Below are 112,989 nucleotides of genomic sequence, written 5' to 3'. Positions count from 1 at the left end.
CGCCCCCGCCTCCGGGTACGGCTTCGCCTGTGCCTGCATGCCTGCCTCCGTTATCGCGTGAGCCCACGCCCCACGTGCGAATCGCCTACGTGCCACTGCTCTCTTCAGGGATGCGCCGCGGCAGCCGGCGCGCACGCCTCAGGGAAGAGACGCTTCAGGGAGGAGGACGGTGAAGCGCGAGCCATGGCCGAAGTCGCTCTCCGCCTGGATGCGCGCGCCATGTCCCTGCACCAGCCGCTTCACGATGGCGAGCCCCAGCCCGGTGCCGCGCAGCTTGGTGGTGAACATGGGCTCGAAGATGCGCTCCAGGAGCGACGCGGGGATGCCCGGCCCGTCGTCCGTCACGCGCAGGCTCCAGCCGCCATCCCCCAACGCATCGGCGTGCACGCAGACCGTCCCGGAGCGCTCCGCCGGAATGGACTCCACCGCGTTCTGGATGAGGTTGACCAGCACCTGGCGGAACTGTTCGCGGTCCAGGCACGGCACCGGCAGCCCATCCGGGACCTGGATGTGCACGCGCACGCCCTCGCGGCGCGGCACCACGCTGATGGCCTCTTCCACCAATGGCTTGAGCGGACAGGGCGTGCGGCGCGGAGGCCGGCCCTTCGCGTAGTCCAGCAGGTCGGAGATGATGACCGAGCACGCCTGCAGCTCCCGGTCGATGATGTCCAGGAAGCGCGCGATGCGCGGATCCGTGGGGGAGGTCTCCACCCTGCGCAGCCGGCGCTGGACGAACGCATGCGCGGTGCGCGCGGCCGCCAGCGGGTTGCGCAGCTCGTGGCTGACGCTGGCGGTGAGCTGCCCCAGCGACGCCAGCCGCTCCATCTGCTCCACGTGGCCGCGGACGGCGTGCACCTCGCGCACGGCGGCGTCCAGCTGCCCCACGCGCAGCGCCAGCTCCTCCTCGATGGTGGCCTCCGCCAGGGCCTGACGCCCAGCCCGCTCTCCCAGCTCGCGCAGCGCGTCCCGGCAGGCGACAACCAGCACCACGTCGATGGCGGCCACCCAGAACGCATGCTCCAGGAAGCGCCACCACTCCGGGTGCAGCTGTCCGTAGACGGACTCCGGCCACAGCGCGCCCCGCATGCAGTGGTCCGCGACGATGGCCAGGCTGGCGGTGAGCAGCACCTTCGGGTCGCGGTAGAACGACAACACCGCCAGCGAGCCGAAGATGTGGAAGTGCGTCTCGATGCGGCCCCCCGTCAGGTGGATGAGCAGCGCGGACCAGAGCATCTGACTGATGGCCACCACGTGGCGCGTCGCCGTCTCCCCCGCGTGCAGCCGCGTGAGCATCACCGGGAACACGCTCAGCGCCGCGCCCAGCAGCACCGCCGTCTGCACGTGCAGGTGCAGCGCGCGCACCTTGCCCTCCCACCCATAGGGAGACACGAACACCGCCACCAGCACCGCCGCCGCCCACTGCCCCAACATCAGCCAGGTGAACAGGCCATCCACCCGCTTGCGCGACTCACGCAACTGCAACGCCAGCAGCGCCGCGGCCCGGTCCTCCAGGCCTGGAGAAACATTCACCGGAACATGAATGGAAAAGGCTGACATGGACGAAGTCATCTCTTCACCCGGCCGGACTGGTGGCGAAAACTGATAATCATGTAAAATATGAACTACACGGAACTCTCCAGGCCAGCCATGCTGCCCGAGGGCACGTGAAGTGCTGGTGCCTGAACACTGTCGGCTCCAATACCGACGAAGAGGGACAGCGCCGGGGTGGCGCCAGCCCGTGCATTCGCAGCCAACAATGACAAGCGGGGCATTCCCGCGTCCACCGGACACGCCGAAATCAGGACCGGAGTACAAGGCCCGCGCTCACGTCTGACCAATGGTGCCCGCCCCCAGGTCCCAAGGGGGCACAGGGGGCATCCGCGTACACGCCCCGCGGGCGGTGTCAGGAGATGGCGGCGTGTGCGCGCGAGGGTGTTTCGAGCGTGGCGTCCGTGTCGCCCCGGGGCAGCTCCCGGGCGGCGGGGATGAAGGTCATGGCGCGCTCGGCGAGCGCGGCGATGGTGAGTGAGGGATTCACGCCTGGGTTGGCGGAGATGGCCGCGCCATCCACCACGTACAGCCCTTCATAGCCATACAAGCGATGGCGTGCGTCGATGGCGCCTGTCGTTGGCGAGTCCCCCATGCACGCGCCGCCCAGGATGTGCGCGGTGGTCGGGATGCCCATGAGCGTTTCGCTGACCATGGTCATGGGGTAGCCATCCAGCTTGTCGGACACGCGCTTCGCCAGGTCGAAGGCCTCCGGCATGTTCGCGGTGGGCGCGGGGCCTTCCTGCAGGCCGGTGGTGAGGCCGGAGCGGAAGCCGGTGGTGAGCGCGCGGCCGCGGCGCATGCGCAGGTGGCCCTCCATGGTGCGCATGTACAGGAGGATCATCGTGCGGCGCGCGAAGTCCGGGACGAAGAAGGCCTGGAGGAAGCGCACGGGCCGGCGCGCGAGCAGCCCCACCAGGCGGGCCATGCGCGACCACGCGGTGGCGCCGGGGACGTGGGGGGCCATCAGCAGGCGGAAGAAGCCGGAGCCCTCCGGGTAACGCACGGGCTCCAGGTGCGAGTGCTCGTCGGTGTGGAGGATGGACCCGATGGCGATGCCCCGGGACAGGTCGCGGTCCTTCTGCTTCTTGCCGCTGATGACGCCGATGAGCGCCTCGGAGTTGGTGCGCACGCCGTCGCCCACGCGCTCGGAGAGCCTGGGCAGACCGTCTGGCGCGTCCTTGAGCTTGAGCAGCAGGTCCATGGTGCCCAGCACGCCACCCGCGAAGATGACGTGCTTCGCGGTGAAGCGGCGCGTCTTCTTGAAGAAGCCGGTGCCCTGCTTCGCCGTCACCTCGTAACCGTCGCCGCCGGGCAGGGGGCGCACCCACGTCACCTCCGTGTCCGCGTGGAGGGTGAGGCCCTTCTTCTCCGCGAAGTAGAGGTAGTTCTTGTCGAGCGTGTTCTTGGCGTTGTTGCGGCAGCCCAGCATGCAGCCGCCGCACGCGTTGCAGCCGGTGCGGTCCGGGCCCTCGCCGCCGAAGTAGGGGTCCTTCACGGTGACGCCGGGCTCGCCGAAGTAGACGGCCACGGTGGTGGACTGGAAGTCGGGGCGGCCCAGGTCCTCGCCCACTTCACGCAGGACCTGGTCGGGGAACGTGTTGAGCGGGTTGACGGTGGCGCCCAGCAGGCGGCGCGCGGTCGCGTAGTGCGGCGCGAGCTCCTCCTTCCACGGCGCCAGGTGGCCCCAGGAGGCGGCGTCGAAGAAGTCGTCCCGCGGGATGGGCAACGTGTTGGCGTAGACGAGCGAGCCGCCGCCCACGCCGACGCCGGACAGCACGGTGACGTGGCGGAAGAAGGTCATCTTGAAGAGGCCGCGCCACCCGAGCCGCGGCATCCACAGCCAGCGCTTCAGGTTCCAGTTGGACTTGGGGAAGTCCTGGCCCTGGAGGCGCCGGCCCTTCTCCAGCATCACCACGCGATAGCCCTTCTCGACGAGCCGCAACGCGCTGACGCTGCCGCCAAACCCCGAGCCGATGATGAGCCAGTCGCAGTCCATGACGTCCTCTCCGTCTCCCGGGGCGTGTGAGCTTCCCGCCTCCAGGAGGTCCGCACTCTATGCCACGAGCGCGAGCCGGCCTGGCGGGACCTGTCGCACGCCTCCGGAATGAACGGAGGGCCCCGGGACGTGGGCTAGCGCTTCGTAGCCTGCTTCCTCGCCCGGCGTGCGGCGGGCGTGTTGGCGACGAACTGGCGGCCCGCCCGGGAGCCAGTGCGCTTGCGTCGCTCGGTGGCCTTCTTCTGGGCCGGGCTCAGGTGGGCCCAGGCCTCCTTGGGCAGGTAGCGCGCGGTGGTGCGGCCGTGGCGGGCGCGGGTGCCGCCGTCCTGGGTGCCCCACTTCTCCTTCGTCCAGGACGACAGGTGGCGCTGCGAGGTGCCGCGAGCCCCCCGGTAGCCGCCGCCGGCCTTCTTGTATTCAGCGGCGAGGAGCTGGGCCTTGCGCGCGCTCCATTCGCCGGCGCGGCCGCCCTTGTCGCTCTTCATGATGCGTTTCTTGAGGCGCTCGCGCAGCGCGGGGTCCGTATACCGGCCGCTGGCGCTGGCGGACGCATGGCTCTTGCGCGCGGCGCGTTTCGCGGGCGTGGCGGCGGCGTGCTTGCGCCGGGGGGCGGCGTGGGTCTTCCGACGGCTGGCCATGACGGCTCCTTTGCTTGTGACAAAGGTACGGATGCCGCGCGGGGAATGGCCTTTTCGCCCCGCTGCCTGCTCGTCACCAGAGTCAGGCGGGTGTGGCGCCGGGTTCGGTGGGACGGAAGAGAGAGCACGCGCGCACGGGCTGGGGCGCGTACTTCTGGGGCAGGAGCGGACACATGATGAAGGTGGAGGTCCGGGTCTGGACGTAGCGGGGCGGCGCGGCGCAGCGGTGGCAGAGGCTGTCCGGGAACGGCAGCGGATCAGGTGGCGGCGTCATGGCAGTGCACAGCATCGCACGAGCCCGGGAGGAAAGGCGGGTGCGGGCCGCGCGCGCTCCCTAGATTGCGAGGCATGCACGTCACTGACGCCCACGTCGAACCCCACCGGCTGCGCCTGTCCGGCCGGCATGCCGTCCTGGAGGTGTCGTGTCCGCTGCCCGGAGTGCTGCGGTTGAGGCACGCGCCGGTGTCGTCGGAGATCGGCTTCCTCCATCCCGAGCTGCCCGGCAAGCGGTCCTGGTCCGTCATCGCCGAAGGGGGCCACCCCTTGAAGGTCGAACGCGACGACGAGCGCACGCGGGTGACGGCGGAGGGCGTGTCCCTGGAGGTGGATACGGAGTCGGGGACGTGGCACTTCCAGGACGCGAAGGGGCGGGAGCTGGCGCGTTGCGTGGATGTGTCCGGTGAGGTGCAGGCCGCGTATCCGATGAGCCGGCACCGCGCGCGGCTGAAGCTGCGGGCGCCGGAGGGGGAGCGCTACCTGGGGTTCGGCGAGAAGGTGGGGCCGCTGGACAAGCGCGGCATGCACTTCACGTTCTGGAACACGGACGTGGTGCCGCACCACCCGGACACGGATCCGCTCTACCAGTCCATCCCGTTCTTCGTGGGCCTGCGCGACGGCGTGGCGTGGGGGTTCTTCCTGGACGAGTCCTGGCGCTCGGAGGTGGACGTGGCGCTGGCGGACGCGTCGCGGGTGGCGTGGGAGTCGTGGGGGCCGGAGCTGGACTGCTACCTCTTCGCGGGACCCATGCCCGCGGACGTGGTGCGAAGGTACGCGGCGCTGACGGGGCGGCCTCCCCTGCCCCCGCTGTGGAGCCTGGGCGCGCAGCAGAGCCGCTGGGGCTACGAGAACGCGCAAGACATCCGGGGCGTCATCCAGGGCTACCGGCAGCGGAACCTGCCGCTGGACTGCGTGTATCTCGATATCGATTACATGGATGGGTACAAGGTCTGGACCTGGGACAGCGCGCGCTATCCGGACCCGGCCGGCCTGGTGCGCGAGGCGGCGGCGCAGGGCGTGCGGCTGGTGCCCATCATCGACCCGGCCTTGAAGCTGGAGCCGGGCTGGAACGTGTACGAGGACGCGAAGGCACGCGACTACCTGGTGCGCTACGACCGGGGCGGAGTGCTGGTGGGCGAGGTGTGGCCCAAGCCCGCGGTGTTCCCGGACCTGACGCGGCCGGAGGTGCAGCGCTGGTGGGGAGGCCTGCATCGCGACTTCGTGACGATGGGCGTGGCGGGGTTCTGGAACGACATGAACGAGCCGTCGTGTTTCGGGGTGCAGCCGGACGTGGGCATCCTCACGCTGACGAGCGAGCGCGCGGAAGGCATTGGCCAGGTGGAGGGCAAGACGCTGCCGTACGACGCGCGTCACGGGGAGAAGCGGCACCTGGAGGTGCACAACGTCTACGCGCTGGGCATGGCGAAGGGCGCGTTCGAAGGCTTGCGAGAGCTGCGTCCAGAGGCCCGGCCGTTCCTGCTGACGCGGGCGGGGTTCGCGGGCATCCAGCGCTACTCGGCGGTGTGGACGGGGGACAACTCCAGCCACTGGACGCAGCTGGAGACATCGCTGCCCATGTTGATGGGATTGGGACTGGCGGCGGTGGCGCTCACGGGGGTGGACATCCCGGGCTTCATCGGACGGGCGAACGGTGAGCTGCTGGTGCGGTGGATGCAGACGGGCGCGTTCTACCCGCTGATGCGCAACCACGCGGGCAAGGGAACGTCGCCGCAGGAGCCGTGGCGGTTCGGAGAGCCCTACCTGACGCTGGCGCGAGCGGCGCTGGAGCGGCGGTACCGGCTCCTGCCCACGCTGTACACGCTGATGCACGAAGCGTCGGAGACGGGGATCGCGCCGCTGAGGCCGCTGTTGATGGAGGCGCCCGGGGACGCGGAGGCGGCGGGTGCGTTCGATCAGTTCCTGTTCGGAAGGGACCTGCTGGTGGCGCCGGTGGTGCGGCCCGGGCAGACGAAGCGACTGGCGTACCTGCCAGCGGGTGCATGGCTGGAGTGGCCAGGGCTGGAGTGGACAGGGGAGGTGCGCGAGGGAGGACAGCACGTCATCGCGGACGGGCCACTGGACACGGTGCCGGTGTGGCTGCGCGCGGGAGGCGCGGTGGCGCTGACACGGCCCGCGATGCACACCACGGACGCGAACTGGAAGCACCTGGAGTGGCACGTGCACGTGGCGGTGGAGATATACGGCCGGCTCTACGAGGACGCGGGAGACGGCTACGGTGCGTCACGGCTCACAGCGCTGCGCGGCGGTGTGACGGATGGAGTGCTGCGATTGGAGCGGAGCGAGGCGGGAATGCTCGCGCGGGCGCGGACGGAGGAGACGATCCGGATGTATGGATTGACGTCCGTGCGGAAGGTGACGGGAGCGCAGGCACACCGTTTCGAGGACGGCGTGCTGGAGCTCCAGGTCGCCGCGGACTGGACGCGACTGGACGTGGCTCCGTAGGTCAGAGGACAGGGAGTTCCTTGAACACGACGCCTTCGAATCCGAAGCGGTTCACGGCGTCCACGAAGCGCTCCGTCGCGATGATGATGGTCGTGTAGTCGCTGAGGCGGAACAGGTCCAGGTCGCCGGTCAGGGTGCTCCCGTCGAGGATGGGTGCGTCTGGATAACTCCCTCCTTGCCGCCCGCACCGTTCGCAGGGCCGTTCCCGTCCGCCTGGGAAGCAGCTGTCGTGCAGTCGGCCTCGGCAATGGATCTCGACCTCCCGCAGCTCCACCTCGACCTTGCTCCGAAAGCGCAGGTCCATCTTGCTCGCGCGAAGGGCGATGCCTGCCTCACGCAGCAGGTCCACGATCTCGCTCCGCATCACCAGGGTCCAAGGGTCATACAGATCGAGCGCACTCCACTTGCCGGAGGCCTTGCCGATGAGAGGCCCGAACTCGGCCCCTGGCAGCAATGGCGCCTCGAAGGGCACCTGAAGCCGGACGAGATCACGCAGTCGCTCGTACTCCTCGATCGGAACCTGCCGTGCTTCCGCGAGCTCTCCCCTATGGGCCCAGCCCGAGAGATCCACGGAGGGATATGCCTCTCCCAGTCCACCAGGGCTGGACCCACACACAGGACACAACCCTCCCGGCAATCCCCATCGGTGCGCGCCATCGATGAATCCGGTGAAGCGCGCCCCTTTCGCAGCATTCACTTCAAAGAACCTCACGGATCCTCCGGCGACTAGCGAAGCTAATAGTAGGAAACAATGGGTCCCATGATGTTGAAGTCAACGATCATCCGAGCCAGTTGGTCCTGGATCTCCTTAGGAGTCGCATTCGTGTTCTTACGAGCGAAGTCACGCCACGTCTGATTCCAGGGACCACCCCGCCCTCCCGGCCCATGGATTCGTACGTGCTCCGCACGGGGAATGACCATCGTGAAGTCATGCACGTTGATTCTTCCCCTCCGCCAGAAGAACTCCGCGAGGCGTTCCTCTTGAGGGTAGAGATGATGCTTGACCCATCCCGAGCCGGAAGGCCTCCTGCCATCCGGTGGCGGAGGAGGCGCGGGATGGTTGTACCAGCGGATGACGAAGATGGCTTCGCGGTCCCCTGGAAGCGGCTGGGCACTCCCCCAATTGCGCCGGGGACCTGCACCGGGTGCCGCTGACGACACGGGAGGCCGGATGCCTCCCCGTGCCAGCAACACACCGGTGTCCTCGCAGCGATAGAGGCCGCAGAGGTCGTCAGCACAGACCAGCGCCACACACCGGTCGTGCCCCTCACAGGCGTCATCCTCCGCCGCGCCCCAGTCCTCCAGCGCCGGCAAGGGCGCGGACGCGCAACCTGTCAGCAACACGCACAAACCCACCGCGAAGAGCCTCGTCATCATGCGGCTCACCACAGCGGCGCCATGTTCTCCACGTACTTGAAGCCCGTGCCCGTGTTGAACACGACCACCGTCTCCTCCGGCTTCACGTCCCCGGCGGCCTGAAGCTTCTTGAGCGCCGCCACGCACGCGCCACCCTCCGGCGCCATGAACAGCCCTTCCGCCGCGGCGGCGTCCTTCGTGCCCTGGACGATCTCCTCCTCCGTCACCGACACCGCCGTGCCGTGGCTGTCCTTCACCGCGCGCAGGATGAGGAAGTCCCCCAGCGCCTTGGGCACCCGCAGGCCGTGCGCGTGCGTCGTCGCGCCCTGCCACATGGGCGCGTCCGGCTTGCCTTCCGCGTGCGCCTTCACGATGGGCGCGCAACCTTCCGCCTGCACCGCCACCATCCGGGGCCGCTTCGAATCAATCAGCCCCATCGCCTCCATCTCCTCGAAGGCCTTCCACATCCCGATGAGCCCCGTGCCTCCACCAGTCGGATAGAGGATGACGTCCGGCAGCGTCCACCCGAGCTGCTCCGCCAGCTCGTAGCCCATCGTCTTCTTGCCCTCGACCCGGTAGGGCTCCTTCAGCGTGGCGCACTCGTACCAGCCATGCTCCTTCGCCAGCCCCGCGCACACCCGGCCCGCGTCGGAGATGAGTCCGTCCACCGTCTCCACGTGCGCGCCGTAGGCCCGCGTCTCCATCAGGAACAGCGACGCGATGTCCTTCGGCACGAAGACGTGCGCCTCCAGCCCGCCCCGCGCCGCGTATGCCGCCAGCGCGCTGCCCGCGTTCCCAGCGGAGGGCAGACACACCGCCTTCGCGCCCAGCGCCTTCGCCATGGACACCGCGGCGGACAGGCCCCGCGCCTTGAAGGAGCCCGTCGGGTTGCCGCTCTCGTCCTTCACCAGGACGTGCTTCAACCCCAGCCGTGAGCCCAACCGGGGCGTGGGGAGCAGCGGCGTGAAGCCCTCCCCCAACATCAGGCGCTGCGCCGGGTCATCCACCGGCAACACCTCGTGGTAGCGCCACATGGAGCGCTCACGTCCGGGCAGCGCTTCCTTGCGCAACGTCTTCGCCGCGCGCTCCAGGTCGTAGCGCGCGAACAGCGGCGCCTGACACGCCGTGCACAGGTTCCACACCTTGCCCGGCGCGAACGTCTGGTCGCACTTCGTGCATTCAAGTCGGAGGACGGACATGCCTCCGACTCTACTCAGTCCTTCAACTCCAGCCACACCGGCGCGTGGTCCGACGGCTGCTGCCCCTTGCGCTCCTCGCGGTCCACGTCACACGCCGTGAGCCGGGGCACCAGCGGCGCCGTGAGGAACAGGTGGTCGATTCGCACGCCCTTGTTCTTGGGGAACATCAGCATCCGGTAGTCCCACCAGGAGAACTTCTGCACGTCCGGGTAGAGCTTGCGGAACGCGTCCGTCAGGCCAAAGGCACACACCTGCTGGAGCGCGTCCCGCTCGCGCAACGTGAAGAGCGTCTGCCCTTCCCACTGCGCCACGTCGTACACGTCGATGGGGTCCGGCGCGATGTTCCAGTCCCCGCCCATCACCACCAGGTCGTCCGGCTTGTGGCGCGTGTCCAGGTAGTTCCGCAGCCGCCGGTACCACTCCAGCTTGTAGACGTACGCGGGTGAGTCCACCTGCTGGCCGTTGGGCGCGTACGCGCTCACCACGCGGATGCCGTTCACCGTCGCGCTGATGAAGCGCGCGTGCGTGTCATCCACTCCGTCCGACAGGCCTCGGATGACATCCGTGGGCTCCGTCTTCGCCAGGATGGCCACGCCGTTGTACGTCTTCTGCCCGTGCACCGCGGCGAAGTAGCCCGCCTCCTTCACCACGTCGAAGGGGAAGTCCGCGTCGGTGCACTTGAGCTCCTGCAGGCACAGCACGTCTGGTTGGGCGCTCTTCAGCCAGTTGACCAACCGCTGCTGCCGAGCCCTCACCGAGTTCACGTTCCAGGTCGCGATTCGCATGCGGCGCGGACCGTCGCACGCGGCCCACGCCCCTGCCACGCTTTTCCCCTCGCGCCTGTGGCCCCAGGGACACACCCGCCGGCCTCCCGAGGGGACCTCCGTTGGCACACCGGTCGCAATAGGGGATTGCCATGAACCCGAAGACGCGCACCCGGCCCCGTCGCACCGCCTCCTCCCGGCGCTTCACCGTGCCGCCCGCGCTTCGCAAGGCCCTCATCCCCGCCGCGCTCGCCGCCCTGGGGCTCGCCGCCTGGGAGGACGTCCCCCTGCCCCGCCTGCTCAAGCCCTGGCTCTCCCACGCCATGGAGGCCCGCGCTGGACAGGCCCCTGTCGCGGCTCCCACCCTTCCCCTGGAGGCCCCGGGCCACGAGCTCTCGATGGCCGCCCCGCGCCTCGTGGACGAGGCCGCCCCCATGGAGCCCGCCGCCGACGCCCCCGTCCCCGGTGACGCCCTGGCGCTGCCGCACACGCACGCCCGCCGGGTGGACCACGTGGCCCGCGCCCTGGGCCTGCGCGACCTGGGGGACCTGTCCGGCGCCGTGACGGAGCTGCGCCGCGCGCTGCACGACGACCCGGGCGCCACGGACGCCCTGGCGCAGCTGGCGCGCACGGCCCGGGTGGCCGGAGACACGACGCTCGCCATCGACGCGTACGCCCGGCTGGGTCAGGCGGAGCCTCATGACGCGGGGGCGCTGGTGCAGCAGGCGCGGCTGCTGGTGTCGGAGGGCCGATTCCCGGACGCCGTCCGCGTGGGCGAAGAGGCGCTCCTGCGCGACCCGGAGGACGCGGAGGTGTACCAGGTGCTCGGCCGCGCGCACCTGGGCGCCCATGAGCTCACCTCCGCCATCCTGCGCTTCCAGCAGGCGGTGCACCTGGACCCCGAGCACGGCCACGCGCTCAACAACCTGGGCTTCGCCTACCTGCGCGCCAACGATAACGCTCGCGCCGTGGAGGTCCTCACCCAGGCCGCCAGCCTCCTGCCGCACGTGGCCTACGTGCAGAACAACCTGGGCGTCGCCTGCGAGCGCCTGGGCCGGCTGGAGGAGGCCCGCGCCGCCTACGCCGCCGCCACCCGGCTGTCGCCCCGCTACGTGCAGGCCCGCGTCAACGCGGAGCGGGTGGGCCGCGTCGCCCGGGCCGACCCGGCGGGTCCTGCCCTGCTGGAGCCGCTCCTGCCCGTCACGCCGTAGGGCGGGCAGCCAGGAAACAGCGCCGTTCCCGGGGGGGACGGCCCAGGCGGGTTCTCCCCGCCCGCCCCCCGGTCTAACCTCCAGTCCTTCATCCCCGCATTCACGAGCGTCATGACTCCGGCCCGACCGATGCCTCCTTCTCCCGAGCCCCTCTCCCCGGCCCCGACCGGAGCCCCGCCGCCCAAGAAGGGCGGCTTCGGCGCCGCGCTGTGGCGCTGGACGAAGCGGCTCCTGGTGCTGGGCGCCGTGGGGCTGGTGCTCGTCATCGGCGTGTGCGTGGGCACGTACGTCTACTTCAGCCGCGACCTGCCCTCCGTGGAGTCGCTGCGCAACTACCAGCCGCCGCAGGTGACGAAGGTGACGTGCGCGGACGGCTCACTCTGCGCGGAGTACGCGCTGGAGCGCCGCACGCTCGTCCGCATGGAGGACCTGCCCCCGCACGTGCGCAACGCGTTCCTCGCCGCCGAGGACGCGGACTTCTACAAGCACGAGGGCCTGGACCCCTTCGGCATCCTGCGCGCGGGAGTGAAGAACCTCATCCCCGGCAGCCGCAAGTCCGGCGCGTCCACGCTCACGCAGCAGGTCGTGAAGAACATGCTGCTCACGCCCGAGCGCAGCCTGGGCCGCAAAATCCGGGAGTGGATCCTCACGCCGCGCCTGGAGCAGGCGCTCACCAAGGATCAGATCCTCAGCCTCTACATCAACGGCGTGTACTTCGGGCAGCGGCGCTACGGGCTGGAGGAGGCGGCGCTCTACTACTTCGGCAAGCACGCCAAGGACCTGACCGTGGGCGAGGCCGCCGTGCTCGCGGGCACAGTGCAGTCTCCCCACCGCATCAACCCGGTGGCGAACATCACCCGCGCCAAGGCGCGCCAGCGCTACGTGCTGGAGCAGATGGCGGGCCAGGGCTTCGTGCCGCGCGCGGTGGTGGACGCGGAGAAGGAGAAGCCCATCGTGCTCGCGCCGCGCAAGACGGTCAGCGCGGGCGCCTACTACGCGGAGGAAATCCGCCGCACGCTGATTGAACGCTACGGCGAGAAGACGGTGATGGAGGGCGGCCTGCGCGTGGACATCGCGCTCGTGCCCAAGCTCCAGACCACCGCCGAGCAGGCCGTGCGTGACGGACTGGAGGCCGTGGACCGGCGCCAGGGCTACCGGGGCGCACAGGGCAAGCTGGAGGAGGCGCAGTGGAAGCGCTACCGCGAGCTCATCGTCCAGCGCATCGAGGAGGCCGGCCGCCGGCAGAAGGACCAGGGCTACGTCGCGGACCTGGCGCCGCTGGCGCAGCCTCTCGCCGCCCCGGCTCCGGCGAAGACGCCCACCGCGCAGGAGGTGGAAGGCGCCGAGGAGCCGCGCCCCGCCGCCCTGGCCGCGGACACGGACTCGGAGGAAGAGGAGGCCCAGTCGCCGGAGCGTGCGCGCGTGGGCCAGGTCATCCTCAAGCCGATGGAGGAGGGGCTGCGCCTCACCGGCTACGTGACGGAGGTGGACACGAAGCGCAACGTGGCACGCGTGGACCTGGTGGGCCGCACCGCGGAGGTGTCCTTCGATTCCACCACCTGGGCGCGGCAGAAGGGCAAGAAGGCGCCCAAGGACATCTCGGACGTGTTCACTCCCGGGGAACTGGTGTTCGTGCGCGTGCTCAAGGCTCCTCCAGCGCCGGCCTTCGTGGAGGCCACGTTGGATCAGGTGCCCGTGGTGCAGGGCGGGCTCGTGGTCATCAACCCGGCCAACCGCAACGTGGTGGCCATGGTGGGCGGCTATGACGCGGAGCGCTCGTCGTTCAACCGCGCCACGCAGGCGAAGCGGCAGCCGGGTTCGTCGTTCAAGCCCTTCATCTACGGCGCGGCGCTGGCCAGTGGTCGCTTCACCCCGCTCTCCACGGTGAACGACGCGCCGGAGTCCATCCGCGACCCGTACACGGGCAAGACGTGGCGGCCCAAGAACTTCGACGGGCGCTTCGAAGGTCCCATGACGCTGCGCACGGCGCTGAGCAAGTCGAAGAACACGGTGTCCGTGCGGCTCATCGAGTCCGTCACTCCCGCGACCGCCATCGACTTCGCGCGCCGGGCCGGCATCCGCTCCGCGCTGCCGGAGAACCTCACGCTGGCCCTGGGCACCGGTGAGGTGACGATGCTGGAGGCCGTCAACGCGTACGCCACGCTCCAGGCCAACGGCCGCTACGCGGAGCCGCTGACGCTCCTGCGCGTGCGCGACGCGAAGGGCACGGTGCTGGAGGAGCACCAGCCGGCCTTCGAGGAGACGCTGCCCCCGGCGGTGGCGTACCTCACGACGTCGCTGATGCGCAGCGTGGTGGAGGACGGCTCGGCGCGCGCGGTGCGGGAACTGAACCGGCCCGCCGCGGGCAAGACGGGCACCACCAACGAGTCCAAGGACACGTGGTTCAACGGCTACACGATGGACTGGGTGGCCAGCGCGTGGGTGGGCTTCGATGACAACTCGCCCCTGGGCAGCAGCGAGACGGGCGGCCGGGCCGCGCTGCCCATGTGGCTCAACTTCATGCGGGTGGCGGAGGAGGGCCTGCCCGCGCGCGACTTCGAGGTGCCGCCGGGCGTCACCCAGGTGCGCATCGACCCCGTCACCGGGCTGCTCGCGGGCAACGCCGTTCCGGGCCGGATGGAGCCCTACCTGGAGGGCACCCAGCCCACCGCCGAGGCCCCGCCGCCCGGACAGGTGACGCCGGACAACTACTTCCTGGAGGAAGGTGGCAAAAGGGGGCTGTGAGTCGCTCGCTCCTTCCGCTGGTCCTCGCGCTCGCGTTCGCCCTGCCCGCCCAGGCGGAGTCGGACGAAAGCGCGCCTCCCGCCTCCGCCCGGCTGGCCCTGGCCGTGGCCGACGCCATCCGCGGTGCACCCGCGGAGGCGCCCGTAGCGCTCTGCCTGTCCGGAAGCTCTCCGGAGTTGCGCCGGGCCTTCGGGACGCTGCTCGCCGCGCGGCTCGCCGCGATGAACCTGGGGCCGGTGGTGCTGGACGTTGCGCCCGAGCGCGCCGAGGCCGCCGCCCGCGAACAGGGAGCCCGCTCGCTGGCGCGGCTCACGCTGGACGTGGAGGGCGGCGAGTTGGTGGCGCGGGGTGACGTGCTGGGCACGTGGGTGAACTTCTGGTCCGGCCGCACGCCCACGCGTCCACCGAAGCCCGCCGCCGCCGTGGCCGAGGGCGTGGAGGCCGATGCCGCGGTGCTGGCGTTGGCGGCGGTGGGGACGCCGTCCTCGGGAGTCACGGGTCCGGGTCCGCGGGAGCGGCGGCCGGTGCGGCTGCTGGGCGCGGTGTTCGCGAGGCTGGAGACACCGCTGGCCGCGCTGGCGGCGGGCGACCTGGATGGCGATGGCCGCGATGAAGTGGCCGCGCTCACCGAGCACGAGGTGGTGGTGTTCGGCGCGGACGGGCGGGTGCTCGCGAGGCGGGAGCTGGAAGGGGCGGCGGCCACGGCGACGACGCGCGAGCCCTTCGGAGCGCTGGCGGTGCTGACGGGGCCGCCGCGACTGGCGGCCTGGAGCACGCGGTATGCGCGCGGCGAGGTGCTGGTGCTGGACAAGGCGAAGGGGACGCTGCGTCCGTCGGGGACGCTGGACGCAGCGCCGCTGGGGACGGCGGAGCGCGGGACGTTCGTGCCGGGACAGACGGTGTTCGCGCCCGAGGTCCGGCTGGCGGACGGGCGGAGTCTCACCGTGCCCGCGCCCTTCGGTACGGCGAGCTTCGCGGCGCCGCGCATGCTGTTCGTGCACGCGGACAGCACGGCGTCGCTCTACATGCGTCCCGCATCCGCGCCGTTGAAGGTGTCCGGGCTGGGCGCGGGCAGCGCGCTGGGAGACCTGGATGGGGACGGGGTGCCGGAGCTGCTCACCACGTCACCTCAGCTCCAGCCGTCGCCAGACGTGTTGAGGGTGCTGTCGTTGAACTCCGACGCGCCGATGGCGCACGAGCCCCTGTGGCAGGGAGCGCTCCCGCCGGGCCGGGCGCTGTACGTGGTGACGGCGGACCTGGATGGTGACAAGCGCCGCGAAGTCATCGTGGGTTCGTGGAAGCCGGACGGCACGAGCGAGCTGTTCCTCCTGCGCCAGGGTGCACCGTGATGAGGGCGCACAAGAGCCACGAAGTCCTGGTGAGGCAGTCGCGGTCCAGCGGCACGGGTGCACCATGATGAAGGCCCACAAGCGCCTCGAACTCCAGGTGATGGCGTCGCGGTCCAGCAGCACGGGCCATTCGGCCCCGCCTCGGCAGGTGGGCCGCGAAGCAGCGGCGGCGCCGCGGTATCGACAGGAGGGCGCCGTGCTGATCCGCTCCGCACTCGCGGGCCTCGTGTTGCTGTCCTCCACTCCGGCACTGTCGGCCAGCCGTCCGCGCTACGGCGGCGAGCTGCGGGTGGCGCACGCGGGGCCCCCTGAAATCGGGGAGCCCGCGCTCGCGGACACACCGATGGAGGCCGCGCTGCTGGGCCTGCTGACCCGGTCCGTGTGCCGCGTGGACACCGGCGGACAGGTGCACCCGACCCTGGCGCGCGAACTGTCGCGCCCCGTACCGCAGGCCCTGCGCGTGGCGATGCCCTCCGCGGCCAGCGCGACCGCCGTGGCCCGCGCGTGGACACGGCTGTCCTCCACGGAGTCGCAGTCTCCGTACCGCGCGCTCCTGTATCCACTGCGCGGCGATGGCCGGCAGGTGACGTCCACCGGCGCCACGCTGGACCTGGCGCTGGCGTTTCCGTGGCCCGACCTGGAGCGCTCGCTGTGCCACCCTGCCCTCGCGACGCCGCCGTCGCCCGCGTCGGGACCGTTCAGTGCCGCGGGCCGTGGCGTGCTGGAAGCCCAGGTCGCGTGGCCCGAAGGCCGTCCGTACCTGGACCGGCTGGCGCTCACCGCCACGGATGAGCGGGGCCTCGCGCGACTGTGGTCCGCGCGGCAGGTGCAGGTGGAGCTGGGCACGCCGCCCGACGACAACACCCTCACGGGCGCCGCGCTGTACGCGACCTATCTGGCGTACTCGCCCCGGAAGGTGCCCGCGGACTTCCGTCAGGCGGTGGAGAGCGCCATCGACCGCGAGGACCTCACGCGGCTGTTCGTGAAGGGCCCCGCGGTGCCCATGGCGAACCTGCTGCCGCCCGCGTTGATGCCCCAGGGCCCCAGGCCTCGGCCCAATGCGCCTCCGACGGGCGCGCCCCGCAAGGTGACGCTCGTCTATGACGCCGCGCTGGCGGATCAACGCGCCGTGGCCGAGCGCATCCAGGTCAAGCTGCACGACCAGGGCTACACCGTCGCGCTGGAGCCCCAGTCGCGCGCCGCGCTGCGAAGCCGTCAGGCGAAGGGCGACTTCGAGCTGATGCTCAGCGCGTTCCTGCTGCCGCCCGTTCCCGGCCCCGCGCTGGCGGTGGTGCTGGAAGCTGGCGGCCGCCGCGACCTGCTCGGCGTGGAGCTGCCGCCCATCGGGGCCCTGACGGACGCCGGAGCCCGGGACGCACGAAGCCGTGAACGGGCCCTGGCGCTCGCGCCCTCCGTGCCCCTCATTCCGCTGTACGCCCAGGGACTCGCGCTGCGCGTCGCGCCGGAGGTGACGGGGCTCGTGCTGGATGCCCAGGGCCTGCCCGTGCTCGAAGGCGCCTGGCTCGCCCCCGTCGAGGCCTCTGGCGGCGGAGGCCGGCCGTGAGCCCCACCCACGCGGCAGCTCCCAGGAAGGACCGGCCCGCATGCGCCTGAGGACCCGGCTCGCGCTCGCCTTCGCCCTCCTCGCGCTGGTGCCGCTGGCGGTCGTCGTTCCCCTGACGCTGACGCGCCTGCGCGACACGCTGTCGCGCGAGCTCGACGCGCGCATGACGGCCGCCACCGCCTCCGCGCAGGAGTCCCTGGAGCGCTCCGCCGCCAACGCGCGCCGCGCCGTCGAGGAACTGGTGGAGAGCCCCGCCATGGAGGACCTCGTGCGCGACGCGCGCACCGCCCCCCTGCGCGTCATCCAGGCCAACACCGCCGAGGGCCTGATGAAGAGCCGCGGCCTCACCGTGCTCACGCTCTTCGACCGCAACGGCACCGTGCTGTCCTCTGGGCACCTGCCCGCCCGGCGCGGCGACCCGGACCCCGCCCTCTTCGCCGTGACGAAGGAGAAGTCCCCCAGGCCCGTGACCGTGCGCGTGGACGTGCGGGGCGACGCGGGCCTGCGCCAGGTCCCCGCGCTCGTCACCGCGCGCCCCGTGGACTACGGCGACGTGCGCCTGTGGGCCGTGGGCGGCGTGGTGCTGGACGACGGCCTGGCCCAGCACCTGGCCCGCCTCACCCAATCCGACGTGACGCTCCTGTCCGGCGGCACCCAGGTCGCGCACGCGGGCAGCGCGGCCCCGCCCACCGTGGAGCAGCTACTGCCGCTGGGCAACGCGGCCTCCGTGCGCCTCACCTTCAGCCGCGCCGCCGCGCGCGAAGCCGAAGAGGGTGTCATGCGCGCGTTCCTCCTCCTCGCCGGCCTGGGCCTGGGCTTCGCGGCGCTCCTGGGCCTCCTGGTCTCGCGCTGGATGACGCGCCCCGTGGAGGCCCTCACCTCCGGCGCCCGCCGCGTGGCGGAAGGCGCGCTGGACGTCCAGGTGACGGCCCGGGCCACCGGCGAGGTGGGCGAGCTCGTCCGGACGTTCAATCACATGACGTCCGAGCTGAAGAACACCACCGAGCGCCTGATGGCCACCGAGCGCATCGCCGCGTGGCAGGAGGTCGCCCGGCGCCTGGCGCACGAAATCAAGAACCCCCTCACCCCCATCCGAATGTCGCTGGAGACGCTGATGGCCGCGCACGAGGCGCGCCACCCCAGCTTCCCCACCCTCTTCAAGGAGAGCGCGCGCGTGGTGCTGGAGGAGGTGGAGCGGCTGCGGCGCATCGTGGACGAGTTCAGCCGCTTCGCGCGCCTGCCCAAGCCCCAGCTCGCCCCGGTGGACCTGGGCGAGCTGACCCAGAGCGTCCTGTCGCTGTACGCCGCGCCCCCCGAAGGCATCCAGATGGTCCCCACGCTCCAGACGGGCGTGGTGGCCCGCGCGGACCGCGACCAGCTCACCCAGGTGCTCGTCAACCTGGTGAAGAACGCGGAAGAAGCGATGACGGGCAAGGGCGGCGCGCTGCGCGTGCGCGTGAAGGGCACCGACGCGGACGCCATCGTCGAGGTGGAGGACGAAGGCCCCGGCATCCCCTTGGAGCACCGCGCCCGCATCTTCGAGCCCTACTTCACCACCAAGGACGGCGGCACCGGCCTGGGGCTCGCCATCGCCGCGCGCATCCTCCAGGAGCACGGCGGCCGCCTGGAGGTCGGCGGAGAGCCGGGCCAGGGCGCCCGCTTCAGCGTCGTGCTCCCCCGCGCGAGCTGACCCCCACGCAAGAAGGCCCGGCACCTCGTGGAAGAGGTCCCGGGCCTTCGGGCACTACACGGTGGAGCGCGCCCGTCAGTCCTTGACGGGCGTCGCCTTGAGGGCGGCCTTGCCCTCCTTCACGTAGACCTGGAAGCGCACCGTCTTGCACGCGTACTTCGTGACGAGCTGCTCCTTGTTCTTGCGCAGCTTCTGCACGAACTTGTCGTACGTCAGGCCGTCCGCCTGCTCACCGCAGCGCTCGCGCGTGGTGACGAACTCGCGGAAGACGTCCTGGAAGTGCTGCTCCTCCGAGAGCGCCGCGGCCGCCGCGCCGTTGACGCCCGGCATGGGCAGCGGCACCGCGTTGGAGCGCGGAGCCGGCATCGGGATGGCCTCCGACGTGGGCCGGGTGCTGGCCTGGAGCAGCTCGCGCGGAATCGCCGCCACGCGCGTCGTCTCCGGGGACTCTGGATCCGAGGACTGCGCCGCCGCCAGCGCGAACGGATTGGCCGCCTGCTGGAGCGAGTACGCCGCCGTGGGCTGATCCTCGAAGGCGAACGCGGCGTGACGCGGCGCCGCCGGAGCAATGGGCTCGGCCGACGGGACCGGCTGCTCGAAGGGCATCGCGCCGCCATGGGCGTACGCCGGAGGCGGCGCGAACTGCTCCGCGGCCGGCGGCGGATAGGCCGAGGGCGGAGACGGGAACGGGAACGACTCCACCCCGGCGAACGGATCCGCCAGCGGAGCGGCGGCCGGAGGCGGCATCGCGAACGGAGCGGCGGCCGGAGGCGGCATCGCGAACGGATCCGCGGCCGGAGCCGGAGTGCCCGGGAAGGGGAACGCGTCCCCGAACGGATCCGCGGGAGCAGCGGCCGGCGGAGCGACCGAGGCGAACGGATTGGACAGGGGCTCCGAGTGAGCGGCCGACCCGAACGGGTTGGACAGGGGCTCCGCGTGCGCGCTCGACCCGAACGGATCCGCGGGAGCAGCGGCCACGGGTGCCACGGCGGCCGGAGCCGGCGGCGACGTGTTGGCCACGGGCTGCGCGGCGGGCGCGGACTGCTGCGCGGCCATCGCCGCGCCCCAGCCCAGCGTGTCCGAACCGCCCGACACGGTCTCCTCGCCGGAGTCCTTCTTGCTCCCGCCCATCAGCGCCGTCCACACCAGGCTCAGCACGAACAGGCCCGCGAGCGCGAGCAGCGCGGTGTGCTGGTACGCGGCCAGCGGAGCCAGCGTCGCCGCCGTGCCCGCGAGGACCACGACTTCATACGGCGTGCCCGTCAGCGCCTGGCGCGAGCCCACGAACAGCGGCGCCTGGCCGCCCATCGCGTCGCCATTGGTGAAGGCGGGCAGCTGCACCGGGCCCAGCGTCTGGAGCGAACCCGACTCCAGCACCGTGTCCTTCGCACCCACCGTCAGCCGGGGCAGGGAGCCCTCCAGCCGCGCCTTCTCCGCGCCCACGCCACCCACCACCTTGTCGCCGCCCTGCACGAGCCCCACCGCGGCCGCGCCGGACGCCTCCAGCGCGCCCTGCAGCGCGGCATCCGCGGCCAGGGGCACGCCCACCACCAGCGTCACCGCCGGAGCAGGAGTCCCCTCACCGCTCCACGCGAGCGGCACGGACGCGAACACATGCGGCGCCCCGAAGGCGTCCACCACGGACGTGCCCGCCTTGGCGAGCGCCGCGACATCCAACGCCGCGGTGTCCGAGGAAGGCTCGGCGCCCGCGCGCGCGTGGAAGACCGCGTCGCCGGCCACCACCGCCACCACCGCGCCCTGGAGCTCCTGGGGCAGACCGGCTTCCGCGGCGGTGCGCAGCGCGCCGAAGCGCTCCGCGGTGAGCGGCAGCAGTCCGACCGTCTCCTCCGCGTCCTTCGAACCGTAGCGGTCGCGCGGAGACTTCGGCGCGGGCGCGGGAGTCAGCGCGCGCACGGCGGCGGCCATCTGGGGGCTGCCGGCGAGCTTCAGCGCCAGGGATTGCACTTCCGCGCGACGTGCATCCACGCGACGCGCGACCTCGCCGGTACCCGACGCGGCCTGGAGCGACGCACCTTCCACCGCGCGCGCACGCTGAGGCGCCGACAGCGTCGGGAGGTGAGCCAGGCCCAGTCCGAGGACCAGGAGTGCGAACAGCAGGAACTTGAGGCGGACCATCGCCGTCCTTTAGCCCAGGGGTGAGGGGTCCGCTTATAGCGTCCACCGTTCGACCCCAGCAAGGAACTGGCCCGAAGGAACCCGGGGGCCGGATGCCTGGCTGGCATCCGGAATTCCCGGGCCCTTCGTTCTGTCACACCCGATACAACCGGCCGCCTAGTAGTTCGTCGCGTCCGCGTTCAGGTCGTACGGCAGGCCGTTCGTCTTGACCTGGCGGCGGCGCTCCAGCGCGCGCTTGAGGGCCTTCTCCAGGCGGTCACGCGTTGCGTCGATGGCCTGGAACAACGTCTCCGACGTCTCCGTCACGTGCACGGATTCCATTCCAGGCATGCGCACCGTGACCCGGCACTCCTTGTCCACGCCTCCCTTGGGCCCGTTGATGTCCACGAGCGCGATTTCGATCTCCGACGCCTCGTCCTCGGCGAACCGTTCGATATGCGCCACCAGATGCGTGTCCACGTACTGCTTCAGGTTGTCCGTCAGCCCCAGATGCACTCCCCGCAGCTGCACCTTCATGGATTCACCTCCGGGCACAAACATGGGCAGTCCCCCGCCCGCCCGTGAGGGGCTTTCGCAAGCCTTCCCGCCTGCCCTCCCCCGAAGCAGCCGGCCGGACGTCACCGCGCCCGGGACACGATGGACGAATCCCGCGCGGCACCGGGTTGCTCTAGTCGCATGGATGGCGAGCGAATCAAGGTCCTGCTGGTAGAGGACGACGGGGACAGCCGCGAGCTCCTGGCGGAGCTCCTGGAGGACGACTTCGAGGTCACCACCGCGTCGGACGGGGTGGCGGGCCTGAAGGCGTTCGAGGCCACGCACCCCGACGTCGTCGTGACAGATGAATCCCTGCCCGGAATGAACGGCACGGAGCTGGCGCAGCAGGTGAAGGAGCGCGAGCCCAGGGCCCGCGTCGTCCTGGTCTCCGGCTACGCGCAGGTGGAGGGCGCGGAGTACTGCGATGCCGTTTTGCGCAAGCCCATCGACGTGGAGCGCCTGAGCCGCATGGTGGGCGAGCTGGGAGACGCGGCGCGGCACTGACGGAGATTCGCGCGGCGCACAGCCTGCCATCCGCGCGAGCCGTTCCTAACATTCCAGCCATCGCCCAGGAGGGCCCCATGAGGTACTGCGCACGGTGTGGCTCGGAGTATCAAGACAGTGTCGTGGACTGCACGGATTGCCCCAACCACCCACCGCTCGTGTCCGCGGAGGAGATGCACGAGCGGGGGCTGCCCCTGCCCCATGAGCTGGATCAACGCCGCTTCGTGAGGGCGGGCGTCGCCGACGATCCCGTGACGGCCCAGGTCTTCGTGGACGTGCTGGACGAGCACCGCATCCCGCTCATCGTGCGCCCCGGCCGCTCGGGCGTGGTGGACGAGCTGACCACGGGCAACCTGTTGCCCTGGTGGGAGCTCCTGGTACCGGACACCGAACAGGTCCGCGCCGCCCTGCTCCTGGAGGAGGAGCGAATCCAGACGCGCGTCTACGGGGACGAGGCCGGCCGCGCGGCGGAGGAAGAGGAGCTTGAGGACGAGCGGGCGCGCCAGGCGTCGGCCGACAACAGCGCGCCCCCGGCGTACTAGCGGCCCGCTGCCGTCAGGGCGAGCCCACGTCCGCGCTGCCTTGAACGGGCGCGGGCTGGGACGCGAGCGTGGCGGGCGGACGCCGGGCCTCGAAGAGGCTCACGCCCGTCACCCTCCACTTGTCGTAGCGCGCGTTGCGGGCGAGGAACGTCTCCAGGTCCTCGTCCACCACGCGGTTGTAGCCGCCCCTGGACGCGTGGCGCAGGTATGTGCGCTTCTTCTTCTGCACCACGAAGCCCAGGTGGGTGATGCGCGTGGCCTTCAGCGGCAGGTCCTCGCGCATCACGACGAGGATGGTGCCGGAGGCCACGCCACGCGCGTGCTCGAGCACCTTGTCCAACGGAATCATGTCCAGGGTGAAGGTGCCCACGGGCTGGCGTTCGCTGGGCAGCTGCAGCGCCATGGACGACTTCGACTGCCAGGTGCGCGCGGTGAGCGTCTTGGTGACGGAGACGGTGTCCGCCTTCGCGTACCTGCGCGTCACGTCCACCAGCAGGCCCTTCTTGATGTTGTTGGGCAGCCACTGCGCTTCCATCAGGTGGTTGCGATCCTCGTAGGTGGGCGTGCTCGCGTAGCGGATCCGCTCCAGCAGCGCCGGCACCTCCGGCTCGCCGCGCGCCAGGCCCAGGGCCAGCGACTCCTCCACGAAGGTGAGGCAGTCCACCGCGTCCAGGCGGAAGGTGGGGTCCGGGTCCACGCCCTGCCCTTCGCCCAGCGGCGACAGGACATAGGGCGTGTTGAGGAACTTCTCGCTCATGCCCAGCAGGCGCTCCGCCAGCGGGGACTCGGCCTTGTCGGCGATGAGGGCCGCGCGCTGCTCGGGCGTGAGCGCACTCCAGCCGTTCTCCCGCACGGCCGGAGCCGCCGGAGCCGCCGGGGCCACCGGTTGCGCCGGCGCGGTGAGCAACGCGGGCACCGCGCGCGCAGGGGGCACGGCCGGGTTCTTCGCGGGAGCCTGGGACAAGAGCGCGAGCGCGCAGACACCCCACACGCTCACGGCGCCACCCCGGCCTTGCGCAGGATGGCCTTGCGGCGGTCGTCCGCGAGCTGGAGCGTCTCCAGCTCCTTCTCGTAGACGAGCTTCTCCTCCCCCTTGGCGTTCCACGACGCGAGCACCAGCCAGTCCAGCGACGCGGCATCGCCGCCCTGGTGCAGCAGGCGCGCGGCGGTGGCGGCCAGGGTGCGGTCCGCGTCATTCAAGAGCGGCGACAGCACGGGGCTGGCCTTCTTCGCCGGCACGCCCTCGAAGAGCACCAGCCCCTGGCGGCGCACGAACTTGTCCGTGTTGCCCAGGAGCTTCTGCGCGAAGGCGAAGCCCTCCGGGGCGCCCAGCCGGCACAGGCCCCGGGCCGCGGCGAAGCGCGTGCTCTCGGAATCGCTGTCCAGGTACGTCTTGAGCGCGGTCTTCTGCTTCGCGTCACCGCTCGCGCCCGCGGCCTCCAGCAGCGCCGCGCGGACCTCCAGCTCCTGCTCGTCCTTGGCGGCGGCCATCAGCGGCTTGCCCATCTTCGGGTTCTTGGACGCGCCCAGGGCCCGCGCGGCCTCGCGGCGCACGCCGCTGCTCTTGTCCTGGAGGAGCGGCAGCACGGCGGCGGTGTTGCGGCTGCCCAGCCGGGCCAGCCCCTGTGCCGCGTACATGCGCACGGTGCTGTCGCCATCCGACGCCAGCTTCACCAGCGTGGACTCACCCGTGCGCGCGCCCAGCGACGCCAGCAGCGCCACGAGGTTGCGGCGGGTGCGCTCCTCGTAGGTGGTGCGCAGAAGCGGGCCAATCTCCTCGGCCGCGTAGGCCTCCTGGCGCAGGAAGCGCAGGCGCGACGTGGCGGGAGGCACAGGGGCGCCGTTGGCCACCTGGGCAAGCACGGTGTCCGCCTCCGCCCGGCCCTGGGCCTTCTTGGACGCGGCCCCAGGGCCAGCGAGGCCGGTCAGGGGCAACAGCAGCACGACGAGCAGGGCACGGACGGACGGTGGACGCACAGGGGCGGAACGATGGCAAGCACGGCCCCCGCCGTCAAAGTCCACCCCTCCGCCCGGCCCCCTGCTTCACACCAACCGCCCGATTCTTGACCCCCCCGGAGGCGATTGATACGACCGGCGACCAGTCTGTCTCCGCTCTGTCGACCGAGGCCCCCGTGATGACGAAGCAGTCGCTCCTGTTGGCGTTCGCGGGCGTGCTGACCGCATGTGGCCCCGTGAAGTCCACGTCCAACATCCTCGACGCAGAAGTGCAGATCCAGGCCGCGCGCACCGCGGGGGCGGAGAAGGAAGCCCCCTACGAGTGGACGGCCGCCAACCTCTACCTGCAGAAGGCGCGGGAGGAGGTCGGCTATTCGGACTACCAGGCCGGTGTGGACTTCGCCGTGAAGGCCTCGCGCTTCGCCAACGAGGCGCGTGAGAAGGCCATGTCCGCGGCCAACAGCGGCGACTCCCAGGGCCGCCCCCAGAACCCGTGACGCCCGAGCGCTCTCCGATGAAGCGTCTGCCCCAGTCCGCGCTTTTCACCCTGCTCCTCGCCTCCCTCTCCTGCGTCAGCGGCAACAAGATCCGCGCTGACACGGAGGTGCTCACCGCCGACGTGGAGCGCGCCCGCCGTGGCGGTGCCCTGCGCTGCGCGCCCGCGGAGCTGGCCGCCGCGGAGGCCAACCTCGACTTCGCCCGCGGCGAGCTCAGCCAGGGCAACAGCTCGCGCGCCGCCCAGCACGTGCGCGACGCCGACACCGCGGTGAAGCGCGCCCTGGAGCTGTCCAAGAACTGCGGCCCGCGCCAGGTGCTGGTGCGCGACCGTCCGGAGACGCCGCAGGCGCAGCCGGAACAGCCGCAGCAGCCCACCCAGCCCCAGCAGCAGGTGGTGGTGAGCATCGAGGAGACGGACAGCGACGGCGACGGCGTCCTCGACAAGGACGACCCCTGCCCCGAGCAGGCCGAGGACGTGGACGGCTTCCAGGACCAGGACGGCTGCCCCGACCCGGATAACGACGGGGACGGCGTGCTGGACGCGCAGGACAAGTGCCCGCTCATCCCCGGCGTGGCGGAGAACAACGGCTGCCCGCCGGAGGCCCCCAAGGACCGCGACGGCGACGGCATCCTCGACAACGTGGACAAGTGCCCGGACCAGCCCGAGGACAAGGACGGCTTCGAGGACGAGGACGGCTGCCCGGAGATGGACAACGACCTGGACGGCATCGTGGACGGCACGGACAAGTGCCCCAACGAGCCGGGTCCGCTGCAGAACCTGGGCTGCCCCATCGTGGACAAGGACGGGGACGGCATCAACGACGACAAGGACAAGTGCCCGGACGAGCCGGAGGACAAGGACGGCTACCAGGACGACGACGGCTGCCCGGACCTGGACAACGACAGCGACGGCGTGCCGGACGCGCAGGACAAGTGCCCGAACGAGTCCGGCCCGCAGGAGAACGCCGGCTGCCCCGATCCGGACCGCGACGGCGACGGCGTGGTGGACCGCCTGGACGCCTGCCCTGACGACCCGGGCGTGAAGGAGGAGCGCGGGTGCGCCAAGCAGTACAAGATGGTCATCGTCAAGAAGGACCGGATTGAGATCAAGAAGCAGATCCTCTTCGGCACCGGCTCCGCGAAGATCATCGGCAAGCAGAGCACCACCATCCTGGATGAGGTGGCGCAGGCGCTGAAGGACGCGCCGTGGATCCGCAAGATGCGCATCGAGGGCCACACCGACTCGATGGGCAACGACACGGCGAACCTGAAGCTGTCCCAGAAGCGCGCCGACGCCGTGATGGCGCAGTTGCTCAAGCGCGGCATCGACCCGGGCCGCATGGAGGCCGTGGGCTTCGGTGAGACGAAGCCCGTGGCGCCCAACAACACGAAGGCGGGCCGCGCGCTCAACCGCCGCACGGAGTTCAACGTCGTCCGGCAGTGACGTGACGCGCCCCACCCCGCTCCGTCCATGACGGAGCGGGACAAGCGGTTCCCCTACGCGCCTCCCCGGGTCTCACGCCCAGGGAGGCGTGGTCGTTTCCGGGCACGAAGCCGAGCCAGGACGCAGCGGCTCTCCACGGGGTCGCATCGCGAGCGCACCCGGCAGCGAGGGGCAGCCGCCCCAGCGCCGCGCCCGCACAGGCCGGAGGCCTCAGCCGTCCTTCAGCAGCTCGTGCAGCACTTCGGTGGCGTAGGCGCCGCGCGGCAGCTCGAACGTGAGCAGCGCGTCCTCGCCGTCCTCCGTGAGCTCCGCCGCACCCAGCCGCACTCGGTACGGCCGGCGCGTGCCTTCCGTCTCGTCGCCGCCGCGCAGGAAGTCGCTCGGCGTGACGCCCGCGTCCACGAGCAGCCGCGCCTCGAACTCCGCAACCTCACCCTTCGAGGCGGTCATCTTCGGGCCGAACATCGGGCCCGCCGGGCTCACCTCGAACGAGGCGACGCGCGGACCGTCCACGTCCGGCGCCTCGCACACGAAGAGGCCGCCCGTCTCCTCCTTGCGCAGCACGTCGCCCAGGAGCGCCGTGGCGAAGGTGCCCGCGGTGAGCCGCTCGGCCAGCGCCTGGTTGAAGAGGCGCGACTGGAAGGCGGACAGGTACAGCTTGCGTTGGAAGCGGTCCGGCCGCTTCGGCAGCCGCTGCCCCAGGAGGAGCATCCGGCCCAGGTCCGCGTTGTCCCCGGCCCGCCCGAAGCGCTGCTCCCCGAAGTAGTTGGGCACGCCCTGCGCGGACAGCCGGGAGAAGGACTCCCGTGCCGCCCCCAGGTCCTGCACGCCGCGCAGCCGCAGCCGGAAGCGGTTTCCCTTCAGGTGCCCGGTGCGCAGCTTGTTGCCGTGCCGCTTCACCTCCAGCAAGCGCACACCGTCCAGCGCGAACTCCGGCACGCGGGCTTCGGCGTTCGCGGGCACGGACAGCCACTGCCGCGTCACCGCCTGCCGGTCCTTCATCCCGGCGGAGCCGATGTCGTCCTCGCGCACACCCAGCGCGGTCGCCAGCGCGCGCACCACCTCGCGCGTGTCCCGGCCGCGCTTCTCCACCCAGAGGTACAGGTGCGTGCCCTCGCCGGACGGCAGGTACGCGGGCAGCTCCTCCACCTCGAAGTCATCGGGAGTGAGCTTGAACGCGCCGCCGCACCCGGGCACACCCGCGGTCAGCCTCGGAAATCCAGTGTCCGTCACGGTGCCTCGAGCGTGGCCAGAAGTTCCTTCACCCGGCGGGCCAGGTCCTCGTCCGCGCGCGACTCCAACAGCTCCCCCGCCTGGAACAGCAGGAAGAACATCACGTCGCTCAGCGCCTGGCGGAACGAGGCCAGCGGCTCGCTGCCCAGGTGGGCGCGGTGCTTGTCGAAGGCCTCCATCAACCGGCCCTCCGGCAGGCTCCCGTCCGCCGCGAACGCCAGCCCCTCCAGCACGGGCGACGACGACAGCGCCTGGTTGGACAGCGCCGCGTTGGCCGCCGCGATGAACTCGCGGTCCATGCCGGAGCGGGCCACCTCGTCGCGGATCTCCCGGAAGATGAAGTTGAAGACGCGCGCCACCGGTCGGGCATCCACCGGAGCCACCGCGCGCACAGGCGGACGCACGCGCGGCGCAACCGTCTTCTCCGGCGCCACGGCCGAGGCGGGAGCCCCCGCCGGCTTGTCCGTCAGCCCCGCGAAGCCGCCCTCCAGCAGGCGGAAGACGACCTTGGTGACGTCGAACTCGGACAGCCGCGCCGCGTGCCCCAGCTCCAGCACCGTGCGCCGCCCGTCCAGCATCGTCAGCACGCGGTCCTCGTCCTCCTCCAGCTTTCCGTCGGACGGACGCTTGCGCGCCACGTACATGCGGCCGTGGGGGATGCGCTTCCGGAAGTGCGCCATCTCGTCGATCTTCCGGATGCTGTCCATCAGCAGGCTCTGCGTGGACAGCTGGAGGGAGTGGCCCGTCTTCTCGTCCAGCGGCTGGTCGATGAGGAAGAACGACCCCTCGCGGCACAGCACGATGGCGTGGAAGATCTCACTCACCTGGTGCGTGACGCACTTGAAGAGGTCGTGCGCCTGGAGCACGCCCTTCTCCACCAGCGCCCGGCCCAGCTTGGACGCCGACTGCTCGCGCAGCGCCGTCTCCACCTGTGCGCGGTCCGCGTAGCCCAGCCGCACCAGCACCTCGCCCAGCCGGTCCGCGGGCTCCTCGGAGGTGGCGCCGCGCACCTCGCCCTCGCGCAGCGTGAGCGACCGCTCGCCGCCCGGCGTGTGCACGCGGATGATGCCGCTCCAGCGCGACTGGCTGAGGAACGCGATGAGGTCCGACAGGGGGAACCCACCCGCGTCCCCCGAAAGCACCACGCGCGGCGTGGGGATGGAGCCCCCTTCCGGGGGCGTGCGGGAGAACACCAGCAGGTCGGGCGCGGTGGGCATCAGCGCGTACGTCCCCGAGCGTCCCGCGAGCGCGGGGATGCCGGTGCGGTCCTCGGGGACCAGCATCGCGGCGCCATCGATGCGGAAGCGTTGGCTCATCGAAGGGTCAGTCAGCGGCCCACGCGTTGTTGTTCGCGCGCCACTCCACCTCGTCCTCCATGCTGTGCTCGAGCTGACCCTCCTGGAAGCCCAGCTCGTAGGCACGTCCATTGAAGAACACGGTCGGGGTGCTGTTGATGGCCGCCATGCGCCCCTGCGCACGGAAGCCTTCAATCTCGTCCTTGTACTGCTCCGTCTTCAACACGGCGGCCAGCTTGTCCCCGTCCAGGCCCACCGACTTCGCCAGCGCGGGCAGCGCCTCCGGCTTGAGGTTCTCCTGCTGGCCGAAGAGCGCGTCGTGCATCTGCCAGAACTTGCCCTGGTCGCGCGCCCACAGCACCGCCTGCGCGGCGGGGACGGCGTTGGGGTGCATCGAGAGCGGGAACGGCAGGTAGCAGAAGCGCACCTCGCTGGGGTGCTTCTTCGCGAAGCCCTCCAGGATGGGCCGCGCCTTGCCGCAGAAGGGGCACTCGAAGTCGGAGAACTCCGCCACCGTCACGGGCGCGTTGGCGTCGCCCTGGCACATGCGCGGATCCACCTTGAGCTGCACGCGCGGCTCGCGGAAGGACGCGTAGTACTTGGACAGCGTGACGATGACCTCGCTCGCGGGCCCGCCCTCCGCCACCATCCGGGCGGACAGCCGCGCCATCCGCTTCGCGTGCTTGCAGGGCGTGTGCTGCTTGAGGCACGCGCCCAGGGAGTGGGGGCAGCCGCAGTAACAGAACTCGTCGCTGAACACCGTGGCCAGCTCGCGCTTCGCGGCGGGAGGCAGCGCGGAGAAGTCCATGCCGGGGATGCCCGTCAGCGCCTGGGCCGGATCCGCGGACGGAGCCTCCGCGGCGGCGACAGGGGCCGGAGCAGCGGCGGGAGCCGGAGCGGCGGCCGCCGGGGCCTTGGGGGTGGCCGGAACTTCCGCGCTCTTGGCGCAGCTGGCGCCCATCAGGGTCGCCGCGGCCAGCACGGGAGCAACACGCATCCATCGAGGGAGGAGCACGGCCCCGGGGTTTAGCCACGCGCGCCGGGCTTGTAAAGCAAGGCGGCCTTTGGCAGACGGCCCCTCGCCCATGCCCAGAGTCCTGATGCTTCACACGGGAGGCACGCTCGGAATGGCCGGTGGCCGGCCTTCCGCCCTGCGTCCCGCGGCCTTCTTCCAGACGCTCCGCAAGCGAGCCCCGGAGCTGTTCCAGCTGGCGGACATCGAACTGGAGCTGTTCTCCAACCTGGACAGTTCGGAGATGCAGCCGGAGCTCTGGAGCCGGATGGCCGCCCACCTCCACCGTCGACTGCCGGACTTCGACGGGGCGGTGGTGACCCATGGAACAGACACCCTCGCCTTCACGGCCAGTGCGCTGTCCTTCATGTTGCGAAATCCGCCCTGCCCGGTGGTGCTGACGGGCTCGCAGCGGCCCCTGGGGGAGATCCGCTCGGACGCGCGGCTGAACCTCATCGACGCGGTGCTCTCCGCGCTCCAGGGTCCGCGCGAGGTGACCATCTGCTTCGACTCGCACCTGTACCGGGGCAACCGCACGCGCAAGGTGAAGGTGGCGGAGTACGACGCCTTCGAAAGCCCCAACTTCCCGGTGCTGGGCACGCTGGGCGTGGACGCCACCTTCGAGAAGGGCCTCCCGTCCCGGGGCCCCTTCCGGCTCCATGAGAAGCTGGATCCGCGCGTCTTCCTCCTGAAGGTGTACCCGGGGCTGGACCCCGCCCTGCCCCTGCAGCTGCTGCCGCACGTGAAGGGGCTGGTGGTGGAGGCGTACGGGGCGGGCAACGTGCCCATCGCGCCGGAGCTGGGCCGCTCGCTCCTGCCGCTCTTCGTCCAGGCGCGGGAGCGGGGCGTCCCGGTGCTGGTGGTGAGCCAGTCGTACCGCAACGGGGTGGACCTCACGCTCTACGAGTCCGGGGCCAAGGCACTGGCGGAAGGGGCGGTGGGGGGCGCGGACATGACCCCGTCCGCGGCGCTGGTGAAGCTGATGCAGGGGCTGGCGGAGCATCCGCGGGGGGGTGAGGCCCTCTCCCGCTTCCTCCGGACGCCCGTGGCCGGCGAGCTGTCCGTCGGGCGGCCGACAGTTCCTCCACCGGAGAAACCGAGGCGCCGGCCCGCGCGGGTGGGGCGGGTCGGCTGACACCGGGTGCAGGAAAGGAGCGTGGGTGTGCTTGCCGCCGTGAAATGGCGGCCCCTAAGATGGAAGGCGCGATGTCCGAGGAGAAAACTTCAGTCCATTCGATTTCGGACCTGCTGGGCAGCGCCCAGCAGCAGAGCGCCTATCTGATCGTCATCAGCGCCAAGTCCGCCGCCGGCATCGGGCGGATGTTCAAGCTGGATCGCTTGGAGGTGGTGCTGGGCCGCAGCTCGGAGGCCCAGTTCCAGGTCGAGGACGACGGCATCTCCCGCAAGCACGCGAAGGTGGTCGCCATTGGCGACGGCCGCTTCCAGCTCGTGGACCTGGGCAGCACCAACGGCACGTACCTCAACGGCCTGAAGGTGAGCGCGGCGCCGCTGTACGACGGCGACAAGATTCAAATCGGCTCCAACACGGTGCTGAAGTTCAGCATCCAGGACGCGCTGGAGGAGCAGTACCAGCGCAGCATCTACGAGTCCGCCACGCGCGACGGCCTCACCCGCGTCTACAACAAGAAGTACTTCATGGAGACGGTGCGCAAGGAGTTCGCGTACTGCCTGCGCCACCGCGTGCCGCTGTCGCTGGTGCTCTTCGACGTGGACCACTTCAAGCGCATCAACGACGTGTACGGCCACCCGGCCGGAGACTTCGTGCTGACGCGCATCGCGCAGCGGGTGGCGGACACGGTGCGCACCGAGGACCTGCTCGCGCGCTACGGCGGCGAGGAGTTCGCGCTGATGCTGCGCGAGTCCGCGGAGGACGCGGCCCTGGCGTGCGCGGAGCGCTGCCGTGTGGCGGTGGACCGAGCGGACTTCATCTTCAGCGGCACGCCCATCAAGGTGACCATCAGCCTGGGCGTGGCGACGCTGCTGGACTCGGACTTCTCCCAGCCGGAGGACCTCATCTCCGCCGCGGACAAGTACCTCTACCGGGCCAAGCACGCGGGCCGGAACCGGGTGGACGCCAAGGCCGTCAGCGGCCCGTGAGCGTCAGGAGGAAGGCCTGATCCACGGGCCTTCCGCCTCGAGCCGTCAGCGCGCACCGCCTGAGCGGCAGAGGGCCGCTCGCAACGCCAGCGCTCAGCGCCCGAAGCCCAGCCGCCGCAGCCCTTCCGCCGACACGTGCTTCACGTGCGTGTCCGCGTCGTGCGCCGCCGCCTCGCTCAGCGCCGCCACCGCGTGCGGCCCGCCCAGCGCGGTCAGCGTCCTTGCGGCCGCGATGCGCACGTCCGCCACCGGATCCCCTCGCAGACGTTCCGCCAGGACGCGCACGTGCGCGGCGCGGCCCACGAATTCCAGCGCTCGCGCCGCCGCCGCGCGCACCACCGGATGATCCGACTCCAGCAGGCCCGCGGCCTCGTCCCCGCGCGACGGCTGCCGGTAGGCGGACAGCACGTCCAACGCGGCCACCACCACCTCCGGCGCGCCGTCCTCCAGCGCCTTCGCCGCCAGCGCCATCGCGTCGCCGTTCCGGGGCAGCGCCCCCAGCGCGCGCACCGCGCCCGCACGCACCGGAGTCACGTTCGACGAGAGGAAGGGCGCCAGCCGCCGTGTGGGAGGCGGGCCCTCCGTGCAATCCCCCATGAACGCCACCGCCTCCCCCTGGACCTCCGGAGTCCGGGCGTTGCGCCCCTCCGCCACGTCCCGCAGGAAGGCGAAGCACCCCTTCTCATGGGACATCGCGCCCAGCCACGGCCGCGCGGCCTCCGCGGACTCCGAGTCCTTCACGCCCTGGAGCGCCACGTCCCGCAGGGGCTTCCCGGAGGACTCCGCCAGGCCCCGCGCCGCCAGCTCCCGGACCCGGCCGTCGTCATCCCCCAGCGCCCCCTCCAGCTCCCGCTTCGCCAGCGGACCGTAGCGGCGCAGGGTGGCCACCGCCGTGCGCCGGCGCTGCACGTCATTGGAGGTGAGCTCCGGCCGCAGCACGTCCAGTTCGCGCGAGTACACGGCGAAGAGCCGGTTGATGACCGCCTCGTCCGGAGGCTTCGCCTCGGTGAGGAGCAGCCGGCCCACGGACGCATGCTGCCGCTCGGCGACGGAGGAGAGGAGCTCCGCCATCACCGCATCACCGGCGACGGGCCGAGACGCCACCGCGTCCATCACCACGCGCGTCGCCGACCGCCCCTGGAAGGTGGCCAGGTGCAGGAGCGCCGGCAGCCGCACGGACGGCTCCTGCGAGAACATCTCCAGCGCCAGCGACTGCCGGACGGCGTCCCGCTTCGCCCACACCCGGGCGGCGGCGGAGGGGCCCCGTGCGCCCGCCTCCCGCAGGAAGTCCGCCGTGGAGCGGCCGGAATCAGCGGCGGCCCGGACGGCGGTGAGACAGGCCCCCAGGTCCGCGTCCGGCGGGGTGTCCATGATCCAATCCGCCAGGGCCCGCCGCTCCGTGAGTCCCCGGCTCCGGGCCTCCGCCCGCACCGCGGCCCAGCGCACCCGCCAGCTGGAATCCGTGAGCGCCGAGGCCAGCGCCTGCTGCGCCTCCACCCCGCCCTTCCCCAGGGACGCCACCCAGCTGTCCACCCGTCCCCCGGTGACGCAGGCGCCACAGGTCCGCGCGCGCAGGGACGGATCCGCGACGTGACGGCGGCAGGAGGCCCAGCACTCGGAAGCGACCGTGCCAGCCCGGGAGGGGCTGGCCGCCAGCAGGAGGACCAGGAGGAGGAGGCGGGGCACGCGGCGGACACTCTAGCGCACACGGCCCATCCTTTCCGTGCGGGTCTCCTTGCCTTTTCCGGCCCGCTGCGCCATACCCCCCGACTTTCTGAAGATTTACAGATTGCATCCAGCTAGGCGGAAGGAGGTGACTGCATGCCCGGTATTCGAGTGAAGGAAGGTGAGTCCATCGAAAGCGCTCTCAAGCGCTTCAAGAAGGCCACCGAGAAGGCCGGAATCCTTTCCGAGATCCGCAAGCGCGAGCACTACGAGAAGCCTTCCGTGAAGCGGAAGAAGAAGGCTCTCGCCGCCAAGAAGCGCGCTGTGAAGAAGGCCCGCAAGTCGTACTAGCAGGCCCGCAGTGAGGAGCCGGGGCTCCTTGAAGCAGTCAGGTGCCCTGGCTCCCGCCGTCCCATCCGCTGGCGCGGCGACCCTTTTCCCCGCCCGTGAGGAACCCCGACATGACCACCCTGAAAGAGCGCCTGACCGCGGACCTGAAGGACGCGATGCGGGCCAAGGACGAGCTGACCCTGAGCGTGGTGCGCATGCTCAAGAGCGCCGTGAAGTACAAGGAGGTCGAGCCGGGCGCCAGCGAGCTGGACGACGCGGGCGTCCTGCAGGTCATCGCCGGCCTCATCAAGCAGCGCCGCGACTCCATCGAACAGTTCAAGGCCGGTGGCCGCCCGGAGCTGGCGGACAAGGAAGAGCAGGAGATTTCCGTCCTGCAGCGCTACCTGCCCAAGCAGCTCACCCCGGAAGAGCTCACCGCCGCCGTCCAGGCCTCCATCGCCGAGGTCGGCGCCAAGGGCCCCAAGGACATGGGCGCGGTCATGAAGAACGTGAACCCCAAGCTCCAGGGCAAGGCCGAGGGCAAGGCCATCTCCGAAGAAGTGAAGGCCCAGCTGGCCAAGCTGTCCTGAAGCACCTGTGATTCCAGGGGAAGGGGCGCCGGGAACGTCTCCCAGGTGCCCTCCCCACCCCGGGCTCGAAGCGGATTTTTTGATCCCTCGCCCGCTGGCCATTAAGCGCTGATCCTCAAAGGCACCTCCGCCCGTCCCCCACCCCGGGAGGCGAGCGGGCAGCCTTCAGGAGTGAGCGCCGTGTCCCAACCCTCGTCCGTTTCCGCGCCCTTGCCGCGTCGGCCTGCCCTACCCGCCTGGGTGGAAGTCCCGGCGGGGCACGGCCCCGGGTGCGTCAGAGGGGGCCGTCAGGATGGCGGGCGGAAGGCCGCGCTCATGCGGATGGATGGAGGGGCGTCGTGATTCCGGAGCACAAGATCCAGGAGGTCCTCGACCGCGTGGACATCGTGTCCCTGGTGTCCCGTCACGTGGAGCTCAAGAAGGCCGGCCGTGAATTCAAGGGCCGCTGCCCCTTCCACCAGGAGAAGACGCCGTCCTTCTACGTGGTGCCGGAGAAGCGCTTCTATTTCTGCCACGGCTGCCGGGCGAGCGGCGACGCGGTGTCCTTCATCCAGCGCTACCTGGGCAAGACGTTCCAGGACGCCGTGCGCGACCTGGCCCAGGAAGTGGGCATCGACCTGGAGGCCGCGCAGGACCCCGGCCTCAAGGAGCGGCAGCAGGTCAAGGAGGCCACGGACTTCGCCGCGGAGCACTTCCGCGGCCAGCTCTGGCACGAGGACGAAGGCCGCGCCGCGCGCGCCTACCTGGCCAGCCGTGGCGTGTCGGAGGAAGTGGCCCAGGGCTTCGGCCTGGGGTGGGCGCCCGCGCAGTGGAGCCTCCTGGCGGACCGCTTCCAGAAGAACGGCATGCTGGAGTGGGGCCTGAAGGCGGGGCTCATCAGCAAGCGAAACAGCGGGGATGGCTGCATCGACTTCTTCCGCAGCCGACTGATGGTGCCCATCCGCGCGCCGGAGGGGCGGCCCATCGCCTTCGGCGGCCGGCTGGTCGCGGCGGAGGACGGACCCAAGTACCTCAACTCGCGCGAGTCCCGGCTCTACAACAAGAGCGAGACGCTCTTCGGCATGGACCAGGCGCGCGACGACATCCACAAGCGCAAGACGGCCGTGCTCGTGGAGGGGTACTTCGACTGCATCGGCCTGCACCAGGTGGGCGTGCGCCACGCGGTGGCCCTGTGCTCCACCAACCTCACCGCCGGGCACCTCCAGGTGCTCAAGCGCGCGGAGGCCCGCGACCTGGTGCTGCTCCTGGACGGGGACTCCGCGGGCCTCGCCGCCGTGGAGCGACTGGCCGGTCCCCTGCTCGCCGCTGGCGCTCCCACCCGGGTGGCGCTCCTGCCGCAGGGGGATGACCCGGACGTCTTCGCCCGCCGCGAGGGCACCGACGGCGTGGAGCGCCTCCTGGAGGGAGCCCAGCCCCTCACCGCCTACCTCTTCGCCACCCTGCTCCCCCTGGGTAAGCAGGCGAGCTTCGAGGAGAAGATGTCCGCCCTGGAGCGGCTCAAGCCCGTCACCTCCCAGGTGCCTCCGGGCCTGACGCGCTCTGCGCTCATCAGCGCGCTGGCGGGGCACTTCGGCTGGATGCCGGCGCAGATTGAGTCGTCCATCCAGTACAAGCCGCCCCCCACCCCCAAGCCTCCCGCCCCCGCCTCGTACCCCAACGCCGTCCCCGTCCAGGCCGTGCCCCGCCCGGTGCCCAAGCCCCAGGCGGAGCGCCCTCCGCCGGAGTCAGAAGCGCTCTATGTGGCCGCAATCCTTCGGGATTCCCGGCTGCTGGCCCGGGACACCTTCCGCGTGTGTGATGAGTTGTCCCACATGGGACTGCGGATGGTGTTGGCCCAGACGACGTCCGGGCAGGGGCTGGAGGAGGCGCTCTTCGAGGCCTCGGAGGTCGTCAAGCGGACGCTCCTGGAGGCCGGCCGCCGGCTCTCTCCGGCGGGAATGGAACTCGAGACGGAGTTCATCCTCGCGTGCCGCGACATCATGAAGAAGCGCATTGACGAGCGGCTCGTTTATATAAAGCGAGCGACGGAACAGACGCAGGGGGCTTTTGATTTGACAGAGGAGACGCGTTTGCTCCTTTCCGAGCGCAAGGAGCTGCTGGCGCTCCGCAAGCGCGTCCTGGATGAGCTGACCCCCGCTTCCTCGGCAACGGGAACAAAGGGACCAATGCAACCGGTTTGAGTTCGCGTTTGTAAGAAAGCTCGACTTTGCGGTAGATCGGCCGGCTCGCCCAGGCCAAAGCACCTGATTTTCTTAAGGAGAAGTACCCGAATGCCGACGCAGAAGCCCCCCAAGGCATCCGTGAAGCCCACCAAGAAGAAGGTGGACCCGGTGATCCGCAAGAAGAAGGCCCCGGACAGCCCTGCGGCGAAGGTCACGAAGGCAGCGGAGCCCGAGGAGAAGGAGCTGCTGGCGAAGGACGCCCCCGCCGAGGCGCCCGAGAAGATCAAGAAGAAGAAGGGCGTCGCCGCCATGGCCGACGACGTGGACCCCGAGGAGGCCGCGGAGGAAGCCGCCGCCGCCGTCCAGGTGGACCCGGACGCCGTGGAAGACGACGTGGAGGAGGATCCCGTCGCCGAGCGCAAGGAGGTCAAGGACCTGCTGGCCGCGGGCCGCGAGAAGGGCTTCCTCACCTATGACGAGGTGAACGACGCCCTCCCCGCCGACATCGTGTCGTCCGATCAGATCGACGACGTGATGAGCATGTTCGGCGACAACGACATTGAGATCGTGGACGCGCAGAAGGCCGCGCAGTCCAACGAGATCAAGCCCACCGTCGCGGTCGAAGAAGAGAAGGAAGACCAGGACGAGGACGAGAAGGACGAGGACGACGAGCCGGGTGGCAAGTCCAACGATCCCGTCCGTCTCTACCTGCGCAAGATGGGCAGCGTCAGCCTCCTCACCCGCGAGGGAGAGGTGGAGATCGCCAAGCGCATCGAAGAGGGCGAGAAGGAAGTCCTGCGTGCGCTGCTCGCCTGCCGCGTCGCGGTGGCGGACATCCTGGACATCAGCAACCGCCTGAAGACGGGCAAGCTGCGCGTGCGCGACGTCATCAAGGACGCGCCCGAAGAGGCCCAGACGGAGAACGCGGAAGAGCCCGCCGAGGAAGCAGCCGAGGGCGAGGCCCCCGCGCAGCTGGCGCAGAGCGAGCTCAACAAGATCGAGCAGATCTCCAAGCAGATTGAGCGCTTCCGCAAGTTCGCCAAGGACTGCGAGGTCCTGGAGGAGGAGCTCTCCGGGAAGAAGAAGCTCACGGAGGTTCGCAAGAAGGAGCTGAAGCAGGAGGTGAAGGACCTTCGGACCAAGATGATGGAGGTCCTGGAGGAGATGCGGCTGAACAAGAAGCAGGTGGACCGCATCGTCGTGAACCTCAAGGGCCTCATCGAGCGCGTGGAGAAGGCGGAGGAGGAGCTCGGGGACCTGGAGCGCCGCTACGGCGTGGTGATGAAGGACCTGCGCCCGCAGCTCAAGGAGTCGCGCGAGAACCCGAACATCGCCAAGAAGCTCCAGAAGCAGCTCAACTTCACGCCTGAGCAGCTGGAGGTCCTGGACCGCGACGTGCGCACGGCGGTGCGGAAGATCAAGCGCGTGGAGGAGGAAGCCAACCTCCCCGTGGACGCGCTCCGCCGCAACTACGACGCCATCCGCCTGGGCGAGAAGCGCGCCGAGCGCGCCAAGAGCGAGCTGGTGGAGGCGAACCTGCGCCTCGTGGTCTCCATCGCGAAGAAGTACACGAACCGCGGCCTGCAGTTCCTGGACCTCATCCAGGAGGGCAACATCGGCCTGATGAAGGCGGTGGACAAGTTCGAGTACAAGCGCGGCTACAAGTTCTCGACGTATGCCACCTGGTGGATCCGTCAGGCCATCACCCGCGCCATCGCGGACCAGGCCCGCACCATCCGCATCCCGGTGCACATGATCGAGACCATCAACAAGCTCATCCGCACGAGCCGCTACCTCGTGCAGGAGATTGGCCGCGAGCCGACGCCGGAAGAGATCGCGGAGAAGATGGAGCTGCCGCTCGACAAGGTGCGCAAGGTCCTGAAGATCGCCAAGGAGCCCATCTCCCTGGAGACGCCCATTGGCGAGGAAGAGGACAGCCACCTGGGCGACTTCATCGAGGACAAGAGCCTGGTGTCGCCCGCGGACGCGGTCATCAACATGAACCTGGCCGAGCAGACCCGGAAGGTGCTGGCCACGCTCACGCCGCGCGAGGAGAAGGTCCTGCGCATGCGCTTCGGCATTGGCGAGAAGAGCGACCACACGCTGGAAGAGGTGGGCCAGGACTTCGAGGTGACGCGCGAGCGCATCCGCCAGATTGAAGCCAAGGCGCTGCGCAAGCTGCGTCACCCCAGCCGCTCCAAGCGCCTGCGCTCCTTCGTGGAGAGCTGAGCCGCTGAAGTAGACTGACCGCTGGACCCGGAGGCCTCCGTTCCTTGAGTGGACGGGGGCCTTCGTCGTTTGGTCCCGTGTGAGGTGCGCCATGGCCGCGAAGAAGCCCGCCGGAGAGCCCCTGCCCTTCTCCGACAGCGTGATGAAGCAGGTGCGCTCCATTCCCCGGGGCGAGGTGCGCTCGTACGCGCAGGTGGCCATCTACGCGGGCAGGCCGGGCGCGGCGCGAGGCGTGGGGCGGGAGTTGAAGCACCTGCCGGGGCAGGCCACGCAGGTGCCCTGGTGGCGGGTCGTCCGCTCTGACGGGACGCTGGCGCCCCCGGTGGCCCACGAGCAGGCGAAGCGGCTGCGAGCGGAGGGCGTCACCGTGGACGAACGGGGACAGGTGTTCCGCGTGGTGGTGAAGAAGGACGGCAAGGCCTTATAGTCAGCGCGTCTGGCGTCAGTGACATGAGGGCCCTTAGCTCAGCGGTTAGAGCTGTCGGCTCATAACCGATTGGTCCCTGGTTCGAATCCAGGAGGGCCCACTCCCCTCACCTCCGCCGTGTTCCGCACCACCAGCGCACCCTGCGGAAAACAAGCCAGCGACTCCCAATGCCTTACTTCGCGCTTCCGGCGGAGCCCCCCCTCTTGGGGGCCTTGTCGGAAGGAAGGAACCCCCGCTCTTGTGCCATGGCCCGGATGCCAGGCGGCAGGGCTTCCCCCAAGAGGACGTTCGCGTGCACCGCACCGTCCGCGAATCCATACAGGTGTCCCACTTCCTCCAGGGTGCGAGTCCGGACGAAGTCCTCCCAGACCGCAGGGTCATCCTTCGAGCCTCCGTTGCCCGCGCCAGCGCTTCCATGGCCCGCGACGGCGCCAGCACTCCCATGGATCGCGGCGGCGCCAGTGCTTCCCGCCGACGCGCCGGAGGTACTCGTCGCCACGGCCCCCCGCCACGGACCGCCGTTGAAGCCAGGAGCGCTGGCGGCTGCCCCTGCGCTTCCGCCAGCGCGCGGCGTCCCGGACGCGGGTTCGAAGAAGAACCCTTCGAGCCCGTACCGCGAGACCCTCTCCAGGATGGGGTCTGCGAGCCTTTGGGAGGCTGCTCCCGGAACCTTCAGGGCGCCGTTCCAGAACGGGTTGTGACTCGACTGGGCGATGCCCAGCTGGTGGAACCACTCCATCGCGTGGAACATCGCCGCGCGCTTGGGGTCGTCATACGCGCGCTGCTTCACGTTGCTGTTGTAGACAAGCTCGGGGCCGAGCATGGCGTCGAAGTTCGCCCGGGGAAGGGCCTCCTTGGAGCGCGCCTCCCTGGCATCCATGCCGTGAGCGGAGGGCTCGATGACGACCGAGCACATCCGGACCTCCTTGCGCGTCCCTGGCGCTGTCACGCCGGCGAAGCTCACCTCCGAGATGGCGCACCGCCCACAGGTCTCCTTTCCCCAGTGGCCCGACTCGTCGCTCGGGACCAGCTGCTTCGAGCCCTCGAATGGCACCGACAGCTCCATGTCCGCCATCCGGTAGAAGAGCTGAGCCGCCGCCATGATGGCCGCCGGCTCGGCGCACTGAATCGAGTTCCATTGCTGGATGGAGGCAATGGATGACTCCAGCGCATCCCGGACCCACCCCCCCTTCATGAACTGCATGGAGCTCAGCATCGCCTGCTTCGCGGGAAGCTTTAACCCGAGCGCTCTGCGGGCCTCGTAGAACCCGCGCAGCGCGAAGAAGCGCCCCACCAGCCGCAGCCCCGCCGCCCCCATCGCCTTGCGGCCCTGCTCGTCCGCCGTCAACTCCGGCACGCCCAGCTTCCGCAGGTAGTCGTCCGCGCGGAACCCATGACTGCCTCCGCCGGAGATGCCGAAGAAGGGCACGTGGATCGTGTGCCGGCCATCCTTCGTCGGCTCCTCGGCGAACATGATGCAGAAGCACCCAAGGTCTCTCTGCACCAGCCGGCCTTCGGAAGCAGCGAGGAAGCGGTATTTGCGCACCAACGCGTTCGCGTGTTGGACCAGCGCGGCGAAGCGGGCCTGCTTGCTCAGCTGTCCTTCCAGCACACAGTAATCCCGAGAGGGGAAGACGCCCCCCATGGGAAGCGGCAAGGGAAGCAGCAGGAAGCCCGCGAGCTCCAGCTTCGCCCTCATCGCCGCGAGAGGAAGGTCTGGCAAGGGAGGGTAAGCCACCCGCGTCTCGGCCTCCGCGCTTCGCTCCTCGAATCGCGTGCGCAGAGCCGCCAGTTCGCGGCGCGCAGCCTCCTTCTGCTTCTCCACGCCCAGCGCCTTGGCCTCTACCTTTTCACGGTTGGGCTGACCCCACTCCTGGAGGATGTCTCGCTTTCGCCGCTCCAGGGCTCCCATTCGCGTCTGGTGTTGACGCTGGGCTTGGGTCCACTCCCGCGCCAGTGCATCACGCTCCTTCCTGGCTTGCTCCCGCCCCGCATCCACGAAGCGCGCCATGTCGACGGGCTTCCCGACCTTGGCCATCAGCCACTGCTCCGCGAACCGCCGGCCAGGGGCGCTGGGAGCGGAGTCCGCGTGTGCGATTCGCACCTCGAGCGCGGCGCGACGCTTCTCGAACTCGCGGCGCGCCTCCTCCTTCTGCCTCTCCACGCCCAGCGCCTTGGCCTCCACCTTTTCACGGTTGGCCTGACTCCACTCCTGGAGGATGTCTCGCTTTCGCCGCTCCAGGGCTCCCATCCGAGCCTGATGCTGGCGAGCCAGTTCCCGCAACTCCGCCTGCGGCGTCTCGCGGGGCTCGGCCCACCGGGCACACTCGCGGGCCAGGCCGGTCCAGAAACCATCCACGTCCTCGATGCGCTTCAGCTTGTACTCGAGCATCTCGATGGCATTGACCAACTCCACGTCCACCATGCTTCGCCAGACGGCGGGGGCGTCGCTGCGTCGCTCGGCGAGAGCGATGTCATCCCGAGCGCCTCCGGGGCCCCGGATCGCCCAGAGCCGCGGCCGGGAGCCGCCCTCATACAGTTGCCGCTCCCGATCTCTTTCGAGCTTCACCAGTTGGAGAAGGTAGGCGACGTCCGCCTCGACGCCATGGTCCAGATACAGCGCCGCCTGAAGATCGCCGCGCTTCCGGACCCGCCGTGCATGCGCGAGGACATCGGTCAGCCGCTGCTGTCCCTTCAACATCGCGGCGGCGACCCTTTCGAGGGCCAGGGACAACTCCAGGATGAACTTGTCGATCTTCGAGTATTGCGCCTTCTTCGGACGCTGCCCTTCGCGGAAGAGCACCTTCCAATCCTGGATCAACCCGCGCAGGCGCTCAGTTTGCGCTGCGATCCGTTCCTTCTCGTAGAGCAACTTCCGTGGCCCCTGGCTCTCGCTCAGTTCGTGTACCCACGCCAGTGCGTGAATCCACTGAGGGTTCACGTCCCACGTGGACGCGTCCCACGGCCGCATCCCCCACTGCTCCATTTCGGTCATGCATCCCCCTCGAATCTCCGAACCGCGTCAGGAGCGCTGAACCCCCGTCTCCGACCGCGATGGCAATGCAGGGAGAAGCGGAAGCCCTCCACCTGCTCACCCGGGAACGCACAGGTCCGCCCGCCAACAATCAGCGACAGCCCGAATCGCTCCTCGTGGAGTACTGCCGCCAGCACTTTGCGCTTTTCATGCCACACGCTGACGCCCGGGAGACGAGCCGCGCGGCCTCGCTTGCGGGCCAACCGAACGCAGCCGCGTCTTGCCAGGACGCAATACACGACGCCGACCTTCACTCCTGGGAGCGGGGGCATCCTTGTGCTCGAAGGAGGAGTCCGTCGAGCATGGACAACCCGGTGTCAGGTTTGTGCGCGCAAGGGGCCCTACAGACCGACAAGAAAGGGGGCACCGAGGACCACGAGCCCGATGCTCCCCAGGATGATCAGGCCCACCCACAGGTTCTCCCCGGGCAGCACCACGTGCCGGGGCTGCTTCGGGTTGTAGAGCACCTGGACCCTGTCTCCATGCTTGAACTTGGAGGCCTTGCCCGTGCTGAGCCCGATCTCCAGGGGCTCCCCTCCGTCCTCCGGGCGGATGAGAACCCAGAGCTGGAACATGTGCCTGCGACGGAACTCCTTGTCGCGCAACCTGGCCAGCTCGTTGCCCTCCTTGAAGTGGTACTCGAAGTCCTCTCCGCCCGCGACCCAGCTCACCTCTGCCGGCAGCCGGGAGGCGCCACGCTGGAAGCCTGGAGCGAGGTGAGGTGTTGCCGAACCTGTTGAGCGAACGCGTCAGCGGGCATGGTGGGCACGGGGCGCGGAGCTTATGCGAAAGGGGAGCACGCTCCCGCCGGGGTCCGGCAGCGGCTGCTCGAAGAATTCGCGCGGCGCTTCGGCCCCTGGGCGGCGTGCCCGCGGATGGAGCCTGCGGGACAATTCGACATGTGGCTGGGCGATATCGAGCTGTCCAAGACCTGTTATCACAACGACTTGAATGGACAGATTCCACTGCTTGGCTCACTCGCCCGCGACAGCCGGGATGTCGAGGTGGGCAAGCACCTCCGGGTCCTCAAGTAGTTGACCGAGGAGAGCGACCTGTGGTGCGGAGACGCTGTGTCATGTGGGAGCCCGGGTAGGATGCGCGGACATGGACTTCCAGGCGCGACTCGAGGCGCTCACGCACCAACTCCGGCCCTGGTCCCCTCTCTGGTCCCGCTCCATCCTCCAGGGCTGGCCTGGGTCCGGCGCCGCCTTTCCCGAGGACTGGCTGGCCTACGCCCGGTCGCTCGATGAAGCGGGCGAGCGACAGCTGGACCAAGGAGTGCTCGTGGGCGCACCGCCTCCGTCACTGGCCGCGCTGGTGGGCGCGCTCCAGGAGCTGACGGCGCTGCCCTGGCACGAGGGCGTTCACCCGCTGACGGTCGCGCAGACGCAGGGACTCAGCGTCAAGAAGACCCACGAGCTCGAGCGGGTGCTCGCCCTGCTCGCGCCCAGGACGCGCTTCATCCAGCAGGCGGTCGATATTGGCGGCGGCATGGGACATCTTGCCCGCCTCTGTGCGCGGACGTTCGGGTGGACCTTCCACAGCATCGACCGGGACGCCGCGTTGCAGGACAAGGGACGGCGGTGGCTGGGGAGAACCCCCTCCCCGGGTGGGGACACCCTGAGCTTCATCGAAGCCTCCGTCGAGGACGGGCCCCAACCGCGAATCGATCCGCTCTTCTCCGGCCGGGACCGGGCCTCCATCGGTCTGCACACCTGCGGACCGCTCGCCCTCACGCAGCTCCGCAAGAGCCAGGGGGCGGGCTTCGTCCTGAACATCGGCTGCTGCTACGACAAACTGGAGGCCCCGCGAGACTTCCCCGTCTCCCGCTTCGGAGGCGCCCATCCGCTGCCCTTCACCCCGCATGCCCTGGCGCTGACGACGCGGGGACGGCATCACAAGACCAAGGTGGAGTTCGCGCGGATGAAGCAGGTGTACGCGTGGCGCTTCGCGTTCCATCTCCTGTCGAGGCAACACTTTCCCGAGCGCGGCTTCGTCAGGGCAGGAGACGCGCCCCGGGCGCTCTATGCCGGACGCTTCGCCGCCTACGCGCGGGACCGCCTGGAGCGACTGGGCCTCGATGCGAACATGACGGACGCCGAGTTGGAGGCCTTCGAGGTGTCTGTTCGCGCCGAGACGCGAGACCTCCTGCTCTGCCATCTGCTGAGGGACCGCTTCGCACGGGCGCTGGAGGTCGTGCTCCTGCTCGATCGCGCGCTCCTCCTGGAGGAGCTGGGCTTCCAGGTCGATTTCCTCCAGCTCTTCGATCCACGCCTGTCTCCGCGCAACCTCGCGCTCATCGCGTCACGGAGCGCTTGAGCCCGTGCCGGGCCGAGCGCCCGAGCTGAGGTGATGGCGGGACGACAAGAGCCTCGTCCCCGGGGACACGACCCACCGCCACCTTGGGAGCCATATTGAGGCGAACGCATGGCTCGCTTCGTGGCGTGGAGGAAGGAAATGGGACAAGCGAGGCGGGGGTCCCCGCACGTCGCCACGGCCCTGCTGGTGCTGGCGCTGGGAGTGGCCGCGTCCGGCTGCCAGCCCCAGGGGCCCTGGGGGTCCGCCGTTCCCGAATGCACCGGGACGGAGGGCGCCGCCCGCGAAGACGCCGCTCTCTCGCTGGGACAGGATCCGCGCCGCTACGTCGAGGAGGATGGGCTGCCGGTGCTCCACCTCTACGTGGCGGACTCCCTGCCGGATGACGACGACTACCAGGCGGCGCGCGTCTTCTATCGCGGACGCTGCTACGTCTCCCGGGCCCGGTATCGCGGCGCGACGTCCAAGGACTTCCCCAAGCGCAGCTTCACGCTCGACTTCCGCGACGGGCAGTCCTTCGACGAGCCCCTGCTCGCGGCTGGCTTCTCTGGCCGGCGCAAGGTGGTGTTGATCAGCCCCTTCAATGACAACTCATACCTCCGCGCGAGGCTGGGCTTCACCTTGTGGGGCCTCATGTCTCCCGACCACCTCCAGGTGAAGACCTTCAGCGCGGTCGTCTATCTGAACGGGCGCTATCACGGGCTCTACACGGTGGCGGACCACGTCGACCGTCACTCGCTCTCCGCGCAGGGAATGGATGTCCAGGGAGAGCTCTTCAAGGCCGTGGGCCCCGACGCCAACTTCTCCCGGCGGGACGCGTCCGGCAGGCCCAAGGCCTCACTGCATCTGGGCTACGAAAAGAAGGAGGGCGAGCCCGAGGAGGGAGCCGGCGCCTACGCGAGCATCGAGCAGCTCACCGACTTCGTGGCGGGGACCCCTGCGGAGCGCTTCCGCGCGGAGCGCGGCGCCTGGATGCAGGTGGAGGACTACGAGGACTGGTGGATCCTGGTGCGACTGGCGGCGCTGTCCGACTCCGTGACGAAGAACGCCTACCACTTCCGCGCGCAAGGGCAGGCGCGGCGCTGGCGCTACATCCCCTGGGACCTGGATGCGAGCTTCGGGCAGAACTGGGACACCACGCGACAGGCCCCGGACGTGAGTGCCTCCTTCACGGAGGAGAACCTCCTGCTCGCCCGGATGTTGGAGGACCCCGCCATCCGCCACCCCCTCCGCGAGCGCCTCCACACGCTGCTCCACACCACACTCCACCGGGACGTCGTCCAGGGGCTCATCGCCACCTATGCCGCCGAGGTCGACCGCGCGGCACGGAAGGATGAAACACACTGGGGTGAGGCCTATCGCCACTTCCCGCGATGGAACCAGCGCACGGACCTCCTCGGCTTCGAGGACGAGGTGAAGTACCTCCGTGACTGGGTGGATGCCCATTGGGCGCTCCTGGACGAGGAGTTCCACTGATTCAGGGCGGGTGAGGGTGCGCGTTCGCGACCCGGCCCAGCCCGTCAGTACGCAGGGAGTGCGCAGTGGACAGATTCCACTGCTCGCGGAGCGCTTGAGACCGCCCAGGCGCGACTCGCTGCGCTCACGCACCAGCTCCGGCCATGGGCCTCGCGCTGGTCCCGCTCCATCCTCCAGGACTGGCCCGGATCCGGCGCCGCATGGCCCGAGGACTGGCTTGCCTATGCCCGGTCGCTCGATGAAGCGGGCGAGCGACTGCTGGACCAGGGGTCACTCGTGGGCGCCCCTCCTCCGTCCCTGTCCGCGCTCCTCGGCGCGCTCCAGGAACTGACGGCGCTGCCCTGGCATGAAGGCGTTCATGCGCTGACGGTCGCGCAGACGCAGGGACTCAGCGCCAAGAAGACCCACGAGCTCGAGCGGGTGCTCGCCCTGCTCGCGCAAAGAACGCGCTCCATCCACCAGGCGATCGATATCGGCGGCGGAATGGGACATCTCGCCCGCCTCTGCGCGCGGACGTTCGGGTGGACCTTCCACAGCATCGACAGGGACGCCGGGTTGCAGGACAAGGGCCGGCGGTGGTTGACGAAAACCCGCCCCCTGGGTGACGACACCCTGCATTTCATCCAGGCCTCCGTCGAGGACGGGCTCCAACCCCAACTCGATCCGCTCTTCTCCGGCCGGGACCGGGCCTCCATCGGTCTGCACACCTGCGGGCCGCTCGCCCTCACGCAGATCCTCAAGAGCCAGGGGGCGGGCTTCGTCCTGAACGTCGGCTGCTGCTACGACAAGCTGGAGGCCCCGCGGGATTACCCCGTCTCCCGCTTCGGGGGCGCGCATCCCCTGCCCTTCACCCCGCATGCCCTGGCACTGACGACGCGGGGACGGCATCACAAGACCGAGGTGGAGTTCGCGCGGATGAAGCAGGTGTACGCGTGGCGCTTCGCGTTCGATCTCCTGTCGAGGCGACGCTTCCCCGAACGCGGCTTCGTGCGGGCAGGAGACGCGCCCCGGACTCTCTATGACGGCCCCTTCGCCCTCTACGCGCGCGACCGCCTGGAGCGCCTGGGCCTGGAGCCCGGCATGACGGACGCAGAGCTGAATGCCTTCGAGGTGTCCGTTCGCGCCGAGACGCGAGACCTCATGCTCTGCCATCTGCTGAGGGACCGCTTCGCGAGGGCGTTGGAGGTCGTGCTCCTGCTCGACCGAGCGCTCCTGCTGGAGGAGCTGGGCTTCCAGGTCGAACCCCTTCAGCTCTTCGACCCACGCCTGTCTCCGCGCAACCTCGCGCTCATCGCGTCGCGGAGCGCTTGAGCGCCCCGGGCCTTGCGCATCTGCCCATGGGGCAAGCAGGGAAGCGCGGGCTCAGCGCTTCTCAAGCAAGGGGCGCGGATCGAAGGTGACGCGAATGCGGGTGATGCGCCCGCTCTCGACGTGGCTCCAGTTCGCCACCGGCACGGGCTCGTGCCCCGAGGGATGGATTTCGAACCAGGTCATCACGTCGTCGCCGTCCACGAAGCGGTGAAGCACGGTCACCTGGGGCGACACCTTCCACATGCCGTTGACGAGCCCCTTCACGCAGGCCTCCGCGCCCTCCGCCTTGCCGAGCGCGCCGACGAAGCTCACGTCGGGCGCGAGCGTGTCCCGCAGCATCGACTCATCCTTCGCGCTCCACGCATCGAAGTACGCCTGCACCACTTCCACGGGACGTTTCATGCTCGGCCTCCAGGTGCTCGACGGAGGAGTCCGTCGAGCATGGACGTGAGCATCCTCCCGGCTCCGGACAACCCTGTGTCAGGTTTGTTCGCGCAAGGACCCGTTTCACGCCGCCCGATGGCTGTGACCATCCAGCTCACAACCCACCACGCCGACGCGCAGCGTTTTGGGAAAGGGCAGCGTGCCCCCAAAGCCTCCGCGGCCCAGCCCGACTTTCGCCGGGCCGGGGGCCGCTTTAGGAGGCGGTCCACAGGACTCGCACACTGGAAAGGACGTACCGCATGCCCCGTCGCCGCCAGGAACAGGGAATGTCGTCCACCACGAAGTGGGTGCTTGCGGGGCTGCTAGGCCTGCCGCTGCTGTGTTGCGGCAGCGGAGGCCTGATGTGCCTGGGCATCCGGTCCGAGCTCCCTTACGCCGAGGCGATCTCCCGGGTGGAGAACCATGCCGGGGTCGTCAGGCTGCTGGGGGCGCCCATCAGCGCGAGCAGCTTCTTCAGCGGCTCTTTCAACCTCATGAACAAGGATGGTCAGGCGAACATGACCATCAACCTCTCCGGCAGCAGGCAGGACGGCCGGCTGGAGGTGAAGGCCGTGCGCACCGACGACGTCTGGGGATTCAGCCGGCTGCGCGTGGTGGCGGACAACGGCGAAGCGGTGGACGTCGGCGGGTACAGCCGGCACTGAGTGCACGAGATTGCCCAGCGCCGGGCCGGCTTCAGCTGTCGCCGGTACCGAAGCCGCAGGAAATCTGCCCGTTCGCGCAGCGTGCCACGCATTCCTGCCAGTCTCCGTTCGGGTCACAGGGCCGCCCCCTGCACTCGTTGAGCCCACAGGTGCCGATGGGGTCGCTCCCCTTGCACACCGACGTGGAGATCTCGCCGTCGGGGGCGTGGGTCCAGGACGTCGTGCTGATGTTGGCGTAGCACCACTGGCAAGGGTTGGATGGGTTTTCCGAACCGTGCGGGTACGCAACACCATTGATGACACATTCACTGCCGCCGCTACCACTACAGGTGACGGTGATGCCATCACAGGTGATCGAAGTCGCGGAAATGGAGCTACAGATGTTCCCCGAACACTGGAGCACCTGACCGGTTCCGCACTGGGTCGACGTGTTGCACAACGCGGACGACAGACTTCCCAGAGGCTCCACCCCGCTCTCTTCCGGGGGCACACTACATGCCAGGAACAGCACGCATCCAACGACCGTCGAGACAATACGCTTCATGGTTTTCTCCTCGTGCGCCAGGCACGACAACGCGCTGCCTGCCTTCGATGAGCGCATGGAAACACCCGCTCTCGGGGGCATCGCGAGCCGACAGCATACACACAAGAAGTGCTGCTGACGCGGGCCGCCGGAGCAGTAAGCCCAAGGTGCTCCAGATTCGCTCGCACGCTTCCCGCCTCGTTCAAGTACGCCAACGCTCGCCGCACTCGCATTGACGCTGCCTCGACGGATGCATGACGCATGTTGATCGGTTCCAATCGCGGGGCATACGCGGCGCCACTTCTCGCCAGCATCCGCATCAGACGCTTCATGAACGCAGCCCCCGCGACGTGCCCCTTTCTTTTCAACTACGGCGCCGCACTGGACGACGGCTCTCTCTACGTTGCCGGCGTCGCCCGTGAGTTGGAGGATCGGGATGTGCCGTCTACCTCGGCTATGACGGCGTGCTGAAGGTTCGCAACGACGTCGCGGGCTCGAGCGAGGAGCGGCTCACTTTGGACAACGACGGCCCGAGTGTGCTGCGCACGGTCTCCGGCCTCCGGGTCGTGGGCGAGCGACTCTTTGTCGCGGGCATGCGCCGGAGGGGCTTTGGCCGCACCCTCGGCAGCTGCATCGAGACGTGGCGGGGGCGGTGTTCGAGATGTCCACGGGAGCCCCCATCGCTGGAGCCGTTGAGCGTCCCGGGCACGTCGCGGACCTCGTGGATGGCCGCGACCTCCGAGCGCCTCTGGTTTTTCGGCAGCCACAGCGCGCGGGGGTCTGCGGCGACAGGAACTGGGAATGCGGGCGGCTCTTCAGAGCAGCTTCGCCATGATGTCGCGCTCGCGCTGATCGAGCTTGATGGAGTCGAGCGTCCAGTTGACGAGCTCGTCGGCGACCGAGGCGTCGTAACCGAAGGTGGTGGCGGCCTCCTTCACCGACGCGCGCTCCTCGGCCGCGAGCTCTCCGTCGGCACAGGCCACCTCGACGAGCATGCGCAGCAGGGAGGCGCGCAGTTCGCGGATTTCAATCTTGCTGACGATGTCGGTGAGCCGGCCGGGCTTCTGGAACTCCGCCTCGATGATGGCGGCGACCTGCGGGTCGCGGGGCGACAGGCCAATGTTCAGCACCACCTCGTCGAGCTGCTGGCGCTCCTCCTCGGTGATGCGGCCGTCGCTCGCCGCCACGTTGGCCATGGCCTGGACGAACGCCAGCAACTGCTCCTGGGGGTACTCGCTCGACATGTCATCTCCTGGGTAGGCGGCATTCGGCTGGCGGAGGGCTCACCGCCGGCCACGGAGCCGGACTGCTCGTTCACGCAGGATAGTGGCGGCCCACGAGGAGCGAAAACGGTTTCAGCCGGACGCCGGTCCCCGCACGAGGAACACGGGTTGGGGACAATTCAGGCTTGTCGCCACGAGGCGGTGACGCAGAAGGCCAAGCCCCCTCGCTTCTCGTCACTGAACCCGTGACAATCCGCGGCATGACCCTGCGACTCTCGATTCTCCCCCTGTTGATATTCTCCCTCGCGGTCGTACCTACCCTTTCAGCTTGTGGCTCCGATGACGGCGATACACCGCCGGATGCGGGCACCAGGCCCGATGCAGGCACCCCGCCCGACTCAGGCACCGAGCTGGATGCTGGCGCCGAGTTCGACGCGGGCACTGAAGTCGACGCGGGCACTGAGGTCGACGCGGGCACTGAAGTCGACGCGGGCACTGAAGTCGACGCGGGCACTGAAGTCGACGCGGGCACCGAGTCCGACGCGGGCACTGAACCGGACGCAGGCACCACTCCCGACGCGGGCACCGAGCCCGATGCGGGCACCGAGCCCGATGCGGGTACTACTCCCGACGCGGGCACCGAGCCCGATGCGGGCACCGAGCCCGATGCGGGCACTGAACCGGACGCAGGCACCATCCCTGACGCGGGCACCACCCCTGACGCGGGCACCACCCCTGACGCAGGCACCACTCCCGACGCGGGCACCACTCCCGACGCGGGCACCACTCCCGACGCGGGCACCAGCACGGATGCAGGCACCGACCCCTTCACCACCTGCGAGGGCACGTGCAAGGACACCGCCGTCACGGTTCAGATCGACGGGAACCAGCGCGTCCTGCCGCGCGCCTTCTTCGGCTACGAAGAGCCGACGAACGCCGGGGACCCGTGGACGCTGTGGATCGAGATCAACAACGGTTCGACGGATGAGTGCCCGTCCGAGACTTCGCCGACCCCTCCGCAGCTCGTCAACGTCTACTCGGTGAAGGTGCCCGTGAACACGACTCCGGAGACGGGCTCCTCGGGGGCGGGGGGACCGACCGCGACGCTGGTCGACTTCGATGGCGCGCTCCTCGACTGGCCTCCTTTCGTTCACAGTACGAGCCTCACCTTCACGCCAGTGGCGGCCTCGCTCTGCCCCAGCTGCATCAAGGCCGGGGCGCCTCCCACGTCGCACTTCGTGGCCTTCAATGTGGACGGCACTTACGAGAACGGCGCCATCTCCGGCCACGGGTACGCCACCTACTGCCCCTCGATCGACCGCCTCCTGAACGACGGACCCGACGCAGGCACCGAACCGGACGCAGGCACTGAGCCAGACGCGGGCACCACTCCCGACGCGGGCACCACTCCCGACGCGGGCACCACTCCCGACGCAGGCACCGACCCCTTCGGCACCTGCGAGGGCACGTGCCAGGACACCACCGTCACGGCCCAGATGGACGAGAACCAGGTGGCCCTGAACCACGCCTACTTCGGCTACGTGGAGCCAACGACCGCCGCGGATCCGTGGAGGCTGGTGCTCGAACTCAGCAACGGCGAGACGGATGAGTGCCCGTCTCCGACAGGGCCACTCCCGCCGCAGATCGCCACTCTCGAATCGGTGAAGGCACCGGTGGACACAACCCCGCAGACGGGCTCCACGGCGGGTGGACCGGCATCGTACTTGTTCGACTTCGATGGCGCGCTCATGGCGGAGTATGCCACTAGCAACACGAGCCTCACCTTCACGCCAGTGGCGGCCTCGCTCTGCCCCAGCTGCATCAAGGCCGGGACGCCTCCTCCCGCGAAGCACTTCATGGCTTTCGACGTGAACGCCACCTACGAGAACGGCGCCGCCATCTCCGGCCACGGGTACGCGACCTACTGCCCCTCGATGGACACCCTCCAGAACAACTGAGCGCGGTCCCGACACGCGTTCCCTCGGCCTTCCGATTCGGGAAGGCCGGGGGAGCCCCGGTCAGCCCTTGAGTCGCAAGAGGCGCCGCGTGGCCACACACACCACGCGGCCCTCCAGTGCCTGGAGCCCGTGCTCCCGGCAGAACGCGTCGTAGGCGGAGGGCCGCTCCCCCACGATGTGGAACAGCGCCCGGGGCAGGACCGTGTCCGCCAGCTCCTCGGACGGCGTGAGGTCCGTAAGACGGGGACGTCGTCCCCCACGCGCAGCATGCGGCGGTGGGTCGTCACCACGGCGCGCTTGCCGTCTCCGGTGTTGCGCACCGAGCGCACCTGGATCTCCTGCCGGAAGGTGTCCCCCACCCGCAGCGGCGCCAGCTGCCGCGCGTCACGGAAGCCCAGGTGATAGATGGCGCCGTGCGTGCTCGACATGCTGCACGCCAGGTAGAGGCCCATCATGAACGGCAGGGGCGGAGCGTCCGGACCGGACAGCCCCAGCCGGGCCGCGAAGGGCGCGCTCGTCACCACCCGGTCGTGTGAATAGAAGCACTGGACCCACAGGTCTCGCATCCCCGCCGTCGCCGTCATTTCGTACGGGTTGGGCAGCACGTCGTCCGGGCTGGGCGGTCGGTGGAGCGCGTGCGACACGCGTCGCCCCCTCACCCGTGGCTCCGCCTCCATGGCCAGCACGGCCGGAGGACAGAGCGCGAGCATCCGGTGCGCTGCCTTCAGGTGCGGAGGCCCCACGAGCACCCCGTCAACGACAGCCATCCCCTCCGTCTCCGCCGCGCCACCCGCACCGGACGCCGTGAGCCCCGGCACCTTGCGCGTCAGCGTCGCCAGCGCGCCCTGCCCTTGCGCCTGCGTCACCTTCCGGGCCCACGCCAGCTCCGACGCCGTGGGCGTCATGCAACGGTTCACGGTGTCGAGCTGATCCGGATGCAGGCAGCACTTGCCCGTGAAACCGTGGACGTGTCCTTGCGCCGCGTGCTGCTCCAGGCCGATCCGGTCTCCGACGTTCGTGTATGGCGTATCGAACGGCTCGATGCCCGCCGCGCGCGCAGCCATCACCACCATGCTCCGGGGATGCGCGAGCGTGAGCTCCGCGTGCGGCAGCGCGCCCGTCAGCCGGAAGAGGTCGCCGTGCCCGAGCATCAACCCCAACGGACGCCCACCGCCCGACACCGCAAGCCGCCCCACCTCCAGCAGGGCCGCCGGGGTCTCGATGAGCGGAAGGAAGCGCGTGTGTCCCCGAGGCAGACCCCGGGCCTCCTCCAGCAAGCGGATGCGCTCGTGCAGCGCATCCAGGTCCTCCGGACACGTCGTCATGGTGGGCATCAGCGCCGTCAGCCCCGGTAGCCCGATGCAGGCCTCCAGGTCCGCGTCGAGCAACTCGGGACGCGCCGCCTCGTTGATGCGCACCACCACCGGACGCCCGGCGAAGGTGCCTGCCTTCAACGCCTCCACCAGCCCTGCTCGCGCTGCGGCCTTCGCGGCCAGGGGCACGGCGTCCTGCAAGTCCACGATGAAGCAATCCGCCGGCAACCGCGCGGCGTTCGCGAAAGCGAACTGGGGAATGAACAGCAGGCTGCGCCAGGTGGCCGGGGGCCGCGGCGCCTGAGACACGTCTTCCATGAGAGTGCGCTCCAGGAGGCCCGACCCGGGTCAATTCACTGGAATTGAGAAACACAACCAGGCGGCCGTGACGCACTCCTATCCCTTCGCGAAGGCGCCGCCATTGAGCACTTTGTTGCATTGACAGAGGCGGAAGGCGTGGCCTGCGTCATCGCGGTGGCCATGCATGGGAATGCTCTCTTCCCTTCTGCCCTGGCTCACGGCCCCTGGAACCGGTGGGCCGTGATTTCGGAACGGCCCACCATCTTCGCCGTGGACGATGATCCGCCCGTGCTGCGCAGCATGGAGCGCGTGCTCCACACGGAAGGCTACGCGGTGCGGAGCTTCGTGCATCCCCGGTTGATGCTGGAGTGCGAGCCCTGGCAGGGACCGGGCTGCGTGCTCATGGACCTGCGCCTTCCGGAGCTCGACGGGTTGGAGCTCCAGGGGCATCTGCGGAAGGCGGGATGGCGACACCCCGTCGTCTTCGTCAGCGGCTATGGGGACGTGCCCGTCGCCGTCCAGGCGATGAAGGCAGGGGCGGTGGACTTCCTGCCCAAGCCCGTCAGCACGGAAGCACTGCTGGCCGCGGTGTCCCAGGCGCTCGCGCGAGACCAGACCTTGAGGGCCGCCCACGCCGAGCACGAGCGGCTGCGCCTGCGCTTCTCCACGCTGACTCCCCGGGAGTGGGACGTATGCCGGGGTGTGGCGAGGGGACTGCTCAACAAGCAGATCGCCGCGGAGCTGGGCACGGCAGAACAGACGGTGCGGTTCCAGCGGGGCCGCGCCATGGCCAAGCTGGCCGTGGGCTCCGTGGCGGAGCTGGTCCGGCTGCTGGACCGGTTGGAGCCGCCGTCCGGCGCTGTTCAGGGGACGCAGTAGCGAGCGTCACGTCCGGCTCCAGCGGTGCGTGCTATCCCTGCCGCCATGAGCGACGAGAACCCGAGCATCCTGTCCCACGTCTCCATTGGCACGAACGACTTCGCGCGCGCCGTGGCCTTCTACGACGCGGTCCTCACTCCGCTGGGCTGCCGGCGGGTGTTGGACTTCCCGAACGCGGTGGCCTACGGCCGCCAGTTCCCGGAGTTCTGGGTCCAGACGCCCATCGACGGGAAGCCCGCGACCGTGGGCAATGGCACGCACTTCTGCTTCCTCGCCCCGTCGAAGCAGGCGGTGGACGCCTTCCATCAGGCGGCCCTCCAGGCGGGAGCCACCGATGACGGCGCCCCCGGCCCGCGTCCCCTGTATGGCCCGCCCTACTACGGCTGCTTCGTGCGGGATCCGGATGGCCACAAGGTCGAAGCGAACTTCTGGGACACGTCGCTCGGCGGCCACGAAGGCACCTGAGACGCCGCGCCCGGAATTCCAAGGCCTTCGCGCCTCCTGACGTAGAGGCGCGAAGGCGGGGACTCACGGGGCGATGACGCGCTCGAAGGTGGCCAACTGCATCTCCAGCTTCCACTGCAACATCGCGCGCGTGTTGGCGGCCAGGAAGCTGTTGCAACCGGCGGACACGGCGGTCTGCTCCGGCTTGTCGGAAGCGCAGGCATCCACCGTCTTGGAGAAGTCATCCCGGGCGGCCCAGAGGCTGTCGCCCTCCGCGAAGGCGTGCTCCAGGCTGGCGCGCGCCATCTGCTTGAGCGTCTTGTACTCGAGCTTCTGGTCCGTGGCGGCGGCGACGTACTCCTGGGTGATGTCCCCGCGCAGGATCCCCGAGTCGTCGGTCGACAGCGCGACCGGCACGTTGTTCTTCAGATAGGCGGCGAGCGGGTGCGCCTCTCCCGACATGCCCAGCAGGACGCGGTTGGAGGTCAGGCAGATCTCCACCATCACGCCCGCGTCATGCATGTCGCGCAGCAGGTCCGCGGCGCCATCGCCAGACGTCTCGGCGAGCACGTCCGCGCCGTGGCCGATGCGCTCCGCATGGGCCTTCTCCACGGCCTCGCGGATGTGGAAGGTCATGTGCTGCTGGTCCTGCGCCGTGAGCACCGCGGGGATGAGCTCCCCGGCGTGCAGCGAGACATGGACCAGCTTGCGGCCGACCTCCTGGTCATTGAAGTCGTCGAGCGTGCCCAGGGCGAACATCTCATCCTGGTAGAAGGCCAGGGAGTTGGCGTTCTCCTCCGGGGACACCAGGTTCACGCCGACGATCTCCGGCACCTTCTGGGCCAGCTCGTAGGCATACACCCACTGTCCGAAGACGTTCGTCCGGTCCGCGGTGCGGTTGGCGGAGACGATGAGCCGCACCTCCACGCCGCAGCCGGGATCCGGCTGGGCCGTGTCACACCCCAACAGGGTGCGAGTGCCCTTCAGGGTGTTCGCGATGCTGGTGGATTGCGCCGTCAGGGCGTTCTGGAAATCCGGCAGCGCGATGAGCTGCTGCCTCTTGGCCAGCAGGGTCGCCTTGTCCCAGGTGTCCGTGGACGTGAACAGCGGCGTCGCGAGGCTGCCACCCCGGCCCGCGCCAAAGCCTTGCATCAGCTCCACGTAGACCTGATGGTGCCTGCCCGCGCGCGAGAGGATGTCCGCGTAGCTGTCGTCATTGCGCGAGTCGTTCTGCACCGCGCCGTACTTGCCGAAGGCGTCGAAGAAGTGCTGGTGCGCCGTCAGCAGGGGCCCCGGGTGGTCCTCCATGGACCAGGCGCTCAGCACCGCATCCCGCAGGGCGAGGTCGCTCTCCGTCTGGGACAGGGGCACCGAACCGGCCGCGCACGGGTTGCTGGCCACGAAGGTCGTCGTGTTCACGCAGGCGCCGTCCTCGGCACCCCACGCAATCAGCTTCTCCGTGGTGATGGCGCCGGAGGTGTGGCTGTGCAGGTCGCCGCCCTTGGGCATCTCGAACAGGAAGGTCCCAAGCGCCGTGGCGTCGCTTCGCAGCGACTCCATGTGCTCGTTGACCCGCTCCTCTCGCGACTTCTCAACAGGCGGGACGGGATCTTCTTCACTGCAGGCGCTCAGACCGAGCGCGGCAACGATGGCGAATGATGAGAACTTGAGCATGGGGGTAATGGCAATCCTTGTGGAGGTGCGGGGCGCTCCGTACAGGGTGCCAAGGAGAACGTGAAGTGATTTTCACGTCTATCTCATTTTACTCGAATGTATATGAGAATGGACTCAAGAGGGACCCAGGTCGGACGCCGCTCGCTCCGCGCGGAGGCAGAAGCGGGCGCGGGGCGGCGCCCTCGGCCCCGCCCTCGCCCCACCCTCCCGGCTCCGTCGTCCCTATCTTCAAGCTGCTGGGGCCGCCGGCAGCTCCTCCCCGGAGTCCGGGAGGCCCACCGCCATGGGAGGCGAGCCATGAACGCCGGAGCACCCGAGCCCACCGAAGCAGTCCCCCGCTACGTCCTGGAAGGCCGGGTGGTGACGCTCAACTCCCGGGATGAGGTGATTGAACGGGGGCGCGTCCTCGTCCGTGGCAGCCGCATCGTCGCGGTCGAGCCGTCGGGCGGCCCCCTCCCCGAGTCCTTCCGGAGCGCCCCCAGGATCGACACCGGCGGGACGCTCTATCCAGGGCTCATCGACCTGCACAACCACTTCGTCTACGACGTGCTGACGCTGTGGCGGGTGCCGAAGCGCTACCTCAATCGCACCCAGTGGCCGCGCCACGCGGAATACGCCACGCGCATCTCCCTGCCCATCCGAGTGCTCGCTGGCCACTCCCCTTCTGCCCGCGCGGTCGTCCGCTACATCGAAGCCAAGGCGCTGCTGGCGGGCACGACCACCGGTCAGGGCATCCGGACCCGCGTGTCCGGCGGAGAAGCCCTCTTCCGGGGCGCCATGCGCAACGTCGAGGAACCTCGCGACGACCACCTGCCCGCGGGCAGCACCCGCGTGATGGACCTGCATGACGACGCCGAGGACATCGAATCCTTCCGCGACGCCCTGAAGTCCCGCGCCGCGTACTTCTACCACCTGGGCGAAGGCGTGGATGACTACGCCCACCGCCGCTACGCCGACCTGGCCGACCATGACCTCGTCCAGCCTTCACTGATTGGCATCCACAGTCTGGGATTGCAGCGCCCGGACCTGGACAGGATGGCCGCCATGGGCGCCAAGGTCGTGTGGTCCCCCTTCAGCAACCTGCTGCTGTATGGACAGACACTGCACATCGCGGACCTGCTCGGCGCGGGCGTGACGTTCTCCCTGGGCTGTGATTGGTCCCCCACCGGCAGCAAGAACCTCCTCCAGGAGTTGAAGGTCGCCCGACACGAAGCAGCGCGACAGGGCGTGTCCCTGTCCTCGAAGACATTGGTGCGCTCGGTGACGGCGGACGCCGCCCGGGTCACGGGCTGGCAGACCCAGCTGGGCACGCTCCGCGCCAACGCACTCGCGGACCTGTTGGTCATCGCGGGCACCGACGGCGACCCCTATGACGCGTTGATCTCCGCCACGGAGAAAGAGGTGCGCCTCGTCATCGTGGATGGCGTTGCCCGCTACGGAGACCGCGCGCTGATGGAAACGCTCGCCTTCGACCCTGGCCATCCCTCCGAGCCCTGGACCGTCGACGGCGTCGAGAAGGCCTTCTCCCTGTGGGCGGACGACTCCCCCCTCAACGACGTGGGCTTCGAAGCGGCGCGCTCCCTCCTCGATGAGGCCATGGCGGACCTGCCGGACTTCCGGCGGCGGATGGACCACGAGGAGCGCGAACAGCTGCGCCCCGGCGCCCCCAGGCCCTTCGAGCTCGTGCTCGACAATGAGCCGCAGGACGTCTTCGCCTCCGGCCCCGAAGCCTCCGGGTTCATCACCGACCTGGACCGGGTGGCCGGGCGCATCACGCTCGACGCTCCCACCGTGGGCGGGCCGGACTACTGGGAGCTCCTGTCCGCGCAGCTCAATCTGGATGACACGCTGAAACAACAGCTGAGGTCGGACTACGCGTGAAAGACGTCCGGGGTGGAGTCGGCGCTCACCCCGGCCGAGGAAATAAATGCCCCTGACGGCGTAACCCCAGTGCAACGGCGGCACTGGACAGACCGGAAGGGACATCTCGAATGGATCACAGCGTGAGGAAGACTGCGTGGGCGGCACTGGTCGCGAGCGCCCTGCTCCTGGGCGGCGGGGCTTGCGGAGGCGACGACGGCGCCCCTGACGACAACCCGTCCCCGGACGCGGGGACAGCCACCGATGCCGGCACGAAGCTCCCCGCGGAGGAGGGCCGGGCGCTGTCGGTGTCCAATGGCGGCCTCATCGTGGTGGGCTCCACCGAGGCGAACCTGGCCACCACGGGCGTGGACCTGCTCGTGCGGCGCTACACCGCGTCGGGTGAGGTGGACACGTCGTTCGGCACGCAGGGCTCCGTGGTGCTCGACTTCGACGGTCCCGCCAAGGGCCCCATCTCCGGCCAGCGGGAGCAGGACGACCGCGCGGACACGGTGGCGGTGCTCGCGGATGGCAGCATCCTGGTGGCGGGCTTCGCCCGGGGCGGCAACAAGACGGATTCGCGCGACTTCGCGGTGGTGAAGCTCCAGCCCAATGGCCAGCTGGACACCAGCTTCAACAAGAATGGTCGCTCGCGCCTGCACTTCGGCGAGGAGAACTCGGTCAACTTCGTGGGCACCGTCCGCGGCATCCTGCCCCTGGCGGACGGCCGCTTCTACGTCGGCGGCTTCCTGACGAAGTCCGACGGGCTGGACGAGGACTTCGCGCTGATCCGCTACAACGCGGACGGCTCGCTCGACACGACCTTCAAGTCCGCGGGCAGCCCGTCCGGCAGCTGGATTGGCGGCGCGTACACGAATGCCGAATCCGTGCAGGGCATGGTGCTCCAGGGCTCCAGCGTCGTCCTGGGCGGGGGTGACCACTTCGCGGCGGTGCGCATCACCTCCAGCGGCAGCCAGGACATGACGTTCGGGACCGGCGGCCTCGCGAGGAGCGAGGACGGACAGGCCCACGCCATGGTGGCGCGACCCAATGGAGGCCTGCTGCTCGCGGGCGAACGGCAGGACGTGAAGGTCGGCGGGGAAGCGCACGGCGTGCTCAAGCTCGTGGCGTACACGGCGGACGGCAAGCCGGACGTCACCTTCGGTCCCGCGGGCGTGCGGGAGCTCACCGCGCCCGTGGGCGTGCTCGACGTGGTGGACGTCAGCGGCCTGCGCATCCAGGCGGATGGGAAGATCCTCGTCTTCGCGGACGTGTACGCGAAGCCCGTGCTCTTCCGGCTGCTGGCCAACGGCGACCTGGACACGTCCTTCGGCACGGACGGCATGGTGCGCTGGCCGGAGACGCAGCTGGCGGTGCCGCTGTTCATCCGCTCCACCACTGGACCGAAGCTGGCCATCCTGGGCGACAAGGCCTTCGTCACGGACGCGAACATCTACTCGCCCGGGTTCTTCCCCAGCGAGAACGCGTACGTGCTGCTCAAGAGCACGGGGCTGTAGGCGCCCAGACAAGAAGCCCGGCCTCCCTCGTGGGCGCCGGGCTTCCTGGACCGCTGCAAGCCTTTGAAAGGCCTAGCAGGTCTTGTTGTAGAGCGCGATGCAGTTATTGCGCAGCTGCGCGGCGGTGCACTTGCCGTTGTCCTTACAGACGCCGATGTCGGTGCCCGGCCACTTACAGTACAGGAGCGTGACCCAGCAGTTCGGGCCCATCGCCGAGACCTCGGACGGCGACTCCATCGACGCCAGCGGCTCGTCCGACGACGTCATCGGGTTGTGGTCGAGGATGATGCTCTGACCGGACTCGGTGGAGATCATCTCCGCGTTGTCGGACGGGTAGTCCTCCACGCCCGTACCACATCCCACCAGCGGAACCGCGGCCAGCATGAGCCCCAGGAGCAGCTTCTTCATGGTTGGTCTTTCTCTCGGTCAGTCGGGGATGCCCGAAGGGACGCCCCGCGTGGATGCCCCCATCCACAGACGCGAACACTACATTCGATAACAAACCGAACAAGCTGGATTTCCTACCTACACTAGGGAGGACAGCGGATTCTGAACAGAAGGTTCCCACCTTGACATCCTGAGGTCTCTTGAACCGGCCCACCGCCCGCGTCAGTCGTTGAAGACGGGCGGAGTCGTCTGGGTGAGGATGGGCACGGGCTTGTCGCCAGACATCGCCAACAGCCCCTTGAGGCACCGCGCGGCGAGCAGCCAGTTCTTCGGGTTCTTCATGTCCAGCCCACCGACGAGCTGTTTGAGGATGCTCAGCGTGTCGAAGTAGACGCGCTCGCACACCAGCGTCTCTGACGCGTCGAAGATGAAGTACGCCGACATGCGCACCCGGAACGTGTTGCCCGTGGCGGGAATCTGCCCCAGCGGCCCCAGGTGGGTGCCCATGAGCCAGAACTCCACGATGACCGCGTCATCACTGTGCCGAAACGAGATGATCTCGTGGTGCTGGTCCGGGAAGGCCACGCGGGTGTCGCGGTAGTAGTCGCGCACCGCGCTGTTCCCGTCGTGCACCGTCAGGGTGGGGATGAGCTCGTAATGCGGATGCGGGAAGGTGGACAGGACGGCGTCCCAGTCCTGCTTCACCTCATCGTGGAAATGGGCCAACACCAGCTTCTGTCGTGCCTTGCGGACCTGCTCCGTGAGCATGCCTGTCTCTTTCGTGGGGGAGTTGCCGAGGGGGGAGAATGCCCTCCAGGCCACGACACGGGAAGTCATGAAGCCGCCGGGCATGGCCCGTGCAATCGCTTTCCAGCGCAGGACCCCCAACCCCTCTCGACGGAGCAACGCCATGGACATGCGCTGGAAGAACCGCGGCTCACTCATTCGTAACGCAATCGGACTCGGCTTGGGCGTCGGGCTGCTGTTCGCCGCGACGCCGGGCATCGCCGGGGACACGACGGGCAAGGGCTGCGCGTGGTTCGACGGAGTGGAGAGCTGCCCGATGGACGCCTCGAAGCTGTCCGCCACGAACGAGGGGCTGCTCGTGGAGAGCACGGACGGCAAGCAGTCGGGAGTGAGCCTCCACCTGGAGGGCGCCACCGGCTGGGATGCCTGGCTGAACCCGCTGGAGCCGGATGGGAGCAGCCGGATGCTGCTGACCTACATCGGGGCGCAGCCGGACGGCACGTCGGAGCTGCTGGAGCGGGTGGTGGTGGCCCGCTCGAAGGCGGAGGACCAGGGCGCCATCTACGTGGACCCGTCCGTCCACGGGGCCTCCACCTACACCGTGCGGGGCTACGTCGACGGGAAGCTGGCCTTCGAACGCTTCGGCGTGGCCCCCGTCCCGGAGAGCTTCGGTGGGCCGGCGGGCCCGGGCGATGACGCGAAGTTCTCCCGGCTGGTGGCCTTCCCCGGAAAGTGGGGCAGCGGCCACGGCGTCGTCGCCGGCCCCAACGGTGAGGGCTGCACGCCCGGCCTGGATTTTCCGTTCCCCAAGCCCGTCCGCTTCCCCGACCACACGTTGTCGGCCGCGGTGAACCTCGTCACCTTCCAGCCCGAAGGCGTCCAATCCCACTCACATGCGCTCCGGGAAGTGTCCCTCCAGGGAGTGGGGCTGCAAAGCTTCACCCTCCAGAAGGTGGCACGCACTCCCTGATGTCTGAGATGCGATAGCAGTCAGGACCTTCGCGTGTAGCCGGATTCGCTACGAATCCGGCTCCATGCGTGGCAATTCCGGTCACAGCCTTCGCTGTCAGCGCCAGAGGCAGCGCGTGTCCAGGTGGTAGAAGTCCGAAGGCACGAACGGGTCCCACGTCTGCCGCACGAAGTAGAGCTGGCTCAGGTCGCGGCTCAGCATGGGGTGGAACTCGTCCTTCTCCGTGTTCACCGACGGCCCCAGGTTGGCGGCGGGCGTCCAGGTGCCCGCGACGTTGAAGCTCACGTACAGGTCTCCCAGTCCGTAGCCTCCGGGGCGGTTGAGCGAGGCGAAGACGAGCACCCGCCCATCCGGGGACACCCACGGGTTGTACTCCCACGAGTCAGGGCTGTTCACCGCGGGGCCCAGGTTCTCCGGCGCGGTGTAGTGATTGCCCTGGCGCCGGACGCGGTACATCTCGAAGTCCGTATCGAACGTGCCGCTCGCGAAGTAGACGGTCCCGTCGCGCGTCACGCTGGGGTACAGCTCCTCCCTAGGCGAGTTCACGAGCGGCCCCAGGTGCTCGGGCGCTCCCCAGCCGTTGCGGACGCGGTGCACGACCCAGAGGTCGGTGTCCGGGCGCTCGGCGCCTCCGTTCGCGGGGCGGGTGGAGGAGTAGAAGAGGGACTGCCCATCCGGAGAGAGGAACGGATCCGAGTCCTTGTACGTGCCCGAGAACGACACCACTTCACCGGGCCCCCAGTGGCCGTTCTTCAGCTGGGTCACGTAGATGGCCTGGTACGGCGGCGTGTCCGAGTCGACGTGGTAGTACGCCGTTTTCCCATCCGCGGACAGCGCGAGCCGGTACTCCGAGCGCTCCTCCAGGGAAATCTCCCCGGGCGCGAAGAGGCTGCCTCCCGGCTCGCACCGGGGCCGCGCCCCGAACGCGAACTCCGACTCCAGCTCCTGGGCCCCTGCGGCACCGGACACCGCCACCGCGGAGACGGCGAGGAGGACGTTCATCGACCACTGCCTGGCGAAACGACGCATGTGCATCTCCTTTGTTGAAGGCACCGTCGCCCGGCGGCGGCGAAGCGGTCCAAGGAGATGTGACGAACCGTGGAGGGTCAGGGACGAACGGTGGAACGCAGCCTCACGTCTGCAGTTCGAGCGCGCGTTGCACCTGCGCGCGGTAGCTGCGGCCCGAGGTCAGCCGGGTGCCATCCCGCAGGACGAACACGTACTCGCCGGGAGGGAGTGGCTCCACCTCCTCGATGCGGTCCAACCGCACGATGAACGAGCGGTGCGCGCGCAGGAACTGCCTGGGGTCGAGCTTCTCCTCCAGCGCCGCCATCGTCTCGCGCGTGAGGTGCGACTGCTTGCCCACGTGCACGGCGACGTAGTTCCCCTCCGCCGTGAGGTAGTCGATGTCCTCCACCGGGAGGAAGCGCATGCGCCAGCCCACCCGGGCCACGAGCCGCGTCACGTAGCGCTCGGGCGTGGCGGAGGGCCGGGCGGCGAGCGACTCGAGCCGTTCGAGCAGCGCCGCGTCCAGGGAGGACGGCACGGTCCGCCGCCGGTCGCGCGCACGCTCCAGGCTGGAGCGGAAGCGCTCGCGGTCGAAGGGCTTGAGCAGGTAGTCGAGCGCGTTGGCCTCGAACGCCTGCACCGCGAAGTCCCGGTGGGCCGTCACGAAGATGACCGCGGGCGCGGGGCCGGGGGCGAGCGCCCGGAGGACGCCGAAGCCGTCCGGCCCGGGCATCTCCACGTCCAGCAGCACCAGGTCCGGACGCTCGGCGCCGATGGCCGCGATGGCCTCGTGGCCGTTGCGGCACTCCCCCACGAGTTGCATGTCGGGGGCCTCCGCCAGCAGGTCCTTCAGTCGCTGACGGGCGAGCGGCTCGTCGTCGACGATGAGCACGCGCATGGCGGCGCTCATGGAGAGGGCTCCGTGCGGAAGGGAATGGCGAGCGCCACCGTGGTGCCACCGCCCACCGCGTCCCGGAGCTCCAGCCGGTGGGCACCGCCATACAGCTGCACCAGGCGCTCGCGGGTGATGCGCAGGCCCCGGCCGCCGCGCACGCCCTGGGAAATGTCCGCCGGGCGCTCCTTGAGGCCGACGCCGTCATCACGGACCTCCAGGTGGAGCTCGGGCCCCTGGCGCCGAGCGACCAGCGTCACCGTCCCCGGCTCCGAGCCCGGCGCGATTCCGTGCTGGATGGCGTTCTCCACGAGCGGTTGGAGCACGAGGTGTGGGACATGGGCGCCGAGCGCGTCCTGCGCGATGTCGTGCTTCACCGTGAGCCGGTCCGCGAAGCGCACCCCCTGGATGTCCAGGTACGGCTGCAGGGCTCGCAGCTCCTCCTGGAGCGACACCTCCTCCGTGCCCGCGGCGTCGAGCGTGCCGCGGAGCAGGTCGCTCAGCCGCGCGATCATCCGCTCGCTCCCGTTCGGGTCGCGATGCACGAGCGCGGAGATGGAGTTCAGCGTGTTGAAGAGGAAGTGGGGGTGGAGCTGCGCCTTGAGCGCGTGCAGCTGCGCGCGGGCCAGCTGGGTGTCCCGCAGACGCAGCTGGTCCGCGTAGTAGACGGCGTGCGCCACGCCGAGCACGGTCAGATAGACGAACGGGTTGGAGAGCAGCGCGTGCTCGAGCACGTCCACGAAGGGCGGACGCTGCGCGTACCAGCCGACCCAGGGGTCCAGTGAGAAGATCATCGCCGCGCGGATGAACGACACGGCGAGCGCTCCGGCCGCGTGGAGCGCGACCCGCGACGTCACCTGCCGCCGCTCCAGTGGGAAGCGCAGCCCGAACTCGAGGATGGCCATGGAGAGGGGCACCCAGAGGACGTGGGCCACCATCGACGTGAGCAGCGCATGTCCCCATTCCATCCCACCCACGGAGTGGGATTCGCTCGCGGCCGCCAGGCCGGCCAGCGACCAATAGGCGGTTGCGACTGCCCACCCCTGCCAGGTTCCGCGACGTGCCATGACGCCGCACTCTACGCCCGGCTTATGCTCGGAACGCCATGTCGATCCTCTACGCGGTGCCCCCCATCGGCAATTCGACCAACGCCCAGAAGGGCCCGACGTGCTGGTACTACGCGGCCAAGATGGTGGCCCGCTGCCATGAGCCATGGCCTCCCGCCGGACAGAAGTGGATCTCCCTCATCCGGAAGATCAGCACCTTCATCGCCGACAACGGCCAGAACCTGAACAACCTGGGCGACCAGGAGCTGCTGCAGGCGCACCAGGGCTTCATGGGCTCGACGAAGAACAAGGACAAGGTGCAGCTCAACTCCGCGTTGAGCCGGACGGGGTTCAAGGCCCTGGACCCTGTCTACAAGTGGGACCACCTGCCGGATTCCATGGTCAACCCCACCAATATGCAGCGGGTGCCCATGCCGACCTTCATCCGGCCGCAGGACATGCCGTTGCCGTCCGGCCTCAAGAGTTCCCTCAGCCAGCTTGAAGGAAGGCGGTTCGATGGGCTGGACGAGGTCATCCAGCTGCTGACCGGGCAGCACGGAGAACGGGACATCCGCTTCTATCGCAGCCAGATTGAAAGCAGCTTCGTCGCCACCAAGAAGCACGACGAACAGGAGGTCCAGGCGTCCCTGCAACAATTCACGGAATGGAGGAAGCAGGGTTTCGCCCGCGGCTATCTGCTGACGATGCTGGGCTTCAAGGGCCTGGACAAGCTGACGACGATGGACATCCTGGGAAGCACCAGCAAGCTCGACGTCTTCATGAAGGCCCACGGCCCGCTCTGGTGTGGCTCCCCGCTCAGCATGGGGGCGATCGACAGCAACACGGCGCACAACTATACGAAGTCAGTCGGCTTCGCCGCCTACAAGTGCCCGCTGGTCGCGACGTCAGGTGCATCCACGCATGCCATCGCCATCTGCGGGGTCAGCGTCAACAAGGACTGCATCTACTACCGCGACCCCAACTTCAGCGGGCACGTCTTCTTCACGGACTTCAACGCGTTCACGTCTGCCTTCGGGTCGGTCCTCAGGGATCCGAACGTGGGCCTGATGTATTACGTGAAGAACGCCAACGGAGGGACCACCTGCCAGCAGCTGTCGAATTGAGGCCCCTCCGCGAGCCGCTCACTTCGCCTTTGTCTTGAGCGGGACGACCTGGAACTTCGACTGGACGTACTCGAGGGTTCCCAGCTCCTTGCCATAAGCGGAGTCGGGCTCATCCACGTAGGACGTGATGCGGATGACCCGGCCCTTCCGGGGCAGGTGGTAGGCCAGGATGGAGCCTCCCCAATCCTTGAGGTCCTTCCGGGTCAGCCCGGGTTTGCCCTTGGGCGCGATGAGCCCCGCGTTGTCGTAGAGCTGGATGGCCTTCTCGATGGGCACCTCCAGGGCGTTCTTCTCGAGCGTCCAGCCCGACTTGTCACAGCGGTAGACCGCGGTGTTGATGACGGAGTCCCCGGTGCCCACGAGCACCAGGTGGTAGCCCTCCGGATTCTTGAAGAGGGCCGCCTCAAAGGCCGTGAAGGAATCGTTCCCCACGGCCATGTAGCCGTTGGGGACGTCTCGGGTCGTCCAGGTCTGGCCCACGGCCTCCTCCGCGAAGTACATCGCGGAGTTGTCCACCGAATCGTCCTTCGACGCGGACGCCACGGCCGTCTTGAGGTGTGCCTCCAGGCGCTGGAGCGCGGTCTCGATGTTGGTGGTGGCACAGCCAGCGCTCGCCGCCGGCTTCGCGGGAGGTGCTGAAGCCAGCGACAGGAGGACGACAGCCTTCAAGAGCATCACGGTGGATTCCTTTCACGGGGCCATGCCCGGAGCAGGTGGGACTTTACTGGCGGAGCACCAGCAGCCGCACTTCCGTCATGTCCTCGATGGCGTACTTCACGCCCTCGCGGCCCAGGCCTGAGCCCTTCACGCCGCCGTAGGGCATGGTGTCCACCCGGAAGCTGGGCACGTCACCGACGACGACCCCGCCCACCTCCAGCTCGTCCCAGGCCCGCATCGCCCGGGACAGGTCCTGGGTGAAGAGACCCGCCTGCAGGCCGTAACGACTGTCATTCACCCGGTGCAGTGCCTCGTCGAAGTCGCGGAACGGCTGGAGCAGCACCACCGGACCGAAGGCCTCCTCCGCGCACAGCGCCGCGTCTTCCGGCACATCCTCCAGCACGGTGGCATCAAGCAGCGCGCCGCGCCGCCCTCCTCCCGTCAACACCCGAGCCCCTCGCTCCACGGCCAGATGGATCCATCCCTCCAGCCGCCGCGCCGCGGGCTCGTCAATCAGCGGCCCCAGCGTGGTGGATTCATCCCGGGGATTGCCCGCGCGCAGGGCCTTCGCCCTCGCGACGAGCTTCTCCCGCAGGGCGTCGTACAGCGATTCGTGTGCGAGCACTCGCTGCACCGAGATGCAGCTCTGCCCCGCCTGGAAGAAGGCCCCCTGGGCGATGCGGTCCGCGACGAAGTCCAGGCGCCCGGCCTGGTCCGCGTCCACCACGCAGGCCGCGTTGCCCCCCAGCTCCAGCACCACCTTCTTGCGGCCGGCACGGGCCTTCAAATCCCAGCCCACCTTCTCCGAGCCGGTGAACGACAAGAGCTTCAGCCGGTCGTCCTCGATGAAGGGCCCCACGTCCTCCAGGCGCGTGGGCAACACGGAGAAGGCGCCTTCGGGCAGCGCTGTCTCCGCGAGCACCTCCGCCATGAGCAGCGCGCTCACCGGCGTGCGGTCCGACGGCTTGAGGACGAAGGGGCAGCCCGCGGCGATGGCGGGCGCCACCTTGTGCGCCACCAGGTTGAGAGGGAAGTTGAACGGCGTGATGAAGGAGCACGGTCCCACCGGCACGCGCTGCGTGAAGCCCCGGTAGCCCGCGGCGCGCGATGACACCTCCAGGTTGAGGACCTCTCCGCCGCCGCGCACCGCCTCCTCCGCCGCCGCCTTGAAGGTCTCGATGAGCCGGGTGACCTCCGCCCGCGCGTCGCGCAGCGGCTTGCCCGCCTCGATGCAGAGGGCGAGCGCGAACTCCTCCGCTCGCTCCTGGAAGCGGCGCACGCAGTGCTCCAGCACCTGCTGCCGGGCATACGGCGCCAGCTTGCGCATGGGCCCCGTCGCTCGCACCGCCGCGGCGATGGCCTCCTCCACGGCGGCCGCGTCCGCCACGGCCACTCGCGTGACGACCTCCCCTGAGTACTTGTCGGTGACGGGCAGGTCCGCGTTGGGCTGCCTTGGACGGTTGGCCACGTAGTACGGGTAGCGCTCAGTCAGCATGACGTTCCTCTCCTTCGCGTGTGTGCCCATGGCTCACGACTCCGCCAGGGGACCGGCACCGAGCGCCCGCGCGGTGTCCGTGTAATCAATGGGCAGGTCGATGACGTGCACGCCGCCCGACTCCAGGCAGCGCGTGAGCGTGGCGCCGAACTCGGTGGCGCTCGTCGGGCGGTGGCCTCGTGCTCCGTAGGCCTCCGCGTAGCGGACGAAGTCGGGATTGCCCAACGTCATCCCGAAGTCGTGCAGGCCCATCTCCTCCTGCTTCCAGCGGATCATCCCGTAGGCGTCGTCGCGGACGACAATCACGGTCAGGTCCAGCTTCAGGCGCACCGCCGTCTCCAGCTCCTGCGAGTTCATCATGAACCCGCCGTCACCGCAGACGGCCACCACCTTGCGCCGGGGGTGCACGAGCTTCGCGGCGATGGCGGACGGCAGGCCCGCGCCCATCGTCGCGAGCGCGTTGTCGAGCAGCAGCGTGTTGGGCCGACGGCAGCGGTAGTAGCGGGCGAACCACAGCTTGTACATGCCGTTGTCCAGGCACACGACGCCGTCATCCGGCATGGCGCGGCGCACCTCCGCGACCAGCCGCGCGGGGTAGATGGGGAAGCGGTCATCCGCGGCGCCACTGACGAACTGCGCGTCGAGCCCCGCGCGCGACTTCTCGAACGGCGTGAAGTCCCAGTGCGAGCGCGGCCCCACTCCCTCCGCGATGCGCCACACGGCGTTCGCCAGGTCTCCCGTCACCTGCACCTGCGGGAAGTACACGGGGTCCACCTCCGCCGAGGAGAAGTTCAGGTGGATGACCGTGCGGCGGCCATCGCGCATGACGAACGGGGGCTTCTCGATGACGTCATGGCCCACGTTGAGGATGCAGTCCGAGGCCTCGATGGCGCGGTGGACGAAGTCGCCGTCGGACAGCGCGGCCGTGCCCATCCACAAGGGATGCGTTTCATCCACCACGCCCTTGCCCATCTGCGTGCTGAAGAAGGGCAGACCCACGCGGTCCACGAAGGCGCGAAGCATCTCCGACGTCAGCTTGCGGTTGGCCCCCGCGCCAATCATCAACAGCGGGCGGCGGGCCGACGCGAGCGTCTCCACCGCCTGGGCAATGGACGCCTCGTCCGCCACGGGCCTGCGCGCGACACCGGGCGACAGGGGCACGGCGTCGGTAGGCTCGCGCGCCACGTCCTCGGGCAATTCCAGGTGGGTGGCGCCGGGGCGCTCCTCCTCCGCGCGGCGGAAGGCCTCACGGACCGCCGAGGGCACGTGCTCCGCGGAGACGAGCGTGCGGGTCGACTTGGTGAGCGGCCGCATCATCCCGACGACGTCGACAATCTGGAAGTGTCCCTGCTTGCTCACCTTGATGGGCTTCTGGCCGGTGAGCATCACCATGGGCATGGCGCCAAGCTGCGCGTACGCGGCCGCGGTGACGAGGTTGGTGGCCCCCGGCCCCAGCGTCGCCAGACACACGCCCGCGCGTCCGGTGAGCCGTCCCTGCGTGGCGGCCATGAACCCGGCCGCCTGCTCGTGCCGTGTGACGACCAGGCGCATGCCGGCGGTGCGCATGGACTCCAGCAGGTCCAGGTTCTCCTCGCCGGGGAGTCCGTAGACACAGCGCACGCCCTCCGCTTCGAGCGCCTTCACGAACAGATCCGATGCCTTCATGGGGTGCCTCTCCTTCGGTGACGAGGAAGATGTACCCGGGGGCATCGATTCGTACATTCGTCTGTTTTCATCGAGTCGATAGATGCCGTCTATGATGGTTCCATGGAGCTTCGACACCTCCGCTACTTCTCCGCCGTCGCGGACGCGTTGCACTTCGGGCGCGCCGCGCGGCGGTTGCACGTCTCCCAGCCCACGCTGTCGCACCAGATCCACCAGTTGGAGGAAGAGGTCGGCACACCGCTCTTCGAGAGGGCTCGAACCGGGGTACGGCTCACGCAGGCTGGGGAGCTGTTCCGCACCTATGCGTCCCGCGCGCTGGAGGACGTGAACGCGGGCCTGTCCGCGGTGGGCGCGTTGCGAGGACTCGCCACGGGGGCGCTGCGCGTGGGCTATCCCCCGAGCATGCGCGGCCTCGTGGTGCCGGCGCTGACAGCGGTGCTCCGCAGACATCCCGGGCTGGCGCTGAGCGCGCAGGAGGCCGTGGTCCGGAAGCTGGAGCGGCAGCTGGCGGACGGAAAGCTGGACGTGGGCTTGGGCTATGCGCCCGCGCGGCTGGCGGACCTGGACGCGGAGCCCGTCTTCGACAGCCGGCTCGCGCTCGTCGTCGCACGGGGGCATGCACTGGCGGGCGCGGAGTCCGTGGGGGTGAAGCTGCTCGCGGAGGAGCCGTTCGCGCTGCTGTCACGCGGCCTGCGGGTGCGTGCCCGCGTGGACGCGCACTTCGCGGCGATGCGGTTCGCGCCTCGCATCGCACTCGAATCGAACGCGGTGGCCACCGTACTGGCCATCGTCCGCGCGGGCCTCGCCGTCACGGTGCTTCCGGAGCCACGACTCGCGGATGCGGAGCGGCTGGTGGTGAAGCGGCTGTCCCCCGCGCCCCGCTCGGAGCTGGCGGCGCTCCTCTGGCGCAAGGGTGCCCCTCGCACGCCCGCGGCGGAGCTGTTCGCGGCGGAGGTCCGGACTCGGGCAAAGGAAGACGTGGGTTAGGAGAAGACTTCAGCCCCAGGGCCGCAGCCAGAGCACCCATCCCGCCAGGCCCAGTTGCACGACCAGGGTCAGCGTCGCGCCGACCGCCTGGATGGGATTCGTGCGGAGCAGCCCGACCGCATGCGCCAGCCGCGCCACGAGCAGCGCACCGCCGAAGACATGGAGCGCCGTCGAGTTCCCACCGCTCAGCTCCGCCAACAGCAGCAGGATGAGCGCCAGGGGAACCTGCTCGACGTTGTTGCCATGCGCGCGGATGGCGGACCCGAGGCCTGCATGGCCTCCGTCGCCCCGGAACACCTTGAGCTTCGTGCGGACCATGCTGACGTTGATGGAGAGCGCCAGCGTGAGGAAGGCGTTGAGCGCGGCGTAGAGCGAAGTCACCGGGACCAGGGAGAGCGTGCCGAGCAGGGGATTCGTCAAAGAGAGAGCCTCCAACCACGAGAAGGCTGGGACGCTAGCCGTTTCATGACGCCCGTGGGATGTGACGACTCCGGCGTTGACGCCGCGAGGGTTGACTGTGACCCTGAGTCCCGTGTCATTGAACTCCCAGGCGGAAGCGTTCTTCACTGCATCAGGCGTTCGGCTCCGGCGGCGGGGGTCCCGGCCAGGCGCCTTCAACTGGCTGATGCTCCCGGGCGGGCCGGGGATTGGCTCCGAGAGCCTGTTCGGCCTGGCGGACGCGTTGGACGTTCCCGGGACGTGCTGGATGGTGGACCTGCCGGGAGACGGGTCCAACGTCTCTCCTCCCGGTGCGCCCAAGAATCCCTACGACGCGTGGCCGAGGGTCCTCATCGAGGCCGCCCAGGCACTTCCGAACTGCGTCTATCTGGGGCACTCCACGGGAGGAATGTATCTGCTGTCCGTGCCGGAGCTGGAGTCGCTCCTCGTGGGCCTGGTGCTCGTGAGCACGGCGCCGGATGCGAACTGGCGTGCGCCGTTCTTCGAGATGACCCAGCGCCATCCCCTGCCCGAGGTCGACGCCGCGACCCGGCGCTATGAAGCCGAGCGCACGGATGAACGGCTCCGCGACGTCGCGGTGGCGTCGGCGGAGTGGAACTTCACGCCGGAGAGCGTGGCGGCGGGGCGCGAGCTGTTGCGGCGGATGCCCTACAACCGCGCGGCGGTGGACTGGTCCGACCGGAACTTCGATGAGACGTACGTCCACACCTGGTGGCCGCGCTCCCTGCCCACGCTCATCATCAGCGGCGCCGAGGACCGCATCGTCCAGCAGACGCCCTGGTCACAGCCCGCGTTCCAGGGGCCGCACATCCTCCACCAGCGGGTGGAGGGCGCCGCGCACTTCCCCTGGATGGAACGCCCGGACGCCGTGGCTACCGCGATGCGCGCGCTGGTCGCCCGGATGACGCCTCGTCCCTGAGTCCTCATGTCTTGCACCGGCGTACGTCCTCGCCGAGCATCGACCCGTGTCTCCCCTCCCCCTTCACGTCCTGGCTGACCGCTTCGTGCGCACACGCGCACAGGAAGCCGCGCTGGTCCTGGGCGCGGCGCTGTGCACCGCTCTGTTCGCCCAGGTCTCCATCTCCGTGCCGGGCTCACCGGTGCCCATCACGGGACAGACGCTCGCCGTCGTCCTCACGGCGGCGGCGCTCGGCCCCGGGCGTGGCCTTGCCGCGCAGGTCGCCTATCTCCTGCTGGGCGCGGTGGGACTGCCCTTCTTCGCGAAGGGCGCCAGCGGATGGGGAGCGCTCGCAGGTCCGACGGGCGGCTTCCTGGTGGGATTCCTGCCCGCTGCGTTCCTCGTGGGCCTCGCCGCGCGCCACGGATATGACCGGCGGTGGTGGACGGCGGTTCCGCTCTTCCTCGCGGGCCAGCTCCTCGTCCTGCTCATCGGCGTGTCGTGGCTCCACGTGAAGGCCGGGCTCGACTTCGCCACGGCCTTCCAGAAGGGCTTCGTTCCCTTCATCCCCGGGGGCCTGCTCAAGGCCGCCATCGCGGGTGTCATCACTCCCCTCGCCTGGAAATACACGCGGCCTCGCGCGCCCTGAAGCGGCGCGGACGGGATGGGCGTCAGCCCGCGCCGCGCGGCCGTGAACGCCGGGGTGTCGTCAGCTCTTGCGCCAGCGCTTCACGCAGGATGCCCGCCAGTTGGGCCACGGTCTCGCTCGGTTCCCGTTCGGCCCTGAGCAGGTACACCGGAATGCTCCCGAGCGCGGGCAGGCCCGAGGGTCCGGGCTCCAGTACGGCCAGCGTCTTCGGCAGGCTGAAGGCCGTCCGCAGCGTCACGCCCAGCCCCGCCTCGGCCGCAGCCCAGAGGCCCGCGAGGCTCGGGCTCGCGAACGCGATCCGCCAGGCGAGCCCCTTCCGGTCCAGGGCGGTCGTGCAGGCCTCCCGGAAGACGCATGGCGCTTCGAAGGCGATGAGCGGCAGCGGCTGGCCGCGCCCCTCCATGCCCTGCCAGCCAGGCTGGCCAATCCACACGAGCGGCAGCTCGGCGACGCGCTCACTGCATCCCCGCGCCCCACTGCTCCAGGCAAGCGCGAGGTCCAGCTTGCCCGTCATGACGTGGTTGACGAGTTGGGCGTTGCGCTCGGTGCGCACCTCGATGCGCACCGCGGGATGCGCGCGAGCGAAGGTGCTGAGCACCCGGGGCAGCCAGGTTTCAGCGAAATCCTGCGGCAATCCCAGACGGACCTCGCCCTCCAACTCGCTGCCTCGCAAACTGTCCAAGGTCTGATCATTCAATTCGAGGATCCGCCGCGCGCGGCCCAGCAGCACCTCACCCGCCTCGGTCAGGACCAGGCCTCTTCCGGAGCGTTCGACCAGCGCGCGGCCCACCTGCTCCTCCAGCTTGCGCAGCTGGGAGCTCACCGCTGACGGCGAACGGCCCACCCGTGCGGCGGCCCGGGCGAAGCTGCCCAGCTCGAAGGCCGTCACGAACGTCCGCAAGACATCCATGTCCAGGTTGATCCGGGGGAGCATCGTTCGATTTCCTCGAACCCAGGCTTCCAGACTTCGGATTTTTCGGCAAGGCAGGTCCGGGCTACGACGCACGTCATGCCGGCCTCTCCCGCCCATCCTCGAAGCGTCAGGGTCATGCCATTCGTTGTCGCCACGGTGGCCGTCTGGTTGTTTTCGGCGGCGGCGCACGCGCAGGCCCAATCCGCATCCCCGTCCTGGCCGCTGCCCCAACCCGCGCCCATGCCGCCGCCCATCGCGGCGCCGCGAGACACGCCCTTCCCCGGCACCCTTCGACTGCGCGTCGATGCCACCGACACGGCGCGCGGTCTCTTCCGCGTCACGGAAACCCTCCCGGTCACGCCTGGAAGGCGGTTGACGCTGCTCTTTCCGCAGTGGCTTCCAGGGGACCATGGGCCCACCGCGCAGCTGGACGGACTCGCGGGGCTGAAGGTCCAGGCCGGGGAGAGAGTCATTGCGTGGACCCGCGACGCCGTCCAGGTCGCGGCCTTCCACATCGACATCCCCGCTGGCGTGACGTCCATCGACGTGCACTTCCAGTTCCTTGGCGCCACGGAGCCGCGCGTGGGCCCGGTGGTGGCCACGTCCACGATGATGGATCTGCAATGGCACAACCTGGTGCTGTATCCCGCGGGCCATTACGCCCGGCGCATCACCTGTGTGGCCAGCGTGAAGCTGCCGCCCGCCTGGGAGTTCGCCTCACCGCTGACCGTCGCCCAACGGGAGGGTGATGAGGTCCGGTTCCAGCCGGTGACGCTGGACACGCTGGTCGACTCGCCCGTGATTGCCGGCCGCCACTTCAAACGCATCCTGTTGAGCGAGGACCCCGTCCCGGTCCACGTGAACATCGTCGCCGACGACGCCGCGAGCCTCGAACCACCTCCTGGATTCGTCCAGGGCCACCAGGCACTGGTGCAACAGGCCTACCGGCTCTTCGGCTCGCGACACTTTGACCAGTATGACCTGATGGTCTGGATGGCGGACGGCTTCGGCCCCAGCTACTTCGAACACCTCCGCTCGGGCGAGAACGCAGTGCCCGCCGGCTACTTCACGACCTGGAAGGACCGGCCCGAGCAGCGGGGCCGGCTGGCGCATGGGTTCGTCCATTCGTGGAACGGCCTGTTCCGCCGCCCTGCGGAGATGTGGACGCCGGACTTCAACACGCCGGAGCGCGATTCGCTGCTCTGGGTGTTCGAGGGATTGACCTCTTACTGGCAGGACGTGCTCACCACCCGGGCGGGGTTGTGGACGCGGGAGGACGCGCTCGAGGACATGGCCGCGAACGCGGCGGCCATGGCCAACCGCCCCGGCCGGCGCTGGCGCCCGCTCCGGGACGTGACGAACGACGCCATCGTGCAGCGCCGCAAGCCGCTCTCCTGGAAGGGCTGGCAGCGCGACATGTTCGATGCCTACTCCGAGGGCCAGTTGATCTGGCTGGAGGCCGACACGCTCATCCGGGAGCGCAGTGGCGGCCGCAAGTCACTGGATGACTTCGCTCGCGCGTTCTTCGGCGTGCGCCCGGGCAGCCAGGTGACGATGACGTACACGCTGGAAGACATCGTCACCACGCTCAATGCCATCCAACCCCATGACTGGGCAGGCTTCTTCCGCTCCCGGATTGAAGAAACGCACGACGCCCCGCCCCTGGAGGGAATCACCCGAGGCGGCTACGCGCTCACCTGGAGCGAGCAACCCACGGATGCCGTCCGGCGCGCCGAAGCGGCGAGCGGGAACATGGACCTCGGCGACTCGCTCGGCATGACGCTCGCGAAGGACGGAAAGGTGCTCCGGGTGGAGTGGGAGAGGCCGGCCTTCGAGGTGGGCCTTCTGCCCGGCGCGGTGGTGACGGCCGTGAACGGGAGCCCCTACGACGCGCAACGGCTGAAGGACGCCGTCAAGGCCACCGCGCACCAGGAGCCCTTGCGGCTCTCCTGGCGCCAGGGCACGGCCACGCGTTCCGCCCTCATTCCCTGGCATGAGGGCTTGCGCTACCCCCGGCTGCGGCGGGTCGAGGGCACACCGGCGCTCCTGGATGAAATCCTGGCGCCGCGAGACTGACTCCGCTGAGCGCCTCCACGCGCGCCGTCATGCCGCGGAACGGCCGAGCCACTCCTCGAACCGCGTCTTCCCGAGACGAGGGGTGCCGCTCGGCGTGAGCGAGCTGTCCTCCAACTCCACGCCGAAGTAGCGCGCGCGGGCATCCGGGATGACCTTGCGCCCGTCCTGCCTGGCGCGCAGGAAGAGCTGCACCGCGTCCACCAGGCGCAGACGCTCCGGTCCGGCCACCTCGACGATGCCCTGGACCGGCTTGCCCAGCGCCGCTTCGGCCACCGCGTCCGCTACATCCTCCGCCGCCATGGGCTGCATGAGCGCCGTGGAAAGGCGCACCGCATCTCCGTCCGCGCCCGCCTGCGCGATGCTGCCCATGAACTCGAAGAACTGCGTCGCGCGCACCAGCGTGTACGGAATCCCGCCAGCCTGGATGAGCTTCTCCTGGGCCATCTTGGCGCGGAAGTAGCCGCTGCCCAGCAGCCGTTCGGTGCCGACCACGGACAACGCGACGTGGTGCTCCACTCCGGCCTTCACTTCCGCCGCGAGGAGATTGCGCCCCGAGGTCTCGAAGAACGACAGCACGGCGGCGTCCTCGAACGACGGTGAGTTGGCCACATCCACCACCACCCGCGCGCCCGCGAGCGCCTCCGCCAGGCCCTCGCCCGTGAGCGTGTTGACGCCCATGCTGGGGGCCGCCGCCACCACCTCATGTCCCTGCTCGCGCAGCCGCTTCGCCAGCTTCGTTCCGATGAGGCCGGTGCCCCCAATGACCACGATCTTCATGTTTGCCTTTCGGTTGACGCCAGCAACGTATGGGTGAAAGGTGTTGGCTGCCATGCCATCCACCCCTGGTTTTCCGCCAACCTCCCGCCGACCGCGCACCGTGCTCTTCGTCGCCTTTCCGGACATGGGGCTGCTGGACATGACGGGCCCCCAGACGGTGTTCTGGGCCGCGTCCAAGGCCCTGGCCGAACGTGGATGGCCGGGGTACGTGCGCCACACCGTGAGCCTGGAAGGCGGGCTCGTGCAGTCAGCGGAAGGCGTCGCGTTGCAGACGTCGCCGCTCGCCGCGTTCAGGGACGTGCCGGTCGACACCCTCGTCGTTCCGGGCTCGCCGGACATCGAGCAGGTGCTGGCCCGGTCAGGGCCTCTGATTGAATGGCTGAGGAAACAGGCGGCAGCGGCCCGCAGGACCGCCTCGGTGTGCAGCGGCACCTTCCTGCTGGCGCAGGCCGGGCTGCTTCACGGCAAACGCGCGGCGACCCATTGGGCCATGGGAGACCGGCTGTGTGAGCGCTTCCCCTCCCTCACGCTCGACCGCGACGCGATCTTCGTCCGGGAGGATCCGGTGTGGACCTCCGCGGGAGTCAGCGCGGGCATCGACCTGGCGCTCGCGCTGGTGGAGGCGGACCATGGACATGACATCTCCATGAAGGTGGCGCGGGAGCTGGTCGTCTTCCTGAAGCGGCCGGGCGGTCAATCCCAGTTCAGCGAGCTGCTGCAATCCCAGACCCAGGACACCGCCGACTTCGATGCGCTGCACCTGTGGCTCGCGGACAACCTGGGCCGTGACGACCTCACCGTCGAGATGCTGGCCCGGCAGGCCCGGATGAGTCCCCGGAACTTCGCGCGCGTCTACAAACAGAAGACCGGCCGTACCCCCGCGAAGGCCGTGGAGGTCCTGAGGATGGAGCGAGCCAGGGGGTTGCTGGAGGAGTCGAAGCGCAATATCGACCAGATCGCCCGGATGTGCGGCTTCGGCAGCGAAGAGCGGATGCGGGTGACCTTCCAGCGCAACCTCGCCGTTTCGCCGAGCGACTACCGGAAGCGGTTCGCGACCTGAGCGCCGGTTTCATCCCAGCGCACGAAGGTGCTGCTGATTCCCGTCGAGAAGCCGGACTGGTGCGAGGCGGAGGGCAACGATGTCGTCCTCCACACGGGCACCCGTTCGCCCATGCTCCGCAAGGCCGCCGTGGAAGCCCTGCTGCGTCAGTCGTTCTGAACCCGTGCACCGTCAAGGACAGTTCAACGTCGCTGGGGAAGGAAGGTTGTTCGGGTTCTGGGGAAGCGGCTGGGGATCCGCCGGAATCGCCCAGGAGAAGTCCGTGGTCGTGAAGCCCGTGAACCAGGGGTACGTGGCGAAGTTGATGGGCGCCTTGTAATCACAGGGATACGAGGGCGTCTGGAGCACCCACGCTGCGGGCGGACTGCTGGCGGTGTTCGCGAAGGCGCTGGCCACGGCCGCGGTGCCATGACACGTCATGCAGTTGCTCTGGACGCCCACGGGGATGTTCGGTGAGGTCTCCAGGTAGGGATTGAAGCAGACGGTCATCTTGCTGCTCCCCTTGCCCTGGGTCTGGTTGTAGGCGGTGCACATCGCGTAGTTGCGCCCCGCCCCCGTGACCTTGTCCGTCATCCCCTTCTTGCTTCCGGGAAAGTCATCCGGCGCGTCGCTGCCGGGCTGCCACCAGAAGGTCTGCCACGTCCAGTTGACGAGCTCCTTGGTGTTGACGTGCATCGCCGTGAGCACGGCATAGTCGCCAGCTTCCGCCTGGAGCCCTTCGATGGTGGTGCTGTTGAAGGCCTTGGCTTCGTCGGCCGTCATCTGGAAGGAGTAGATGGCGGAGAGCGGCGTGTGCAGGTAGTGCTCGCAGCTGAGGACCGCGGACCCGGGATGGGCCTTGTTCACCTGGTCGATGAGTGGCGCCACGCCCTGGATCTGCTCGGGGGTGGCCTCCGTGATGGGAGCATCCGCCGGCGCCGTGGGGTCCACGATGGCGCACGTCAGCCACAGCGAGGGCGTGGGATGGCACTTGTCCGCCTCTTGTTGCTCGGGCGTGCACGTCGTGTCTGAGTTGACGCTGCCCGCGAGCCCCCTCCACACGGGCACTGGCGTGGGCTTGTGCTTCTTCACCAGGTACAGCACGGGCTTGAGCTCCATGGCCGCCGAGCCCCGGTTCCCCGCGGAGGGCGCGGTGTACGGCGCCTGCTGCACCGTCCTCTGCGCGGTGGGTGTATTCGCCGGCCACTGGCTGTTGAGGTCGGCCAGGCTGGTGAACCGGTTGTAGAAGAACGACGGTCCCCCCGGCGCGGACGGATGCCCCTGCGTCAGGTACGCGGCCATCTCCGGATTGAACTTGTTGAAGGAGACAAGCTGGTCGGTGGGGGTGACGACCGGGCCCGAGCCCGCGGGATGGTGGAACTGACGGGGCCCGTGGAAGCCATGGGTGGCCTTGCGGCGCGACACGTCTGGCGTTGGCTGATCCGGGGCCGGGAAGAGTTCCTCGCCATTCCAGGTGTCCCAGACGGGCATGGGGAGCCCGGTCCCCGGGTAGACCTGTCCGGAATCGGCATGCAGACCGGCCCAGAGGTTCCAGGCCTTGGGGGTGATGCGGGCGGTGTTCCACGCGTCCGCCCACTGCTGGATTTCCTCCCGGCTGCCTGGAAAGTCATATCCAGGAGGGATGGGGGTGGGAGTAATCCATGGGTCGCGAGGCTTGCAGGCGACCAGGATACAGACGCAGGCCAGCAGGAGGGTCCGAACAGGTTGGCGCATGGGTGAAATGCAAACGCATGCACCCGGAATGTCTTTGCGGCTCAGGGAGGAGACACGGCCACGCGCTGCCCCACGGCGCCAAACTCCAGGTGTGTCACCTTCGCGCGGGGCGGCCCCAATGCGGGCAGGATGAACCACGCCGCGCCCACCAGGGCCTGGGGCCTGCGCAGCGTCACCCCTGGCTCCAACACCCGCTCCACGATGCCGTCGGGGCCGTGGAAGGTGACCCGCAGCGTCTGTGGCACACCGAGCGCCCGGACATAGAAGGCGTAGCGCTCGATGCCGTGGCCCAGGCTCCGGGACGCGAATCCGAGCACCTCCAGGTTCCCCTGCCGCACGGACAGGGGCGTGATGCCGTCAGGCAGGGGCGCGGGCTGGGGCAGCGGCGCGTCCAGGTCATAGGCCCGCAGCGCGGCCTGGGGCGGCACACCGGGCACGGGCGCGTAGGGCTCCGCGAGCGGCGAGACGAGATACGGGTGATACCCGCGCTCGTGCGCGAGGGCCACGTCCGGAGCCCTCCGGTACGTCATGCGCCCGCTCCAGAACATGAGGTTCAGGTTCTCGAAGTTGAGCGGCGGATCCGAGTCCAGCGCGGCGAAGACGACGCTGCGCTTCGGCGTGTTCCGGGACAGCGCCAGGCCCACCTCGCGCGAATAGCTGACGTACAGCTCTTCGAGGTGCGCGTCCTCGTAGCGCGCCTTCTCCACCGGCAGCGTGATGGCCAGGTGCCATGCGAGCACGCCTGACGCCGCGAGCCCCAGCACCCCGGTCATCCATTCGGGCCGGCGCGCCAGCCGCCACACCACGGCGGTCATCGCCCCCGCGAAGAAGACCATCACCAGCCCTTCGGCGAGCCCCGGAAGCGTCCGCGTCTGGTCCCAGGACGCGGGGAGCGATTCGCGCATGCGGGTCAGCGCGGGCAGGTGCTCCATGGCCAGCGGCGTGCCTAGCGCCGCCAGCAACAGCGCCGCGAGCGTCGGATGGCGCCACGCGTCCGAGCCCGCGATGGCCAGCGCGGCGAGGACCGCGGGCACGGCGCCCCAGGCAATGGCCGGGACCTTCACCGTGCCCAGCGACAGGACGAGCCACGTCGCCCCCACCCACAGCGCGAGCCCCACTGTCTCCAGGTCCCGCTTGCGCACGGCGCGCACCAGCAGCCAGCAGAACGCGACCAGGGGCAGCACGTTCGGGAGCGGCTGGAAGCTCGTGCGGTTGACCTCGTTGAGGACGGCGTCCAGCGGGCGGCGCCAGGGCCCCACGTCCACGGTCGGATCAGGGAAGAGGTGCGCTCGTGTGACGCGCGACTCCAGGTCATGCAGCTCCGGCCAGCGCCACCCGGAGTAGAGGCTCCAAGGCGCCGCCACCACTCCGGCCGCGGCCACCATGGCCAGCACCGTGGCGAGCCTCGGGCCCGGACAGAAGCGCAGCCGGCTCAAGGCCCACAGCGTCGCGGCCACGCCCAGCGGCGTCAACGCGAGCCCCGTCTTGCAGAGGAAGCCCAGCCCCACCACCGCTCCCGCCGCGAGCCCCCACCGCCAGGAGTTCTCCCGGGTGGCGTGGAAGAGCAGCGCCACCGCCACGGCGTTGCACCCCGCCAGCGTGCAGTCCGTCACGTCCCCGAAGAAGCGCCCCTGCACCAGCTGCCAACCGAAGGGCAGTGCCAGGAACCCCACCGCCGCCAGCGTGGCCCACAGCCGCCCCGCGGGCCGTCTGGCGATGAGGTAGATGGCGGCCCCCGCGGCCAGGTGGCCCAGGAGCGAGGCCAGCCGCAGCGCGAGCGGCGTCACACCCACGACGTGCATCATCAGCGCCCCGAACCAGAAGGGGCCCGTGGGCTTGTGCATCCAGACGTTCGCGGCCCACCAGTGCCGGATGTCGCTCGGATAGAGCGGGTCCTTGTAGATGTGCGGCGTGAAGAAGGTGTCGTGCGTGCCGCGCGCGGCGGCCTGATGCATCGCCTCGTCCCAGTTGTAGATGGCGGGATGGGCCAGATGCGGCGCCAGCTGCGCGAGCCCCCACACCACGAGCGCCACGACAATCAGGCCGTCGAGCTTCGTCCGGTACGGGTCAGGGGCGCGGTAGGTCTGGAGGGGGGCGTTCATCGGAAGGGGGCAATTCACCACCCACGCCCTGGGACCGCAAGCCGCGCAGGAGCGGCCGCCCGAGCCGATTCCGGAGCAGGAACGGACCAGACGCCGCAGGTCCGGACCGTGTGTCCGCCCCCGGTTTCGGGCCCAATCCCCTCCCCCTCTGTCCCCCACCCAGGAGTCTCCAGACCATGAGCACGACCCAGGCGCCCTCCCACCGCGGGCTCGAAGCCCTGCTGACGCCCCAGAACTCCGTGCTGGTGCTGATCGACCATCAGCCCTACCAGTTCGCCAACCTGCACAGCCATGAGCCGACGATGGTGGTCAACAACGTCGTCGGTCTGGCGAAGGCGGCGCGGGTCTACAAGGTGCCCACCATCCTCACCACCGTCATCGAGGAGCGCGGCGGATACCTGATCAAGGGCCTGCAGGACGTGTTCCCCGAGCAGAAGCCCATCGACCGGACCTTCATCAACACCTGGGAGGACCGCCGCGTGGTGGACGCGGTGAAGAAGACGGACCGCAAGAAGCTGATCATCGCCGCGCTGTGGACGGAAATCTGCCTGGCCATGCCCGCCATCCAGGCCGCGGGCGAGGGCTATGACGTCTACGCCGTCACGGACGCCTCCGGTGGCGTCAGCCGCGAAGCGCATGACATGGCGGTGCGCCGCATGCAGATGGCGGGCGTGACGCCCATCACCTGGATGGCGGTGGCCGCCGAATGGCAGCGCGACTGGGCCCGCGAGGACAGCGCCACCGAGCTCGCCGGCGTGTTGTCCGAGCACGGCGGCGGCAGCGCCGTGGCCTTCGCCTGGGAGCTGCAACTGCTGGCGGGCCGGCCCGGCCGGGGCGTCTGAAGGCACGGCGGGCCCGGTCCAGGGGGTGACTCACCTCCGGACTGCTGACATCGTCCTCCCGGGAAGTGGCTCCCCGCCGCCTGGGGAATGGGAGGACGATGTCGTGGAGACGCGCGCTGAACGGCTGAGCCCGCTGCCGGAGAACGTGGTGGATATCTCCGTCAGCCGGCGAAAATGGAATCGCATCTGCGTGGATGTGAATGCCACCCGCTGTTCGGGGCCGGCCGAGCATCCCCTGTGCCTGGAAAGCCATACACGCCTGAGCGCGTTGCTGGAGGAGGTTGGGGTGCCCTGCGAGCCGCGCCTGCGCGAAGGCCGGCCCTGCGCCATCGGTTACGTCCCCCGGCAGCTGAACCTCATCCCCGCCGGCATGCCACTGTGGGGCTACAGCGCCAATTCGCGCCTGGTGCGCGACGCCGTGCTCACGTTCGACATGAAGGACCTGGGCGAGCGCCTGGGCCAACCGCTGAGCCCCACCGAGTTGGGTGCGCCGAGGCTGCGCTTCGTGGATGACCGGCTCTGGACGCTGATGCGGCTGCTGGCCGACGTGGTGGATGACGACGACCCCGCCACCCAGCTCTACGGCGATGGATTGACCGCCGCCCTCTTCGCCAGGCTGGGGTCGCGTCGTGGAGAACGTCCTTCAACGCGCAAGGGCCTGGCACCGTGGCAGCTCCGGCGGGTGCTCGACTTCATGGAGTCGCGCCTGCCTGGACGGGTCGAGCTGTCGGAGCTGGCGGCGCTGGTGGACCTGTCCCAGGCGCACTTCAGCCGCGCCTTCAAGGCCTCCACGGGCGTGGCGCCCTATCAATGGCAACTGCGCGCCCGCCTCGAGCGCGCACAGGCGATGATGCTGAGCACGCCCGCGTCGCTGGAGCAGGTCGCGGAAGCGACCGGCTTCGCCGACGCGGTGCACTTCGGCAAGGCCTTCCGGCGGGCCCATGGCACCACCCCCGCGAGGTGGCGCCGGGACCGGAAGGGCTAGGCGCGCCTGAAGGATGCCAGGCAGCCCAACGTCACCCCCGCCATGAGCGAGGCGTAACCCACCAGCGGCCAGGCGGTGTCGCCGTCGAGCAGGACGACCATCAGGGTCCCCACGACGCCGACGACGAGGCTCTGGATGCAGAAGTAGAGCGCGACCGCCGTTCCTGCCACTGCGCCAAAGGCCTGGAGCGCGCCATTGGCGGTGACGGACGCGGCGAACACGATGCCCGCGGCGATGACCCACATGGGCGCGACGAACGTCCAGAAGGACGGCGCCATGAGGAGCTGCCCGGCGGTGAGCAACGCCGCGCCCAGCAGCAACAGGAGCATGCCGCGCGCAAGGCTTCCCGCCAGCCCCCAGCGGGCCACACCGTGCTTCGCGAAGCGCGTCGTCACCATCATGGCGAGCGCGGCGGTGGCGAAGGCCAGGCTGAAGCCCAGCTCCGAGAAGCCCGCCCGTCCCATGAGCACCCGGGGCGCCGTGGAGAAGAACACGAAGAAGGAGCCCATCGCCGCGCTGAAGCCCAGCGTGTACGTCCAGAACGCGGCGCTGCGCAGGATGCGCGGGACGGACACCTTCTGAATAGCCACGCCGGAGGGACGTGTTTCAGGCCAGCGAGGCAGGGCCTGGAGCAACGCCGCCGTCGCCAGGACTCCGAGCGTGACGAAGAGGGACCGCCATCCGAAGCGCCTTGAGAGCAGGGCCCCGGCGATGGGGCCCAATGCCGGAACGAAGGCCAGCATGGAGCTGAACAGGCTGTAGATGACCGCGCCTTCGGGCCGCTCCGCATAGACGTCCCGGACGGTGGCGAACGTCGCGACGAGCGCGGCGGAGGCCCCCATGGCTTGCAGGAGCCGGAACCCGACGAACATCGCGGCATCGGTGGTGCTCGCGAGCAGGAAGGAGGAGAGCGCGAAGACCCACGCGCCCCCCAGCAACACCCGGCGCCGTCCGATGCGGTCCGAGAGCGGGCCGAACACCAGCTGCCCGGCCCCGAGCATGGCCATGTAGAGGCTCAGCGTGAGTTGGATGATGGAGGGAGTGGTGCCGAGGACTCCGGTCATGGCCGGAACCACGGGGAGGTAGATGTCCATGGCCAGCGAGGCCAGGAGGTCGAAGGGGGCCATCAGCAACAGCGCTGCTGGCACGGAGAGATTCCACGACAGGGCTTTGGGGTCAGACATGAAGGCATCCGCGCAAATGAGGAACATCTGGCGGCGATCTGCCTCTCCACGGGGACCGGGATGAGCTGTGGCAGAGGGCCGCGGCAACGGTGAACGTGTCGCCGCGGCTCACTCATCTGCGGAACTGGCGTCCGACATCCGGCGGGCTCCTGGGTGTATCGGGTCCGGGCGGGACGAAAACACCCGGCCCGTCCTGACAGGGGGCGCGAAGACAGGAGAGCCCTCCCCTGTTCAGCCCCGCTGCGCGCGATACGCCGGGAAGAAGCCCGTTTCGCCGCGACCCTCCGAAAGGCGCGCGTACACCGAGGGCTCGCAGATGATCTCGTGGGTGTGGAGGCGGGAGCTTGCGTTCGCGAAGCTCCGCTTGAACTGCTCGAGGCCGTCCCCCGGCCGCACGCCACCGCCCAGGTGCAATGGCAGTCCCATGCGGACACTGAGCGCCACCATGGCCTCGAAGACGGTGTTCTTGGTCGGAGAGCGCGACAGGTGCGCATCCGCCGTCCCGCCCAGGTAGTAGTGCAGCACGCCGTCGCTGGCGACCACCACCCCGGAGGAGGCGATGCCGCCGTCCGGCGCACGCGTCGTCAGGAGCCAGGCCACCGGCGAGGAGAACAGGTCCTCGAAGTACGCGTCGGAGAAGAAGTACCGGGCGTGCGCTTCGTCGCGGACCATGGTCTGCCGGTAGACCTCCTTGAAGCCCTCGCGCTCCTCGTGCGAGGCCTCGCGCGCCGGACCGCAGGTGCTCACGTAGCCCAGCCGCGTGTTGCGCCGCATCTGCCGGCGGGCCTCCGCCTGGAACTCGAGCGGGCGCCGGGAGTCGATGAAGAACACCTCGTTGCGCTCCGTCCCGCCCGCGAAGCAGCGGGGCCCCGAGACGCGGTCGCGCACGAAGAGGCTCACGAGCCCGATGCCGGTCCAATCCACGGCGTCCTTCGAAACCTCGCTCAATCCATCCATCCGCCCGCCGGGAAAGCCATACGGGGAGATAGCGTCCTGGTAGGGCGTCCCCTCGATGGGCCGCACGAGGAGTGGCACCCGCAGCGCACGCCCGTCGCCGTCCTCGATGAGCAGTGTATGTGTCGCGCCCTCCGCCCGCAGGTGGTGCGCGGAGCGGAAGTAGTCCTCCGACAGGGTGGACATTCCCGCGTCAGGAATCAGGACCGCGCGGCAGGACTTCAGGCTCGGAGACGGCAGTCGCAAGGCTTCGGTGTGATTCATTCGAGCGTATCCTTTCCATGAGCGATGCAGGGCCCGCCGACCCCCTGCTCCAGCGCGGGGCGCGGAGGCCCTCAGGCGAGGCGTGGCGGAACCGCCGCCCGGACTCCTGCCTTCCGCCGCCACTGCCGGAAGGCACGCAACGCGGGCTGTTCGACTCCGTAGGTGATGACGATGGCCAGCACGAACCCGGCCACCAGCGCGACCGCGATGGCTGCCTCCGGGCGCCAGGCCGATGCCTCGAGCCGCCGGATGATGACGTAACCGATGTTCTGGTGGACCAGGTAGAACGGGTAGGAGATGAACCCCATGAAGAGCAGCGGGCGCCAGGTGAGCCAGCGCAGCCAGCCCTTGGACAACGCGTAGGCGAGGCCCAGCACCACCGGGAACACGAGGGCTGGAGCCTCACTCCCCACGAGCACCTCGTGAGCGAAGCTGACGGCGACCAGCACGAGCGCGGACGGACGGGAGACCTCGCCGCGGCTCTGCTTGAAGGCCAGCACGCCCAGCGCGAAGTACTGCAGGTGCGGCCGGCTCGCGAGTCGCGCCAGGAAGGTCACGCCCAGGGACTGGGCCGCCAGCTCCGCCAGGGTCTGCAACACGACGAGCACGATGAAGATGGGGATGATCCTGGGCAGCGTCCGCGTGTACGCGAGCACGAACATCAGCAGGTAGAACGACAACTCGATGGTCAGCGTCCAATACACGGTGTCGACGTGCGGGACGCGGAGGAACTCGTGAAACATGGTCAGGTTGACCAGGGCCGTCTGGAGGCTGAATTCACGCTCCGGCAGCCCGAACAGCGTCACCCCCGTGAAGGTGAGCGCGACGGCCGTCCAATAGGACGGGTAGAGCCGGGCCGCGCGGCTCCACACGAAGTCCCGGGCCCGTTCCACGCGCTCCAGCGACATCAGGATGACGAAGCCGCTGATGGCGAAGAAGAGCTGGACGCCATACTTCCCGAAGCGCATCTCCCAGAGGGGAACCGTGTGTCCGTAGAGGTCGCTGTATTCCGCCGTGAAGTGATACAGCGCGACCGCCAGCGCCGCGAAACCCCGGAGCGCGTCCAGCTCCATCAGACGCGGTGGGTTCGTCTCCGGAGCGGCAGGAATGCGTGTCATCCGGGTTCACCCTTCCTGGGACTCTCCGGCCAGCCTTCGGAGCAGGTCCAACGGTAGGTGTCTCACGGTATTCTCACCATGCGCCCTTGGGTCGCGGACATGTGTCACGTCTTCCGCAGGCGCCTGCCCTCGTGTCAGAGGGCAGGGATGCGACCTGTCACTCAATTCCGGGGCGCGCGATACGCAGGGAAGAAGCCCGTGTCGTCACGGCCTTCCGACAGGCGGGCATACACCGCCGGGTCGCAGATCAACTCATGGGTGTGGAGGCGTGAGCTCGCGTTGGACAGGCTCCGTTTGAATTGCTCGAGGCTGTCCCCCGGCTGGACGCCTCCGCCCAGATGGAGCGTCACGCCGAGTTGCGAGCAGAGTTCCACCAGCGTTCCAAAGACATTCTTCGCCGGCGAGCGCGACAGGTGCGCATCCGCGGTTCCGCCCAGGTAGTAGTGCAGCATGCCGTCGCTGCTGACACACAGCGCGGCGGAGGCCACGCCCCCCTCCGGTGCATGCGTCGTCACCAGCCAGGCCCACGGCGACGAGAACAGCTGCTCGAAATAGGCGTCGGAGAAGAAGTACCGGGGGTTCGCGCCTTCGCGAACCATGGTCTGCCGGTAGGCCAACTGGAATCCCTCCCGGTCCTTGCGCGACGCCTCGCGCGCCTCACTCGCGGTGCTCACGAAGCCCAGCCGGAGGTTGCGCCGGATGTGCCGGTAATGCATCTCCCGGAACGCCACCGGCAGGCGCGGGTCGATGAAGAACACCTCGTTGCGCTCCGTCCCGCCCGCGAAGCACCGGGGCCCCGAGACGCGGTCGCGTACGAAGATGCTGACGAGCTCCGTCCCCGTCCAATCCACCGCATCCTTCGACACCTCCCGGAGCCCGGCCAGCGCGCCGCCGGGAAAGCCATACGGGGAGATGGCATCGCGGTAGGGCGTCCCCTCGATGGGCCGCACGATGAGCGGCACCCGCTGCGCGTTCCCCCTGCCGTCCTCGAGGACCAGCGTATGCGTCACCTGTTCGGCTCGCAGATGGTGCGCGGAACGGAAGTAGTCCTCCGACACCGCCAACGCCCCCTGATCAGGGACGAGCACGGCCCTCATTCGCATCATCCGCATGGCTGTGCCCCCCGCCTCCTGTGTCACCACGACTGTATTTCGATTTGTTACTGGCTTTCGCGTTGCAGGCTAGCCTTCCAGCCCCTGCGCTGGAGCCGCCCGCCGGGGGCCCCCCGATGTTGGAATCCGGCCGGAGAGGCCCCAGGGCCTCGCCCTGGGGTCGCGGTGTCCGGCTTCGCCGCCGGGAGTGATGCGCCGCGCCTGCTGCTAGGCTCGGTGGCGACCTCTCCGGGAACTCCCAACCGATGAAGCGCGTCCTCCTCGTCCTGCTGGTCCTCGTCCTGCTTCTCGGGGGCGTCCTCGTCGTCCGCACGCTGCGCTTCGGTTCACGGCAGGTGACCGCCGAGCCCGCCGAGCCCTTCACGGTGGATGCCGCCGCGGCAGCGAGCCGCCTCGCGGAGGCACTGCGCCACCGCACCATCGCCTCCTCCGACGGAATGAGGGCGGAGGACGCCGCCTTCCAGGCGCTGCATGACGGGTTCGTGGCGCGGTTTCCCCGCATGCACGCGGAGCTCGCGCATGAGGCCGTGGGCGCGCATGCGCACCTCTACACCTGGAAGGGTTCGGAGCCCGGCCTTCAGCCCGTGCTGCTGATGGGCCACCTGGACGTGGTGCCCGCGGAGGCGGAGGCCACCTGGAGCCACCCGCCCTTCGATGGCGTCGTGGCGGATGGCTACGTGTACGGGCGCGGGACGCTGGACGACAAGGGCAGCGTGCTGGCCATCCTGGAAGCCGTGGAGGGCCTGCTCGCCGAGGGCTACCGCCCCCGCCGCACGGTGATGCTCGCGTTCGGCGCGGACGAGGAGGTGGGCGGGCATGACGGTGCCGCTCGCGTGGCCGCGCTGCTGCGCGAGCGGGGCGTGCGCCTGGAGTCGGTGCTGGACGAGGGTGGCCCCATTGGCGCGGGGCTCGTGCCCGGCGTGGCCGCGCCGGTGGCGCTGGTGGGCGTGGCGGAGAAGGGCTCGGCGCGCGTGGAGCTGGTGGTGCGGAGCGCGGGCGGACACGCGTCCATGCCGCCCCCGCAGACCGCCGCGAACACCCTGGCCCGGGCGCTCGTGCGGCTGGAGGAGAACCCGTTCAAGCCCGAGCTGCGCGGCGGGACACGGGCGCTCTTCGAGTACGTGGGGCCGGAGATGAACTTCGGCATGCGCCTGCTCTTCGCCAACACCTGGCTCTTCTCGCCCGTCATCGAGCGGCAGATGTCCGCGGCGCCCTCCACGAACGCCAGCATCCGCACCACCTTCGCGGCCACCATGCTCGAAGGCAGCCCCAAGCCCAACGTGCTGCCCTCACAGGCGAGAGCGGTGCTCAACGTCCGCCTGCTGCCGGGCGACAGCCTGGAGGACGTGCGCACCCACGTGCGCAAGGTGGTGGATGACGAGCGGGTGGAGCTGACCGCCGAGGGCGACGAGGCCTCGCCGGTGTCACGCATGGACACGGAGGGCTGGGGGCAACTGCAGCGCAGCATCCGGCAGGTGTTCCCGGACGTGCTGGTGGCGCCCTTCCTCACCGTGGCGGCCACGGACGCGCGCTACTTCCATCCCCTGAGCGACAGCGTGTATCGCTTCGTGCCGGTACGGATGAACCGTGAGGACCTCACCCGGATGCACGGCCGCGACGAACGGCTCTCCGTGGAGGAGCACGCCGCCGCCATCCGGTTCTATGCGCAGTATCTGCGCAACAGCACGCGCTGACAGGGCACGCCTACACCGCGACGAATGGCAGCAGTTCGTCGAGGCGGGTGAAGACGACGGTGGGCGCGCGTGAGCGCAGCAGCGCCTCCGTCGCGTAGCCCCACGTCACCGCGGCGGTGGCGATGCCCTCGGCCGCGGCGGCCTCGATGTCGCGCACCTCGTCGCCCACGGAGAGGGCCTCGCCGGGACGCACGCCCGCGGCCTTCAGCACCTTCCGGAACTTCGTCCGCTTGCCGAAGAGGCCCGCGCCGCAGGCGTAGTAACGGATGCGCGCGGACGCCACCGGCCCCAGCACGCGCCGCACGTTCTCCTCCGCGTTGGAGCTCACCACGGCCAGGGTGATGCCCCGTGCCTCCAGTTTCTCCAGCATCGCCTCCACGCCCGGGAAGGTCGGGATGCGGTGCGCGTCACGCGCGACCAGCTTGCGCACGTGGGCGGCGATGAAGGGCATCTTCCACATGGGCACGCCGAGCTGCGCGATGATGGCCCGGGTGTCCTGCCCGCGCAGCGCCTCCAGCTCCTCCTCGCTGACGGTGCGGAAGCCATAGCGCCGTGCCACGTCGTTGAAGATGCCGCGCAGCCAATCCGCGCTGTCCGCGAGCGTCCCGTCGAAGTCGAAGATGATCAGCCGGTATCCCATGGGACTCAGTTCAGGGTCCCACAGTCGGCGATGCGCTGCACCCGGAGCGCTGCCAGCCTCACCAACGGCGCCGCCACCTCGGGTCCTTCCAGCAAGGCCACCGCGCGGGCCACGGCGTCCAGGGTGGACATCCCCGCGGGGTGCGAGGGTTCGCGAAGCCGGAGCAGGCCGGGCTCCGGAGGAGGCAGCACCAGCCGGGGCAGTGCCCGCAGTTCGGGGAGCCGCTGGGTCATCCTCCGCGCCTGCGACCAGTTCGCGTCCAGCACCACCACCTGCCTGGGAGGAGGCGCGTCCGGCGGCGCGGTGGGGCCGTCTGGGAAGAGCAGCCAGGTCCCCGGCTCGGAGAGCACCTCGATGTCGAGGGTCCCCGCCATCGAGCCGTGGATGAGCAGCTTCGCGTTCGCGAGGGCGAGCGCGGCCACGCCCCCGGTGTTGCTCCGCTTCGACACCTCCATCACGTGCTGGAGGAAGACGAAGCGGGTCCGGGTCTCCACCTGCGGAACCTCCGTGCACAGGCACAGGTGTTTCGCCAGGTTGCAACGCGAACAGCGAGGTGGACGGGCAGCACGGGGAGGCATCCTCCCGTCATCCTGTGCCCGTCCCCTCGGGAAGAGAAGCACTCGTTGAGAGCGCTTCATCCCCCCTGCGTGCGGCACCACGCGATCCGCGTCGCGGCCAGCGCACGGGGTGAGTCCACCGTCACGGTGTCCGTCCCCGAGGGCACGGCCGCCAGCTCCGTCAGCGGCGCTTCGAGCGCGGTGACCGCCTGGGTCTCGGCGCTGCCTGCCGTCGCCAGGAAGGGGAGCCGCACCGTGAGCTGGGTCGCATGGCTGCCCCGCTTCTCGGTGCGCACCACCAGGCTGCTCGGAATCGCACCGCTCGTCGTGCCACAGCTGGGGTAGCCCCCCGCCGCTCCCGGCGCCTGAACCCGCGCCACGCGAATCATCACGTCCTCAGACTCCACCGGCGTCCCGGCGTTCGTCGCCGTCACCTGTCCCAGCGAGCCTGTCTCCGCCAGCGCGCCCCCCTGCCCTTCCTGTCCGCCGGAGATGAAGCGGGCCTCCAGCGGGGTGGTGACCGACAGGGCGTCCTTCAGGGGCGTGCCGAGCCGGGGCGTGCCATTGACATACAGCGGGGGCGCCACGACGTACTCCTGCTCATGCCAGCCGAAGTCGCTGCCAGACGCGCCCCGGCCGCCCGCGGGGGTGTTGCGGAGCACGACGCCGAGCAGGACGCCCTCGTCGTCCAGCGTCCAGGCCGGGATGCCCTGATGGTAGATGCCTCCCACCGGCTGGCTGCCCTGCTGGATGCAGGGAATCACGTAGTCATGGGTGGCGACGAAGGTCGGACCGGGCCAGTTGGGCACGGGCAGGACGTCCTGCTGGTAGTGCGGCGTGCCGTAGCTGAGCGTCGTGGGCGCCGTCCCGCTCGGGTCCACCATGGGGAACGCCACCGCGACCGACATGCCAGAAGGCGAGGAACCCGTGAGCTTCATCCGGAGGAAGCGCTCGCCCACCACCAGCGAGTACTCCAGCGTGAACCAGTGGCCGCTGTTCTGCTCCGTCACCTCCGCCTGCAAGCGATAACGGTACGGTCCCTGCTCCAGCCACCGCGCGTCTCCTCCCACGAACTTCGCGGACCAGTCCCTGCTGAACTTTCCATAGGCAGGCGGATTGGTGGAGGCATAAGGCTCATTGCCAAACTGATAGATGTTGCCGGAGTCGTTGTAGAACCGCAGATGATTGCCCACGTGTTTGGAGGCGAAGAGGCTGCGAGTCCCGCCGTCCACTCCATACGAGAACTGGCTGATGCCCCACCCGTGCTCCTTGGAGAGGGTCACGCTGATCAAGTCGTTCTCGAGGGTCGCCGTGCCGCTCACGGACGGCTGCGCAATCACAATGGGCCCCGGCGGGGACAGGGTGGAGAGGTAGACCGTCTCGTATCCCGCGCTGGGGGGCGCCGCCATGAAGAGGAGGTTCCCATTCGCGGCCCGCTGGATGGGCAGCAACCCGTCACGGGTCCGCACGCTCTTCACGGCGTGGAAGCGGAGGTCCGCCGGTGGAGGGGTCAGCTCCGCCAGCAGCCCGTGGACCCGCTCGAACCCGAGCGTGTTGCACACGACGACAGGGAGTTCCTGGGACTGAAGCTTCGCGGAGATGCCCTGCGCGAGCAGCTCCATCCCCTGGTCCAGGGCGGCCCTCGCCACCGAGACGCCCTGCCGGCTCAGCGGCAACTGCTCGCCGTAATACACGTTGTCCGGAGACGTGCCCGTCACGAAGTCGTGATGGGAGCTGGGGGCCAGGACCTCCCAGCCATTCCAGACGGTGGAGTCGAACGCGTCCAGCGAAGAGGTGGCGTAGCTGCTGCTGGTGCGAAGCAGCGCGCTGATGACCTCCGCGGACATCAGCGCGCGCACCGCCGCGTACTGGTTCCGCTTCAGCGCGGGGCGGCTGGCGAAGTAACCCGTCCAGTAGTTCTGCGCGTTGAGCGGTGCGTTCACGGGGAGCGAGGCGCCGCTTTGCAGGACGGCGTCCATGTATGTCTTGAACGTCCCCGTGGTTCCCTTGACTCCGTTGCTGTTGCCGTAGGTGCTGTTGTAGCCGTGGGTCACGTTCAACCAGCTCAACACCTCGCCTGACGGGGAGGTGACGGAGGGCGTGGCGAAGTCGATGCCCACGGGAATGAAGCGGAGGCCGCCGGGCCACCCCGAGGAGTACTGGTTGACGAACTGGTTCACCGTCTGGGCATTGCTGGAGATGTCGTCCGCGTCCAGGTAGCCCACGGTGCCGTAGGTGTTGGGCATGAAGAGCGTGGTGATGCGGGAGCCGTCCCCCGCCTGCCAATGGAAGACCAGGCCGTGGGTGTTCAACTGCGACGCGATGGAGGGACCCACGGGGTCGATGGGCGCGGCCCCCGGCGACCCCTGGGGCGAGCCGGGGACGCGGGAGAGCCCGGCCGTGGTGAGGCCCATGGCGTTCAGCACCACCGGCAGCTGGGGGTCATGCCCGAAGTCATCCGGGAGCCACGCCGAGTCGTACAGGTTGGCCTCGAGCCCGGCCTGCTTCGCCCAGGTGCGTCCCACCAGGTAGTTGCGGATGAAGAGTTCGCCCGCGCAGACGAGGTTGTCCGGCGACGTGATGCCACCGCCCATCAGGCAGAAGTCGTCACCCGCCGCCGCGAAGGCCGTGATGCCTGCCGGGTTGTCCCGCGCATAGCGTTGCAGGAAGCCCACCTCCGTCACGGAGAAGGTGAAGCCGATCCGCCGGGAGAAGAGCGACACCGCGGCGTTGAAGATGTTCTGGACCGTGTCGCGTCCGGAGCTGGAGCCCGTCGCCTGGCTGTTGGAGGCGTAGTACTGGTCGAACGTGTAGACCCAATCCCAGTCAATGTGCGTCGTCGGGCAGATGAGGATGCCCTGGGTGAAAGGCGTCTTGGAGGTCATGAGCGCTTTTCCGATGCGAGGGGGAACGCCCAGCCCCTACGCAATTCGGATGCCACGCTGCGCTCGCCCCTGGAGGGCCGGGGGCCAGCCCTGGCGCCGCGTCACCTCGGCAAGCGGCTGCGTCAGCACGGAACGCGACACCGCTCATTTCGCCCTGGCGGTGCGTGCGAAGGCCTCTCGGGAGCGTTCAATCTCCGGCCGGTGTCGCTGCGCCCACATCGCGAGCACGGACACCGGTTCGAGCAGCGTGCGCCCCAGCTTCGTGAGCGCGTAGTCCACGCTCGGCGGCGTCGTCGGGTGCACGGTGCGCGTCAGCAGTCCGTCCCGCTCCAGGTTGCGCAGCGTGAGGGTCAGCATGCGCTGGGAGATGCCCTCGATGGCGCGCTTGAGCTCGCTGAAGCGCACGGGGCCTTCGCCCAGGTTGACGATGACCATCACGCTCCACTTGTCCCCGACGAGGCTGAGGATTTCGCGCGTCGCGACGCAGTCGTCGTCATAGCGCCCGGTCATCTTTCCGTACCCTGGTGACTTCAATGTGCCTCCTTGTCCGGCCTGTGCACGGTATGCCAGAGAGACGTGGTCATCATCCGTAACCAGGCACATGGAAGTAACCCCGGAGCCACGATGGATACGCTCTCCCCTCCCGTTGGCGTTTCAGCGAAGCCGTCCAAAGCCCTTCACATGGGCCTGTGGGTCGTCCAGGCGCTGCTGGGCATCACCTTCGTCGGCTCGGGCCTCTGGAAGGCGCTCACGCCCCTGCCGGAGCTCGCCGCGATGATTCCGTGGGCAGGCCAGGTGTCGCCTGCGTTCCTGTACTTCATCGTCGCGGTCGACCTGGCGGGCGGGCTGGGCGTCGTGCTGCCCTCGCTCACGCGGGTGAAACCGGGCCTGACGGTCCTCGCGGCCCTGGGCTGCATGCTGCTCCAGGTCAGCGCCATCGTCTTCCACTTCTCTCGCGGCGAGGCGGCGAACACGCCCTTCAACTTCTTCCTGGTCGCGCTGTCGCTCTTCGTCTTCTGGGGGCGCAGGACGCGCGCTCCCATCAAGCCCCGGCACGCCTGAGAATCACCGCGCGCGCATCCACGTTGAGGACCTGGGTCCCGCTCGCGAGCGTGACGAGCGGCACGTCCCAATGACAGTGGCCGCAGATGACGAGGAGCCTGCTCCAGGGCTCCACCGCCTCCCGGATGATGGCGTTGCCTCGCAGCCCTGTTCCCGGGGCGTCCGGGCCCTCGTGGAGGACGAGCACCTGCGGCTCCTGGAGCAGCACCTCTTCAATCCGTTCCAGTTGGGCGGATTGCTCGCGCCGGTTGAGCTTGTCCGGGCGACCGATGATGTAGCTCACCCCGCCCACCGAAAGTCCGTCCTGCGCGACGACTTCGCCATCCAGCAGCTTCTGCCTGGGTTGGCGGAAGAAGCGCTCGCGCTCCCCGGTACCGCCGAACGTGTCGTGATTTCCCGCCACGCCAACGACCCAACGGAAGTACCTGGCGAAGGCAGTCCAGACGCTCCGCACGTCGCCGGATGCGCCCCGTTCGTCCGCGGTGTCGTTGGAGAAGAGGTCTCCCGCCAGGATGATGCCGGTGCGGTTCGCGGGAGGGAGGTTGCCCGCCTTGCACATTATCGCCAGTTCGTCGGCCACGACCTCGCCCAGGAGCGCCGCCGCCCCGCCCTTCACGGCATGCGGCGCCATCCCCTGGAGGTCCGAGAGCGCGATGACCGCGTCCAGGTCCGCAGGAAGGGCGTCCACCTGTCCGCACAGCAAGGGGAGTCGTTCCGCACGGGTGCCCCCGCGCGGCGACGCGTTCAGGTACCACCACTCATGAAGGGGCTTCTCTTCGACGGACAGGATTCTCATGCGCCCCCCGGACGGAACCTGCCCGTGGGGCTGACAATGCCGGGAGGACGCGAGAGCATTCTGGGATGACCTCACGGTTTTCCCTCGCGGTCGCCCTCGTGCTGGGTGCGGCCGGATGCGCTGGCGTCCAGCAGGCACCTTCCGCTGCTCCTGTCGGCACCGTCCGCTTCACCACGCAGGCGCACTTCAATGATTGCGACATCGTGGCGACCGCGCGCCCCCTGGCGGACGCCCAGTCCGTGGATTGCGGCGAAGCCCGAAGCTACGAGGACCGGCTGAAAATGCGCGCCTGCGTCGAGGCAGCGGACGCGGCTGGCAAGCCCTTCATCGCCATCTTCCACCTGCCAGGCATCGACTCCGCCATTTCCCAGGCCCTGCTCCGCTCCGCGAACGGAGAGCACCTTCAGCTCTGGTACGACAGCGACCCGAGCGGAGGCAACGGCCGCTTCCAGTCACGCGTCCATCGAAGGGGCTGCGAGCGCTTCGTACCGGATCCGGACAGTGAGGCGGACTTGCGCTGCGAGTCGCAAACCGTTGGAGCCACCGTGTGCCTTGGCACGGAGTACGCCCTGGGGGCCCTTCAGTCCGCCGCAGGCCTGCTGTGCATGCCTGACGAGACGTACGCCCCAGGCGTCTTCGACTGCGGCTCAGGCGAGGACGCCCGCTCCCCGGTGCTCCCTGGCTACAAGCCAGTCCCCGCGGGAACCTTGCTTGTGTGCAAGGCGAATTCTCCCCAGGCCTTTACCTGCTCCTCCACCTCGGAGATGGACGATGCAGTGGGCGTCCTCACTGAACGGGAACCGCCCCCGGTGGCACCGAAGGGCGGTCCCTGAGCTCAACGGTTCGTCACGCCTTGGCGCCCTTCGGGGCCTCGTGCTCGTCGCGGCCGTGGACGGAGGAGACGGGGCTCGTGGCTTCCACGGCGGAGAAGGTCTCCAGGACCTTGTAGGTGTGGCTGGCCCCGCGCGGCACGAGCCAGGAGTCGCCGGGGTTCAGCAGGATGACCTGCCCCTCCAGGTGCAGCTCCGCGCGGCCCTTGAGCACGAAGCCCACGGTCTCGTAGTCGCGCGTGCTGGCGGGCTTGGCCTCGGCGGGCGGCTCGTCCTCCCACAGCCGCATGGCCACACGGACGCCGGATGCGAGGTACTTCTGGCCCATCTCCCCCTTGGGGGAATGGCGGCTTTCGACCTTCTTCACGCTGGTGTCGCCCATGTTCGCCTCTCCTTGGGGGGCGGCGTCCGGCGCCGCGCTCCTCCTGGGAGAAGGTAGGGAAGACCCCGGACCGTGGCGGGCCGCGTCGCGGTGGTCGCCCGCCTGCCCTGCGTCCGGAAAGACGAAAGCCCAGCCTCCTCGGGGAGACTGGGCTTCGAGGACTCACCTCAAGGGGTGAGTCGACGGTTCAGCTCGCTTACCCGGCGCGAACGTTCTGCGCCTGCAGGCCCTTGGGGCCCTTGGTGACTTCGAACTCCACCTTCTGACCCTCGGCCAGGGTGCGGAAGCCGTCCATGTTGATCGCAGTGTGGTGGCAGAAAACGTCTTCGCCATTGTCCTGCGCGATGAAACCAAAGCCCTTCGCGTCGTTGAACCACTTCACGGTACCAGAAGCCATTGTGAGTCTCTTCTCTTTCTCTGCTCTGAACAGGTGGGAGGCTCGCGCCTTCCACCGGTGCCGGAACGAACACCGCCCCGGCACGCCGGGTACTCTACCCACTTCCGGCGCGAACACCACTCCTGAGAGTGGAATCCTGCCGGCAGTCGTCCTGCATCCGACACAGCGGCTGCAGTCGAGGCCCGGCTTTGGAACATCCCATGCCCCACCGGGCATTCCGGACACCCCTCCGAAAGCCCTTCACACTTCTTCACCGCCGCCGGGCGTGGGCTTCACACCCGCCCTCTACCTTGAGCTCCGTCAGAAACGACACGGGCCCGCCGATTCGGCGCTCGCCTGCTTCCTGGAGCCAAGACCATGTTCGGATTCATCTTCGGTACCGCCTGCCTCGCCGGCCTCTTCGCCACCCTGCGCCGGGGGCGCTACGGACACCACCACCACGGCCGCGGAGGCCGGTTTGGCATGCGCCCCCGGCTGCGCTGGCTCTTCGAGCGGCTGGAGACGTCCCCCGGCCAGGAGAAGGTCATCGTGAAGGCCGTGGAGAACGTGCGCGAGGCCTTCGCCAAGGTGAAGGACCAGTGGGGCCCCAGCCGCACGTCGCTCGCGGGCTCGCTGCGAGGGGAGCACTTCGACGGCGCCATGCTGCGCGAGCTGTTCACCCGCCACGACGTGGCGCTGGAGACGCTGCGCAACGCCGTGCAGGACGCCCTGTCCCAGGTGCACGAGGCGCTGGAGCCCAACCAGCGCCGCGAGCTCGCGGACATCATCGAGCACGGCTGGGGCTACGGATGGCGCGGCGAGGGCCGGGGCTGGCACGGGCGGCGCTGCGGCGGGTACGGCCGGTGGGGTGGCCGCCCCCACAACGATGACGGCCCCGCGTCCTTCGTCTGAAACCACCCTTCCCTGTCCCCTTCCTGGAGATTGCCCATGCGCCACCGTCTGCTCGTCGTCCTCCTCGCCGCGGGTGCCATCGGAGGCTATGCCTCCGGCTTCGCGAGCATTGCCCGCCACCACCGCGCCGCCTGCCATCGGGGTGACTGGGGTGGCCCCAGCTACCGGAACGGGATGCCGCCCTACTGGGACTGGCATGCCCCCAGGCCCCAGGGCTCACCGGGCCCCGCCGACGCACCGGGAGCGCGTTAGGATTCGCCCCCGCCCATGCCCACCCGCGTCCTGCTCATCGATGACGACACCCGGATGTTCGAGTTGCTCGCGGAGTACCTCGGGCAGAACGGCATCACCGTCAGCCACGCGCCCGACGGTGGCCGCGGGCTGGCGGCGCTGGAGGCCAACGCCTACGACGCCGTGCTCCTGGACGTGATGATGCCGGGCATGGACGGCCTGGAGGTGTGCAAGCGCATCCGGGCCAAGAGCCGCATCCCGGTGCTGATGCTCACCGCCAAGGGCGACGAGACGGACCGCGTGGTGGGCCTGGAGCTGGGCGCGGACGACTACCTGCCCAAGCCCTTCGGACCGCGCGAGCTGCTCGCCCGCCTGCGCGCGGTGCTGCGGCGGGCGCAGCCGGCGGCGGTGGCGGACCGGCTCGAGTCGAGCGGGGTCTCCATCGACGTGTCCGGGCGCGAGGTGAAGGTGGAGGGGCGCGCGGTGGAGCTGACGGGCCTGGAGTTCGACCTGCTGCTCGCGCTGGTGCGCAGGGCGGGCCGGGTGATTCCCCGCGACGCGCTGCTGGGTGAGGCGGGCCGCAGCGACACGGTGGTGAGCGAGCGCACGGTGGACGTGCACATCTCCCACCTGCGCCAGAAGCTGGGGGACGTGGGCACGCGCCTCATCAAGACGGTGCGCGGCGTGGGCTACGTGTTCGCCAAGGAGGGCGCCTGATGGGCTGGGGCCATCACCACTGGCCTCCCAAGCGGGAGGACTGCGGGCCGGAGCTGCACCGGAGGTTCGGCCGCCACGCCCAGGCCCATGCCCGCCGCCGGCGCATGTTCCACCTGGGCCGGCTGGGCTCCTACGTCCAGGCGCGGCTGCGGCGGCGGCTGTTCGTCATGTTCGGGCTCACCATCCTGGTGACGGTGCTCGTGGTGTCGTGGGTGATGAACCTGACGGGCGGCAACAGCTGGCGACAGGAGACGGACCGCATCCGCGCGTTCGTGGGTCACCAGTTCGCGGAGGTGTGGGACGCGCCCGCCGAGCGCGACGCCTTGATGCGGAGCATCTCCGACGACCTGGACGTGGACGTCGTGCTGACGGACCTGTCCGGCGCGGTGGTGGCAAGGGGCGGCTCACCGTGCTCGAAGCCGGACGCGACCCTCCCGGTGATGCGGCAGGACACGCAGCTGGGGTCGTTGCAGGCCTGCTACCTGCAGGCCCGCTCGCGGGGCCCCTGGCGCGCCGTGCTGCCGCTGGGCATCGCGGTGCTGGTGCTGTGGACGGCGGCGGGCGGCATTTCGTTCCGGCTGGCGCGGCCGGTGGACACGCTGGTGAAGGCCACGCAGGAGCTGGGCGAGGGCCGCCTGGGCGCTCGGGCGAGCCTGGACCGCCACACCACCGGCGAGTTCGCGGTGCTCGCCGAGTCCTTCAACGACATGGCGGCGCGCATCGAGAAGCAGATGGCGGACCAACGCGAGCTGCTGGCGGCGGTGTCGCACGAGCTGCGTACGCCGCTGGCGCGGCTGCGCGTGCTGACGGAGCTGCTGCGCGACGGCGGCGGCAACCCGCGCACGTTGGACCAGGTGGACCGCGAGGTCGTGGAGCTGGATGCGCTGGTGGGCGAGCTGCTCGCCAGCTCCCGCCTGGACTTCGGACAGCTCACGCCCAAGGCGCTGGAGGCGGGCGTGCTCGCTGCGCAGGCGCTGGAGCGCGTGGGGCTGTCCGCGACGCTGCTCCAGCCAGAGACGGACGACGTGGCGCTGATGGCGGACGCAACGCTGCTGGGCCGGGCGCTGGTGAACCTGCTCGAAAACGCGCGCAAGCACGGCGTGGGCGTGGAGGCGCTGCGCATCCAGGAGCACGGGAAGGAGCACCTCGCCTTCAGCGTGGAGGACCGGGGCCCGGGCCTCCTGCCCGGCGAGGAGAAGCGCATCTTCCAGCCGTTCTACCGGAAGGACCGGGGCGGCGAGGCGCGCGAGGCCGGCTCACTGGGGCTGGGGCTCGCGCTGGTGCAGCGCATCGCCAAGGCCCACGGCGGTGAGACCTTCGCGGAGAACCGGCCCGCCGGCGGCGCGCGCGTGGGCTTCACGGTGCGCAAGGCCGGGCCGCCGGGACCGGTGTCGAGCACGCTGGGCTAGCAGCGGCGAAACGCGCGCGTTCCGCGTGCCCCATGCAAGGCGGGGGCACGGGAGGCTCCGTCGCGAAGCCCTCCGCCGGGTCCAGGGACCGCGCGAAGGCGCCGTCCCCTGTCCCCTTGCGGACTACTGCTTCGCCTGCGCGTCCGTCGCGGCGAAGGAGAACGTCGCCTCCGCGGGCGCGCCATCCTTCACGGTGACTTCCGCCGTCTTCGTGCCCAGCGTCTCGTGCCACGCCTCCAGCGTGTACGTGCCCGCGGGCAGGCCCGTCAGCGTGAAGGAACCGTCCGCGCCGGTGGTGGCGAAGTACGGGTTGGGGTTGCTCACCACGTAGGCCGTCATCCACGGGTGCACGTCGCACTTGAGGCGCAGCACCTCCGCGTCCGTGGGCATCGGCTTCTGCACCGGCGCGCCGGAGGGCGGCTGCGCCACGTTGAACAGGGGCTTGGTGCCCACCACGCCGCGCACGTTGTGCAGCGTGCCGTCGCTGTTCTTGAACACCACCTGCTGGCCCGCCACCGCACCCTGCACGCGCGGCACGTAGGTGCACTTCGACTGGTCCACCTCCACCGGCGTGGACGGCGCCGCGGGCGCACCCGCGACCGGCCCCTTCACGCGCACGAGCACGTTCTGGAGCTTGCCGTCCTTCACCAGCACGGACTGCTCCTTCTCCGGCCGTCCGTCACACGCGGGGTCGACGCTGGGCGCCAGTTCCGCCATCACCGGCGGCGTGCCGGTGAACGACACCGTGCCCTTCACCACGCCGTTGCCCGCGGGCGCCGCCGGGGCCGCCGCCTCGCCCGCACCCGCTCCCGCCGTGGGAGCCGGAGGTACGGCCTGCTGCGTGGGGGCCGCCGGACGCTCGGCGGGGGGCGTGGGCGCCTCCTCCTTCTTGCACGCGGGCAGGGCCAGCAGCCCCGCGACACCGACCATCGACAAGCCAAGCAGACGCAGCTTCATGAGGCGGTCTCCTCTGGAGGATATTTCGTGATGCGGTGCCCGCCGTCGTAGTGGAAGGCACCGGGCAAGTCCATCGACACACGGCGCACGGCTACTCGCGGCGGCTCACGCTGAACGCGGCCAGCCCCACGAACACCGCCGCGAACGCCAGCAGCGCGGGCACCTCCCACCCCACCGTCGCCCCACCCTGCGAGCCCACCGCCAGCGACGCCTGCGCCCCGTACAGCGCGCGGCGCACGCCCTCCACGGAGAAACGCATCGGGTTGAGCGTCATCACCCACGACAGCACCGGCCCCGCGCCCTTCACCGGGAACATGGCCCCGGAGAGCACCCACATGGGCAGCATCACCAGGCTCATCACCGCGTGGTAGCCCGCGCTCGACTTCACCCACCACGCGAGCGCCATGCCCATGCCGGTGAGCGCCAGCGCGGACAGCACCATCACCGCCGCGAGCAACGGGTAGTCCACCGCCTTCACGTCCACGCCCGCCAGCGGCGCGAAGAGCAGGAACAGCGACGCCTGCATCAGCGCGATGGTGGACGACCCCAGCGCCTTGCCCAGCACCACCGCCAGCCGCGAGCCCGGCCCCGCCAGCACCGCCTGGAGGAAGCCCTCCTTGCGGTCCTCGATGACGGTGATGGTGGCGAAGATGGCGCTGAAGAGCACCACCATGGTGACGACGCCCGGGAAGAAGAACTGCTGGTAGCCCAGCCCCTGCGCGCCCTCCACGCGGAACGAGCCCGCGAAGCCGGAGCCGATGACGAACCAGAACAGGATGGGCTGCGCCAGCGCGCCCACCACCCGGCTGGGCTGCCGGAAGAAGCGCACCACGTCGCGCGAGAGCAGCACCCACACGGTGGCCCACTGCAAGGCCAGCGTCCCCGGCTCCCGGCGGTGGACCGGGGCGGCGGGAGCGTCCAGTGAGGGGGACGGAACAGGCACGGGGATGTCGGCGCTCATCGGCGTTTCCTCGGCGCGGGCGTGGGCGAGGGAGCATCCGCCCCCAGGGCCTTCCCGGTGAGCTGGAGGAACACGTCCGCCAGCGTGGGCCGGCGCAGCGACACGGAGGCGAACCGCCCCGGAGGGAAGGCCTCCACCAGCCGCGGCACCAGCGCGTGTCCCTGCGAAGCCTCCACCTGCACCCGCCCCTCCACCACCGTCGCCGCAAGCCCCAGCCGCTCCGTCACCTGCGCGGCCAGCGCCTCCGGCTCCGGGCCCTCCAGCGTGAGGATGTCCCCGCCCATGCGCGAGGCGAGCGCCCAGGGCGTGTCGCACGCCACCAGCTTCCCGGCGTCCAGCACCGCCAGCCGGTCGCACCCTTCCGCTTCATCCGCGCGGTGCGTGGTGAGCAGCACCGTGACGCCCTGCGCGTCGCGCAGCCGCTTGAGGTGCGTCCAGAAGGTGCGGAAGGCCGCCTCGTCCAGGCCCTGCGTGGGCTCATCCATCAGCACCACGCGCGGCTGGTGGACCAGCGCCCGCGCCAGCTCCAGCCGCCGGCGCATGCCGCCCGACCAGGTGCCCACCTTCTCATCGCTCCGGTCCTGCAGGCCGATGAGCGACAGCATCGTCTCCACGCGCGCCTTCGCGTCCGCGCCCGTGAGGCCGTACAGCCGCGCGCCCAGCAGCAGGTTCTCCCGGGCGGTGAGCAGGTCATCCAGGCTGCTCTTCTGGAAGATGATGCCCATCTGGCGCCGCAGCGCCGGGTCGCTCAGGGACAGCACCTTGCCGGCGAAGTGCACCTGCCCCGCGTCCGGCGAGAGCAGGCCCGCGAGCAGCTGGAAGGTGGTGGACTTGCCGGCGCCGTTGGGCCCCAGGAGACCCAGGATTTCGCCCGGCTGCACGGACAGCGACAGCCCGTCCACGGCGGTGCGCTCGCCGAAGCGGCGCGTGAGCCCCTCGATGCGCAGCAGCGGCGGGGGCGGGGTTGGAACGGAGGTGTCAGGCATGCGAAAGGCGGCCTCGCACCCGGACGCAGCGAGGGGGTGCTAGCCGCGGGGGATGCGGTCCAGCGCCATCACGGCGAACAGGCCGGTGAGATACACGAGCGAATACAGGAACGTCTGGCGCGCCCAGGGCTTTCCCAGGTGCTTGAAGAAGCCCCACGCCCCCAGGCCCAGGAAGCCCAGCCCCAGCAGCACCGCCGCGGCCAGGTACCACGTGCCCGCGATGTGCAACTGGAACGGCAACAGCGTCATGGGCACCAGCGCCACCAGGTAGAGCACCACCTGCGCGCGGCTAGACTCGTCCCCTCGCTCCAGCGGAACGGACTTGAGGCCCGCGGCGGCGTACTCGTCCTTGCGGAACAGCGCGATGGCGATGAAGTGCGGCATCTGCCAGAGGAACATGATGGCGAACAGCGCGAAGCCGCCCGCGTCCACCCGGTCCGTCACCGCCGTCCAGCCCATGAGCGGAGGCAGCGCGCCGGGAATCGCACCCACCAGCATCGCCGCGGACGTGCGGGCCTTGAGCGGCGTGTACGCCAGCACGTAGCTGAGCAGCGCGACGAGCCCCAGCACGCCGGTGAGCAGGTTGGCGCCCAGCACCAGCGCGGGCAGCGACACCGCCGCCAGCGACAGGCCGAACCACAGCGCCGTGTTGGGGTCCATGCGCCCGGCGGGCAGCGGCCGGTTGCGCGTGCGCGCCATGAACTGGTCGCTGTGACGCTCCCAGTAGCAGTTGAACGCGTTCGCCGCGCCCACCGTGCCCGCCGTCGCCAGCAGCGTCACCAGCGTCCGCACCGGCGTGAAGTGCCCCGGAGCCATGAACATGCCGCCCGCCGCGGTGATGAGCACCAGCGACGACAGCCTCGGCTTGGTGAGGGAAATCAGGTCGGACGCGGTGGACGACTGGGACAGGGCACGCGCGCTCAAGCGGACTCCAGCAGGTAGTCCCTGGACCGCGGTCGCTCCCGGCTACCGGTCAAGGGGGTGTGGGGTGGACCCTCCCATACCGTCACCCGGGAGGGGTGGCAAGGCTGGGGCTCCCCGCCACATCAGCCTGCCTTGTCGCCCCCCGTCAAAAACGAAACGCCGCGAAGCCCGGGAAGGGGCCTCGCGGCGTGGGGGGACAGCGGGAGGCGGGGGTCAGTTCCCCGCGAGCCGCTGCGCGTCGGCGAGGTACTCGCCCTTGGGCTCGCGCCGCACGTACTCGGCCGCCAGCGTCTTGACCTTGCCCGACTGCTTGGCGTCCTTGGAGAGCAGCTGCGCGTAGAAGTAGTAGACCGCCGAGTAGTTCTCGTCGGCCTGCAGCGCGCGCTGGTAGGTCTCGTCCGCCTTCGCGGCGTCGCCCTTGCCCTGGTAGACGCGGCCCAGCTCCGTGAGCGCGTTGGCGACGCGGTCCGGCTGGCCGAAGAACTCCTGGCTGGCCTTCTCCAGCTGCTCCTTCGCCTTGTCCCACTCCGAGCGCTCCCGGTAGATGGCGCCCATGGCGAGCCGGGCCTCCGGGTTCTTCGCCTTGGGGTCCTTCACCGCGCGCTGGTACTGCGCGAGCGCGTCCTCCAGCTTGTTCTGGCGGCGGTAGGCGTTGCCCAGCATCACCACCAGCTTGGGGCTGTCGCCCATCGTCTTGAGCGCGGTGACGAGCGCCTCGGAGGCCTCCTTCTCACCGCCCGGCTTGCCCATGAGGGCCTTGGCCAGCTCGACGTGGAACTGAGCACGGCTGCCGTCCGCGCGGATGGCCTTGCGGATCTCCTCCGCGGCCGCGTCGAAGTTGCCCTCCGCCAGCAGGCGGCGGCCCTTGATGAGGTTCAGCTCCGGGTTCTGCTTGTCGAGCGCGAAGCCGGTCTCCTCCGCCTTCGTGACCTCCTGCTTCGCCTTGGCGGGCTCCGCCGGCACGCCCGTGGCCTCGGTCAGCAGCTGCTGCTGGTCCGGCTTGAGCGTGGGCATGGCCAGCGCCACGCGGGCGATGAGCAGCGAGCGCGCGAGCTGCGCGGTGGCGAGCTGACGCGGGCTGGGCGGGGGCTCCGCCTCCAGCAGCTTCTTGATGTCCCGGCTGGCCACCGCGTAGTTCGGCGCGTCCTGCTCCAGCATCAGGAGCGAGCGGCCCAGCAGCGACTCCGGGTGGTCCTTCTCGTAGCGCAGGGCGAAGTCGTAGTTCTTCCAGGCGGTGTTGTCCTGGCCCAGCCGGCGGTACACCGCGCCCAGGCCCGCGTAGACGCGCGGATCATCCGGAGCCAGCGCCTGCGCGCGCTCCAGGCTGTCGCGCGCGCGCTCCAGGTCACCCGCGTTCATCTGGATGAGGCCCAGCGTGAGGTACAGGAGCGAGGACGCCTTGTTCTGGTCGTTGAGCTCCTTGACCTGCGTCTCCAGCGAGGCCAGCGCGCCCTTGCCGTCACCGCTGTACGTCTTGATCAGCGCCTGAGCGGCGATGAGGTGGCTGGACAGCTCCTTGCCCTTCTGGGCCGCCGCCAGGTGCTCCTCCGCCTGCCGGCGCGCGTCGTCGCCGCCGCCGTGCTCACCCCAGCGGATGGCGTACGCGTACGCCAGATAACCGTGGGCCGCGGTGGAGTCGGCGTCCACCTCCAGGGCCAGGTCCGCCGCCTCGCACGCCTTCTTGTAGCTGGCGAACGAGTCGTGCTTGAGCTGCTCGGTGGCGACGTCCAGGTTCTTCTTGAGCTCGCGGCTGCGCTTCTTGGCCTGCGCCGAGTAGAAGCCGTATCCACCCGCGAACAGCGGGATGAGGATGAGCAGGACCATCGACAGCATCTTGCTGCCGTTGCTCTTGGGCGGGCTCTTGCGGCGCGACGAGGGCTCGTCCTCGTCGTCCTCGACCTCTTCCACCACCACCTGCGGACGGCGCTGGGTGGGGCGCGAGGCGGAATCCGACGGGCGCGCCGTGCGGGCCGCCTGCTGGGACGGGGCGTTGATGCGGCCCACGGACGTGGTGGCGGGCGCTTCAGCGGCGGCGGGCGGGGCCGTCACGGGGACGGTCGCCGCGGCGGGCGCTTCAGCGGCGGCCGGGGGCGGCGCGGCCACGGGCGCGAGCACCGGGGTGGGCGCCGCGGGGCGGGGGATCTCCACCTTGTACTGCTGGAGGAGCGTGACGGTCTCCGGATCGCCGGGGTCCGCCTGGTAGGCCTTGAGCAGGTTGCCGCGGCCGGTGTCGGCCTCGCCGCCCTTGATCTGCAGCACGCCCGCCATGCGCAGGGCGGCCTTGTCCTCCGGCTGCACCTGGAGGGCGCCCATCACTTCCTCAAGCGCCTTCTTGTCTTTGTTCTGCGCCGCGTAGACGCGGGCCAGGAGGATGCGGGGATCGGCCGCGGTCGGGTGCGCCTTGACGCCCTTCTTGCAGACGACCATCGCTTCCATGAAGCGACCCAGGTCGAGGTACGCCTCCGCCAGGGGCTTATACGCATCCGACGAGGGGTCGGAAGCGAACGAATGCTCAAGCTTCGCGAGCTCGGTGGGGCTCAACGTCTTCGATGGGGAGGTGGACATGAACCAGAAGGTGCCCGGAATGGCCGGGAAGGATGCGGTACTGGAAGGGGGTTTTTATGGCATCCACAGTGCGGCACGTCAATCGCAGGGTTGGTGCCGAAAACGAGCTGCTTGACAGCAAGGTGAGGCTCCGGTACTAGCCCACTCACTTCACGGGACCCAACGCCCGCGAGGCGCAGCAGGCAGCCAGCAGTCCCCATGTGGGGGTGTAGCTCAGTTGGGAGAGCGTCGCGTTCGCAATGCGAAGGTCGTCGGTTCGATCCCGTCCACCTCCACTCTGAAAAACAAAGGGCCTCACGGGAAACCGTGAGGCCCTTTGCATTTCAGGCCGTTGGCGAATTGCAAAGGCTTCCGGCTTTGTTATCCGGGGCCGATGACCGACCCGTCCGCCTCCCTGTCGTTCTTCGCCCGCTTCTGGCTCGCCTGGCTGTGCTTCTGGCGCTGCCTCGTGTCCCGCGAATTCGCGCAGGCCGTGCTGCCGACCAGCCGCGCCTATGACGCCGGCCAGCTCAAGGAGCTCCCGTCCGGAGACACGCAGGCCCCACCGCCGGTGAAGACGCCCATCGTCCAGGCCCCCGTCGCCCCGGCGCCCCTGCCCCCCGAGCGCGAGCACGCCAGCGCCCTGTCGCTCCTGGCCATGCTCCAGCGCGAGGGCCGCTTCCTGGACTTCGTGCAGGAGAACGTCGCGGCCTTCCCGGACGCGGACGTCGGCGCGGCGGCCCGCATCGTCCACGAGGGCTGCCGCAAGGTGGTGCACCAGTACCTGACGCTCCAGCCGGTGCTGCCGCAGGGCGAGGGCGACAAGGTGACGGTGCCGCCGGGCTTCGACGCGCAGCGCATCCGGCTCACCGGCAACGTCGCCGGTGAACCTCCTTATGGCGGCACGCTCCGGCACCACGGCTGGGTGACCACGGAGGTGAAGTTCCCGACGGTCAGCCCCGCCATGGAGCCGCGCGTGCTGGCGCCGGCGGAAGTCGAGCTGGCCTGATGCCCGCCTGAGGAGCAGGCGGCGCATCCTCCGAAGTCCCCTTCCCTTCGAGGAACCACAAGGCCCCTTCCCGGGGTTCCTGACCGATATGGCCCGATACGCAATCGGCATCGACCTGGGCACCACGCACTCCGCGGTGTCCTACTTCAACCTCGAGGACGGCAAGCCGCGCGGCCCTTCGCAGTCCATGCTGCCCGTGCCGCAGGTGACGGCGCCCGGCACCGTGGAAGCGCGCCCGCTGCTTCCCTCCTTCCTCTACCTCCCCAGCGCTCAGGAGTTCCCGGAGGGCAGCCTCGCGCTGCCGTGGAGCCCGGAGCCGGGCGTCATCGTGGGTGACTTCGCCCGCTCACACGGGGCGAAGGTGCCCACGCGGCTGGTGTCATCCGCGAAGAGCTGGCTGTCGCATCCGGGCGTGGACCGGCGCTCGGCGCTGTTGCCCTGGCAGGCGCCGCCGGAGGTGCAGCGCGTGTCGCCGCTGGATGCGTCCGCGCGCTACCTGCGCCACCTGAAGGAGGCGTGGGACCAGACCTTCGCCCGCGCGCAGGAGGAGTCCGACAACGCGCTGTCGAAGCAGGAGGTCATCGTCACCGTCCCGGCATCCTTCGACGCGGCGGCGCGCGACCTGACGCTGGAGGCCGCGAAGGCGGCGGGCCTCGAGCACATCACCCTGCTCGAGGAGCCCCAGGCCGCGCTGTACGCGTGGCTGGAGGCGATGGGGGAGAACTTCCGCAGGCAGGTGCAGCCCGGGGAAGTCATCCTCGTGGTGGACGTGGGCGGCGGCACTTCCGACTTCTCCGTCATCACCGTGAAGGACCGCGAGGGCGACCTGGAGCTGCTGCGCGTGGCGGTGGGCGACCACATCCTCCTGGGCGGCGACAACATGGACCTTGCCCTGGCGCACACGCTCAACCAGCGGATGGCGGCGGACGGGCGCAAGCTGGACGCGTGGCAGTTCAACGGCCTCACCTACGGGTGCCGGCAGGCGAAGGAGACGCTGTACGCGGACGCTTCCGTGGACAAGGTGCCCATCGCGATTCCGGGCCGGGGCTCGTCGCTCATCGGCGGCACGCTGCGCACGGAGCTGACGCGCGAGGAGCTGGACCGCGTCCTCACGGACGGCTTCTTCCCGGTGACGGAGGTGGCGGACCTTCCGCGCACCGCGCGCCGCACGGGCCTGGCGCAGATGGCGCTGCCGTACGCGCAGGATCCGGCGGTGACGAAGCACCTGGCGGCCTTCCTCACCCGGCAGGCGCAGGCGCTGGCGGCCAGCTCGGACTCTCCGGTGGACGTGGCGGGCAAGGGCTTCCTGCACCCCACCGCGGTGCTCTTCAACGGCGGCGTCTTCAAGGCCGGACCGCTGAAGGACCGCGTGATGGAGGTCCTCAACCAGTGGCTCGCCGCGGAAGGGGCGCCCCCGGCGAAGGAGCTGGAGGGAGCGGACCTGGACCTCGCGGTGGCCCGCGGCGCGGCGTACTACGGCTGGGTGCGTCAGGGGCACGGCCTGCGCATCCGCGGCGGCACGGCGCGCGCCTACTACGTGGGCGTGGAGACGGCGATGCCGGCGGTGCCGGGCATGGAGCCGCCGGTGAAGGCGCTGTGCGTGGCGCCCTTCGGGATGGAGGAAGGGACGCAGGCGGACGTGCCTCCGCAGGAGTTCGGACTCGTCACCGGCGAGCCCACCAGCTTCCGCTTCTTCGCGTCGTCCGTGCGGCGCGATGACCGCGTGGGCGAGATGGTGGAGGACGTGGAGTCGGAGCTGGCGTCCGGGGGGCTGGAGGAGGTGGCGCCCCTCGAGACGTCGCTGCCCGGACAGCCCACGCCCTTTGGCGACCTGACGCCGGTGAACCTCCAGGCGGCGGTGACGGAGGTGGGCACGCTGGAGCTGCGGTGCCTGGAGAAGAACGGATCCGGGCGCTGGAAGCTGGAGCTCAACGTGCGCATGAAGGAGTAGAAGGGGCCCCGCACACCGGAGGCGTATGCGAATCGTCGGCATCGACCTGGGCACCACCCATTGCGCGGTGGCATCCGTGGATCCAGGCAAAGGCTCGGGGGCGCCCGTCGAGGACTTCCCCCTGCCCCAGCTCGTCCGCCAGGGCGAGGTGGCCCCCCGCGCCCTCCTGCCGTCCACCGTCTACGTCCCCGCCGGCCACGAGCTGGCCCCGGAAATGCTGCGCCTGCCCTGGGGTGACGACGGCGGCCCATATGTCGTGGGCGAGCTGGCCCGCTGGCAGGGTGCGCGCGTGCCCGGCCGGCTCGTGTCGTCCGCGAAGAGCTGGCTGTGCCACCCGGGCGTGGACCGCTCCGCGCCCATCCTTCCGTGGGGCGCGCCCGCGGACGTGCAGAAGCTGTCCCCGGTGGACGCGTCCGCCCTGCTGCTCACGCACATGGCCCGGGCGTGGGACTTCGCGCACCCGGACGAGCCCCTGGCGAAGCAGGAGGTGGTCATCACCGTCCCCGCTTCGTTCGACGAGGCGGCGCGCGCCCTCACGGTGAGCGCGGCGCGCAAGGCGGGGCTGGAGAAGTTCACGCTGCTGGAGGAGCCGCAGGCGGCCTTCTACGACTACACCGCGCGCCACCGTTCGGACCTGGAGCAGACGCTGTCCCAGGTGCGGCTGGTGCTGGTGGTGGACGTGGGCGGCGGCACCACGGACTTCACGCTGGTGCACGCGGGCGTGTCGCCGGAAGGGCCCATGCTGCGGCGGCTGGCGGTGGGCGACCACCTGATGCTGGGCGGCGACAACATGGACGCGGCGCTCGCCCGGCGCATGGAGGAGAAGCTCACCCAGAACGGCCGGCGCCTGTCCGCGACGCAGTGGACGCAGGCCATCCAGGCCGCGCGCACCGCGAAGGAGGAGCTGCTGGGGCGCACCCCGCCGGAGAAGTACGGCGTGTCGCTCATCGGCGAGGGCAGCCGGCTGCTGGGCGGCACGCTGTCCACGGAGCTGGGCCGCGACGAGGCGCACGCGCTGGTGCTGGACGGCTTCTTCCCCATGTCCTCACCTGTGGACCGGCCCCGGCGCGCGGCGCGCATGGCGCTCCAGGAGCTGGGCCTGCCGTACGTGCAGGACCCGGCCGTCACTCGGCACCTGGCGGCCTTCCTCGCGCAGCACGCGGCGGCGGGCTTCGCGGCGCTGGGCGAGACGCCGTCGCACGAAGGCGCCCTGCCCCGCCCGGACGCCATCCTGCTCAACGGCGGAGTCTTCAATTCGCCGCAGATTTCGGCGCGGCTGGTGGACGCGCTGTCCGCGTGGTGGCCGCAGGCGCCGCGCATCCCGCTGCTCAAGCACGAGTCGCTGGAGCTCGCGGTGGCGCGGGGCGCGGCGTACTACGGGCTGGTGCGGCGCGGTCACGGCCTGCGCATCGGCGGTGGCGCGGCGCGCGCGTACTACGTGGGTCTGCAGCGCGGCCCGGACAGCGCGGAGCAGCCCACGCTGTGCCTGATTCCTCGCGGCTTCGAGGAGGGCCAGAAGGTGGACCTGGGCGAGCGCCCCTTCACGCTCACCCTGGGCCGTCCGGTGCAGTTCGCGCTCTACAGCACGACAAGCGACCGCATCGACAAGCCGGGGGACCTGGTGCCGCTGGCGGAGGACCTGAAGCCGCTGCCGCCCATCCACACGCTGCTCAAGGGCGCGTCCGGCAAGGTCAGCGACGTGCCGGTGCACCTGCAGGCCGCGCTCACGGAGATTGGCACGCTGGAGCTGTTCTGCGTGTCGGACGTCGCGGACGAGCGCTGGCGCCTGGAGTTCGAGCTGCGCGGCACCGGCGGCTCACACGAGCTGACCGTCACCGAGTCCATGCCCGCGCGCTTCGCCGAGGCGAAGGACAACGTGGAGCGCGTCTACGGCAACAAGCCGCTGCCCCTGGGCCCCAAGGACGTGAAGCAGCTGTCGCGCACGCTGGAGAAGGTGCTGGGCCCTCGCGAGACGTGGCGCGTGCCCGTGCTGCGCGAGCTGTGGAGCACGCTCTACGCGGGCGCGAGCAAGCGCCGCCGCACGGATGACCACGAGCGCGTCTTCTACAGCCTCACCGGCTTCAGCCTGCGCCCCGGCTTCGGCTACCCGCTGGACAGCTGGCGCGCGGAGCAGACCTTCACCCTCTTCGACGCGCTGGTGCAGCACCACACGGACAAGTCGGTGTGGACGGAGTTCTGGGTGATGTGGCGCCGCATCGCCGGAGGCCTCTCCGAAGCGCAGCAGCAGAAGCTGTACGGCTACCTCCAGCCGCACCTGGCCCGGCGCGTGCCGCCGGACGCGCCCACGCAAGGCGGCAAGGTGAAGGGCATCCAACCGGAAGGGTTGGACGAGATGATCCGCACCGCCGCCTCGCTGGAGCACCTGTCGCCGGGCGACAAGGCGGAGGTGGGCCGGTGGATCGCCGCGCGGCTGAAGGCCGAGTCCCGCTCCGGCGGCCCGTGGGCGTGGGCCCTGGGCCGGCTGGGCGCGCGCGTGCCGCTGTACGGCAGCAGCCACAAGGTCGTGGACGTGGAGACGGCGGAGGCGTGGCTGGAGCTGCTCCTGTCCCTGGATCTGCGCAAGGTGGATGGCGCGCCCTTCGCCGCCGCCCAGCTCGCGCGCCTCACCGGCGACCGCACGCGCGATCTGGATCCGGAGCTGCGCGAGCGCACGGCCCAGGCGCTGGTG

At 69.7% G+C, this 112,989-nt stretch carries 100 protein-coding genes and 2 tRNA genes (2 of these 102 running past the window's edge); 49 read left to right on the top strand and 53 right to left on the bottom strand.

Going from position 1 to position 112,989, the window contains the following annotated elements; translation table 11 throughout:
* The 5 genes from GTZ93_RS18955 to GTZ93_RS18935 all read right to left on the bottom strand — a co-directional run.
* Positions 1-39, bottom strand: the beginning of a protein-coding gene (locus GTZ93_RS18955; protein WP_139919061.1) for a DUF2378 family protein. It extends 633 nt beyond the left edge of the window; only the first 39 of its 672 coding nucleotides appear in the window; its start codon is at positions 37-39; its stop codon lies beyond the left edge, outside the window.
* A gap of 99 nt (positions 40-138) precedes the next feature.
* A complete protein-coding gene (locus tag GTZ93_RS18950; protein ID WP_257979221.1) occupies positions 139-1,557 on the bottom strand; it encodes a sensor histidine kinase in 1,419 nt (472 codons plus the stop codon).
* A 346-nt stretch (positions 1,558-1,903) separates the two neighbouring features.
* The gene (locus tag GTZ93_RS18945) at positions 1,904-3,547 is read right to left on the bottom strand and encodes a GMC family oxidoreductase (protein WP_139919062.1); all 1,644 of its coding nucleotides are present in this window, start codon (positions 3,545-3,547) and stop codon (positions 1,904-1,906) included.
* Positions 3,548-3,681: 134 nt separating this feature from the next.
* Entirely contained in the window at positions 3,682-4,185 is a 504-nt protein-coding gene (locus tag GTZ93_RS18940; RefSeq protein WP_139919063.1) for a hypothetical protein, read from the bottom strand.
* An 82-nt stretch (positions 4,186-4,267) separates the two neighbouring features.
* Positions 4,268-4,459 (bottom strand): hypothetical protein, encoded by a 192-nt coding sequence (locus GTZ93_RS18935; RefSeq protein ID WP_121751894.1) that lies wholly within the window; start codon positions 4,457-4,459, stop codon positions 4,268-4,270.
* Between the two features lie 74 nt (positions 4,460-4,533).
* Here GTZ93_RS18935 and GTZ93_RS18930 point away from each other — a divergent pair, with 74 nt between their 5' ends.
* A complete protein-coding gene (locus GTZ93_RS18930) occupies positions 4,534-6,924 on the top strand; it encodes a glycoside hydrolase family 31 protein (RefSeq protein ID WP_139919064.1) in 2,391 nt (796 codons plus the stop codon).
* 1 nt (position 6,925) lies between these two features.
* Here the strand turns inward: GTZ93_RS18930 and sitI6 are convergent, their stop codons facing one another.
* Genes sitI6 through xth form a run of 4 tightly spaced genes read right to left on the bottom strand, consistent with a single transcriptional unit; the run spans position 6,926 to position 10,264 of the window.
* Complete coding sequence (sitI6, locus tag GTZ93_RS18925; protein WP_257979222.1) at positions 6,926-7,621, bottom strand: SitI6 family double-CXXCG motif immunity protein; 696 nt, start codon at positions 7,619-7,621, stop codon at positions 6,926-6,928.
* Positions 7,622-7,659: 38 nt separating this feature from the next.
* On the bottom strand, positions 7,660-8,298 hold the full coding sequence (gene sitA6, locus GTZ93_RS18920; RefSeq protein ID WP_261778622.1) for a SitA6 family polymorphic toxin lipoprotein: 639 nt from the start codon (positions 8,296-8,298) through the stop codon (positions 7,660-7,662).
* 8 nt (positions 8,299-8,306) lie between these two features.
* Positions 8,307-9,479 carry a threonine synthase gene (locus GTZ93_RS18915; RefSeq protein ID WP_139924003.1) on the bottom strand — a complete coding sequence of 391 codons (1,173 nt, stop codon included), beginning with the start codon at positions 9,477-9,479 and terminating at the stop codon, positions 8,307-8,309.
* A gap of 14 nt (positions 9,480-9,493) precedes the next feature.
* Complete coding sequence (gene xth, locus GTZ93_RS18910; protein ID WP_120581591.1) at positions 9,494-10,264, bottom strand: exodeoxyribonuclease III; 771 nt, start codon at positions 10,262-10,264, stop codon at positions 9,494-9,496.
* 131 nt (positions 10,265-10,395) lie between these two features.
* On the opposite strand from xth, the gene GTZ93_RS18905 reads away from it, so the two are divergent.
* From GTZ93_RS18905 to GTZ93_RS18885, 5 genes are all read left to right on the top strand, one after another.
* Positions 10,396-11,454 carry a tetratricopeptide repeat protein gene (locus tag GTZ93_RS18905; protein ID WP_161662910.1) on the top strand — a complete coding sequence of 353 codons (1,059 nt, stop codon included), beginning with the start codon at positions 10,396-10,398 and terminating at the stop codon, positions 11,452-11,454.
* A 111-nt stretch (positions 11,455-11,565) separates the two neighbouring features.
* Entirely contained in the window at positions 11,566-14,199 is a 2,634-nt protein-coding gene (locus tag GTZ93_RS18900; protein WP_261778575.1) for a penicillin-binding protein 1A, read from the top strand.
* On the top strand, positions 14,196-15,548 hold the full coding sequence (locus GTZ93_RS18895) for an FG-GAP repeat domain-containing protein (RefSeq protein WP_139921299.1): 1,353 nt from the start codon (positions 14,196-14,198) through the stop codon (positions 15,546-15,548). Before GTZ93_RS18900 ends, GTZ93_RS18895 begins: the two co-directional genes overlap by 4 nt.
* Before the next feature lie 196 nt (positions 15,549-15,744).
* Positions 15,745-17,112, top strand: coding sequence for an ABC transporter substrate-binding protein (locus GTZ93_RS18890; protein WP_139921303.1), 1,368 nt, complete (start codon positions 15,745-15,747; stop codon positions 17,110-17,112).
* 40 nt (positions 17,113-17,152) lie between these two features.
* Positions 17,153-18,802, top strand: coding sequence for an ATP-binding protein (locus tag GTZ93_RS18885; RefSeq protein WP_121751898.1), 1,650 nt, complete (start codon positions 17,153-17,155; stop codon positions 18,800-18,802).
* Between the two features lie 75 nt (positions 18,803-18,877).
* On the opposite strand, the gene GTZ93_RS18880 is transcribed toward GTZ93_RS18885, so the two are convergent.
* Positions 18,878-20,938, bottom strand: coding sequence for an MXAN_5187 family protein (locus GTZ93_RS18880; protein ID WP_139921297.1), 2,061 nt, complete (start codon positions 20,936-20,938; stop codon positions 18,878-18,880).
* A gap of 156 nt (positions 20,939-21,094) precedes the next feature.
* On the bottom strand, positions 21,095-21,454 hold the full coding sequence (gene hpf / locus GTZ93_RS18875; RefSeq protein WP_139921295.1) for a ribosome hibernation-promoting factor, HPF/YfiA family: 360 nt from the start codon (positions 21,452-21,454) through the stop codon (positions 21,095-21,097).
* A gap of 159 nt (positions 21,455-21,613) precedes the next feature.
* On the opposite strand from hpf, the gene GTZ93_RS18870 reads away from it, so the two are divergent.
* A complete protein-coding gene (locus GTZ93_RS18870; RefSeq protein WP_121782252.1) occupies positions 21,614-21,976 on the top strand; it encodes a response regulator in 363 nt (120 codons plus the stop codon).
* 77 nt (positions 21,977-22,053) lie between these two features.
* Positions 22,054-22,518 carry a hypothetical protein gene (locus GTZ93_RS18865; protein ID WP_139921293.1) on the top strand — a complete coding sequence of 155 codons (465 nt, stop codon included), beginning with the start codon at positions 22,054-22,056 and terminating at the stop codon, positions 22,516-22,518.
* Positions 22,519-22,531: 13 nt separating this feature from the next.
* On the opposite strand, the gene GTZ93_RS18860 is transcribed toward GTZ93_RS18865, so the two are convergent.
* Together GTZ93_RS18860 and GTZ93_RS18855 are read right to left on the bottom strand one after the other, a co-directional pair.
* Positions 22,532-23,515: an N-acetylmuramoyl-L-alanine amidase-like domain-containing protein gene (locus GTZ93_RS18860; protein ID WP_139921292.1), complete on the bottom strand. Its 984-nt coding sequence runs from the start codon at positions 23,513-23,515 to the stop codon at positions 22,532-22,534.
* Positions 23,512-24,495 (bottom strand): HEAT repeat domain-containing protein, encoded by a 984-nt coding sequence (locus GTZ93_RS18855; protein WP_257979404.1) that lies wholly within the window; start codon positions 24,493-24,495, stop codon positions 23,512-23,514. The genes GTZ93_RS18860 and GTZ93_RS18855 overlap by 4 nt, the downstream gene beginning before the upstream one ends.
* 158 nt (positions 24,496-24,653) lie before the next feature.
* Here GTZ93_RS18855 and GTZ93_RS18850 point away from each other — a divergent pair, with 158 nt between their 5' ends.
* The gene (locus tag GTZ93_RS18850; protein WP_043321207.1) at positions 24,654-24,971 is read left to right on the top strand and encodes a DUF4398 domain-containing protein; all 318 of its coding nucleotides are present in this window, start codon (positions 24,654-24,656) and stop codon (positions 24,969-24,971) included.
* A 17-nt stretch (positions 24,972-24,988) separates the two neighbouring features.
* Positions 24,989-26,416, top strand: coding sequence for an OmpA family protein (locus tag GTZ93_RS18845; protein WP_139921928.1), 1,428 nt, complete (start codon positions 24,989-24,991; stop codon positions 26,414-26,416).
* Positions 26,417-26,626: 210 nt separating this feature from the next.
* Here the strand turns inward: GTZ93_RS18845 and truD are convergent, their stop codons facing one another.
* The 3 genes from truD to GTZ93_RS18830 are packed head-to-tail and all read right to left on the bottom strand — an operon-like array spanning position 26,627 to position 29,941.
* Positions 26,627-27,649 carry a tRNA pseudouridine(13) synthase TruD gene (gene truD, locus GTZ93_RS18840; RefSeq protein ID WP_139921930.1) on the bottom strand — a complete coding sequence of 341 codons (1,023 nt, stop codon included), beginning with the start codon at positions 27,647-27,649 and terminating at the stop codon, positions 26,627-26,629.
* The gene (locus GTZ93_RS18835) at positions 27,646-28,965 is read right to left on the bottom strand and encodes a DUF4388 domain-containing protein (protein WP_120580759.1); all 1,320 of its coding nucleotides are present in this window, start codon (positions 28,963-28,965) and stop codon (positions 27,646-27,648) included. The genes truD and GTZ93_RS18835 overlap by 4 nt, the downstream gene beginning before the upstream one ends.
* A gap of 7 nt (positions 28,966-28,972) precedes the next feature.
* Positions 28,973-29,941, bottom strand: coding sequence for a DsbA family protein (locus GTZ93_RS18830; protein WP_167548176.1), 969 nt, complete (start codon positions 29,939-29,941; stop codon positions 28,973-28,975).
* 130 nt (positions 29,942-30,071) lie between these two features.
* Here GTZ93_RS18830 and GTZ93_RS18825 point away from each other — a divergent pair, with 130 nt between their 5' ends.
* Entirely contained in the window at positions 30,072-31,091 is a 1,020-nt protein-coding gene (locus tag GTZ93_RS18825; protein ID WP_233597444.1) for an asparaginase, read from the top strand.
* 71 nt (positions 31,092-31,162) lie between these two features.
* The gene (locus GTZ93_RS18820; RefSeq protein WP_120580762.1) at positions 31,163-32,074 is read left to right on the top strand and encodes a GGDEF domain-containing protein; all 912 of its coding nucleotides are present in this window, start codon (positions 31,163-31,165) and stop codon (positions 32,072-32,074) included.
* A gap of 93 nt (positions 32,075-32,167) precedes the next feature.
* Here GTZ93_RS18820 and GTZ93_RS18815 read toward each other — a convergent pair whose 3' ends face one another.
* A complete protein-coding gene (locus GTZ93_RS18815) occupies positions 32,168-33,760 on the bottom strand; it encodes a HEAT repeat domain-containing protein (RefSeq protein ID WP_180946153.1) in 1,593 nt (530 codons plus the stop codon).
* A gap of 135 nt (positions 33,761-33,895) precedes the next feature.
* On the opposite strand from GTZ93_RS18815, the gene rpsU reads away from it, so the two are divergent.
* The 6 genes from rpsU (at position 33,896) to GTZ93_RS18785 (ending at position 39,577) form a co-directional block, all read left to right on the top strand.
* Positions 33,896-34,090 carry a 30S ribosomal protein S21 gene (gene rpsU, locus GTZ93_RS18810; RefSeq protein ID WP_014395136.1) on the top strand — a complete coding sequence of 65 codons (195 nt, stop codon included), beginning with the start codon at positions 33,896-33,898 and terminating at the stop codon, positions 34,088-34,090.
* A 110-nt stretch (positions 34,091-34,200) separates the two neighbouring features.
* Positions 34,201-34,659, top strand: coding sequence for a GatB/YqeY domain-containing protein (locus GTZ93_RS18805; protein WP_120580763.1), 459 nt, complete (start codon positions 34,201-34,203; stop codon positions 34,657-34,659).
* A gap of 338 nt (positions 34,660-34,997) precedes the next feature.
* On the top strand, positions 34,998-36,839 hold the full coding sequence (dnaG, locus tag GTZ93_RS18800) for a DNA primase (protein WP_161662908.1): 1,842 nt from the start codon (positions 34,998-35,000) through the stop codon (positions 36,837-36,839).
* Positions 36,840-36,929: 90 nt separating this feature from the next.
* Positions 36,930-39,050, top strand: a complete 2,121-nt coding sequence (gene rpoD / locus GTZ93_RS18795; protein ID WP_120581520.1) for an RNA polymerase sigma factor RpoD — start codon at positions 36,930-36,932, stop codon at positions 39,048-39,050.
* A gap of 91 nt (positions 39,051-39,141) precedes the next feature.
* Positions 39,142-39,477, top strand: coding sequence for an MGMT family protein (locus tag GTZ93_RS18790; RefSeq protein ID WP_120598013.1), 336 nt, complete (start codon positions 39,142-39,144; stop codon positions 39,475-39,477).
* A 27-nt stretch (positions 39,478-39,504) separates the two neighbouring features.
* Positions 39,505-39,577: transfer RNA gene (locus GTZ93_RS18785), tRNA-Ile, on the top strand.
* Positions 39,578-39,649: 72 nt separating this feature from the next.
* Here GTZ93_RS18785 and GTZ93_RS18780 read toward each other — a convergent pair.
* Together GTZ93_RS18780 and GTZ93_RS18775 are read right to left on the bottom strand one after the other, a co-directional pair.
* The gene (locus GTZ93_RS18780) at positions 39,650-42,472 is read right to left on the bottom strand and encodes a coiled-coil domain-containing protein (RefSeq protein WP_161662907.1); all 2,823 of its coding nucleotides are present in this window, start codon (positions 42,470-42,472) and stop codon (positions 39,650-39,652) included.
* Positions 42,473-42,852: 380 nt separating this feature from the next.
* The gene (locus tag GTZ93_RS18775; protein ID WP_139920176.1) at positions 42,853-43,182 is read right to left on the bottom strand and encodes a DUF3592 domain-containing protein; all 330 of its coding nucleotides are present in this window, start codon (positions 43,180-43,182) and stop codon (positions 42,853-42,855) included.
* Positions 43,183-43,269: 87 nt separating this feature from the next.
* Between GTZ93_RS18775 and GTZ93_RS18770 the strand changes: the two genes are divergently transcribed.
* From GTZ93_RS18770 to GTZ93_RS18755, 4 genes are all read left to right on the top strand, one after another.
* The gene (locus GTZ93_RS18770) at positions 43,270-43,545 is read left to right on the top strand and encodes a hypothetical protein (protein ID WP_120580621.1); all 276 of its coding nucleotides are present in this window, start codon (positions 43,270-43,272) and stop codon (positions 43,543-43,545) included.
* Positions 43,546-43,615: 70 nt separating this feature from the next.
* Entirely contained in the window at positions 43,616-44,830 is a 1,215-nt protein-coding gene (locus GTZ93_RS18765) for a methyltransferase (RefSeq protein ID WP_139920178.1), read from the top strand.
* A gap of 138 nt (positions 44,831-44,968) precedes the next feature.
* Positions 44,969-46,303, top strand: a complete 1,335-nt coding sequence (locus tag GTZ93_RS18760) for a CotH kinase family protein (protein WP_161662906.1) — start codon at positions 44,969-44,971, stop codon at positions 46,301-46,303.
* A gap of 276 nt (positions 46,304-46,579) precedes the next feature.
* A complete protein-coding gene (locus tag GTZ93_RS18755; protein ID WP_257979334.1) occupies positions 46,580-47,614 on the top strand; it encodes an SAM-dependent methyltransferase in 1,035 nt (344 codons plus the stop codon).
* A gap of 51 nt (positions 47,615-47,665) precedes the next feature.
* Here GTZ93_RS18755 and GTZ93_RS18750 read toward each other — a convergent pair whose 3' ends face one another.
* Positions 47,666-48,016 carry a nuclear transport factor 2 family protein gene (locus GTZ93_RS18750; protein ID WP_120580624.1) on the bottom strand — a complete coding sequence of 117 codons (351 nt, stop codon included), beginning with the start codon at positions 48,014-48,016 and terminating at the stop codon, positions 47,666-47,668.
* A 308-nt stretch (positions 48,017-48,324) separates the two neighbouring features.
* Between GTZ93_RS18750 and GTZ93_RS18745 the strand changes: the two genes are divergently transcribed.
* Positions 48,325-48,702, top strand: coding sequence for a cytochrome c oxidase assembly factor Coa1 family protein (locus tag GTZ93_RS18745; protein ID WP_161662905.1), 378 nt, complete (start codon positions 48,325-48,327; stop codon positions 48,700-48,702).
* 31 nt (positions 48,703-48,733) lie between these two features.
* Here GTZ93_RS18745 and GTZ93_RS18740 read toward each other — a convergent pair whose 3' ends face one another.
* The gene (locus GTZ93_RS18740; protein ID WP_139920183.1) at positions 48,734-49,246 is read right to left on the bottom strand and encodes a hypothetical protein; all 513 of its coding nucleotides are present in this window, start codon (positions 49,244-49,246) and stop codon (positions 48,734-48,736) included.
* A 794-nt stretch (positions 49,247-50,040) separates the two neighbouring features.
* Positions 50,041-50,469: a tellurite resistance TerB family protein gene (locus GTZ93_RS18735; RefSeq protein WP_139920187.1), complete on the bottom strand. Its 429-nt coding sequence runs from the start codon at positions 50,467-50,469 to the stop codon at positions 50,041-50,043.
* A gap of 239 nt (positions 50,470-50,708) precedes the next feature.
* Between GTZ93_RS18735 and GTZ93_RS42840 the strand changes: the two genes are divergently transcribed.
* Positions 50,709-52,406, top strand: a complete 1,698-nt coding sequence (locus GTZ93_RS42840) for an MSCRAMM family adhesin SdrC (protein WP_261778571.1) — start codon at positions 50,709-50,711, stop codon at positions 52,404-52,406.
* Here the strand turns inward: GTZ93_RS42840 and GTZ93_RS18725 are convergent.
* Positions 52,370-54,037, bottom strand: coding sequence for an aldolase/citrate lyase family protein (locus tag GTZ93_RS18725; RefSeq protein ID WP_139920189.1), 1,668 nt, complete (start codon positions 54,035-54,037; stop codon positions 52,370-52,372). The genes GTZ93_RS42840 and GTZ93_RS18725 overlap by 37 nt on opposite strands.
* Before the next feature lie 222 nt (positions 54,038-54,259).
* Here GTZ93_RS18725 and GTZ93_RS18720 point away from each other — a divergent pair, with 222 nt between their 5' ends.
* Together GTZ93_RS18720 and GTZ93_RS18715 are read left to right on the top strand one after the other, a co-directional pair.
* A complete protein-coding gene (locus GTZ93_RS18720) occupies positions 54,260-54,898 on the top strand; it encodes a response regulator transcription factor (RefSeq protein WP_276528804.1) in 639 nt (212 codons plus the stop codon).
* A gap of 45 nt (positions 54,899-54,943) precedes the next feature.
* A complete protein-coding gene (locus GTZ93_RS18715) occupies positions 54,944-55,363 on the top strand; it encodes a VOC family protein (RefSeq protein WP_139920191.1) in 420 nt (139 codons plus the stop codon).
* A 63-nt stretch (positions 55,364-55,426) separates the two neighbouring features.
* On the opposite strand, the gene GTZ93_RS18710 is transcribed toward GTZ93_RS18715, so the two are convergent.
* Entirely contained in the window at positions 55,427-57,016 is a 1,590-nt protein-coding gene (locus tag GTZ93_RS18710; protein ID WP_139920194.1) for an amidohydrolase family protein, read from the bottom strand.
* Positions 57,017-57,313: 297 nt separating this feature from the next.
* On the opposite strand from GTZ93_RS18710, the gene GTZ93_RS18705 reads away from it, so the two are divergent.
* Positions 57,314-58,897 carry an amidohydrolase family protein gene (locus GTZ93_RS18705; protein ID WP_139919002.1) on the top strand — a complete coding sequence of 528 codons (1,584 nt, stop codon included), beginning with the start codon at positions 57,314-57,316 and terminating at the stop codon, positions 58,895-58,897.
* 122 nt (positions 58,898-59,019) lie between these two features.
* The gene (locus GTZ93_RS18700) at positions 59,020-60,393 is read left to right on the top strand and encodes an NHL repeat-containing protein (RefSeq protein WP_257979211.1); all 1,374 of its coding nucleotides are present in this window, start codon (positions 59,020-59,022) and stop codon (positions 60,391-60,393) included.
* 72 nt (positions 60,394-60,465) lie between these two features.
* On the opposite strand, the gene GTZ93_RS18695 is transcribed toward GTZ93_RS18700, so the two are convergent.
* A complete protein-coding gene (locus tag GTZ93_RS18695) occupies positions 60,466-60,801 on the bottom strand; it encodes a hypothetical protein (RefSeq protein ID WP_139919000.1) in 336 nt (111 codons plus the stop codon).
* Positions 60,802-61,002: 201 nt separating this feature from the next.
* Positions 61,003-61,548, bottom strand: coding sequence for an ester cyclase (locus tag GTZ93_RS18690; RefSeq protein WP_120597779.1), 546 nt, complete (start codon positions 61,546-61,548; stop codon positions 61,003-61,005).
* Between the two features lie 142 nt (positions 61,549-61,690).
* On the opposite strand from GTZ93_RS18690, the gene GTZ93_RS18685 reads away from it, so the two are divergent.
* Positions 61,691-62,497: a hypothetical protein gene (locus GTZ93_RS18685; protein WP_222595332.1), complete on the top strand. Its 807-nt coding sequence runs from the start codon at positions 61,691-61,693 to the stop codon at positions 62,495-62,497.
* 96 nt (positions 62,498-62,593) lie between these two features.
* Here GTZ93_RS18685 and GTZ93_RS18680 read toward each other — a convergent pair whose 3' ends face one another.
* From GTZ93_RS18680 to GTZ93_RS18670, 3 genes are all read right to left on the bottom strand, one after another.
* On the bottom strand, positions 62,594-63,526 hold the full coding sequence (locus tag GTZ93_RS18680) for a TolB family protein (protein WP_139918998.1): 933 nt from the start codon (positions 63,524-63,526) through the stop codon (positions 62,594-62,596).
* Between the two features lie 103 nt (positions 63,527-63,629).
* On the bottom strand, positions 63,630-64,415 hold the full coding sequence (locus GTZ93_RS18675) for a LytR/AlgR family response regulator transcription factor (protein WP_120580483.1): 786 nt from the start codon (positions 64,413-64,415) through the stop codon (positions 63,630-63,632).
* Positions 64,412-65,464 carry a sensor histidine kinase gene (locus tag GTZ93_RS18670; RefSeq protein WP_139918997.1) on the bottom strand — a complete coding sequence of 351 codons (1,053 nt, stop codon included), beginning with the start codon at positions 65,462-65,464 and terminating at the stop codon, positions 64,412-64,414. The genes GTZ93_RS18675 and GTZ93_RS18670 overlap by 4 nt, the downstream gene beginning before the upstream one ends.
* A 38-nt stretch (positions 65,465-65,502) precedes the next feature.
* Between GTZ93_RS18670 and GTZ93_RS18665 the strand changes: the two genes are divergently transcribed.
* Positions 65,503-66,567, top strand: a complete 1,065-nt coding sequence (locus GTZ93_RS18665) for a hypothetical protein (RefSeq protein WP_139918996.1) — start codon at positions 65,503-65,505, stop codon at positions 66,565-66,567.
* Positions 66,568-66,585: 18 nt separating this feature from the next.
* Here GTZ93_RS18665 and GTZ93_RS18660 read toward each other — a convergent pair whose 3' ends face one another.
* From GTZ93_RS18660 to GTZ93_RS18650, 3 genes are read right to left on the bottom strand one after another with little or no spacing between them, the layout of a single operon-like run.
* A complete protein-coding gene (locus tag GTZ93_RS18660; protein ID WP_222595331.1) occupies positions 66,586-67,242 on the bottom strand; it encodes a hypothetical protein in 657 nt (218 codons plus the stop codon).
* A 46-nt stretch (positions 67,243-67,288) separates the two neighbouring features.
* Positions 67,289-68,719, bottom strand: coding sequence for an aldehyde dehydrogenase family protein (locus GTZ93_RS18655; protein ID WP_139918994.1), 1,431 nt, complete (start codon positions 68,717-68,719; stop codon positions 67,289-67,291).
* Positions 68,720-68,752: 33 nt separating this feature from the next.
* Positions 68,753-70,384 carry an acetolactate synthase large subunit gene (locus GTZ93_RS18650; RefSeq protein WP_139918993.1) on the bottom strand — a complete coding sequence of 544 codons (1,632 nt, stop codon included), beginning with the start codon at positions 70,382-70,384 and terminating at the stop codon, positions 68,753-68,755.
* Positions 70,385-70,486: 102 nt separating this feature from the next.
* Between GTZ93_RS18650 and GTZ93_RS18645 the strand changes: the two genes are divergently transcribed.
* The gene (locus GTZ93_RS18645) at positions 70,487-71,371 is read left to right on the top strand and encodes a LysR substrate-binding domain-containing protein (RefSeq protein ID WP_014395108.1); all 885 of its coding nucleotides are present in this window, start codon (positions 70,487-70,489) and stop codon (positions 71,369-71,371) included.
* Between the two features lie 9 nt (positions 71,372-71,380).
* Here the strand turns inward: GTZ93_RS18645 and GTZ93_RS18640 are convergent, their stop codons facing one another.
* Entirely contained in the window at positions 71,381-71,791 is a 411-nt protein-coding gene (locus tag GTZ93_RS18640) for an MAPEG family protein (RefSeq protein WP_158620746.1), read from the bottom strand.
* A 205-nt stretch (positions 71,792-71,996) separates the two neighbouring features.
* On the opposite strand from GTZ93_RS18640, the gene GTZ93_RS18635 reads away from it, so the two are divergent.
* Positions 71,997-72,749, top strand: a complete 753-nt coding sequence (locus tag GTZ93_RS18635; protein ID WP_139918991.1) for an alpha/beta fold hydrolase — start codon at positions 71,997-71,999, stop codon at positions 72,747-72,749.
* 85 nt (positions 72,750-72,834) lie between these two features.
* Positions 72,835-73,377 carry a biotin transporter BioY gene (locus tag GTZ93_RS18630; protein ID WP_257979210.1) on the top strand — a complete coding sequence of 181 codons (543 nt, stop codon included), beginning with the start codon at positions 72,835-72,837 and terminating at the stop codon, positions 73,375-73,377.
* 22 nt (positions 73,378-73,399) lie between these two features.
* Here GTZ93_RS18630 and GTZ93_RS18625 read toward each other — a convergent pair whose 3' ends face one another.
* The gene (locus GTZ93_RS18625) at positions 73,400-74,311 is read right to left on the bottom strand and encodes a LysR substrate-binding domain-containing protein (RefSeq protein ID WP_139918989.1); all 912 of its coding nucleotides are present in this window, start codon (positions 74,309-74,311) and stop codon (positions 73,400-73,402) included.
* A gap of 114 nt (positions 74,312-74,425) precedes the next feature.
* On the opposite strand from GTZ93_RS18625, the gene GTZ93_RS18620 reads away from it, so the two are divergent.
* The gene (locus GTZ93_RS18620; RefSeq protein WP_161662904.1) at positions 74,426-76,366 is read left to right on the top strand and encodes a M61 family metallopeptidase; all 1,941 of its coding nucleotides are present in this window, start codon (positions 74,426-74,428) and stop codon (positions 76,364-76,366) included.
* Between the two features lie 27 nt (positions 76,367-76,393).
* Here GTZ93_RS18620 and GTZ93_RS18615 read toward each other — a convergent pair whose 3' ends face one another.
* Complete coding sequence (locus GTZ93_RS18615) at positions 76,394-77,143, bottom strand: SDR family oxidoreductase (protein WP_139918987.1); 750 nt, start codon at positions 77,141-77,143, stop codon at positions 76,394-76,396.
* Between the two features lie 52 nt (positions 77,144-77,195).
* Here GTZ93_RS18615 and GTZ93_RS18610 point away from each other — a divergent pair, with 52 nt between their 5' ends.
* On the top strand, positions 77,196-78,203 hold the full coding sequence (locus tag GTZ93_RS18610; protein WP_139918986.1) for a GlxA family transcriptional regulator: 1,008 nt from the start codon (positions 77,196-77,198) through the stop codon (positions 78,201-78,203).
* 27 nt (positions 78,204-78,230) lie between these two features.
* On the top strand, positions 78,231-78,362 hold the full coding sequence (locus GTZ93_RS42835; protein WP_257979209.1) for a hypothetical protein: 132 nt from the start codon (positions 78,231-78,233) through the stop codon (positions 78,360-78,362).
* 12 nt (positions 78,363-78,374) lie between these two features.
* On the opposite strand, the gene GTZ93_RS18605 is transcribed toward GTZ93_RS42835, so the two are convergent.
* Positions 78,375-79,916 (bottom strand): hypothetical protein, encoded by a 1,542-nt coding sequence (locus GTZ93_RS18605; protein ID WP_139918985.1) that lies wholly within the window; start codon positions 79,914-79,916, stop codon positions 78,375-78,377.
* Between the two features lie 41 nt (positions 79,917-79,957).
* A complete protein-coding gene (locus GTZ93_RS18600) occupies positions 79,958-82,018 on the bottom strand; it encodes an ArnT family glycosyltransferase (RefSeq protein WP_139918984.1) in 2,061 nt (686 codons plus the stop codon).
* A 176-nt stretch (positions 82,019-82,194) separates the two neighbouring features.
* Here GTZ93_RS18600 and GTZ93_RS18595 point away from each other — a divergent pair, with 176 nt between their 5' ends.
* Together GTZ93_RS18595 and GTZ93_RS18590 are read left to right on the top strand one after the other, a co-directional pair.
* Entirely contained in the window at positions 82,195-82,860 is a 666-nt protein-coding gene (locus GTZ93_RS18595; RefSeq protein WP_139920147.1) for a hydrolase, read from the top strand.
* A gap of 103 nt (positions 82,861-82,963) precedes the next feature.
* Complete coding sequence (locus tag GTZ93_RS18590; protein WP_139920145.1) at positions 82,964-83,845, top strand: helix-turn-helix domain-containing protein; 882 nt, start codon at positions 82,964-82,966, stop codon at positions 83,843-83,845.
* Here the strand turns inward: GTZ93_RS18590 and cml are convergent.
* The 4 genes from cml to GTZ93_RS18570 all read right to left on the bottom strand — a co-directional run bounded on the left by cml (position 83,842) and on the right by GTZ93_RS18570 (position 88,477).
* Positions 83,842-85,029, bottom strand: coding sequence for a CmlA/FloR family chloramphenicol efflux MFS transporter (gene cml / locus GTZ93_RS18585; protein WP_180946114.1), 1,188 nt, complete (start codon positions 85,027-85,029; stop codon positions 83,842-83,844). The two genes, GTZ93_RS18590 and cml, sit on opposite strands and share 4 nt — an antisense overlap.
* Positions 85,030-85,260: 231 nt before the next feature.
* Complete coding sequence (locus tag GTZ93_RS18580) at positions 85,261-86,247, bottom strand: GNAT family N-acetyltransferase (protein WP_139920141.1); 987 nt, start codon at positions 86,245-86,247, stop codon at positions 85,261-85,263.
* 71 nt (positions 86,248-86,318) lie between these two features.
* Entirely contained in the window at positions 86,319-87,365 is a 1,047-nt protein-coding gene (locus GTZ93_RS18575; RefSeq protein WP_120578911.1) for an acyltransferase family protein, read from the bottom strand.
* A gap of 161 nt (positions 87,366-87,526) precedes the next feature.
* Positions 87,527-88,477: a GNAT family N-acetyltransferase gene (locus GTZ93_RS18570; RefSeq protein WP_139920139.1), complete on the bottom strand. Its 951-nt coding sequence runs from the start codon at positions 88,475-88,477 to the stop codon at positions 87,527-87,529.
* A 245-nt stretch (positions 88,478-88,722) separates the two neighbouring features.
* Here GTZ93_RS18570 and GTZ93_RS18565 point away from each other — a divergent pair, with 245 nt between their 5' ends.
* Positions 88,723-90,171, top strand: a complete 1,449-nt coding sequence (locus GTZ93_RS18565) for a M20 family peptidase (protein ID WP_139920137.1) — start codon at positions 88,723-88,725, stop codon at positions 90,169-90,171.
* A gap of 10 nt (positions 90,172-90,181) precedes the next feature.
* Here GTZ93_RS18565 and GTZ93_RS18560 read toward each other — a convergent pair whose 3' ends face one another.
* From GTZ93_RS18560 to GTZ93_RS18545, 4 genes are all read right to left on the bottom strand, one after another.
* Positions 90,182-90,811 (bottom strand): HAD hydrolase-like protein, encoded by a 630-nt coding sequence (locus tag GTZ93_RS18560; RefSeq protein ID WP_139920135.1) that lies wholly within the window; start codon positions 90,809-90,811, stop codon positions 90,182-90,184.
* 5 nt (positions 90,812-90,816) lie between these two features.
* Positions 90,817-91,389 (bottom strand): tRNA-uridine aminocarboxypropyltransferase, encoded by a 573-nt coding sequence (locus GTZ93_RS18555; RefSeq protein WP_120578915.1) that lies wholly within the window; start codon positions 91,387-91,389, stop codon positions 90,817-90,819.
* A 56-nt stretch (positions 91,390-91,445) separates the two neighbouring features.
* Positions 91,446-94,253 carry a glycoside hydrolase family 38 N-terminal domain-containing protein gene (locus tag GTZ93_RS18550; RefSeq protein ID WP_139920132.1) on the bottom strand — a complete coding sequence of 936 codons (2,808 nt, stop codon included), beginning with the start codon at positions 94,251-94,253 and terminating at the stop codon, positions 91,446-91,448.
* Positions 94,254-94,397: 144 nt separating this feature from the next.
* Positions 94,398-94,763 carry a winged helix-turn-helix transcriptional regulator gene (locus tag GTZ93_RS18545; RefSeq protein ID WP_233597224.1) on the bottom strand — a complete coding sequence of 122 codons (366 nt, stop codon included), beginning with the start codon at positions 94,761-94,763 and terminating at the stop codon, positions 94,398-94,400.
* A 171-nt stretch (positions 94,764-94,934) separates the two neighbouring features.
* On the opposite strand from GTZ93_RS18545, the gene GTZ93_RS18540 reads away from it, so the two are divergent.
* A complete protein-coding gene (locus GTZ93_RS18540; RefSeq protein ID WP_257979333.1) occupies positions 94,935-95,315 on the top strand; it encodes a DoxX family protein in 381 nt (126 codons plus the stop codon).
* On the opposite strand, the gene GTZ93_RS18535 is transcribed toward GTZ93_RS18540, so the two are convergent.
* Positions 95,296-96,111, bottom strand: a complete 816-nt coding sequence (locus GTZ93_RS18535) for a metallophosphoesterase family protein (protein WP_257979332.1) — start codon at positions 96,109-96,111, stop codon at positions 95,296-95,298. The two genes, GTZ93_RS18540 and GTZ93_RS18535, sit on opposite strands and share 20 nt — an antisense overlap.
* Positions 96,112-96,176: 65 nt before the next feature.
* Between GTZ93_RS18535 and GTZ93_RS18530 the strand changes: the two genes are divergently transcribed.
* Complete coding sequence (locus tag GTZ93_RS18530; protein ID WP_139920128.1) at positions 96,177-96,944, top strand: hypothetical protein; 768 nt, start codon at positions 96,177-96,179, stop codon at positions 96,942-96,944.
* A 13-nt stretch (positions 96,945-96,957) separates the two neighbouring features.
* On the opposite strand, the gene GTZ93_RS18525 is transcribed toward GTZ93_RS18530, so the two are convergent.
* Positions 96,958-97,323, bottom strand: a complete 366-nt coding sequence (locus GTZ93_RS18525) for a cupin domain-containing protein (protein ID WP_120578920.1) — start codon at positions 97,321-97,323, stop codon at positions 96,958-96,960.
* Positions 97,324-97,519: 196 nt separating this feature from the next.
* The gene (locus GTZ93_RS18520; RefSeq protein ID WP_120563874.1) at positions 97,520-97,720 is read right to left on the bottom strand and encodes a cold-shock protein; all 201 of its coding nucleotides are present in this window, start codon (positions 97,718-97,720) and stop codon (positions 97,520-97,522) included.
* Positions 97,721-98,077: 357 nt separating this feature from the next.
* On the opposite strand from GTZ93_RS18520, the gene GTZ93_RS18515 reads away from it, so the two are divergent.
* Genes GTZ93_RS18515 through GTZ93_RS18500 form a run of 4 tightly spaced genes read left to right on the top strand, consistent with a single transcriptional unit; the run spans position 98,078 to position 100,968 of the window.
* A complete protein-coding gene (locus GTZ93_RS18515; RefSeq protein ID WP_120578921.1) occupies positions 98,078-98,611 on the top strand; it encodes a periplasmic heavy metal sensor in 534 nt (177 codons plus the stop codon).
* A 36-nt stretch (positions 98,612-98,647) separates the two neighbouring features.
* Positions 98,648-98,863, top strand: a complete 216-nt coding sequence (locus GTZ93_RS18510) for a hypothetical protein (RefSeq protein ID WP_139920127.1) — start codon at positions 98,648-98,650, stop codon at positions 98,861-98,863.
* Between the two features lie 15 nt (positions 98,864-98,878).
* Complete coding sequence (locus tag GTZ93_RS18505; protein WP_120578923.1) at positions 98,879-99,559, top strand: response regulator transcription factor; 681 nt, start codon at positions 98,879-98,881, stop codon at positions 99,557-99,559.
* A complete protein-coding gene (locus GTZ93_RS18500; RefSeq protein WP_139923930.1) occupies positions 99,559-100,968 on the top strand; it encodes a HAMP domain-containing sensor histidine kinase in 1,410 nt (469 codons plus the stop codon). Before GTZ93_RS18505 ends, GTZ93_RS18500 begins: the two co-directional genes overlap by 1 nt.
* Positions 100,969-101,091: 123 nt before the next feature.
* Here the strand turns inward: GTZ93_RS18500 and GTZ93_RS18495 are convergent, their stop codons facing one another.
* The 5 genes from GTZ93_RS18495 to GTZ93_RS18475 all read right to left on the bottom strand — a co-directional run bounded on the left by GTZ93_RS18495 (position 101,092) and on the right by GTZ93_RS18475 (position 107,361).
* On the bottom strand, positions 101,092-101,925 hold the full coding sequence (locus GTZ93_RS18495; RefSeq protein WP_167548175.1) for a carboxypeptidase regulatory-like domain-containing protein: 834 nt from the start codon (positions 101,923-101,925) through the stop codon (positions 101,092-101,094).
* A 91-nt stretch (positions 101,926-102,016) separates the two neighbouring features.
* Positions 102,017-102,886 (bottom strand): ABC transporter permease, encoded by an 870-nt coding sequence (locus tag GTZ93_RS18490; protein ID WP_161662903.1) that lies wholly within the window; start codon positions 102,884-102,886, stop codon positions 102,017-102,019.
* Complete coding sequence (locus tag GTZ93_RS18485; protein WP_139923679.1) at positions 102,883-103,872, bottom strand: ABC transporter ATP-binding protein; 990 nt, start codon at positions 103,870-103,872, stop codon at positions 102,883-102,885. The genes GTZ93_RS18490 and GTZ93_RS18485 overlap by 4 nt, the downstream gene beginning before the upstream one ends.
* Positions 103,873-103,911: 39 nt before the next feature.
* A complete protein-coding gene (gene cyoE, locus GTZ93_RS18480; protein WP_139923681.1) occupies positions 103,912-104,796 on the bottom strand; it encodes a heme o synthase in 885 nt (294 codons plus the stop codon).
* A gap of 213 nt (positions 104,797-105,009) precedes the next feature.
* The gene (locus GTZ93_RS18475; RefSeq protein WP_161662902.1) at positions 105,010-107,361 is read right to left on the bottom strand and encodes a tetratricopeptide repeat protein; all 2,352 of its coding nucleotides are present in this window, start codon (positions 107,359-107,361) and stop codon (positions 105,010-105,012) included.
* A gap of 202 nt (positions 107,362-107,563) precedes the next feature.
* Between GTZ93_RS18475 and GTZ93_RS18470 the strand changes: the two genes are divergently transcribed.
* From GTZ93_RS18470 to GTZ93_RS18455, 4 genes are all read left to right on the top strand, one after another.
* A tRNA-Ala gene (locus GTZ93_RS18470) sits at positions 107,564-107,636 on the top strand.
* A gap of 98 nt (positions 107,637-107,734) precedes the next feature.
* Positions 107,735-108,349, top strand: coding sequence for a DUF2760 domain-containing protein (locus GTZ93_RS18465; RefSeq protein WP_161662901.1), 615 nt, complete (start codon positions 107,735-107,737; stop codon positions 108,347-108,349).
* Positions 108,350-108,437: 88 nt separating this feature from the next.
* Positions 108,438-110,300 (top strand): Hsp70 family protein, encoded by a 1,863-nt coding sequence (locus GTZ93_RS18460; RefSeq protein WP_139923013.1) that lies wholly within the window; start codon positions 108,438-108,440, stop codon positions 110,298-110,300.
* Between the two features lie 25 nt (positions 110,301-110,325).
* On the top strand, positions 110,326-112,989 hold the 5' portion of the coding sequence (locus tag GTZ93_RS18455) for an Hsp70 family protein (protein ID WP_139923015.1). The gene runs 117 nt beyond the window's last position; 2,664 of the gene's 2,781 nt are visible here — the first part of the coding sequence; the start codon lies at positions 110,326-110,328; the stop codon falls past the right edge of the window.

It is taken from the genome of Corallococcus exiguus (assembly GCF_009909105.1).
Lineage (GTDB): Bacteria > Myxococcota > Myxococcia > Myxococcales > Myxococcaceae > Corallococcus > Corallococcus exiguus.
The sequence above is the reverse complement of the archived record's forward strand: the minus strand, read 5'-3'. Positions and strand labels throughout refer to the sequence as shown.

Bases quoted from the DNA above. Each gene is read 5' to 3' on its own strand.
- GTZ93_RS18950 (WP_257979221.1), bottom strand. From the start codon at position 1,557: ATGTCAGCCTTTTCCATTCATGTTCCGGTGAATGTTTCTCCAGGCCTG.
- GTZ93_RS18945 (WP_139919062.1), bottom strand. From the start codon at position 3,547: ATGGACTGCGACTGGCTCATCATCGGCTCGGGGTTTGGCGGCAGCGTC.
- GTZ93_RS18940 (WP_139919063.1), bottom strand. From the start codon at position 4,185: ATGGCCAGCCGTCGGAAGACCCACGCCGCCCCCCGGCGCAAGCACGCC.
- GTZ93_RS18935 (WP_121751894.1), bottom strand. From the start codon at position 4,459: ATGACGCCGCCACCTGATCCGCTGCCGTTCCCGGACAGCCTCTGCCAC.
- GTZ93_RS18930 (WP_139919064.1), top strand. From the start codon at position 4,534: ATGCACGTCACTGACGCCCACGTCGAACCCCACCGGCTGCGCCTGTCC.
- sitA6 (WP_261778622.1), bottom strand. From the start codon at position 8,298: ATGACGAGGCTCTTCGCGGTGGGTTTGTGCGTGTTGCTGACAGGTTGC.
- GTZ93_RS18915 (WP_139924003.1), bottom strand. From the start codon at position 9,479: ATGTCCGTCCTCCGACTTGAATGCACGAAGTGCGACCAGACGTTCGCG.
- xth (WP_120581591.1), bottom strand. From the start codon at position 10,264: ATGCGAATCGCGACCTGGAACGTGAACTCGGTGAGGGCTCGGCAGCAG.
- GTZ93_RS18905 (WP_161662910.1), top strand. From the start codon at position 10,396: ATGAACCCGAAGACGCGCACCCGGCCCCGTCGCACCGCCTCCTCCCGG.
- GTZ93_RS18900 (WP_261778575.1), top strand. From the start codon at position 11,566: ATGACTCCGGCCCGACCGATGCCTCCTTCTCCCGAGCCCCTCTCCCCG.
- GTZ93_RS18885 (WP_121751898.1), top strand. From the start codon at position 17,153: ATGCGCCTGAGGACCCGGCTCGCGCTCGCCTTCGCCCTCCTCGCGCTG.
- GTZ93_RS18880 (WP_139921297.1), bottom strand. From the start codon at position 20,938: ATGGTCCGCCTCAAGTTCCTGCTGTTCGCACTCCTGGTCCTCGGACTG.
- hpf (WP_139921295.1), bottom strand. From the start codon at position 21,454: ATGAAGGTGCAGCTGCGGGGAGTGCATCTGGGGCTGACGGACAACCTG.
- GTZ93_RS18870 (WP_121782252.1), top strand. From the start codon at position 21,614: ATGGATGGCGAGCGAATCAAGGTCCTGCTGGTAGAGGACGACGGGGAC.
- GTZ93_RS18865 (WP_139921293.1), top strand. From the start codon at position 22,054: ATGAGGTACTGCGCACGGTGTGGCTCGGAGTATCAAGACAGTGTCGTG.
- GTZ93_RS18850 (WP_043321207.1), top strand. From the start codon at position 24,654: ATGACGAAGCAGTCGCTCCTGTTGGCGTTCGCGGGCGTGCTGACCGCA.
- GTZ93_RS18845 (WP_139921928.1), top strand. From the start codon at position 24,989: ATGAAGCGTCTGCCCCAGTCCGCGCTTTTCACCCTGCTCCTCGCCTCC.
- GTZ93_RS18835 (WP_120580759.1), bottom strand. From the start codon at position 28,965: ATGAGCCAACGCTTCCGCATCGATGGCGCCGCGATGCTGGTCCCCGAG.
- GTZ93_RS18830 (WP_167548176.1), bottom strand. From the start codon at position 29,941: ATGCGTGTTGCTCCCGTGCTGGCCGCGGCGACCCTGATGGGCGCCAGC.
- GTZ93_RS18825 (WP_233597444.1), top strand. From the start codon at position 30,072: ATGGCCGGTGGCCGGCCTTCCGCCCTGCGTCCCGCGGCCTTCTTCCAG.
- GTZ93_RS18820 (WP_120580762.1), top strand. From the start codon at position 31,163: ATGTCCGAGGAGAAAACTTCAGTCCATTCGATTTCGGACCTGCTGGGC.
- rpsU (WP_014395136.1), top strand. From the start codon at position 33,896: ATGCCCGGTATTCGAGTGAAGGAAGGTGAGTCCATCGAAAGCGCTCTC.
- GTZ93_RS18805 (WP_120580763.1), top strand. From the start codon at position 34,201: ATGACCACCCTGAAAGAGCGCCTGACCGCGGACCTGAAGGACGCGATG.
- rpoD (WP_120581520.1), top strand. From the start codon at position 36,930: ATGCCGACGCAGAAGCCCCCCAAGGCATCCGTGAAGCCCACCAAGAAG.
- GTZ93_RS18790 (WP_120598013.1), top strand. From the start codon at position 39,142: ATGGCCGCGAAGAAGCCCGCCGGAGAGCCCCTGCCCTTCTCCGACAGC.
- GTZ93_RS18780 (WP_161662907.1), bottom strand. From the start codon at position 42,472: ATGACCGAAATGGAGCAGTGGGGGATGCGGCCGTGGGACGCGTCCACG.
- GTZ93_RS18770 (WP_120580621.1), top strand. From the start codon at position 43,270: ATGGTGGGCACGGGGCGCGGAGCTTATGCGAAAGGGGAGCACGCTCCC.
- GTZ93_RS18765 (WP_139920178.1), top strand. From the start codon at position 43,616: ATGGACTTCCAGGCGCGACTCGAGGCGCTCACGCACCAACTCCGGCCC.
- GTZ93_RS18760 (WP_161662906.1), top strand. From the start codon at position 44,969: ATGGGACAAGCGAGGCGGGGGTCCCCGCACGTCGCCACGGCCCTGCTG.
- GTZ93_RS18750 (WP_120580624.1), bottom strand. From the start codon at position 48,016: ATGAAACGTCCCGTGGAAGTGGTGCAGGCGTACTTCGATGCGTGGAGC.
- GTZ93_RS18745 (WP_161662905.1), top strand. From the start codon at position 48,325: ATGTCGTCCACCACGAAGTGGGTGCTTGCGGGGCTGCTAGGCCTGCCG.
- GTZ93_RS18740 (WP_139920183.1), bottom strand. From the start codon at position 49,246: ATGAAGCGTATTGTCTCGACGGTCGTTGGATGCGTGCTGTTCCTGGCA.
- GTZ93_RS18735 (WP_139920187.1), bottom strand. From the start codon at position 50,469: ATGTCGAGCGAGTACCCCCAGGAGCAGTTGCTGGCGTTCGTCCAGGCC.
- GTZ93_RS42840 (WP_261778571.1), top strand. From the start codon at position 50,709: ATGACCCTGCGACTCTCGATTCTCCCCCTGTTGATATTCTCCCTCGCG.
- GTZ93_RS18725 (WP_139920189.1), bottom strand. From the start codon at position 54,037: ATGGAAGACGTGTCTCAGGCGCCGCGGCCCCCGGCCACCTGGCGCAGC.
- GTZ93_RS18715 (WP_139920191.1), top strand. From the start codon at position 54,944: ATGAGCGACGAGAACCCGAGCATCCTGTCCCACGTCTCCATTGGCACG.
- GTZ93_RS18710 (WP_139920194.1), bottom strand. From the start codon at position 57,016: ATGCTCAAGTTCTCATCATTCGCCATCGTTGCCGCGCTCGGTCTGAGC.
- GTZ93_RS18705 (WP_139919002.1), top strand. From the start codon at position 57,314: ATGAACGCCGGAGCACCCGAGCCCACCGAAGCAGTCCCCCGCTACGTC.
- GTZ93_RS18695 (WP_139919000.1), bottom strand. From the start codon at position 60,801: ATGAAGAAGCTGCTCCTGGGGCTCATGCTGGCCGCGGTTCCGCTGGTG.
- GTZ93_RS18690 (WP_120597779.1), bottom strand. From the start codon at position 61,548: ATGCTCACGGAGCAGGTCCGCAAGGCACGACAGAAGCTGGTGTTGGCC.
- GTZ93_RS18685 (WP_222595332.1), top strand. From the start codon at position 61,691: ATGGACATGCGCTGGAAGAACCGCGGCTCACTCATTCGTAACGCAATC.
- GTZ93_RS18680 (WP_139918998.1), bottom strand. From the start codon at position 63,526: ATGCGTCGTTTCGCCAGGCAGTGGTCGATGAACGTCCTCCTCGCCGTC.
- GTZ93_RS18675 (WP_120580483.1), bottom strand. From the start codon at position 64,415: ATGAGCGCCGCCATGCGCGTGCTCATCGTCGACGACGAGCCGCTCGCC.
- GTZ93_RS18670 (WP_139918997.1), bottom strand. From the start codon at position 65,464: ATGGCACGTCGCGGAACCTGGCAGGGGTGGGCAGTCGCAACCGCCTAT.
- GTZ93_RS18665 (WP_139918996.1), top strand. From the start codon at position 65,503: ATGTCGATCCTCTACGCGGTGCCCCCCATCGGCAATTCGACCAACGCC.
- GTZ93_RS18660 (WP_222595331.1), bottom strand. From the start codon at position 67,242: ATGCTCTTGAAGGCTGTCGTCCTCCTGTCGCTGGCTTCAGCACCTCCC.
- GTZ93_RS18655 (WP_139918994.1), bottom strand. From the start codon at position 68,719: ATGCTGACTGAGCGCTACCCGTACTACGTGGCCAACCGTCCAAGGCAG.
- GTZ93_RS18650 (WP_139918993.1), bottom strand. From the start codon at position 70,384: ATGAAGGCATCGGATCTGTTCGTGAAGGCGCTCGAAGCGGAGGGCGTG.
- GTZ93_RS18645 (WP_014395108.1), top strand. From the start codon at position 70,487: ATGGAGCTTCGACACCTCCGCTACTTCTCCGCCGTCGCGGACGCGTTG.
- GTZ93_RS18635 (WP_139918991.1), top strand. From the start codon at position 71,997: ATGCTCCCGGGCGGGCCGGGGATTGGCTCCGAGAGCCTGTTCGGCCTG.
- GTZ93_RS18625 (WP_139918989.1), bottom strand. From the start codon at position 74,311: ATGCTCCCCCGGATCAACCTGGACATGGATGTCTTGCGGACGTTCGTG.
- GTZ93_RS18620 (WP_161662904.1), top strand. From the start codon at position 74,426: ATGCCATTCGTTGTCGCCACGGTGGCCGTCTGGTTGTTTTCGGCGGCG.
- GTZ93_RS18615 (WP_139918987.1), bottom strand. From the start codon at position 77,143: ATGAAGATCGTGGTCATTGGGGGCACCGGCCTCATCGGAACGAAGCTG.
- GTZ93_RS18610 (WP_139918986.1), top strand. From the start codon at position 77,196: ATGCCATCCACCCCTGGTTTTCCGCCAACCTCCCGCCGACCGCGCACC.
- GTZ93_RS18605 (WP_139918985.1), bottom strand. From the start codon at position 79,916: ATGCGCCAACCTGTTCGGACCCTCCTGCTGGCCTGCGTCTGTATCCTG.
- GTZ93_RS18600 (WP_139918984.1), bottom strand. From the start codon at position 82,018: ATGAACGCCCCCCTCCAGACCTACCGCGCCCCTGACCCGTACCGGACG.
- GTZ93_RS18595 (WP_139920147.1), top strand. From the start codon at position 82,195: ATGAGCACGACCCAGGCGCCCTCCCACCGCGGGCTCGAAGCCCTGCTG.
- cml (WP_180946114.1), bottom strand. From the start codon at position 85,029: ATGTCTGACCCCAAAGCCCTGTCGTGGAATCTCTCCGTGCCAGCAGCG.
- GTZ93_RS18580 (WP_139920141.1), bottom strand. From the start codon at position 86,247: ATGAATCACACCGAAGCCTTGCGACTGCCGTCTCCGAGCCTGAAGTCC.
- GTZ93_RS18575 (WP_120578911.1), bottom strand. From the start codon at position 87,365: ATGACACGCATTCCTGCCGCTCCGGAGACGAACCCACCGCGTCTGATG.
- GTZ93_RS18570 (WP_139920139.1), bottom strand. From the start codon at position 88,477: ATGCGGATGATGCGAATGAGGGCCGTGCTCGTCCCTGATCAGGGGGCG.
- GTZ93_RS18565 (WP_139920137.1), top strand. From the start codon at position 88,723: ATGAAGCGCGTCCTCCTCGTCCTGCTGGTCCTCGTCCTGCTTCTCGGG.
- GTZ93_RS18560 (WP_139920135.1), bottom strand. From the start codon at position 90,811: ATGGGATACCGGCTGATCATCTTCGACTTCGACGGGACGCTCGCGGAC.
- GTZ93_RS18555 (WP_120578915.1), bottom strand. From the start codon at position 91,389: ATGCCTCCCCGTGCTGCCCGTCCACCTCGCTGTTCGCGTTGCAACCTG.
- GTZ93_RS18550 (WP_139920132.1), bottom strand. From the start codon at position 94,253: ATGACCTCCAAGACGCCTTTCACCCAGGGCATCCTCATCTGCCCGACG.
- GTZ93_RS18545 (WP_233597224.1), bottom strand. From the start codon at position 94,763: ATGACCGGGCGCTATGACGACGACTGCGTCGCGACGCGCGAAATCCTC.
- GTZ93_RS18540 (WP_257979333.1), top strand. From the start codon at position 94,935: ATGGGCCTGTGGGTCGTCCAGGCGCTGCTGGGCATCACCTTCGTCGGC.
- GTZ93_RS18535 (WP_257979332.1), bottom strand. From the start codon at position 96,111: ATGAGAATCCTGTCCGTCGAAGAGAAGCCCCTTCATGAGTGGTGGTAC.
- GTZ93_RS18530 (WP_139920128.1), top strand. From the start codon at position 96,177: ATGACCTCACGGTTTTCCCTCGCGGTCGCCCTCGTGCTGGGTGCGGCC.
- GTZ93_RS18525 (WP_120578920.1), bottom strand. From the start codon at position 97,323: ATGGGCGACACCAGCGTGAAGAAGGTCGAAAGCCGCCATTCCCCCAAG.
- GTZ93_RS18520 (WP_120563874.1), bottom strand. From the start codon at position 97,720: ATGGCTTCTGGTACCGTGAAGTGGTTCAACGACGCGAAGGGCTTTGGT.
- GTZ93_RS18515 (WP_120578921.1), top strand. From the start codon at position 98,078: ATGTTCGGATTCATCTTCGGTACCGCCTGCCTCGCCGGCCTCTTCGCC.
- GTZ93_RS18510 (WP_139920127.1), top strand. From the start codon at position 98,648: ATGCGCCACCGTCTGCTCGTCGTCCTCCTCGCCGCGGGTGCCATCGGA.
- GTZ93_RS18505 (WP_120578923.1), top strand. From the start codon at position 98,879: ATGCCCACCCGCGTCCTGCTCATCGATGACGACACCCGGATGTTCGAG.
- GTZ93_RS18500 (WP_139923930.1), top strand. From the start codon at position 99,559: ATGGGCTGGGGCCATCACCACTGGCCTCCCAAGCGGGAGGACTGCGGG.
- GTZ93_RS18495 (WP_167548175.1), bottom strand. From the start codon at position 101,925: ATGAAGCTGCGTCTGCTTGGCTTGTCGATGGTCGGTGTCGCGGGGCTG.
- GTZ93_RS18490 (WP_161662903.1), bottom strand. From the start codon at position 102,886: ATGAGCGCCGACATCCCCGTGCCTGTTCCGTCCCCCTCACTGGACGCT.
- GTZ93_RS18485 (WP_139923679.1), bottom strand. From the start codon at position 103,872: ATGCCTGACACCTCCGTTCCAACCCCGCCCCCGCCGCTGCTGCGCATC.
- GTZ93_RS18475 (WP_161662902.1), bottom strand. From the start codon at position 107,361: ATGTCCACCTCCCCATCGAAGACGTTGAGCCCCACCGAGCTCGCGAAG.
- GTZ93_RS18465 (WP_161662901.1), top strand. From the start codon at position 107,735: ATGACCGACCCGTCCGCCTCCCTGTCGTTCTTCGCCCGCTTCTGGCTC.
- GTZ93_RS18460 (WP_139923013.1), top strand. From the start codon at position 108,438: ATGGCCCGATACGCAATCGGCATCGACCTGGGCACCACGCACTCCGCG.